The organism is Pseudomonas sp. QLc11A, from assembly GCF_052112305.1.
Classification (GTDB): domain Bacteria; phylum Pseudomonadota; class Gammaproteobacteria; order Pseudomonadales; family Pseudomonadaceae; genus Aquipseudomonas; species Aquipseudomonas laurylsulfatiphila.
Window position 1 is genome coordinate 460,570 of the sequence record NZ_JAVAJJ010000002.1, and the last position, 106,935, is coordinate 567,504.

Consider the following 106,935-nt stretch of genomic DNA (forward strand, 5'->3'; position numbering starts at 1 on the left):
CAGGGCAAGGCCTGCTGACCACCAACAAGGATGGCACCTACACCCAGACGGCTGGCACCTCGCCTGCTGCCGCGCTGGTCAGCGGAGCATTGGCGGCACTGCAAAGTCGTTACCCCGAGCTCACTGCGCAGCAAGTGCGCGAGCATCTGCTGGCGACGGCGAACCAGACTGGCCTCTATGCCAACAGTGAAGCGTACGGTAGAGGCTTGATGGATCTGGAAGCAGCCTCGCGCCAAGCGCCAAAGGTCATGACCGAGTAAGTCTGTATGGGTCGTTCGGCAGCGTCGAGACAACCTCACCAGTCTGAACCACCCACACGACTCAGGCCCCTTGTGTGCAGGCTTGCTTGGGAAGAGCCCAGCACAGCCACTGTAAAACTCGAAACACCCGACATTGTCCGAGGCACCCTCTACCGAGAGGTAATGCGAAGCGACTGAGAACGCTGTAAGCATTTTTACCTCGCGCCATTTCACGTTGAAAACCCAGCAACAACCTGTAGTCCCCTTCCTCCAAATATGACAAAACCCTTACAAAGCCTGTCGACCTCAGCCGTCTTGTCCCCCAACGCCATACCCTCCTATAGTTTCCTGCGCGGCTGAAAACAGTGTCTCGGCCTGCCGGGAACACTTGCCGATTTCGCAAAGGACGCACTCAATGAAAAACCGCGACTCACTGACAGCCCGCTACCACCCGCTAAAGACCCGCTACAGCGAAACCCCGGTGCTGGTCATCGATACCGAGGCCGATCCCTACGAGATCCTCGACGCCGCCCGACAACGCATCCGCGCCGCCAGCGACCTGCTCGAAACCCTTTATTGCACCTGTTTCAAACAGGCCGAAGCGAGCGACATCCCCAATATCGTCAGCGCCTTGTACCTGCTGACCCAGGACGGCAACGACCTGCTCGACATCGCCCGGCAGCGCTTGCCGAAACACGTTGCTTGTCCCACCACAACTCCCTGTGGGAGCGGGCTTGCTCGCGAAAAACGATAACGCGGTCCACTGTGGATAACGCCGTCAGCAACGACCTATGAAAGCTTCGGCAAGGTCCTACAAAACAAGACACCTTGTCGGCTATCGATGACCAGTCACTCAATCCTATAGTCCGGGCTGTCGCTGCCAAATCAGCGATTCGGGCTTGGTCACCCGAATTAGATCTACGTACTCACCCGTTGTATGCTGCCGACGCTTTTTTGTGTCTGCACGCTATATGGTGGCTGTGTTTGGGATGCCTTCGGGCATGCCGGTTCTGTGCGTAGATCTCACCGGTTGACCAACCCGAACACAGTCGCCTCCCATCGTTTGGTCACGATGATGGCGGTCCTTTCTGGCACATCTGAGATTGCACATCATGAATAAATGGAATCCGTTCACCAACGAACGCTATCTACCGCTCCACACCAACCTCACCGATTCCCCGCCCCTGATCATCGACACAGAGGCCAACCCCCAAGACATCCTCGAAGCTGCCCTCCAGCGCATCCGGGCCTCCAGCGAGCTGCTCCGAACCCTGCACTGCCAAAGCTTCGACCAAGGCGACCTCGAAGACATCCCGCACATCACCCATGCGCTCTACCTGCTGACCCAGGACGGCTGCGACCTGCTCAAAGTCGCCCAGCAACGGATGATGGGCTGGAAAGCGCCAGTCTGAGATCAACACTCAAGTACATTGAGGGCAGTGTACTAACTGGCATTATTCTGGCTGTTTATCGCCATTTCAGCTGGAATAATGGCAGTGTGAATATCTATCCACAAAACGTTTGATGCGGCCGGGACGCTCTCAAGGCAAAGCGATGCTCTTCCATCCAAGTGCTATTATTCTGGTAGTTAAGGCTAAAAAATGAAGGAATATTGGCATATGGCCAAGAAAACCGCGCCACTCCTGCCTGCCGCATCCAGACTGCTTGCCGAATTCGGGGAGCGATTGAAGTTGGCCCGACTGCGCCGCAAGCTCACAGCCAAGCAAGTCGCCGAGAGGTCAGGCATGTCGCTGACAACCTTGCGCTCTCTGGAGTCTGGAGGTTCAGGCGTGACCATCGGCGCCTACCTGTCTGTCATGCAAGTTCTGGGGCTGGAAAAAGACTTGAACAAACTCGCGGCAACCGATGAGGTGGGCCGGCAACTGCAAGACGCACAACTGAAACCCAAGGCAGCCTCAGCGAAAGACTCGAACCGACGAGTACACAGAATAAGCGCAGTAAAAAAAGCCTCTCCAATACCTGAAAAAGACACGGGAGTGATTGAAAGTGCCAGCCATGCTGAGGATCTATCCGCTGATTACCCCTTCAACACCCACTCACTTTCCAATCTGTTGACCAAGAAAAAAACCAAACCCGCGACAGGTGAAAAATGACGCAGATTGCGGTGTATGCCGATTGGGAGTCCTTGAATGGGCCCAGACGCCTCGGTTTCCTGCATGCCCGAAGGACCCGCTCCACGGACGTCTTCGAGTTTGAATACGACACTGCTGCGCTTGCAGATCCCGAGTTGAACTTCACACCGCTGGACCCTCGAATCGGGCTCTATGAAGGCCGTCAGTTCCCGGGTCAACATCAAAGCCGATTTGGCGTGTTCGCAGATTCAAGCCCGGATCGGTGGGGTCAATTGTTGATGAAGCGGCGGATGGAACGAGATGTTCGCGACGGTTTGGCGGCCAAAGGCAGCAAGCTCAGCGAGTCGGATTTCCTGTTAGGCGTGCATGACCTCTATCGGGTCGGCGCGATCCGCTACAAGCTCAATGACGAAGGTAACTTTCTCGATGATCGCGATGGCGTGGCCGCCCCACCTTTCGTTGAATTGCGCGCATTGGAGCAGGCAAGCCGTGCCCTGGAAAACGATCCGGACAACACCTCACTCGACGGCCGCGAATGGCTGAGAATGCTGATCGCGCCGGGGGGCTCTCTCGGTGGTGCCCGCCCCAAGGCCAGCGTTGCAGACGAGCAAGGGCACTTGTGGATTGCCAAGTTCCCCAGCACCCGCGATGACTATGACATGGGCGCCTGGGAACTGGTGGTGAATGCCCTGGCCAATCACTGCGGCCTGCGCGTCGCAACCGGTATCGCCCGGCGCTATGCCAGTGATTATCACTGCTTCATGGTCAAGCGATTCGACCGCACCGATCGGGGTGGCCGATTGCACTTTGCCTCAGCCATGACCATGACTGATCGAGTTGACGGTGACGATGCTTCCGTCGGCGCGAGCTACCTTGAGTTGGCCGAAGTGCTGATGGAACACGGCTCGGAAACCAAAGCAGACCTACGGGAGTTGTGGTCTCGAATTGTGTTCAACATCCTGGTCTCCAACACCGACGATCACCTGCGCAACCATGGTTTTATCCTTGATCCGGGTCGGGGATGGCGATTGTCTGCCGCTTATGACATGAACCCGGTGGCCCACGCCGATGGCTTGAAACTCAACATCACCGATACCGACAATGCGCTCGATTTGGAGCTGGCCCGGGAAGTGGCGGAGTATTTTCGGCTCAGTCGCGCGGATGCAGAAAACATCATCGACAGCTTCAAACAAGTTGTCAGCCAATGGCCAACGCTAGCGCGGGCATTGGCACTGTCAAAACGTGAACAGGACAATATGGCGCCTGCATTTCGATTGGCGGAACCTACACAATGAACCTCGCCCCCAACTTCCCCGACGACCACCCAATGCAGCAACTCATGCAGCTATTGCACGAAGAACTCGGCCTACCCGAACGCAAAACCATCAGCCTCAGCACCTCGATCAACTTCGACCTGGGCTGCAACGGTGCCGATGCACAGCATTTGATCGAAACCCTGGAAAACCACTTCGCCATCGACTTCGTGGATTTCGACAGCTATCGCTATTTCCAGCCCGACGGCTACGATGTATTTCTCAAGCGCAAAGCCAAGGGTCGCGGCGACAAGGTGCCATTGACCCTCGGCATGCTCTACCGGGCCATCAAGGCCCAACGCTGGGACACGCAGGCGCTGGAAGGCTTGTAGCGTGCACAAAAAAGCCGCCCCGAAGGGCGGCTTTTTCGTTAGCTCAATCCAGCACTTACAACTTTGGACCCGCAGCCTTGATCGCGTCGCTCACTTCGAACTTCTTGAAGTTCTCGATGAACAGGCCGGCCAGTGCTTTGGCGGCTTCGTCGTAGGCTGCTTTGTCGGCCCAGGTGTTGCGTGGGTTCAGCAGGCCAGTCTCAACGCCCGGTACGGCCACTGGCACGTCGAGGTTGATGGTGTCCAGGTGCTCGGTCTCGGTACCGATCAGCGCGCCGCTCTGGATCGCTGCGATCACGGCACGGGTGGTCGGGATGTTGAAGCGCTTGCCGACGCCGTAGCCACCGCCGGTCCAGCCGGTGTTGACCAGGTAGACCTTGGAGCCGAAGCCGCGGATGCGCTTGATCAGCAGCTCCGCGTATTCGCCGGCCGGACGCGGGAAGAACGGTGCGCCGAAGCAGGTGGAGAAGGTCGACTTGATGCCGCTGCCCGAACCCATTTCAGTCGAGCCCACCAGTGCGGTGTAGCCGGACAGGAAGTGGTAGGCCGCTTGTTCTTCGTTGAGGATCGACACTGGCGGCAGCACGCCGGTCAGGTCGCAGGTCAGGAAGATCACAGCGTTCGGCTCGCCACCGAGGTTCTTCTCGGAGCGCTTGGCAACGTGCTCCAGCGGGTAGGCGGCGCGGCTGTTCTGGGTCAGGCTGACATCGGCGTAGTCGGCGTGCTTGGCATCGTCGATAACGACGTTTTCCAATACCGCGCCGTGCTTGATGGCTTTCCAGATAACCGGCTCGTTCTTCTCGGACAGGTCGATGCACTTGGCATAGCAACCGCCTTCGATGTTGAACACTACGCCTTCGCCCCAGCCGTGCTCGTCGTCACCGATCAGGTAACGGCTTTCGTCGGCGGACAGGGTGGTCTTGCCGGTACCGGACAGACCGAAGAACAGGGTCACGTCGCCTTCTTCGCCGATGTTGGCGGCGCAGTGCATTGGCAGTACGTCGGCAGCCGGCAGCAGGAAGTTCTGCACCGAGAACATGGCTTTCTTCATCTCACCGGCGTAACGCATGCCGGCGATCAGCACTTTTTTCTGTGCGAAGTTGATGATCACGCAGCCGTCGGAGTTGGTGCCGTCACGCTCTGGCACGCATTCGAAGTTGGCAACGTTGAGGACCTGCCACTCGTCACGACCCGCCGGGTTGTACTGAGCAGGGTTGATGAACAGGCAACGGCCGAACAGGTTCTGCCAGGCAGTCTGGGTGGTCATCTTCACGGCCAGGTAGTGCTCGGAAGCCGCACCTACATGCACGTGGGAAACAAAATGCTCTTGCGCGTTGTTGAAAGCTTCAACACGGTCCCACAGGGCGTCGAATTTGTCGGCCGGGAACTTGCGGTTGATCGGGCCCCAGGCGATGGCGCCCGTGGTGCTCGGCTCATCAACGATGAAACGATCGACTGGCGAACGGCCGGTACGGTGACCGGTACGAACAACCAGTGCGCCGGTATCGGCAAGCTCGCCTTCACCGCGATTGAGGGCTTCTTTAACCAGATCATCAACACTCAGATCGGTGTACACGGCATTGTTGGCTTGCGTCATGAGGTTCCCCGTCGGCCAGTGGCCGAGTGCTCCAAACGTTTTTGTAGTAGAAAGTCGTGCACTACTACCGCGAAAAAAGTGGGCCGGATTATGCCAGAAAAGCCCAAAAAAAGTAGGCCCCTCCTGTCGTAACGGCGTTAATCCGGCGGTAGCCAGTGAATTTACCTGCGCTGAACCGTTTTAGTGACGGGTATCTGACGGCGTCTCGATACCCGCGCCGGCGAACAATTGGGTGACATCGGCGGCATCGAACAGGTAGCGCTGGTTACAGAACTGGCAATCGATTTCGATGTTGCCACCGTGTTCGACCACCAATTGCTGCGCATCTTCCACACCCAGACTGACCAGCGCATTGGCCGAACGTTCGCGCGAGCAGCTGCAACGGAAGCGCAACTTCTGTACATCGAACAGGCGCACCTGCTCGTCGTGGTACAGGCGATGCAACACGGTTTCGTTGTCCAGGCCCAGCAGTTCATCGGCGGTCAGCGTGCCGCCCAGGGTGGTGAGATGCTGCCAGCTGGCGGCGCGTTCGTCTTCGTCCTTCAAACGGTCGGCAGGCAGCTGTTGCAGCAACAGGCCACGGGCGCGACGGCCGTCGGCGTACAGCCAGAAACGCGTGCCGACTTGCTGGGACATGACGAAATAGTTGGTGAAGCATTCAGACAAGGTGGCACCGTCGAGGTCGACGATGCCCTGGTAACGCTGGCCCTGAGTCGGGTCGATGGTCAATGCCAGCACGCCATCCGGCATCAGGTCGGCCAGGGTCGCGTCAGGTGCGATTTGGTCCGCTTCGTAACGGGCCAGGCCACGGATGTCGCGCTCGCTCGAGCACTCGATCATCAGCAGCGGGATCGGGCCTTCTGAGCGGGCTTGCAGAATCAGCAAGCCATCGAACTTCATCGCGCCGACCAGCAACGATGCGGCCGCCATCAGCTCGCCGAGCAGTTGCGCAACCGGTTGCGGGTAGGCGTGTTTGGCCAGGACTTCGGCGTAGCTGAGCTCCAGCGAGACCAGCTCGCCACGGGTGTCGCTGTCATCGAAGATGAAGCGTTGGGTGAAGTCGTTATCCGGTAGGTCAGTCATTAGTCTGGGTATCTGAAGTGGTGACAAAAGTGATTACAGAATTCGAGGTCGCGCCTTGGCCATAGCGTCTTGCTGTCTGGTTATGGCTTACAGGCGGGCGATTGTGTGCGCTTTACGACGAATGGCACTGCCAATGGCTCGTTTAGGGTAGGCGAATTACCCCATATGGCTACGCGCAAGCACAATTACAAGTCGTTGCCTGTTTGAGTGATCGACGGACCCGGTCAATCATTCGTTGCTACTGCCACGAAACTTGAACAGATCCCGTCGCTGTTTCTTGCTCGGTTTGCCATCGGTGCTCACGCCCAGGGCGCCTGCCTTGCGCTCGGCGGCGGCGTTTTCGCGCTTGGCGATGCTGGCTTCCGTTTCGGCGTACAGCATCTGTGCCTCCGGTGCGCCACGGCGAACGATCGACAACGCCTGGACCACCACCGTGCGCTCCTCGAAGCCGGTACGGATCACAAACTCGTCACCGACCCGTGGCTCTTTACCCGGCTTGCAGCGTTCGCCCCGGCAGTGCACCTTGCCGCTTTCAATCGCCGCCTTGGCCAGCGCGCGGGTCTTGTAGAATCGTGCAGCCCATAACCATTTATCGAGGCGGACTTTGTCGTCCTCTTCACTTTTTTGTGCCATGGAATTTCCTCATTCTGAAATATTGGTGAACTGTACTACCGTTTCTGACGTACCAAGAATTTCACCGACCCGGATTACAATACCGACATTCCATAACCTCCTTGCGAGGCTGGAAATCCGGGCTGTAGATATCTGTCGCCTTTTAATCATTATTCTGCGTGAATACCGCGAATCCGGCCGCGTGCGGCCCGAGCGGTTTCTACCGGTTGAGCACTTTTGAAGACATTTGACCATTTGACCGTTGTCGGTCTGCGCGAGTGGGTGGCGCTCCCGGATTTGGGAGTCGCCGGTCTTCGGGCAAAAATCGACACCGGTGCCAGCACCTCAAGCCTCCACGCCACCGACATCGAGTTGTTCGAGCGCGATGGTGAGCAGTGGGTGCGTTTTACCGCCCACCTGGGCTCCGTCGTACAACTGCGCCACCGACGCTGCGAAGCACCGCTGGTGACGATGAAAACCATTAAAAGCTCAAACGGTCACGCGCAGGTGCGATACGTGATCAGCACCACCCTGGCCCTCGGTGACCGGGTCTGGCGGGTCGAGTTCACGCTCGCCTGCCGCAAGTCCATGCGTTATCGCCTGCTGCTCGGCTCCAAAGCCCTGATCCATGGCCAGTTGGTGGTCAATCCGGGCATCAAGTATGTACAAGACAAGCCGGTGTTCCCGGTATCTACCTCCTCCACAGGTGTTGCATGAAGATCGCTGTGCTGTCGCGGAACCCGCGTCTGTATTCCACCCGCCGCCTGGTTGAAGCCGGTACTGAACGCGGCCATGAAATGGTGGTGGTCGACACCCTGCGCGCCTACATGAACATCGCCAGCCACAAGCCGCAGATCCACTACCGCGGCAAGCCGCTGGAAGGTTTCGATGCAGTGATTCCACGGATCGGTGCGTCCGTGACTTTTTATGGCTGCGCCGTGCTGCGCCAGTTCGAAATGATGGGGGTGTTCCCGCTCAACGAATCGGTGGCCATTGCCCGCTCACGGGACAAGCTGCGTTCGCTGCAATTGCTGTCCCGTCGCGGGATCGGCTTGCCGGTGACCGGGTTTGCCCACTCCCCCGATGACATTCCCGATCTGATCGAAATGGTCAACGGCGCGCCGCTGGTGATCAAGGTGCTGGAAGGCACCCAAGGCATCGGCGTGGTGCTGTGCGAAACCGCGACCGCCGCAGAATCGGTGATCGAGGCATTCATGGGCCTCAAGCAGAACATCATGGTCCAGGAGTACATCAAGGAAGCCGGTGGTGCAGACATTCGCTGCTTCGTCGTCGGGGACAAGGTGATTGCGGCAATGAAGCGCCAGGCCAAACCCGGCGAGTTTCGCTCCAACCTGCATCGCGGCGGCAGCGCGAGCCTGATCAAGATCACGCCGGAAGAGCGCATGACGGCGTTGCGTGCAGCCAAGGTCATGGGGCTGGCGGTGGCGGGTGTGGACATCCTGCGCTCCAATCACGGGCCGCTGGTGATGGAAGTGAACTCGTCGCCGGGACTGGAAGGGATCGAGACCACCACTGGCAAGAATGTGGCGGGGATCATCATTGAGCATCTGGAGAAGAATGGCGGGCCGAATATGACCCGGACCAAGGGTAAGGGTTAACCCTGGTTTTTGTGGCGGCTGGGAGGCCGCCTTCGCGGGCAAGCCCGCTCCCACAGGGTTTTGGGTTGATAGCGATATTTCGGCTAGCCAAAATCACTGTGGGAGCGGCGGTGCGGCGATCCGACTTGCCCGCGAAGGGGCCATCAGCCCCACTGAAAAAATCAGGTTTTAAACCGCATCCCTCGGCAACATCAACCCCAACGGCAAGCGCACCCGCGCTTCCAGTCCACCGCCCGAACGGTTACGCAGTTCAACATTCCCACCATGCATCGAAGCAATCCGCTTCACGATCGCCAGCCCCAACCCGGTGCCCTTCCCGCCCCTGGCACGGTCACCGCGAGTGAACGGGTTGAAGATCGCTTCCAGCTCCGACGGATCAATACCGGCACCGCGGTCCATGACGCTCAGCACCACGTACGGTGCGCTCACATCCCCAGACACGTACGCCGCCACCTCCACGCCGCTGCCGGCATGATGCAACGCATTGCCGATCAGGTTGTTCAACAGTCGCTTCATCGACACACGACGCAACGGAAACGGCTGAATCGGCTCCAGGCGCAGCCGCACTTTCTCTTCATTCTGGTTGTAGGGCGCCGCGACTTCGCGGACCAGGTCGCTCAGGTCAACTTCTTCCACCGACTCGTCGCGCCCGTCACGAATGAACGCCAGGAACTGATCGAGAATCGCGTCCATGTCTTCGATATCGCGCACCATGTCGTCGGTCAGGTCGGTGCGATCGCCCATCAACTCCAGGGACAGACGCAAGCGGGTCAACGGCGTGCGCAAATCATGGGAAACCCCGGCCAGCATCAGCTCACGCTCGCGACCGGCCTGTTCGACGTCCTCGGCCATCTGGTTGAAGGCGCGGTAAACCTCAGTCATCTCGCTCGGCGTATCGCTGATTGGCAGGCGCACGCTGCGACCCTGGCCGAGTTGCCGCGCGGCATACACCAGACGTTTCAAAGGCTGATTGAGTTGGCTGACGAAGATCCACGCAGACGCCGTGGACAGCAGACCGATAGCAAGGAACCAGCCGAGGACATTCCAGATTTTCTGGCCACGCAACGGGTGCGGATACAACGGCACTTTCAGCCAACCTTCACCCAGGCTCGGCGCACGAACCCACAGTGCCGGGGGAGAATGCATGCGTAGTCGCACTTCGGTGTCCGGCCCCAACTCGGTCTGCATCTGTCGCTGGTAAATCTCACTGTATGGCCAATGTTGCTCGCCTTCCGGGACACCGGCGCCCACTACCCGAATCAGGGGTGCACTTTCGGCAATCTTTGCGCGGCTTTCTTCGTCAGCCGCCCAGTAGGCGCGCAGCACCAGGGCGACACCGTGGCTGTACTGGCGGTCCACCAGCACATCTTCGTTCATCAGCAGATAAACCAGGGTCAGCGCCTTGGAGAAGAGAACGACGATGAGCACCAGCCAAAGGGTGCGGGAGAAGAAGCTCTGGGGGAACCAAACGGGGGTTTTCATGGATAACCGTTAAACACTTGCAGGAGAGAGCGATGCTCGCATATTGCGGTTTGCGAGTCTGCGGGCAGGATCGATTGATCCGATGCCCGCATGACCCGCTCCTACACATCGCCAATCACTTGGTGGCGGTACCATCCGGAACAAACACATAACCCACGCCCCAGACAGTCTGGATATAACGCGGTTTGGACGGATCGGGCTCGATCATCCGGCGCAGGCGGGAGATCTGCACGTCGATGGAGCGCTCCAGGGCATCCCACTCGCGGCCGCGGGCCAGGTTCATCAGTTTGTCGCGGGTCAGCGGCTGACGCGCGTTCATCACCAGTGCCTTGAGTACCGCGAACTCACCGGTGGTGAGCATATGCACTTCTTCGCCGCGCTTGAGCTCGCGGGTGGCCAAGGACAGCTCATAGTCACCGAAGGTCACGCTTTCGTCTTCGCTGCCTGGGGCGCCTGGCACCGGCGCCGACTGGCGACGCAGTACCGCCTTGACGCGAGCCATCAGCTCATCCGGGTTGAACGGCTTGGCCAGGTAATCGTCGGCGCCCAGTTCCAGGCCCTTGATGCGGCTCAGCTCGTCGCCCTTGGCAGTGAGCATGATGATTGGAATCTGGTTGTTCGCGTTGCGCAGGCGGCGGCAGGCGGTCAGACCGTCTTCGCCGGGCAACATCAGGTCGAGGACGACCAGGTTGAACACTTCGCGCGCCAGCAGGCGATCCATTTGCTCGGTGTTCGGTACGGCGCGGGCGCGGTAGCCCTTGCTGACGAAAAAACGTTCCAGCAGGCTGCTCAGCCCCGGATCGTCGTCAACGATAAGAATTTTCTCGCCTTCAGCAGTTTGTGCAGTGCTGCTCATTGGATGCTCCTTTGATCTCGGCGCGCATTATGGCGTAGCTGCCGTTATACGCACCGTGTGCATTGTTAGCAGATTTTTCCTTTAGTGCCAGAAAACCGGCCATTGCACCGGCAACCCGTGATGCCCCCGAATGACAGAACGCTGGTTATAATGCGCGGCCTTTTGTGTCAGGCAACATCAGACAGGTACTACAGACAGACGCCATTTATTTTCATGGCGTCGGCAGTAATTGTTCGATTTCACGGGTCAACGGGATACCTTTTGATCCAGGTAGCGGCGCAGGCCAGGCCGCTCAACCAGACTCGCCGAGCCCTTATCCTTGAGCCTGCGAGCCTGCTTTCACAATTTGTCAGGTGGTTTTATGGACAGCATCAACAGCCGCATCGCCGAGGAACTCGGTGTACGCCCACAACAGGTCGAAGCGGCCGTCGCGCTACTCGATGAAGGCTCTACCGTTCCCTTCATCGCCCGTTACCGGAAAGAAGTGACCGGCAGCCTCGACGATACGCAATTGCGTCATCTGGAAGAGCGCCTGCGCTACCTGCGAGAACTCGACGAACGGCGCATCAGCATCCTTGCCAGCATCGAAGAGCAAGGCAAGCTGACCCCGCAACTTGAACGCGACATCAAGCTTGCCGACACCAAGACCCGTCTCGAAGACTTGTACCTGCCGTACAAGCAGAAGCGCCGCACCAAGGGCCAGATCGCCCTGGAAGCCGGCCTCGGCGAACTGGCCGACGGTTTGTTCAACGACCCGTCCCTGAGCCCGGAAACCGAAGCCGCACGTTTCATCGACGCCGAAAAAGGCGTGGCCGACGTGAAGGCAGCCCTCGAAGGCGCCAAGTACATCCTCATGGAGCGCTTCGCCGAAGACGCCGGCCTGCTGGACAAGCTGCGCAACTACCTCAAGCAGGAAGCCACCCTCAGTGCCCGCGTGATTGCCGGCAAGGAGGAGGAAGGCGCCAAGTTCCGCGACTACTTCGAACACGACGAACCACTGAAAAGCATGCCGTCGCACCGCGCGCTGGCGATTTTCCGTGGCCGCAACGAAGGCATCCTCAGCTCCGCGCTGAAAGTCGGCGACGAACTGCCGGGCACCATGCACCCGTGCGAAGGCATGATCGGCCAGCAATTCGGTATCCAGAACCAGAACCGCGCCGCCGACAAATGGCTGGGCGAAGTGGTGCGCTGGACCTGGAAGGTCAAGCTCTACACCCATCTGGAAACCGACCTGCTGGGCGAACTGCGCGATGGCGCGGAAACCGAAGCGATCAACGTGTTCGCCCACAACCTGCACGACCTGCTGCTGTCGGCCCCGGCCGGCCCGCGCGCCACGCTGGGTCTCGACCCTGGCCTGCGCACCGGCTGCAAGGTGGCGGTGGTTGATTCCACCGGCAAGCTGCTGGATCACGCCACGGTTTACCCGCACGTGCCGCACAACAAGTGGGACCAGACCATCGCCGTACTCGCCGCCCTGTGCGCCAAGCACTCGGTGGACCTGATCGCCATCGGCAACGGCACCGCCAGCCGTGAAACCGACAAGCTCGCCGCCGAGCTGATCAAAAAATATCCAGCGATGAAGATGACCAAGGTCATGGTCTCCGAGGCCGGTGCATCGGTTTACTCGGCATCGGAACTGGCTTCCAAGGAATTCCCGGACCTCGACGTGTCGATCCGTGGCGCCGTGTCGATTGCCCGTCGCCTGCAAGACCCGTTGGCCGAGCTGGTGAAGATCGATCCGAAATCCATCGGTGTCGGCCAGTACCAGCACGACGTGTCGCAGCTGAAACTGGCCCGTGGTCTGGATGCAGTGGTCGAAGACTGCGTGAACGCCGTCGGCGTCGACGTCAACACCGCGTCCGTGGCGCTGCTGGCGCGCATCTCCGGTCTCAACGCGACCCTGGCGCAGAACATCGTCAGCCACCGCGACGAGCACGGTGCGTTCAGGACCCGCGCTGCGCTGAAGAAAGTCGCGCGCCTGGGTGAAAAAACCTTCGAACAGGCGGCCGGATTCCTGCGCGTGATGAACGGAGACAATCCCCTGGACGCCTCCGCGGTGCACCCGGAAGCCTACCCACTCGTGCAGCGTATCGCCGCCGAGACTGATCGCGATATTCGTTCGTTGATTGGCGACAGTGGTTTCCTCAAGCGCCTGGACCCGAAAAAATTCACCGACGAAACCTTCGGTCTGCCAACGGTCACCGACATCCTTCAGGAACTGGACAAGCCCGGCCGCGACCCGCGCCCCGAGTTCAAGACCGCCGAGTTCCAGGAAGGCGTCGAAGACCTCAAGGACCTGCAACTGGGCATGATCCTCGAAGGCGTGGTGACCAACGTGACCAACTTCGGTGCCTTCGTCGATATCGGCGTGCATCAGGACGGTTTGGTGCACATCTCCGCGCTTTCGGAGAAGTTCATCAAGGATCCGCGCGAAGCGGTGAAGGCCGGTGACGTGGTGAAAGTGAAGGTCATGGAAGTCGACATCCCGCGCAAACGCGTTGGCCTGTCGATGCGCATGAGCGATACCCCGGGCGAGAAAATCGACGGCGCTCGCGGTGCGCGTCCGGGGTCGGCGCCACGCCAATCCCAGAACACTGCACCGCGCAAGGAAACCACGGCAGCAGCACCGAGCAACAACGCCATGGCGTCGCTGTTCGCCAATGCCAAGCAGTTGAAGAAACGCTGATGGACATTCCCGCCGGGCTGACCGAAAGCGCGTTTTTCAAGCTGTTGGGCTGCCGCTTGCACAGTCTGGAAACCGGGGTGGCGCAAGTCGCCCTGGCACTGGAGCCCGAACTGCGCAATCGCGGCGGCAAGCTCCACGGCGGGGCCTTGTTCAGCCTGGTGGACATTGCCATGGGGCTGGCCTGCTCCAGCACCCACGGCTTTGACCAGCAGAGCGCGACCATCGAGTGCAAGATCAACTACATCCGCGCCGTATCCGAAGGCGAGGTGATGTGCACGGCGCGGGTGATCCACCCGGGTCGCCGCACATTGGTGGTCGAAGCCGATGTGATGCAGGGCGACAAACTGGTCGCAAAAGCACAAGGCACGTTCGCTGTCCTGTAGCTAGTCGTCATCAATTTGAGTTAATTTCAGCGCAAAGCAACCTGTGGGAGCGGGCTTGCCCGCGATGGCGGTGTGTCAGACCACATAAATGGTGACTGACACTCCCTCATCGCGGGCAAGCCCGCTCCCACAGGGAACGTGCAATTCTTGAAAATCGGCATATGGCCTGTCAGGCTCAAAAACGAGGCGAAAACGCCAGTTTTAACTTCACCCTTGTAGACCGTCTTGCCCACCCCCATATTGGGGCGACTGACGCGTGAAGGAATCCAACTTGAGCGAACTTCTCAACCGCCGCCTGGCCCTGCTCGGCGAGCGCGCTAACCTCTCTCTGCTCGAACAGTGCCTTCACGGCATCGAACGTGAATGCCTGCGCGTGACCAGCGAAGGTCGCCTGGCGCAAACGCCGCACCCGGAAGAATTGGGTTCCGCGCTGACCAACGAACAGATCACCACCGACTACTCCGAGTCGCTGCTGGAGTTCATCACTCCGGCCCTGCCCGACCCGGCGGACACCTTGGCGAGCCTGGACAGCATTCACCGTTTTGCCTACAGCAAGCTCGGCAACGAGTATCTGTGGAGTCCATCGATGCCGTGCCCCTTGCCGGCCGAGGAAGACATCCCGATCGCCTATTACGGCACGTCCAACATCGGGCAGCTCAAGTACGTGTATCGCAAGGGCCTGGCCCTGCGTTACGGCAAGACCATGCAATGCATTGCCGGCATCCACTACAACTTTTCCCTGCCGGAAAAACTCTGGCCGCTGCTCAGGCAGGCCGAAGGCTTTGTCGGCAGCGACCGCGATTTCCAGTCGTCGTCCTACATCGCGCTGATCCGCAACTTCCGCCGCTACAGCTGGTTGCTGATGTACCTGTTCGGTGCGTCGCCAGCGCTGGATGCCGGCTTCCTGCGCGGCCGTTCGCACCAGTTGGAACAACTGGACCCGCACACCCTGTACCTGCCGTATGCCACCAGCCTGCGCATGAGCGACCTGGGTTACCAGAGCAACGCTCAGGCCGGCCTGACGCCGTGCTACAACGATCTGGCCAGCTACACCGACAGCCTGCGCAAAGCGGTGGCCACGCCGTACGCACCCTATGTCGAAGTCGGCACCCATCAGGATGGCGAGTGGGTACAGCTCAACACCAACATCCTGCAGATCGAAAACGAGTACTACTCCAACATCCGTCCGAAACGCGTGACCTATACCGGCGAGCGGCCGATCCAGGCGCTGATGGCCCGGGGCATCCAGTACGTCGAAGTGCGCTGCCTGGATATCAACCCCTTCCTGCCGATGGGCATCGACCTTACCGAGTCGCGCTTCCTCGATGCGTTCCTGCTGTACTGCGCGCTCAACGACAGCCCGCTGCTGACCAACACCAGCTGCGGCAACGCGACCTCGAACTTCCTCAGCGTGGTCAAGGAAGGTCGTCGTCCAGGCCTGCAACTGCAACGCGACGGCCAGCCGGTTGATCTGAAGGAGTGGGCCGGTGAGCTGCTGGAAAAAATCGCTCCGCTGGCGGCGATGCTCGACCAGAGCCATGGCGGCGATGCTCACAGCAAGGCGCTGGACGCCCAGATGGCCAAGGTCCGGGACCCATCCCTGACACCGTCGGCCCAGGTGTTGGCGGCCATGGCCGAGCACAAGGAAAGCTTCGCCCAGTTCTCGCTGCGCCAAAGCCAGGCGCATGCCGAGTTCTTCCGCAGCGAGCCGTTGCCGGCTGAGGAACAAGCGCAGTTTGAAGAGCGGGCGCGTTCATCGCTGGCTCAACAGGCTGAGCTGGAGCAGAACGAAGTCGGTGATTTCGATGTGTTTGTCGGGGCGTACCAGGCGAGCATTCTGGCTATCAGCAACTGATGGTCCTTCGGACCTTATCGTCGGAACGCCGCCCGGAGCGAGCTTGCTCGCGATGACCGCGTAGCGGTCGTTCCTCAAGTTTTCCTCTCATAAGCTCATTCTAAAAAGTTATTTATTTTCGAATTCTTAGATCATTTAGTCTCTTTCTCACGCCGACATCCGGTCGCCTGACAAGGAGCTTTCTGATGAAACTGACTTTCCCTCTACGCTTGCTGGCGGCCGCAACGCTGGCTACCGCGACTTTCTTTGCCCAGGCGGCCGACGTCACCGTTGCCTACCAGACCACCGTTGACCCGGCGAAAGTCGCCCAGGCCGACGGCGCTTACGAAAAAGCCACCAAGGCCGATATCAGCTGGCGCAAATTCGACAACGGTGCCGATATCATCGCCGCCATCGCCTCCGGCGACGTGCAGATCGGCTACCTCGGTTCCAGCCCCCTGACCGCTGCCATCACTCGCAAAGTCCCGGTGGAAACTTTCCTCATCGCCACCCAGATCGGTGCCGCCGAAGCCTTGGTCGCCCGCGACGGCTCCGGGATCAAGACTCCGCAAGACCTGATCGGCAAGAAAATCGCTGTGCCGTTTGTATCCACCGGCCACTACAGCCTGCTCGCGGCACTGAAGCACTGGAACATCGATCCCTCGAAAGTCACCGTTCTCAACCTGGCGCCACCGGCGATCATCGCCGCCTGGAAACGCGGTGACATCGACGCCACCTACGTGTGGGATCCAGCCCTGGGCGTGGCCAAGGAAAACGGCAAGGTCCTGATCACTTCCGGTGAACTGGCCAGGTTCGGCGCCCCGACCTTCGATGCCTGGATCGTGCGCAAGGATTTCGCCGAGAAGCACCCGGAGATCGTCACCGCGTTCGCCAAAGTGACCCTCGACGCCTACGCCGACTACCGCAAAGACCCACAAGCCTGGCTCGCCAACCAGGGCAACGTCGACAAGCTGGTAAAACTGTCCGGCGCCAAGGTCAGCGACATTCCGCTGCTGCTGCAAGGCAACGTCTACCCGCTGGCGGCTGACCAGGTGCTCACCCTCGGCGCGCCGACCACCAAAGCCATCACCGACACCGCCGCGTTCCTAAAGGAGCAAGGCAAGGTCGAGGCGGTGCTGCCGGACTACGCGCCGTACGTCAGCGCCAAGTTCATCACCAATTGATCGGGAGTTGACTGCGATGGCTTTGCTACAGCTGGAGCGTATCAGCGCACAGTACCCCGGCAACCCGGAACCGGTGTTGGCGGATATCTCCCTGAGCCTGGGCCCCCGGCAATTGCTGGTCGCCCTCGGCCCGTCCGGCAGTGGCAAGACTTCGCTGTTGAACCTGATTGCCGGTTTCGTCGAACCCAGCGCCGGACGCATCACCCTCGACGGCGTGCCGGTCAAAGGCCCGAGCGCCGAGCGCGGCGTGGTGTTCCAGGACGACGCGCTGCTGCCCTGGCAAGACGTGCTGGCCAACGTCGGCTTCGGCCTGGAGCTGGCCGGTATTGCCCGGGACAAACGCGAAGCGCGTGCCCGGGAAATGCTCGCCCTGGTCGATCTTTGCGGTTTTGAACAGCGCCGCATCTGGCAGCTCTCGGGCGGCCAGAAGCAGCGTGTCGGCCTGGCCCGCGCGCTCGCTGCCGACCCGCGCGTGTTGCTGATGGACGAACCTTTCGGCGCCCTGGATGCCTTCACCCGCGAGCAGATGCAGGAGCTGTTGCTGCAAGTCTGGCAACGCACCGCCAAACCGGTGTTCCTGATTACCCACGACATCGAAGAAGCCGTGTTCCTCGCCACCGACCTGATTCTGTTGGCGCCGAACCCCGGGCAAATCGTCGAGCGCCTGAGCCTCGACTTCGGTCAGCGTTATGCCGCCGGCGAGTCGGCCCGCTCAATCAAATCCGACCCGCGTTTTATCGAAACCCGAGAACACGTGCTCGCCAAAGTGTTCTCCCAACGCAGCACCGCCCAGCGGCAGGAGCGCGCATGAGCAGTTACGAAATTCCCGTCGCCGCGATAAAGCCAGGTACTCCTGTGCCTGCGGCACAACGCCGCTTGAGCACTCGCTGGATCAGCGTGCTGACACTGGCCGCGCTCATTGTCATTTGGTGGGCCGTGACGGCGACCGGTTTGATCGAGCCGCTGTTCCTGCCGCCACCTTCCGCCGTGCTGCAAAAAGGCTGGCTGCTGGCGACCTCGGGTTACATGGACTCAACCCTGTGGCAGCACCTCGGGGCGAGTCTGAGCCGCATCGGCCTGGGCCTCGGCTTTGCGATTCTCACCGCCGTGCCGGTGGGCATCGCCATCGGCGCCAACCGTATCGCCCGTGGCGTGCTGGACCCGCTGATCGAGTTCTACCGGCCCATCCCACCGCTGGCCTACCTGCCGCTGATCGTGATCTGGTGCGGCATCGGCGAACTGTCGAAAGTGCTGCTGATTTACCTGGCGATTTTCGCCCCCATTGCCATCGCCACCGCCACCGGCGTGCGCACGGTCGACCCGGCCAAATTGCGTGCCGCGCAGTCGTTGGGGGCCACTCGCGCGCAGTTGATCCGCCACGTGATTTTGCCGAGTGCCTTGCCGGACATTCTGACCGGGGTACGCATTGGCCTTGGTGTCGGTTGGTCGACCCTGGTCGCCGCCGAATTGATCGCCGCCACCAGCGGTCTTGGCTTTATGGTGCAGTCCGCCGCGCAGTTCCTGGTCACCGATGTGGTGGTCCTGGGGATCTTGGTGATTGCACTGATCGCCTTCGCGATGGAGCTGGGCCTGCGCGCCCTGCAACGCAAACTGGTGCCGTGGCACGGCCAGGCCCACTGAATAATTGCCCTGTGAGTACCCTGTGGGAGCGAGCTTGCTCGCGATGGCGGTTGCACGTTCAACACTTGTGTCGCCTGACAGTCCGCTATCGCGAGCAAGCTCGCTCCCACAAAAGCTCGACACCCCGGATCAATGAGAACCACCATGAGCCACCCAACCATTGTCCCCTTAAGCTCGGCCCTCGGTGCACAAATCAGCGGCGTCGACATCAGCCAGCCGCTGAGCGCGGAACATCGCGACGCCATCGAACAGGCGCTGCTCAAGCATCAGGTCCTGTTCTTTCGCGACCAGCCGACCACCCCACAGCAACAGGCACGATTCGCGGCGAATTTCGGCGACCTGCACATTCACCCGATCTACCCCAATGTGCCGGAACAACCGGAAGTGCTGGTCCTCGACACCGCCGTCACCGACGTGCGCGATAACGCGATCTGGCACACCGACGTGACCTTCCTGCCGACCCCGGCCATGGGCGCGGTGCTCAGCGCCAAGCTGTTGCCGGAGTTTGGCGGCGACACTTTGTGGGCCAGCGGAATTGCCGCGTATGAAGCCCTGTCGGCACCGATGAAAACCTTGCTCGAAGGCCTGAACGCCACCCACGATTTCACTCGTTCGTTCCCGCTGGAGCGCTATGGCAACACGCCCGAGGCGCTGGCCCAGTGGGAGGAAGCACGGCGCAAGAATCCGCCGCTGTCACACCCGGTGATCCGCACGCACCCGGTGAGCGGGCGGCGTTCGCTGTTCGTCAACGAAGGCTTCACCTCGAAGATCAACGAATTGTCGGAAACCGAAAGCGAGGCGATTCTGAAGTTTCTGTTTGCCCACGCGACGCGGCCTGAATTCACCATTCGCTGGCGCTGGCAGCAGGACGACATTGCGTTCTGGGACAACCGCGTGACCCAGCATTACGCCGTGGATGATTACCGGCCGGCGCGGCGGGTGATGCAGCGGGCGACGGTGTTGGGGGATGTACCGTTTTTTCGCTGATCAGCCAGTTTCTGTATTGATTGAAATGGCCCCTTCGCGGGCAAGCCCGCTCCCACAGTGCCCGTGTCGTACACAAATCCTGTGAATACCGCTGAACCTGTGGGAGCGGGCTTGCCCGCGAAGAGGCCGACAGACTTGCGTGATCCGGGCCGACAGGAACACAGTCGCCAAAGCAACGAAGAAGCGATAACGATCGCAAGGATGGAAGAAGCCATGCACACCACCATCATCATCACCTTCGGCCTGGCCCTGCTCGCGATGATGCTGTTCATCGGCGAGAAACTCGGCTTCAGCCGCCAGACACTCACCTACAGTTTCGTGATCCTGTGGCTGGCGCTGACGGTGATCAACGGCGCCATCGGTGTGGTGACCGCCGGCCAGTCGTTGAGTACGGAACTGGGGATCGGCACGATGGTGTTCAGCATCCCCGTGGCGGCGCTGGTGTTGTTCATGGTGCTGAGCGCCGAGAGCTAAAAGCCCCGGCGCCCTGCCCGTGATCAACGCACCAGATGCAGGAACTGCATGTGCCGTTCGTACTGGTCGAGGATGTCGTTGATGATCTGCTCCTTGGTGTAACCCACCAGGTCGTAGTCCTGGCTGCCCTCGCTCAAATGCACTTCGGCCCGGTAGTAACGGCGATTGTTGAGTTGCTTGGAGCCCATGCCGCCACGGGCAAACGAAGGCGTGAAATAGCCGCGCATCTGCACCTGATAAACGAACGGATGCTGATCGCCGTGGCCGATTTCCAGGCTGACGCTGTCATGGGCCGGGTCCGGGTGCATGACCACGTGCAGCCCCTTTTCGCGAAACACCGCCGACACTTCCTCAATGGCCGGTCGCACCGTCGTATCGAGGAAGCGATAAACCTCGTCGCGCGACGGGAAATGCACAGCCTGACTCAGGCGTTGCCGCCAGCCGCCCTTGCCACGTCGAGAACCCGAGACCGGTGCCAGTGAATGCATCTGCGCAATCTGCTTCTGCGACTCCAGATAAAACGCCTTGTGCAGCCCCCACATCATCAACAGCAAGATCAGCGAGAACGGCAACGAAGTCAGGACCACCGCCGACTTCAATGCATCGATGCTGCCGGAAAACAGCAGCGCGCTGGTCACCAGTGCGGTCATTGCGCCCCAGAACACCCGCAGCCATTTCGGCCCGTCTTCATCGGGATTGCCGCCCTTGGCGGACAGCGTCGACAGCACCACGGTGCCGGAGTCGGCGGAGGTGACGAAGAACACAAAGCTGATGAACACCGTCACCGCGATGACGGTTTTGCTCCACGGGTAGGTTTCCAGCAGCAGATAGAGCGTCATCGACGGATTGTCGATAGCCGACATGCCGAGCGCGCTCATGCCGTGGTTGAGCACTTGATCGATGGCGCTGTTGCCGAAGATCGACATCCACGCCAGGGTGAAGCCGAGCGGAATCAGGAGCACGCCGAAGACGAATTCGCGGATGGTGCGGCCACGGGAAATCCGCGCGATGAACAAGCCCACGAACGGCGACCATGCGATCCACCAGGCCCAATAGAACACCGTCCAGCCGCCCAGCCAGTCGCTGGGTTTGTCGTAGGCGTAGAGGTCGAAGCTCTTCATCGGCAAGGCGCCGAGGTAATCGCCGAGGTTCTGGATCAGGGTGTTGAGCAAGTGCTGCGTGGGGCCGGCGAACAACACGAACAGCAACAGCGCACAGGCCAGCAGCATGTTGATGTCGGACATGACCCGCACGCCCTTGTCGACGCCCGACACCGCAACGATGATCGCCGCGCCCATCATCAGGGTGATCAGGCCGACCTGAACCCACTGGGTGTGGGCGATGCCGAACAGGTAGTCCAGGCCCGAATTGAGGTGCAACACACCAAAGCCCATGTCGGCGCCAAGGCCAAACACCGTGGCGATGATGCCGAAGCCATCCACCGCGTAGCCGATGGGGCCATTGATGCGCTTGCCGATCAGCGGATACAGCGCCGAGCGCAGGGCCAGCGGCAGGTTGTGGCGATAGGCGAAATAGGCCAGCGCCATACCGACAAAGGCGAACACACCCCAGCCATGCAGGCCCCAGTGCAAAAACAGAATCTGCATCGCCTGACGCGCCGCGTCCGCCGTGCCGGCCTCGCCTTGCGGCGGCTGCAGCATGTGGGTCAACGGTTCGGACACACAGAAGAAAAACAGGGTGATGCTGATCCCCGCGGCGAACAGCATGCCGGCCCATGACAAATAGCTGAATTCGGGCTCGTCGTGGTCGGCACCGAGCTTGATCTTGCCGTAGCCAGACAAGGCGGTGACCACCACGAAGACCAGATACAGGGTCATCGCCAGCAGGTAATACCAGCCGACCGTGTTGGCCGCCCAGTTTTGCGCCGCCAGCAACCAGGCACCGGCCTGTTCGGGCATGGCGATGACAACGACACCAAACAACAGAATGAAACTCGCCGAGAACCAGAACACCGGCGGATTCATGCGGACCAGGCCGCTTGGAGGGATGGACGATGCACTCATGTACGGTGCACCTCGAAGGGGTAAAACGTGGCTGTAGAAATCGGACTCAGCAAAGGCAAGCCTCCTGTTGTGAGCGGGCAGCGAACCACCGGTTTAACTTGAATGAACGTTCAAGTTAAACATGGATAGGGGGCTAAGGACTAATCGCAGGGCTCGGCGGTAGTGTTAATACGCTAGCTCAAGGGAGGATCTGGTGCGGGATTGGCGACTCGATTCGACTTGAAATCCAATCGCGGGCAAGCCCGCTCCCACAGTGGATCCTGGTTGAACACAAAAGCTGTGAACGACAGAAAACCTTGTGGGAGCGGGCTTGCCCGCGATGAGGCCAGACCAGTCAAAGGAGATTCAAAGACCTACTTCTGCGCCCCATCTTCATGCTGCAGATTCGCCTGGGTCAGGTTGCTGCCCGCCGGCACGCTGCGGGTCAGCCAGACGTTGCCGCCAATGGTCGAACCCTGGCCGATGGTGATCCGCCCCAGAATCGTCGCCCCGGCATAAATCACCACGTCATCTTCGACAATCGGATGCCGAGGCTGGCCTTTCTGCAACTGACCGTCTTCGTCCGCCGGGAAGCGCTTGGCGCCCAGGGTCACGGCCTGATAAATCCGCACGCGCTCGCCGATGATCGCGGTTTCGCCGATCACCACGCCAGTACCATGGTCGATGAAGAAACTGCGGCCGATCTGCGCGCCGGGGTGAATGTCGATACCCGTGGCCGAGTGGGCGATTTCCGCGCTGATACGCGCCAGCAACGGCAGCCCGGCACGGTACAAATGGTGGGCCAGCCGATGGTGAATCACCGCCAGGATCCCCGGATAGCACAACAGCACTTCATCGACACTGCGCGCCGCCGGGTCGCCGTGATAGGCCGCCAGTACGTCGGTGTCCAACAGGCTGCGCAAGCCCGGCAGGGCGAGGGCGAAGTCCTGGATGATCTGGATGGTCTTGGCTTCGACTTCGGTATCGGCCTGGGCACTGTGGCGCGCGGCATAGCGCAATTCGAGTCGCGCCTGGGCCAACAGCGCATTCAACGCCACATCCAGCGTGTGGCCGACGTAGAAGTCTTCACTCTCTTCGCGCAGGTCTACCGGCCCCAGGCGCATCGGGAACAGCGCACCGCACAAGGCTTCGAGAATCTCTGCCATGGCCGCCCGGGAGGGCAGCTCGCGACCGCCCTGCTCGGTACTGGCCCGGCCATTTTGCGCTCGCCATTGCTCACGCGCGGTGCGAAGCTGGCTGACGATGGTCTGCAATTGCCAATGGCTGGAACGCTCACTCACGGTAAAAACTCCTCACGGGCGACCGGACTGTCTGGCCGCACTGACGGCGATTACTTTACGGCAAGGGCAGCGGGGCAAATTAAGAACCAATAATGCTGTGCTCATTACGATTAGCTATAAGCAATTGACGGTTGCCCAGCCTTTTTCGCGTGCCTATAGTCCTGAGATCTTCCACGGCCAGTACGGACCCATGATCAAACAACAGCTTGCCCGCTTTAACCGCCTCGACCTGCTCGGTCAACCCACCGCCCTGGAAAAACTCGAACGCCTGTCGACCTGGCTGGGTCGCGACCTGTACGTCAAACGCGATGACCTGACGCCGCTGGCAATGGGCGGCAACAAGCTGCGCAAACTCGAATACCTGGCCGCCGATGCGCTGACCCAGGGTGCCGACACCTTGATCACCGCCGGCGCGCTGCAATCGAACCACGTGCGCCAGACGGCTGCCATTGCGGCGAAACTGGGTCTGGGCTGCGTAGCCCTTCTGGAAAACCCCCTCGGCACCGATGACAACAATTACACCGGCAACGGCAACCGCCTGCTGCTCGACCTGTTCGATGCCAAGGTCGAACTGGTGGAAAACCTCGATAACGCCGACGAACAACTGCAGGCACTGGCCGACAGACTGCGCAGCAACGGCAAGAAGCCGTACCTGGTGCCGATCGGAGGCTCCAACGCGCTGGGCGCACTCGGCTACGTACGTGCCGGGCTGGAACTGGCCGAACAGATCAAGGACACCGGCCTGACGTTCGCCGCCGTGGTCCTGGCCTCGGGCAGTGCCGGTACCCACAGCGGTCTGGCACTGGCCTTGAGTGAAGCACTGCCGGAGCTGCCAGTGATCGGCGTGACGGTCTCGCGCAGCGATGAAGACCAGCGGCCAAAGGTTCAAGGTTTGGCTGAACGCACTGCCGAACTGCTGGGCATGGACCTACCAGACGCTTTCAATGTCGAGTTGTGGGACGAATACTTCGCCCCGCGTTATGGCGAGCCGAATGCCGGAACACTGGCGGCGGTGAAGCTGCTGGCGAGTCAGGAAGGCTTGCTGCTGGACCCGGTCTACACTGGCAAGGCCATGGCGGGCCTGCTGGACGGGATCGGGCGTCAGCGCTTCGACGAAGGTCCGATCATCTTCCTGCACACAGGTGGGGCGCCGGCGTTGTTTGCTTATAAGAATTTTCTGTAGGAGCGAGCTTGCTCGCGATGGACGACAGGGCGCCGCGGGGTGTCAGGTTGCCCGCGTTATCGTTGACGACCATCACGTGCAAGCTCGCTCCTACAGTAAAAACGCAGGTTATTCAAAAATGGAATAACCAGAAGAATAATTAATATTTTCCATTCTAAAAACGCCATCATATAGTCATGCTACAGGTGAATTTGCAGCGAGACGCATAAGCTGCATTAGGGCAGGATATCGCAGTCGTCCGAATCCCGAATTTGCCAACTTTCCTAAAGCGTCTTCCATAAGAAAACACAGGGGCTTGTCATGAATTTTTCCGCACTACGTCGCAATCTGCTGGTGGGCTCGCTGGGCCTGGCACTGAGCGCTGGCCTGATTGGCCAAGCCGTTGCCGGTGAGCAACTGCAAAAAATCAAGGACGCCGGCGTGATCAACGTTGGCCTGGAAGGCACTTACCCACCGTTCAGTTTCGTCGATGCCGACGGCAAACTGACCGGCTTCGAAGTCGAGTTCTCCGAAGCCCTGGCCAAAGAGCTGGGCGTCAAGGTCAAACTGCAACCGACCAAATGGGACGGCATCCTCGCGGCCCTGGAATCCAAGCGCCTGGACGCAGTGATCAACCAGGTGACCATCTCTGAAGAGCGCAAGAAGAAGTACGACTTCTCCGAGCCTTACACCGTTTCCGGTATCCAGGCGCTGGTGCTGACCAAGAAGGCCGCCGAGCTGAACATCAAGACCGCTGCCGACCTGGGTGGCAAGAAAGTCGGTGTAGGCCTGGGCACCAACTACGAAGAGTGGGTGAAAACCAATGTGCCGACCGCCGATGTCCGCACCTATGAAGATGATCCGACCAAGTTCCAGGACCTGCGTGTCGGCCGTATCGACGCCATTCTGATCGACCGCCTGGCCGCGCTGGAATACGCCAAGAAAGCCAAGGACACCACCGCCGCCGGTGACGCGTTCTCCCGTCAGGAAGCCGGCATTGCCCTGCGCAAAGGCGAGCCTGAACTGCTGGCCGCGGTGAACAAGGCAATCGACAAGCTGCGCGCCGATGGCACCCTGAAAAAGCTCTCGGAAAAATACTTCAACGCTGACGTCACTCAATAATGGAAGAAGCTTTCCAACTCGCACTGGACTCCGTGCCCTTTCTGCTCAAGGGCGCGTACTACACGGTCATCCTCAGCCTGGGCGGGATGTTCTTCGGCCTGGTGATGGGGTTCGGCCTGGCGCTGATGCGCCTGTCGCGCTTCAAGCTGGTGAGCTGGATCGCCCGCATCTACGTGTCGTTCTTTCGCGGCACGCCGTTGCTGGTGCAACTGTTCGTGATCTATTACGGCTTGCCGCAATTGGGTCTGGAACTTGATCCGCTGCCAGCGGCCCTGATCGGCTTCTCGCTGAACATGGCCGCCTACGCCTGCGAAATCCTGCGTGCCGCGATCAGCTCCATCGAGCGCGGCCAGTGGGAAGCCGCTGCCAGTATCGGCATGACCCGCGCGCAAACCCTGCGTCGGGCCATCCTGCCGCAGGCCATGCGCACCGCATTGCCGCCGCTGGGCAATAGCTTCATCTCGCTGGTCAAGGACACGGCGCTGGCCGCTACCATCCAGGTGCCGGAGCTGTTCCGTCAGGCGCAACTGATCACCGCCCGCACCTTCGAAATCTTCACCATGTATCTTGCCGCCGCACTGATCTACTGGGTCCTGGCCACGGTGCTGTCGCACCTGCAGAACCAGTTGGAAGCGCGGGTCAATCGGCACGACCAGGAGTCCTGACCCAATGATTGTCGTGGAAAAACTGACAAAGCAGTTCAAGGGTCAAGTCGTGCTCAATGGCATCGATCTTGAGGTCAAGGAAGGCGAGGTGGTCGCGATCATCGGCCCTAGCGGTTCGGGCAAGACCACCTTTCTGCGCTGCCTGAATTTTCTGGAAGAACCCACCAGCGGCCGGATCAAGGTCGGCGATATCGAGATCGATACCAGCCGTCCCCTGAACCAGCAGCAGAGCCTGGTGCGACGTTTGCGCCAGCACGTGGGCTTCGTGTTCCAGAACTTCAATCTGTTCCCCCATCGCACCGCCCTGGAAAACGTCATCGAAGGCCCAATCGTGGTCAAGAAGACCCCGCACGCCGATGCTGTAGCCCTGGGTAAAAAACTCTTGGCCAAGGTCGGTCTGGCGGGCAAGGAGGACGCTTACCCGCGTCGCCTCTCCGGTGGCCAGCAACAGCGCGTGGCGATTGCCCGGGCGCTGGCAATGGAGCCCGAAGTGATCCTGTTCGATGAGCCGACCTCGGCCCTCGACCCGGAACTGGTGGGCGAGGTATTGGCGACCATCCGTGGCTTGGCCGAAGAGAAACGCACCATGGTGATCGTCACCCACGAAATGGGTTTTGCCCGGGACGTGGCCAACCGTGTGGTGTTTTTCGACAAGGGCGTGATCGTCGAACAAGGCGAAGCGAAGGCGTTGTTTGCCAACCCGAAAGAAGAGCGAACCCGACAGTTCCTGAGCAAGTTCCTGAATAACGCACACAACTAAAAACCCTGCGTAACAACGGTAAACTTCCATGGACGGAAGTGATACCCCTCGAAATACGCTTCATTAATACAAAATCAAACCCATCTATTTAACATGCATATCCTGTACGCGTGCGCGGTACAAATATATGCGTCACGATAATTAAGCAATGCCAACTCAACCAGATCCTCCGTCGTAAGACGGCACCCAAGACTTGCACAAGTCTGCCCGTATTCACTCGCTTTCAGCAGAAAACTTCGACGCACAGGCACGGTTTAATTACTTGGAACCGTAGGAACTTTCTGAATAGCGCCACACAACCACCATAACTAACAAATCTTATTGACAGCGGATCTCCCTGACTTTTATCTAGTCTTCAGCCAGCGACACTCATCACATTCAACTCATTGTTCCCGCTCTAAGTAATGAATGGTTTTTTGTTCGATTATTGGTTTTTGATATTCCAGAAACGGACTTCGTTGCAAGACTTCAAGGAGACTTCATGAATAGCACCTCGAACAAATCCGGGCTTGCAGCCCCGACCCTGGCGCAATCGAACAAGGCCGGCATCAACGTCACCTGCGCGGCGCACCTGCTGATCGATGTGGCGCCCTACCCCGCCATGGACGCAGGAGACCTGGTCGAACTGTTCTGGGACAACTGCTACGTGGCCTCCCGCGTGCTGACGGCCAGCGATGTCGGCCGACCGGTGCAGTTGCGGGTGCCTGAGAGTTTTGTCGCCAACGGTACCTCGCGCATTCACTACCGGGTCATGCAGATTGGCCGGGGTCCGGCGGTATCGGCCAGTCAAAACGTGCAGATCAAACTCGACTGTCCAGGCGGTCAACCTTCGGCGCTGTGCGGCGATGAAAACCAGTGCCTGGCACCGGTGAGCATTCCCGAGGCGATTCGCCGTCAGGGGGTCAATCCGAGCCAGGTCAAACGCGGTGTTCCCTTGACCATCGAGCCGTACCTGAACATGGCTGTCGACGACGAGATCACCCTGCGCTGGGGCGATGTGCGCATGGATCTGCCACCGCTCAAGTCCGCCGATGTAGGCCAGCCGATCCACGTCTGGATACCGCCGGCCATCATCCTCGAAGCAGGCGAAGATCTGCACCTGGAAGTGACGTACTGCATTCTCGACAGGGTAGGCAACAACTCCCGCTGGGCACCGGCCCGCACGCTGAAGATCGGTTGCGCCAATCCTTATGTGAAAGTCCCGAAGAAACAGCATCTCAAGGCTGCTGAACCCTGCAGACAGCGGCGGCAGTGACTGTGCCCACCGTGTTTTTGTGGCAAGGGGGCTTGCCCCCGTTGGACGCGAAGCGCCCCAAAATATGCAACTTCGGTCCATCAGGACATCGCGGTAGCAGGTTTTGCGGCCGCTGCGCGGCCGAACGGGGGCAAGCCCCCTCGCCACAGAGATTGCCCCCCCAGAACACCTTCTATTAATATTCCTAAAAGTTAGTTCATAAAATATTTATACACGTTTAGGGTATATACACCGGACCACCGGACATTCTTGTTTTCATGCGCGGCCACAAGCGGCGCTTCCATAAGATGTGAGGTAGGTATGGTCCGGAACACAATCACCCCAGTGCAGATCGCCAGGGCATTGCGAGCAGCCAAGGAGTGGCACTGATGTCCAGTCTGGCAGATGCAATCGTCCAGAGTGACCTGGACATCGCCCCGTTGTTGTTGCCCGCACAAATCTTGCGCAACGACGCCCAAGCCATCAAGGCGGCCCAGGAACTGGCGCACGTTGCGCGCCTGCAAGCGGCCAAGCGTGACCAGTTGCGCAAGCTCCCATGGTCTGAAATCGAACTGTTCACCCGCAGCGGCCTGGGCAGCATTTCCATCCCCCGCGAATACGGTGGCCCGCAGGTTTCGTTCGTCACCCTGGCCGAGGTCTTCGCGATCATTTCCGCCGCCGACCCGGCGCTTGGGCAGATTCCGCAAAACCAGTTCGGCATTCTTAACCTGATCCTCGGCAGCGCCACCGAAGCGCAGAAAAGGCAACTGTTCAAAAGCGTCCTCGATGGCTGGCGCATCGGCAATGCCGGGCCGGAACGCGGCACCAAAAACACTCTGGAACTGAAGGCACGCCTCACCGCCGACGGCGTCCTCAATGGCCAGAAGTTCTATTCCACCGGTGCGCTGTTCGCCCATTGGGTTGCGGTCAAGGCATTGAATGACGACGGCAAACAAGTGCTGGCGTTCATCCGTCGCGGCACGCCGGGATTGCGCATCGTCGATGACTGGTCCGGCTTTGGTCAGCGCACCACCGCCAGCGGCACGATTTTGCTCAACAACGTGCAGGTCGATCCAGAACTGGTGGTGGATAACTGGCGGATCAACGACACGCCGAACATCCAGGGCGCCGTCTCCCAACTGATTCAGGCGGCCATCGACGCCGGTATCGCCCGGGGTGCCATTGACGACGCCATCGACTTCGTGAAAACCCGCGCACGGCCGTGGATCGACGCCAAGGTCGAGCGGGCCAGCGATGACCTGTATGTGATCGCCGATATCGGCAAGCTGAAAATCGAACTGCACGCCGCCGAAGCGCTACTGCGCAAAGCCGGGCAGGTGCTCGATGAAGTCAGCGCCGCACCGCTCACCGCCGAGTCCGCCGCCCGCGCCTCGATTGCCGTGGCCGAAGCCAAAGTGCTGACCACCGAGATTTCGTTGCAGGCCAGCGAAAAGCTGTTCGAACTGGCCGGCAGCCGCGCCACCCTCGCCGAGTTCAACCTCGACCGCCACTGGCGCAATGCCCGGGTGCACACGCTGCACGATCCGGTGCGCTGGAAATACCACGCCATCGGCGCCTATCGCCTCAACGGCACGCTGCCTAATCGTCATTCCTGGATTTAACGACCAGACATCTGGAGAAGCACATGAGCATTTCTCAACACGTCGCGGTCATCACCAGCGATGAGCAAGCCCTGATTGTCGCCAGCGATCTGGCCGAAGATTTCAAACGCGACAGCGCCCTGCGCGACCGCGAGCGCCGCTTGCCACACCCGGAATTGGAAGTGTTTTCCCGCTCGGGCCTGTGGGGCATCAGCGTGCCCAAGGAATATGGCGGCGCCGGTGTTTCCAACGTCACCCTGGCCAAGGTCATCGCCCTGATCGCCCAGGCCGACGGCTCGCTGGGACAAATCCCGCAGAACCATTTTTATGCCCTCGAAGTGCTGCGCGTGAACGGCAGCCATGAGCAGAAAAAACGACTTTATGCCGAAGTGCTGGCCGGCCAGCGCTTCGGCAATGCCCTCGCCGAACTTGGCACCAAAACCGCCCACGATCGCATCACCAGCCTGACCCGCGATGGCAGCGGCTATCGCATCAATGGTCGCAAGTTCTACGCCACGGGTGCGATTTACGCCCAGCGCATTCCCACCTCGGTGGTGGATGAAAACGGCGTGCAGCAACTGGCGTTCGTCCCGCGCAACAGCAAGGGCCTCACCGTAATTGACGACTGGAGCGGCTTCGGCCAGCGCACCACCGGCAGCGGTTCGGTGGTGTTCGAAGATGTCTACGTCGCGGCCGAAGATGTCATCCCCTTTCAAAGCGCCTTCGAGCGCCCGACGCCGGTCGGCCCGCTGGCGCAGATTCTCCATGCCGCCATCGACACCGGTATCGCCCGCGCCGCATATGAGGACGCGCTGCACTTCGTGCGCAGCAAAACCCGGCCATGGATCGACGCCACCCACGAAAAAGCCACGGACGATCCGCTGACCCTCAAGAGCTTCGGCCACCTGAGCATCCGCCTGCACGCCGCCGAGGCACTGCTGGAGCGTGCCGGCGAATACCTCGACAACGCCCAGGCCGACACAAATGCAGAGACCGTCGCAGCCGCGTCGATTGCCGTCGCCGAAGCCCGCGCCCTGAGCACCGAAATATCCCTGGCCGCCGGCAGCACGCTGTTCGAACTGGCCGGCAGTCAGGCGACCTTGATCGAACACGGTCTCGACCGCCACTGGCGCAACGCCCGGGTGCACACCCTGCACGACCCGGTGCGCTGGAAGTACCACGCCGTGGGCAACTACTACCTCAACGATGAAAACCCGCCACTACGGGGGACCATCTGAATGGCTAAAAAGAAGATCCTGCTCAATGCCTTCAACATGAACTGCATCGGGCACATCAACCACGGTTTGTGGACGCACCCGCGCGACACGTCCACCCGCTACAACACGATCGAATACTGGACCGAACTGGCGCAATTGCTCGAGCGCGGGCTGTTCGACGGCCTGTTCATCGCCGACATCGTCGGGGTCTACGACGTTTACCAGAACTCGGTGGACGTGCCGTTGAAAGAGTCGATCCAGCTGCCGGTCAACGATCCGCTGTTGCTGGTGTCGGCCATGGCCGCGGTGACGAAAAACCTCGGTTTCGGCCTGACCGCCAACCTCACCTACGAAGCGCCGTACCTGTTCGCCCGACGCCTGTCGACCCTGGATCACCTGAGCCGTGGCCGGGTCGGCTGGAACATCGTCACCGGCTACCTGGACAGTGCAGCCAAAGCCATGGGCCTGAGCGAACAGGTCGAGCATGACCGCCGCTACGACCAGGCCGACGAGTACCTGGAGGTGCTCTACAAACTCCTGGAAGGCAGCTGGGAAAACGACGCGGTGCTGAACGATCCGCAGCAGCGGATCTATGCGCAGCCCGAGAAAGTGCACAAGGTCGAGCACAAGGGCGAGTTCTATCAGGTCGAGGGCTATCACCTCTGCGAACCCTCGCCGCAGCGCACACCGGTGCTGTTCCAGGCCGGCAGTTCGGATCGCGGCTTGCTGTTCGCCGGGCAACATGCCGAGTGCGTGTTCATCAGTGGCCAGACCAAGGCATCGACCAAGGCGCAAGTGGACAAGGTGCGCGCCAGCGTCGTCGAAGCCGGGCGCAATCCCGAGGACATCAAGGTGTTCATGGGCCTGAATGTGATCGTCGGCGCCACCGAAGAGCTGGCCTGGGCCAAGCACGCCGAGTACCTGGGCTACGCCAGTGCCGAGGCCGGCGTGGCGCACTTTTCGGCGTCCACCGGGATCGATTTTTCCCAATATGAAATCGACGAGCCGATCCAGTACGTAAAGAGCAACGCGATCCAGTCCGCCACCAAACACCTGCAAAACAACGACTGGACCCGGCGTAAATTGCTGGAGCAACACGCCCTGGGTGGCCGCTACATCACCGTGGTCGGCTCACCGCAGCAAGTGGCGGATGAGCTGGAATCCTGGATCGCCGAAACCGGGCTGGATGGCTTCAACCTGACCCGCATCGTCACCCCGGAAAGCTATGAGGATTTCATCGAGCTGGTGATTCCCGAGTTGCAACGGCGGGGGTCGTACAAGACCGCTTATGACGATGGGACCTTGCGCGAAAAGCTGTTTCGCGGAGGGGCGTTTTTGCCTGAGCAACACATCGGTTCGACTTTCCGACGCTAAAAGCATCGCGAGCAAGCTCGCTCCCACATTTGGAATGCATTCCCCTGTGGGAGCGAGCTTGCTCGCGATGAGGCCCGAACAGACACCACAAACTTAATGTACTGACTGGATAACTCATCATGAAAAAGCACTACCTCTCTCACCCAGTCAAAGCACTGGCCCTGGCCCTCGGCCTGTTCAGCTCTGCGGTTTTCGCCGCCGACGCGCCGCTGAAAATCGGCACCACCGCCGCTTTCGCCATTCCCCTTGAAGCAGCCGTCGAAGAGGCCTCCAAACAAGGCCTGAAAGTCGAGCTGGTGGAGTTCACAGACTGGATCGCGCCGAACGTCAGCCTCGCCGCCGGCGATATCGACGTGAACTATTTCCAGCACATCCCGTTCCTGGAAAACGCCAAGGCCGCCTCGGGTTTCGACCTGGTGCCGTTCGCGCCGGGGATCATCAACAACGTCGGCCTCTACTCGAAAAAATACAAAAGCTTCGACGAACTGCCGCAAGGCGCCAGCGTGGCCATCGCCAACGACCCGATCAACAGCGGTCGAGGCTTGCAACTGCTGGCCAAGGCCGGCCTGATCACCCTCAAGCCCGGTGTCGGCTACAAAGCCACCGAAGAAGACATCATCGCCAACCCGAAGAACATCAAGATTCTGCAAGTCGAAGCGGTGCAACTGGTACGCGCCTATGACGATGCCGATCTGGTGCAGGGCTACCCGGCCTACATTCGCTTGTCGAAAACCTTCGATGCGGGCTCCGCGCTGCTGTTCGACGGCCTCGATCACAAGGAATACGTGATTCAGTTCGTGATCCAGCCGAAGAGCAAAACCGACCCGCGCCTGATCAAGTTCGTCGACATCTACCAGCACTCACCCGCGGTGCGCGCCGCACTGGATAAAGCTCACGGCAAACTCTATCAAGCCGGTTGGGAAAGCTGAGCATGACCGCCGCCATCCAACGGCGACTGGAGACTCCAGAGCCGCAAAGCGCCGAGCGCACCGAGCTGCATCCCGAACTCAACCACGCCCACGTGCGCTTCATCGGCCTGGGCAAAACCTACAACGGCCAACAAGGCCCGGTGGCCGCGTTGCACGGCATCGACCTGGCGATCCAGCGCGGCGAAGTGTTCGGCATCATCGGCCGCAGCGGCGCCGGCAAGTCGTCGCTGATTCGCACCATCAATCGCCTGGAGCAACCGAGTAGCGGTCGGGTGCTGATCGATCAGGTCGACATCGGCGAATTCGACGAAGACCGCCTGGTGGCACTGCGTCGGCGCATCGGCATGATCTTCCAGCACTTCAATCTGATGTCGGCCAAGACCGTTTGGCAGAACGTCGAGTTGCCGCTGAAAGTCGCCGGCGTGCCCAAGGAGCAACGCGAGCAGAAAGTCCGTGAGCTGCTGGAACTGGTCGGTTTGCAGACCAAACACAAGGCTTACCCGGCGCAGCTATCCGGCGGGCAGAAACAGCGCGTTGGCATCGCCCGGGCGCTGGTGCATGACCCGCAAATCCTGCTGTGCGACGAAGCCACCTCGGCACTGGACCCGGAAACCACGCAATCGATCCTCGGCCTGTTGCGCGAGATCAATCAACGCCTGGGCCTGACCATTGTGCTGATCACCCACGAGATGGCGGTGATCCGCGAGATCTGTGATCGCGTAGTCGTCCTCGAACACGGGCGCATCGTCGAGCAGGGGCCGGTGTGGGAAGTCTTCGGCAATCCACAACATGAGGTCAGCAAGACGTTGCTGGCGCCGTTGCAACACTCATTGCCGCAAGAGCTGCAGAGCCGTTTGCAGCCGCAATCGAACGCACCGGATGCCGCCGTGTTCCTGCGCTTGCAGTTCACCGGCAACCAACGCAACGAGCCTGACCTGGCGGCACTGTTCAGCGCCCTGGGTGGCCGCGTGCGATTGCTGCAAGGCGGCGTGGAACGGATTCAGGGCCATGCCCTCGGGCAACTGCTGTTGGCGGTGACGGGCTCCCCCCTCGGTGCCGAAGAATTGCGTCAACGCGCCAGCCAATGGGCGCAACAGGTGGAGGTGCTGGGTTATGTGGTTTGATCGCTTGCTGCAGGGTTTTATTGACACGTTCCTGATGGTCGGCGTGTCGTCGCTGATCGCGCTGTTGGCGGGCATTCCGCTGGCGGTGATCCTGGTCACCAGCTCCAAGGGTGGCATCTACGAAGCACCGGCGCTGAACCGCGTTTTGGGTGCGTTCGTGAACCTGTTTCGCTCGGTTCCTTTCCTGATTTTGATGGTGGCCTTGATTCCGTTCACCCGGCTCATCGTCGGCACCACTTACGGCGTATGGGCGGCTGTGGTGCCGTTAACCATCGCGGCCACGCCGTTCTTTGCGCGCATTGCCGAGGTCAGTTTGCGCGAGGTCGATCATGGGTTGATCGAAGCGGCGCAAGCCATGGGCTGCCGGCGCGGGCACATCGTCTGGCATGTGTTGTTGCCGGAAGCACTGCCTGGGATTGTTGGCGGGTTCACGATTACCTTGGTGACGATGATCAACTCTTCCGCCATGGCCGGGGCGATTGGTGCGGGCGGGTTGGGGGATATTGCCTATCGGTATGGGTATCAGCGGTTTGATAGCCAGATCATGTTGACGGTGATTGTGTTGTTGGTGGCGTTGGTGGCGGTGATTCAGTTGGGCGGGGATCGGTTGGCTCGGGGCCTCAACAAACGCTAAGAATGTTACGAACACTCTTTGTGGCGAGGGGGCTTGCCCCCGTTGGGGCGCGAAGCGGCCCTAAAACCATTCCATAAGGTGTGTCAGAAAAAACGAGGCCGCTGGTTTTACGACTGCTGCGCAGCCCAACGGGGGCAAGCCCCCTCGCCACAAAAGCGCCCTTGCCACAGGTCATCATTGGCCTTCGGAGGGAAGTTTTCGTACAGGGAAATCAGCGGTTTTGCAGGCTCGATCCCTTTCTTTTGCAGGACGTTTCCTAGATCATTTCGCTCGCTTGCGCCTGACAATTTCCGTGGCTAGTCTCGGTCCGTCACTGCTCATCAGTGATCGGGTTTAGTCGCCCGGATCTTTCCAGGCGCACAGCGCCACCTCACTCCAGGTGTTTTCATTGCCTGAACGTTATGGTGGCTGTGCGCAGGGCACCCTCGGGTGCGCCGGTATTGCCTGGAGACCGGTCGACTAACCTGCGTGCAGCTGCCACCCCCTGCTCGTTTAGTCGCGACATCGGTTGGCTCCAATTAAATCCAGGAGTTTTACCAATGAAAAAATCCGTTCCCGATCCGCCCCCCGAAACCTCCACCGAAGACCCGCTCAGGGATCGCTCAGCGCTCTACCGCGCCATCGATTTCCACCTCACCGGCAAGCAACCCGCAGCACCCGATGAAATGCGCTTCTACAACGTCAGCAAGGACGTGAGCTTCGAAGACACCCAGCTCTATGTCGCCGACCTGCTGCGCTGTGCTTCGGTCTCGGCGTATCAGTGTGGCGACCAGCTCAAGGGTGCCGACCGGGCGATGGTGTACTCGATCTGGCATTTGCTGGAGATTGCCAAGGCGATGGTGGATCACTCCATTGAGTGTTTGGGGATGAAAAAAAGCTGAACCAGGCTTTAGTAATCCGTTGTCAGTGCCACCGCCATCGCGAGCAAGCTCGCTCCCACAGTTGACCGTGGAAATCTGTGGGAGCGAGCTTGCTCGCGATGGGCTGCGCAGCAGCCCCCGACGCCATGGCGTATATTCGGTGAATCCAAATTGCCTGCGCAGCCGACCATGAAACAAACACCCATCGACCTCGAACAGATCACCACCACGACCCTCGGCCACTACAACGCGGTGGCCGAAAGTTTCCGTGAAGGCACGCGAGATCACGACGTCAGCCAGAACATCGATGCCCTGTTGCGGTACATCCAGGGTGAGGCGCCCTTCGACATTCTCGATTTTGGCTGCGGACCGGGTCGTGATTTGCAGACGTTCACCCGCATGGGCCACACAGCCGTCGGCCTCGACGGTTCGGAAAAATTCGCGCAGATGGCCCGCGAGGACAGCGGGTGCGAGGTATGGCAGCAGGACTTCCTGAAGCTTGATTTGCCGGCCGAGCGTTTCGACGGGATCTTTGCCAATGCGGTGCTGTTTCATGTTCCGCGCCAGGAACTACCACGGGTGCTGAAGCAGTTGTGGGGAACGCTGAAACCGGGTGGGGTGTTGTTCAGTTCCAATCCCCGTGGCGAGAATCAGGAAGGCTGGAACGGGCCGCGTTATGGGTCGTATCACGACCTGGCGGCCTGGCAGCAGTTGCTGATCAAGGCGGGTTTTTTGGAGTTGGAGCATTACTACCGGCCGGCCGGGCTGCCGCGGGAGCAGCAGCCCTGGTTGGCGAGTGTGTGGCGTAAAGCTGTGTAGTCAGTCCCGACGCCATCGCGAGCAAGCTCGCTCCCACAGTTGACCGCGTACACCTGTGGGAGCGAGCTTGCTCGCGATGAGCGCGAAGCGCTCGCTTTTTAAACAGCCTCTTTCTTCGGCTCGCGAATCTTGTACCAGGCCACATACAGCGCCGGCAAAAACAGCAGCGTCAGCAAGGTGGCGATGACGATCCCGCCGATCATCGCGTAGGCCATCGGCCCCCAGAACACTTCCCGGGCAATCGGGATCATCCCCATGCTCGCCGCCGCCGCGGTCAGCAGTATCGGCCGGCGCCGATGCTCGGTGGCCTGCACCACCGCATCCCACGGCGCATAACCCTTCTGCTCGTACTCCTCGATCTGGGTCACCAGGATCACCGAGTTACGGATGATGATACCGATCAACGCGAGGATCCCGAGGATCGCCACAAAGCCCATGGGCGTCCCCGTCGGCACCAGCGCGATCACCACGCCGATCAGCCCCAGCGGCGCGACGCTGGCCACCAGGAACAGCTTCTGCACGCTGTGCAGCTGGATCATCAGGAAGGTCGCCATCAGGAACAGCATCAGCGGCACAACCTTGGCAATCGGGCCCTGGGCCTTGCCGCTTTCCTCCACCGTACCACCGGTGGCGACCTTGTAGCCCGCCGGCAGTTTGGCTGCGAACGCGTCGATGGACGGCTTGAGGATTTTCACCAGGTCCGTCGGCTGGATCTCGTCGCGTATCGCCGCCTTGATGGTAATGGTCGGCAGGCGATCCCTGCGCCATACCAACGGCTGCTCCAGTTCGTAGCGCACCGTGGCGAACGCCAGCAGCGGAATCGACGTGCCGTTCGGCGTGACGATTTGCAGGTTCTGCAGGGTTTCCGGCGTTCCGCGCTCGGAATCCACCGCACGACCGACCACGTTGATCAGGTAAATGTCGTCATCGACCTGGGTCACCGACTGGCCGCTGACGATGCCGTTCATCAGGTTGGCCACATCCTCGGAAGACAGCCCCAACTGCCGCGCCTTGTCCTGGGCGATGTCGATGCGCAGCACTTTGCCCGGTTCGTTCCAGTCGTAGATGATCTCGCCCACATGCGGGTTCTTGTCCAGCTCCGTGGCCAGGTCGATGGCATGTCGGCGCACCTGATCGATGTCCTTGCCGCTGATCCGGTACTGGATCGGACGCCCTACCGGCGGGCCCATTTCCAGTGCCTGGACATAACTGCCGATGCCGACGAAGTCGTTGCGCAAGCGCTCGCGAAGCTTGTGCATCATGGCCTCACGCGTGTGGCCTTTGCTGACGATCACCAACTGCGCGTAGAAGGGGTTCTGCAGTTGCTGGTCCAGTGGCAGATAGAAGCGGATGGCGCCCTGCCCGATGTAGGTGCTCCAGCGCTCGATGTCCGGGTCGTCCTTGAGCGTGGCTTCGAGGCGATCGACGGCCCGGCGGGTTTCATCGATCGAGGCGTTTTGCGGCAGGTTCAGGTCCACCAGGATTTCCGGGCGGTCCGAAGACGGGAAGAACTGGTTCTGCACGAAGCGCATGCAAAACAGCGCCAGCACAAAACACAGCACCGTAATGCCGATAGCCCACCAGCGATTGCGCATGCACCACAGCAGCCCGCCGTTGAACGCCTTGCCGATGCGCCCGGGTTCGCCTTCATGGGGTTTCACCTTGGTGCTGAGAATGTGCACGCCGATCACCGGCGCAAACAGTACCGCCACCACCCACGACACCAGCATCGCACAGGCAATCACCGCAAACAGGGTGTAGGTGTATTCACCGGCCGAGCTGGCGTTCAAGCCGATCGGCACGAAGCCCGCCACCGTCACCAGCGTACCGGTGAGCATCGGGAACGCCGTGGAGGTGTAGGCGAAGGTTGCCGCCTGCTCCTTGGTCTCGCCCAATTCCAGGCGCGTGACCATCATCTCCACGGTGATCATCGCATCGTCCACCAGCAGGCCGAGGGCGATGATCAGTGCACCGAGGGAAATCCGCTGCATGGTGATGCCGCTGTACTCCATGAACACGAACACCATCGCCAGCACCAGCGGGATCGAACAGGCCACCACCAGCCCGGCGCGCACGCCAAGGCTGACGAAGCTGACCAGCAGCACGATCACCACCGCCTCGAACAGCGCGCTGGTAAAGCCGCCGACGGCCTCCTCGACCACCACGGCCTGGTCGGACACGTTGTAAATGCCGACGCCCACCGGCAGGTCGGCGGTCAACTCGTCAATACGGGCGTGCAAGGCCTTGCCGAACGCCTGGACGTTGCCACCCTTCTGCATGGCAATCGCCAGGCCGATGGCCGGTTTGCCGTTGAAGCGGAATTCCGGCGAGGCCGGATCGACGTAGCCGCGGCGGATTTCGGCAATATCGGCCAGGCGATAGTAGCGGTCGTTGAGCTTGAGGTTGACCTCGGCCAGGTCTTTCTCCGAAGCGAACTTCCCTGACGTGCGCACCGAAATCCGCTCCGGCCCGGCCTCGATGACACCCGCCGGGGTCACCGCGTTCTGGGATTGCAGGCTCTGCACCACCTGACGCTCATCGATGCCCAGCGCGGCGAGTTTGCGCGTGGAGAAGTTCAGGTACAGCACTTCGTCCTGCTGGCCGACCATTTCGATCTTGCCCAGGCCCGGCACACCGCGAATCTCCATGCGCGCCTGTTCCACGTAGTCGCGCAACTGACGCAGGGTCAGGCCGTCGGCGGTGAAAGCGTAGATCGACCCGAAGACGTCACCGAACTCGTCGTTGAACGACGGCCCCTGTATGCCTTGCGGGAACTGGTATCTGATGTCGTTGATCTTCTTGCGCACCTGGTACCAGATTTCCGGGATGTCCTTGGCACTGGTGGTGTCGCGCAGGTACACGTACACCGTCGATTCGCCCGGGCGCGTGTAGCTTTTCACGTAGTCGAGGGAGTCGAGCTCTTCGAGCTTTTTCTCGATCCTGTCGGTGATCTGCTTGAGGGTTTCCTCCTGGGTCGCCCCCGGCCATTTGCTCTGGATCACCATGGTTTTGATGGTGAACGACGGGTCTTCTTCGCGCCCCAGGTTGAAATACGAGAACACACCCATCAGCAACGCGACGAACATCAGATACCAGATGAACGACTGATGCTTGAGGGCCCATTCCGAGAGGTTGAAAGGCCCTTTCATTGACTGTCCTCGTCGATTTTCACTTGCTGCCCCGGTTTGAGGCTGTTGACACCGGCACTGACCACCCGCTCGCCGTTCTTCACGCCGCCGGCCAGCACCACGGTGCTGTCGGTGCGGCTGATCACGGTGATGTCACGGGGGGAGACGGTTTTACTCTGCGCATCGATCACCCAGATGCGCGGCTTGCCATCGACCTCCTGCAGCGCGGTGACCGGCAACTCGATGCGCGGCTTGACCGCCGAGCTCAGGGTGACGCTGATGGCCGTGCCCAAGCGCAAGCCCTGTGGCGTTTCGGCCAGGGTCAGGCGGGCGCGACGGGTGCGTGTCGCGCTTTGAGCCTGGGGTTCGATTTCACGGATGATGGCGGTGGTGTTGATGCTCGGATCCAGTTGTGCTGCGACCTGAAACACCACATCGCTGGGCAACTGGTCAACGAGGGTATCGGGCAGGTCGATCACCGCTTCCTTGATGTCCGGTTGCGCCAGGGTCACCACTTGCTGACCCGCCGTCACCACTTGCCCGGCCTCGGCGCTCCACGCGGTGACCACGGCTTTATGGTCGGCACGCAGTTCGGTGTAGCCCAATTGGTCTTTGCTCTGGCTGACGGCCGCCCGGGCCTGATCGAGGGAGGCCTGGGTGGTTTTCAGGTCCGTGTTGGCCGCGTCGAGTTGCGCTTGCGCGCCGACCCCGCGATCGAACAGGGCTTGTTGACGCTGGGCACTGGCCTTGGCATTGATCAGTTGCGCCTGGATTTTCGCCAGGTCGCCCTGGGCCGAACGCAATTGGTTCTGCTGATCGGAAGGATCGAGGGTGGCGAGCAGCGTCCCCTTTTCCACTTCGGTGCCGACATCGACGTTACGGCTGGCGATCCGCCCGCCCACGCGGAAGCCGGTATTGCTTTCATAACGCGCCTGGATGCTGCCGGCGAAGCGGCCCAGGTCTTCTTCGTTCAAGGTCTGGACCTTGATCGACAACACCGGTCGTACCGGTGCCGGCGGTGGTTCGCTTTCGGAACAGGCGCTCAGCACCAGCCCGATGGACAACGCCCATAAAGGCTTCATGGCTTGGCTCCCCACGTCAGATCCTTGTAAGTGTCTTCGGCAATCTCGACGTCCATGTCAGGGTGCAAGAGTTGGCCGCCCGCGATGATGACTTTGTCGCCGTCTTTCAACCCGCCGCTGATGATGACCTTGCCGGTCAGGTAGCGGCCGACTGTGACCGAATGCAATTGGGCCTTGCCCTTGTCGTCGACAATCCACACAGCGGGTTCACTGATGTTTTTGGTCAGCGCCGACCACGGCAACTCGATGACCGACTTGCCCGATCCCTTGGCCGTGGCACTCACCACCGAACCCAATTGCATGCCGTCGGGCAGACTGTTGAGGCCGACCTTGACCTGCACGGTACCGGATTGCGCCGACACCGCCGGGGTGATTTCGCGCACGGTGCCGGTGGTTTTGATCGCCGGGTTGTCGAGCAGGCTCAGGACAATGGTGTCATCGCTGGGTTTCTCGGCGAGCAGGGATTCATAAACGTTGAACACCGCATCGCGGTCGCCGTCACGGGCCAGGCTGAAGATCGGCATCGTCGCCTGAACCACCTGGCCGACCTCCGCCTGGCGCTCGGTAATGATCCCCGGCGCATCGGCGATCAGCGCCGTATAGCTCAACTGATCCCTGGCATTGGCCAACTGCGCCTGGGCAGCGCTCAGGGCGCTCTGGCTGCTGTTCAAAGCGGCCTGGGCCGAGTCATATTCACTCTGGCTGGTATAACCCTTGGGCAAGAGTTTTTGCTGGCGTACGAATGCCGCCGCGTTCTGCTTCACCCGCGCCTGTTCGGCGGCCACTTGTGCCTGGGCCGAGTCGACGTTGCTCTGCAAGTCCTTGGGGTCGAGTCGGGCCAGCACTTGCTTGGCGGTCACTCGATCGCCGACGTCAACCGAACGCTGGATGATCTTGCCACCCACACGGAAAGACAGCTCCGTCTGTATCCGCGCCTGAATATCACCGGTGAGGGTAACCGGGGCCGCGTAGTCCGTCGGCTTGACGACTTGCACGAACACCCGTGGCAGGTATTCCTGTACGGGTTTTTTCTGGTCGCAGGCCGTCAGCAGGGTGACGACGCTCAAGGCCATGACTACTTTGAATCCGGGAACCACCATGCAAACTCCTTGGCCTTTTTCATGTCCAGCACGACAGAGAGCTTAGAACAGGACAGCAACCTTGCACGAGCGTCTTATGAAGAAAAAATCCACCCTGCCTTACGTCCAAAACACTTGCCCCAGGCACCTGCCCGTAGCGGACAATGGGCGTCGCTCGACCCCGCCACAGGACCCCACATGCTCAACACGCTCGCGGTAGCCAACTACCGCTCGATCAACAAACTGGTGATCCCGCTGGGCCGACTGAATCTGATCACCGGCCCCAACGGCAGCGGCAAATCCAACCTGTACCGTGCGCTGCGCCTGCTGGCGGAAACCGCCCACGGCGGCGTGGTCAATGCCCTGGCCCGTGAAGGCGGGCTGGATTCGACCTTCTGGGCCGGCCCGGAAACCCTCTCCCGGCGCATGCGCACTGGCGAAGTCGCCATCGAGCCCACCGTGCGCCAAGGCGTCAAACGCCTGCGCCTGGGGTTTGCGGGAGAGGATTTCGGCTACTCGATCAGCCTCGGCCTTCCCGATTCCAATGGTCACTTCATGCTGCCAGGGCACAGCTCACCGATCCCGTCCTATTTCAGCCTCGACCCGCAGATCAAGCGCGAATGCCTGTGGGCAGGCGCGTTCTACCGCCCGGCCAGTCTGCTGGTCGATCGTGACGGCCCGATGATCCGCGCCCGCACCGAGCGCAAGTGGGATGTGCTGGCGCAGTACACGCCGACGTTCGACAGCCTGTTCGATCAGGTCGGCAGCCTGCGCGGTTCACCGGAAGTGCTGGAGATGCGCGAGTTCATCCGCCGCTGGCGCTTTTACGATCATTTTCGCAGCGATGCCGACGCCCCGGCGCGTCAGCCGCAACTGGGCACTCGCACACCGGTGCTGCATCACGACGGGCGCGACCTGGCGGCGGCCTTGCAGACGATCATCGAAATCGGCGATCCCGACGCCTTGCGGGCGGCGATCAGCGACGCCTTCCCCGGCGCTCGGTTGAATATCGACCCTCTGCCCGGTGGTCGCTTCGCCATCGAGTTCTTTCAGGAAGGTTTATTGCGGCCGCTGTCAGCTGCCGAGCTGTCGGACGGAACCTTGCGTTACTTGCTGCTGGTCGCCGCGCTGCTGACGCCACGGCCACCGACACTGATGGTGCTGAACGAGCCGGAAACCAGCCTGCATCCGGACCTGCTGCCGGCGCTGGCACGCTTGATCATCCGTGCCTCGGCGCAGTGCCAGGTGTGGGTGGTGTCCCATGCCCGGCGCTTGATTTCGGCGTTGCAGGAGGACCCGGACTGCAGCTGTATCGTGCTGGAGAAAAATCTTGGCCAGACCGGGATCGTGGGCCAGCGCATGCTGGATGAGCCGGCATGGTATTGGCCGGATTGAACGGCGTGTGATTTGCCGGGATGAGGGAAGACGTCTATTTTCCCTTGCGTCGTAGGAAGGATCTTTTTTTCGAAACACAACTCCAAGGACGAACCACTTTTGGCCAGACTCCCGGCCAACATCTCACAAGGACGAGAACATGGCAGACGTAAAAACGCCGCAACGGCTGGATCCGCAGGACATTCTGAAATTATTGATGGCGTTGCGCAGGGCGTTGAAGGCCGGGCCGGCCTGATCAACTCCATGGTCAACAGGCTGTTTGTGGCGAGGGGGCTTGCCCCCGTTGGGCTGCGAAGCGGCCCCTGGTAACCAATGACGCACCTTGGGACGAATGCTGCGCATTCGAACGGGGGGCAAGCCCCCTCGCCACAAAGGCTCCCGCGCCACAGGCAAATCGAACGCTCAAAAAAAACGCCGACGCTAAATCAGCCGTCGGCGTTTGAAACCTTGAAGGGGTTTGCTTCGCGAATCAGAACGCTGGCAATACCGCGCCGCTGTACTTCTTCTCGATGAAGGCTTTCACTTCCGGGCTGGTCAGGGCCTTGGCCAGTTTCTGGATGGCAACGCTGTCCTTGTTGTCCGGACGGGCCACCAGGAAGTTCACGTAAGGCGAGTCGGCACCTTCGATCACCAGCGCGTCTTTAGCCGGGTTCAGGCCCGCTTCCAGCGCGTAGTTGGTGTTGATCATGTCCAGGTCGACCTGATCCAGCACACGCGGCAGCATGGCCGACTCAAGCTCCTTGAACTTGAAGTTGTGCGGGTTCTTGGCGATGTCTTTCGGGGTGGCCAGGGCGTTTTTCGGGTCTTTCAACTCGATCAGGCCAGCCTTCTGCAGCAGGATCAGGGCACGGCCGCTGTTGCTGCCTTCGTTCGGAATGGCAATGGTCGCGCCGTCTTTGAGCTCAGCCAGGGTTTTGACTTTCTTCGAGTAGCCGCCGAAAGGTTCGACGTGCACACCGATCACGGTTTCCAGGTGAGTGCCTTTGCCTTCGTTGAAGCTCTTGAGGTACGGCAGGGTCTGGAAGTAGTTGGCGTCCAGACGCTTCTGGTCGACCTGCACGTTCGGCTGAACGTAGTCGGTGAAGACTTTGATTTCCAGGTCCACGCCTTCTTTGGCGAGGGTTGGCTTGATCAGCTCAAGAATCTCGGCGTGTGGAACCGGGGTCGCGGCAACCACCAGTTTTTCGCCAGCCTGGGCCAGGCCCGCGGTCAGGGCAGCCGCCAGTGCGGTGAACAACAGAACCTTTTTCATGCAGTGTCCTTATCGAAAATCACAGTCGCTTGTGGCGACGGCTTGAAGATGAGAGTGCCAGTGAAGTGCTATCGCTGGCGTGAAGCGGACAATACCGGGATTTTTTATTCCCGAACAATAACGTTTATTCAGCTTCATATTCCATTTTGTTCATACAACTGTAGGAGCGAGCCTGCTCGCGATGGTCGTGAACGAAAACGCGCCAAACCTGAGACCCAACGGCGTCTGTGGGTTTCTCGCGAGCAAGCTCGCTCCTACAGAAATCCGGCGTTTGCGAGCAGTTGTTTCAAGGCGTCTTTTTCGGCATCGGAACCGTTGCAAAAAATCTGCTTGAGCTGCTGTTCGATCTTTCCCAGACCTTCATCAGGCAAATTCAAATGCTCCGGCAGAATCTCGTCGCCCGTACTCACCAGCAGCGCAAAGTGAATGACGTTTTCCAGCTCCCGGGTATTGCCCGGCCAGCTGTGGCGCTCAAGCACAAGCTGCGCCGCTACACTGATCAGCGGCACCGGCAGGTCGAGGCGCTGGCTGTAGATGCCGAGGAAGTATTCGGCCAGCGGCAGAATGTCCCCCGTACGCTCGCGCAGCGCCGGCAGTTCTAGCGGGCCTTCGCTGAGGTAGTGATAGAGCCGTTCATGGAATTTTCCGGCGGCCACCGCCTGGGCCAGATCGATGCTGGTGGCCGCCACCAGCCGCACATCCACCGGGCTCGGCTGCTGAGCGCCGACGCGGGTGACTTCGTGGTTCTCCAGGGCGGCGAGCAGCTTGATCTGGATCGGCAGCGGCAGGTCACCGATTTCGTCCAGGTACAGCGTGCCGCCGTTGGCCGAACCGAACCAGCCGGCACGACTGCTCGCCGAACCGCTGTAGCTGCCCGCCGCATAGCCGAACAGCTCGGCGTCGGCGTAGGTCGGGCTGATGGCGCCGCAGTTGACCGACACGAACAACCCGCCGCGATCACTGGCGCGGTGGATCTGACGGGCCAGCAACTCCTTGCCGGTGCCGGTTTCGCCCCGGATCAGCACCGAGACTGAACGCGTGGCCAGTTGCTCAAGGTCTTCACGTAATTGCCGCGAGCGCGGATCGACAAATACCAGCGCCTTGGCGCGGATGCTCAGGGGACTTTTTTCGGCGTCGGGAAAGGTCAGCAGCGGCTGACCGAAGGTTTCAAAGCTCATGGCAGACTCCCGCCCAGAACCGCCGGGAGACGGGGGCGTTAAATAAAGAAAGTGTTCAAGCGCGGCGCAGGGCGTGGAGTTCCATGCGGTTTTGCAGGCGATAGAGATAGGCAAAACCCTGCTCCCAACGCTGATGACCGGACTTCACGTTGATATGCCCCGCCCCCGCCAGAATCCCCGCCTCGGCACCCCAGTTGCGCGCCAGCTCCAGGGCTCGCGGTGCACTGACGGCGCTGTCGTTGTCGGAGCTGACAACCTGGCTGGGGAACGGCAGCAGATCCGTCGGGATCGGCGCGAAGTTGCGCAAGGCCGGTGCACAGGCCGGGCGCTCGACATCCGCCGGTGCGACCAGCAGGGCACCGCGCACCTTACGCAGGAACTGCACAGGCGCGGTGGCCGCCCAATGGGCGACGGTGATGCAACCCAGGCTGTGGGCGATCAGGATGACCGGCGTGCTGTCGGCGGCAATCGCCTCGGCCAGCGCCGCGACCCAGTCTTCACGGCGCGGCGTCAGCCAGTCGGCCTGCTCCACCCGCGCACTGTTCGGCAGGCTGTTCTGCCAGTGGCTTTGCCAATGATCTTCTGGCGATCCTTGCCAGCCCGGCACAATCAGGTAGCGAATTGATTCGTTGCGCATGGGGGAGCTCTCCTGCTGCGTGTCTGTTCCCGGTCGAGTATAGGGAGGCGAGATATATTCGTTAAGGAATAAGAAGCTATTTATTAAGATCAATATCGAATATAAAACACATGACCTGTGGGAGCGAGCTTGCTCGCGATAGGGCCCGGACATTCAACATCGATGTCGATTGATCCACCGCCATCGCGAGCAAGCTCGCTCCCACAGGGAACAGTGTGTTCGCGAAAGTTGAAGCAAAAAAAAGGGCCGCACCCTGCCAAGGAGACGGCCCCGGAAAACGAAAACCTGTTAACGCGCAGTGATCACCGACAACTTGGTAATCCCTGCCCGTTCAATCGATGCCATGGCCCGCGCCACCTCGCCGTAATTCACACCATCGTCCGCCTGCAACTGCACGCGCACCTCCGGATCCTTGGCCTTCGCCGACTTGAGACTGAACTCCAGCAAGTCCGGCTGTATCTCGTCCTTGTTGATGAACAGTTTGCCGGCACCGTCGATGCTCACCACCAACGGGTCCTTCTGCTCCACCGGCGCCACCGCTTCGGTCTTGGGCAGGTTGATCGGAATGGCGTTGGTCAGCAGCGGTGCGGTGACGATGAACACCACCAGCAACACCAGCATCACATCAACCAGCGGCGTCACGTTGATCTCGCTGAGCACCTCGTCAGTGTCTTGCGTGGAGAAGGCCATATCAGGACGCCTCCTTCACTTTCTGCGCGTTGCCCTGGGCTGCCACCTTGTGCGCTGTCGGGTGGATCAGCACGCGGAACGAACTCTTCTGCGCCAGGCTGTAGAAGTCGTGGGCGAAGTCGTCCAGATCCGCCGCCGTCAGTTTCAAGCGCCGCAAAAAGTAGTTGTATACCAGCACCGCCGGCACCGCGACGGCGATCCCCACACCCGTGGCGACCAGTGCCGCGCCAATCGGCCCGGCGACTGTTTCAAGGCTTGCCGAGCCCGCCGCGCTGATGCCTTTCAACGCCTCCATGATTCCCCACACCGTGCCGAACAAGCCAATGAACGGCGAGGTGCTGCCAATACTTGCGAGCACTGCCAACCCGGTTTCCAGTGACCGGCGCTCGCGCACAATCTGCTGGCGCAAGGCTCGCTCCAGACGATCCTGATGGTTGATCGCCTGGCTCAAGTCAGCCGCCTGTGGCGTCTCGCCCACCTGGATGGCCGCATAACCGGCCTGCGCCACCCGGGCGGCCGCGCCGGGCCGGGTTTCGCTCAGTTCGGCCGCCGAGTCGAGACTCGAAGCGGCCCAGAACTGCTGATGAAACTTTCGATCCTGTGCCTTCAGGCGACCGAACTGCACGCCCTTGAGCAATGCCAGGCCCCAGGTCGCGACGGAAAAAACCACCAGCAGCCAGATCACCGCGCTTTCGATGGATTCAAGTGGAGAGGCCAGTAACGTCATGATGTATTCCTCGTGTAAACGTTTCGCGCGAAATTGGTTTCTGTTTAATGAATCTTGAAATCGATGGGCACGCTGACCCAGCCGTCCCGGGCGACATCACCTTGCTTGGCCGGCACAAAACTCCAGCGTTTCACCGCGTTCAGCGCGGCGTCGTCCAGTGCATCGCGACCGCTGCTTTTCTGGATCTGAATCTCGCCGGGCTTGCCGCTGGCCAACACATGCACGCGCAACAACACAGTGCCTTCCCAGCCGCGACGCTGGGCCAGCGACGGGTATTCCGGCGCCGGGTTTTTCAAATAGCCGGCGGTGGCGGAGGCCGGTGTCACAGGCGCTGGGGCCGGTGGTGCAGGTGGCGCCGGGGCCGCGACAGGTGCTGCCGGCTTCGCTGGCGCGGGTGGCTGCTCAACGGCTTTTGGCGCCGGTTTCGGTAGCGGTTTGGCGACCGGTTTGGGCTTGGGAACCGGCTTTGGTGGAGGCGGCTTCACCGCCAGCTCATCCTCCACAGGCGGTGGCGGCTCAATCACGGGTTGCACAGGTTGTGGAGGCGGCGGCTCGACCACTGGTGGCGCCGGTCGCGAGAATTCGATGGTCATGGGCGGGACTTCTGGCGGCACGATCGGCAGTACCGGTGTCGGTTGCTGATTGACCCAATAGATCACCGCGCCATGCACCAGCAACGCCAGCACGCCCAGCACGATTGCTTCACGCCGGCGAAGGGCGCCTTTGGGGGTTCGCTGCAAACGCAACTGCCCCAAGGGCACCCGGTGCGGTCGGCCGAGGTCGACCAATTCGCCACCGGGTGCCTGGCGCCAAAGCACCTCATGTGCACCGGCGGCGATCTGGACATTGCCCATTGTTTTACTCCCTGCGGTCTCTTTGCGGATAACCGGAACGTCGTGCTGAACATCCCCCGACGACGCCCCGGTAGAGCAATCATTGGCTTGAACGCTTAGCTCTTAAAGTAATGTTTAAACTTAAATTTAGAACCAATACGAATAAACAAAACCCTCAACCCACCGCCAGAGCCCGCCGTTCAAGGGCTCCGGCACAGTGGAAAAAATCCGATGCTTTTCGGGCATTGAAAGTATTCATTCGAAGCATGCTTTTTCGCCGTCAGAAGTCGTATCGGCCGGTCACACCGAGCGTGCGTGGCGTACCGGGCAGGCCTTCATAACCACCGTTGGCAGCCGTCCACAGCGTCGTGTAGTAGGTTTTGTCGAAGGCGTTTTTCAGCCACAACGAAACGTCCCACTGCCCCTGGTTGAAGTCGCCGCGCAGACCGGTGGACAGGTTGACCACCGCATAACTCGGGATCTGCCCGAAGTCGGAGTCTTCCACCGTGCCCACCGCTTTGGAGCGGAACGCATAACTGGCGGTGACGTACTCCTCGAAGCCGTTACTCAGATTCCACTTGTATTCGCCGTTGGCGTTGCCGATCCATTTCGAGGCGCCGACCACTTGATGCCCGGTCAGGTCGCAGGAGGCTGGAGCACCCGGCCTCAGGCTGACTTCCGGCGGGCACGGTGCATCCTTGTAGGAGAGATAGCTGACGTCGTTGTACGAACCGTTGATGTTCAGCGTCAGGCCGCGCAGTGGGATCAGGGTGCTTTCGAACTCCACGCCACGGGAGCGCACGGAACCGGCGTTGGTCAGGTATTGCACACGATTGACGTCGTCATAGGCGTTGGTCTGATAGCCGTTGACCTGGGTCCAGAACAGGTTGGCGTTGAGTTGCAGGCGACGGTCCCACAGGGTGCTCTTGAAGCCGAGCTCGGCGTTGTTGGCGCGCTCGGTGCCGATCAGCAACGAGTCGGCACCGGCCACCGGCGCCATACCGACGGCCAGGTTTACCCCACCGGATTTTTCGCCGTGGGACAACGTGGCGTAGGTGAGCAGGTCATCGGTGAGGTGGTAGCTGAGGTTCAACAGGCCCGAAGGACTGGAGCTGTACTGGTTCAGATCGCCGGAATCGTAGGCCCCCGCACGAGCGCGTCGTGACGCGGCGGCCGCGCCGGTGACTGCAGCACCACCGGCGGGTGCATTGCGGGTCACCCAGGCGTTTTTCTCTTCATAGGTGCCGCGCAGGCCGGCAGTGAAATCCAGGCGTTCGGTCAGGTGCCAGGTGCCCTGTGCGAACAGCGCGAAACTGTTGGTTTCGATATGACCGTTGCCGACACTGTCGATGTTGTTCAGCGCACCGGTGGGCGTGCCACTCCAGATATCGGCTTGCGGTCCGTAAAAGGTGAAGGATTTGTTGTCCAGGTCGGAGCCGAAATAATAGGCGCCGAGCACGTAATCGAAGAACCCGCCGGTAGGCGACGCCAGGCGAAACTCCTGGGAGTACTGCTTGTCCTCCACCGAGACCCCGGCGTTGTAGAAGACGGTGGCGTTCAGGCCGTCATCATTGCGCGGGGTGAAATTCCACCAGCGGTAAGCGCTGATGGACGTCAGGGTGAAGTCGCTCGGCAGCGTCCAGTTGGCCTCCACCGATGTGCCGCCCTGATGCACGGTGACATGCTGGTCGTTGTTCAGGTTGACCTTGCGGTGCGTGCCGTCGACCAGTGTCGCGCCCGCTGCATTGGCCCGGGTCTGGTAAAGGTTGGTGCCATTGATGGTCGGCCCGATGCTGAACAACACGCGGGTGCCGGCGCTGGAATCTTCTTCGTTGTAGTCGCCGATCCAGCGCAGGTTGAACGATTCGTTCGGCTTGAACAGCAACTGGCCACGGAAGCCATCGCGCGAGCCGCCGTTCAAATCGTGGCCGTCGAATTCGTTCTTGATATCGCCGTCGCTGCGGGTGCGATACGCAGAAAAGCGCCCGGCGAGCTGGTCATTCAGCGGGCCGGAAATCGTGCCCTTGGTCTGGAAGTAGCCATCCTCGCCCACCGAAGATTCGATGCTGCGTTCCGGGGTGAAGGTCGGCGCGCGGGTGCTGATGTTGATCACGCCGGCGGTGGTGTTCTTGCCGAACAAGGTGCCTTGCGGACCGCGCAGCACTTCGAGCTGCTCGATGTCCATCAGGTCGAATACAGCCATGCCCGGCCGGCCGAGGTAAACGTTATCGAGGTACAGACCGACACTGCCTTCCAGGCCATCGCTGGCCGGGTTGTTGCCCAAGCCACGAATCGACACGCTGGACTGGCGCGCATGCATGTAGGCGACGTTGACGCTGGGCACCAGTTGCTGCAAATCCTGGATGCGATAGACCCGCTGGGCTTCCAGGGTCTGGCCGCTGACCACGCTCATCGGGGTTGGTACGTCCTGCGAGCTTTCTTCGCGGCGGCGGGTTGTAACCGTCACGGTTGCCAGTTGGGTATTGTCGGCCGTGGCGGTTTTTGCCGGGGTGGTTTCAGGGGTGGCGCTTTCGGCCGCATAGCCTTGGGTCCAGCTGGCACTGCCTGCCAGTAGCAGAGCCAGGGGCAGGCGTTTGAGCCGTTGGGGTGAGGAGGTTTGAGCAAAGTGCAACGGACTCATAAGGCGGGGTTCCCGATCAGAAGAAATGCTTTATTGCTTGCCAGGCCGCCATCGCGAGCAAGCTCGCTCCCACACTGATCCTGTGAACACCGAAGACCCCCTGTGGGAGCGAGCTTGCTCGCGATAGCGTCGGCTCAGACGCCGCCGATATCCGGCCCTTTCACGGTCTGGCTGACCTGCCCGTTCACACCCACCGGCACTTCACCCTTGAGCGTCACACGGCGCACGATCCGGTCCTGGGTCCCGTAGTCATCCACCGCATAATGCTGGGTGGAGCGGTTGTCCCAGATCGCCACGTCACCGGCCTTCCAGCGCCAGCGCACGATGTTTTCCTGGCGGATCACATGGCTTTGCAGCAACCCGAACAGGTGCGCCGAATCGGCCTGGGAATAGCCCTTGATGCGTTTGACGAAATGCCCCAGTAACAGGCTCTTCTCGCCGCTGATCGGGTGCACGCGCACCACCGGGTGTTCGGTTTCGTAGACAGTCGAGGTGAAGACCTTGCGATAACGCTCCAGCTTCTCCGCCGAGACGTCTGGCCGGGTGCCGGCGTAGTCGTATTCGTTGCTGTGCACGGCGACCAGTTTGTCGGCCAGTTCACGCAGCTCCTGCGACAACCCGTTGTAGGCGGTGGCGGTGTTGGCCCACAGGGTGTCGCCACCGAAAGCCGGGGCCACCACCGAGCGCAGGATCGAGGCTTTGGGGTAGGCCTCGACGAAGGTCACGTCGGTGTGCCAGGAACTCGCACGCTGGCCCTCGGCACCATCCAGTTCCAGCAGAAAACGCGTGCCTTCACGCACCGGCACGGTCGGGTGCGCCACCGGTTCGCCGAGCAGGTGGGCGAACGCCTCCTGGCGCTGATCGTCGAGTTGGGTCTGCTCGCGGAAGAAGATCACTTTGTATTGCAGCAGCGCCTGTTGAATGGCTTCAACGGTGGCGGCATCCAGCTCGCCGGAAAGCTGTACGCCACGGATTTCGGCACCGATGCGACCGGCCACCGGGTGGATTTCAAGCGCGTGAACAGCGGGTTGTACTGCGAAAGCGGCATTGCTCATGGGTAGACCCTCATCAGACTGCTTGCGGTTGAACCGGCCGCGAAACACTGCTCTATCTATATTCTATTTAGATCTAATAGATATCAACATGCTTCGTTGACGGAATAAGAGGTTGCATTTAAAACCTCAGTCAACCCTCGTCGCAAATGCCTTCGAGCTATTTTTAGGATGCCGGAAAAGCATATGGATCTTCGCCAGTTGCGTTACTTCATCGCCCTCGACGAACACCGCAGTTTCGTGCGCGCGGCCGAGGCCATGGGCATTACCCAACCGGCCTTCAGCCGCAGCATCCAGGGGCTGGAGCAAGAGTTCGGCTGCGTGTTGGTGGACCGTGGCAACAAGGATTTGCGCCCGACCCCAGAGGGCCTGGTGGTGCTGCAACATGCCCGCAGCCTGGTGCAGGGTGCGGCGCTGCTCAGCGCCGAAGTGACACAGATGACCAAGCTCGATGCCGGGGAACTGCGCTTCGGTTGCGGCCCGGCGCCGGCGGTAAAACTGGTGCCGGATGCGGTGGCGCAATTCATCAATGCACACCCGAAAGTGCGCACCTGTTTCGAGGTGGATAACTGGGAAAAACTCAGCCGCGCCCTGAGCCGTGAGGAGATCGAATTCTTCATCGCCGACATCCGCCACTTCGAGTCCGACCCGAACTTCCAGACCCAGGCGCTGACGCCCAAACGCGGTGTGTTTTTCTGCCGTCCGGGGCATCCGCTGCTGGCCAAGGAGAGCCTGTCGACCAACGACATGTTCGATTACCCGCTGGCGACCACAAAGATCCCCCCAGGCATTCGCAAACTGCTGGCGAACCTCAGTGGACGGGTGGATTTTTCGCCGACCCTCGAGACCGAACATTTTCCGGCGCTGGTGAAGGTGGTGTTGCAATCCAACGCCATCGGCGTCGGTACGCAAGAGGCGTTCATCGAAGACATTGCCCAGGGTGCGCTGGTACTGCTGCACTGGCGCAATTTGCCGCAGAACATCGAGAGCATGAATGCGCGGTGCGGGATTGTCAGCCGCACCGGGTTCCGGTTGTCGCCGGCGGCGCGGGCGATGATCGAGACGCTGGTGGCGGTGGACAGACAGCAAGTCAGCGTCGCGGTTTAGGGCCTCTTCGCGAGCAAGCTCGCTCCCACAGGGGATCGTTGTCGGACACAAGTTTGTGTACGACTCAAATCTAATGTGGGAGCGAGCTTGCTCGCGATGAGGCCAGTGAACTCACTGAAGATTCAGAGCTTGGCCGCAGCCAACTCCGGCGCCACCCAATCGCTTACCTTGAACGACTTGCGAATCAGCTTCTGCTGCGAAGCCAGGTCCACCGCATCCTGCAATTTGCCAAGGAACACCGGATCGAGCGTCGACGGGAAAACCTCGCTCAGGTTCTGATCCTGCAGGTCCTGCGTGAGGATCACCGCCGGATAATTCGCCAGCTCTGAAACCAGCTGAATGTAGGCGTCCTTATTGCTGTCCTGGGTCAACCACGCCACCGCTTGCTGTTGAGCCTTGAGCAACGTGGCGACCGCCTCGGGGTGCTCGTCGACGAACTTTCCGGTTCCCACCAACACGGCCTGCACACTGCCGGCGCCGCCCAGGTCCTTGGTGGTCAGAGGCAACTCGGCCAGTCCTTTGGCCTGTAATGCGGTAAGCCCGGAACCACCCCACGAGGCATCGATCTGTTTCGCCGCCAGCGCCGCCACCGCCGCGTTGAAGTCCAGGTTGATGACTTTCACATCCTTCTCGCCCAACCCCTGACTGGCCAGCGCCGCATCGAAGGACAACTGGCTGGCCGTGCCACGGAAGATCGCCACGCGTTTGCCCTTGAGGTCTTGCAGGGTCTTGATCCCCGAACCCGGTACCACGCCGAGGTAGTGCTTGACCCCGCGCGCCGAGGCGCTGAGCAATCGCGTATCCAGACCATTGGACTTGCCGATGATGGCTGCCAGGTCACCAAGGTAGGCCAGGTCCACCTGACCGTTGGCGAACGCCTCGTTGATCACCGGGCCTGCGCCCTTGAAGAAGCTCCACTGAATCTTGATGCCTTGATCGGCAAAGGCATTTTCGAAGATCTGTTGATCGCGCAACACATCCACTACACCGCCACCGCTGTGCTGCGTACCGGCACTCAGGTCCGGCACGGCGATGCGGATTTCCTTGAGTTCACCGGCGTTGGCCGTGAAGGCCAGCAGACCCGCCAGGGCCGGTGCGGCGAACAGGCTGATGACACGTTTGAAGGGAAGGTTCATGGGTACGGCTCCTTGGGGCAACGGGCGTTGATGAGCCGAAAGTAGGACGAATCAGAACCAACACTTAAATACTATAAATTCACATTTTTATAGCTTTTTGATCTATATCAACTCCTACGGGCCTTCCGATCGCGTATGCAAAAACAGCATCAAAAATATTCTTCGAAGGCATTGGATGTGCGCGCGCTCCCAAGCCTTAAATGGCCTTGCTTATCCCTAAATAGAATTGATTTTTATTTTTATAGATCAATTTTGCATACACATTAAACCCTGTGGGAGCGAGCTTTGCTCGCGATAGCGGTGTGTCATCCAGCACATAAGTCGCCTGACACACCCTCATCGCGAGCAAGCTCGCTCCCACAAAAAACAGGCTTGCATTGCAACCCGACAACGGAGGTCACCCATGGCCCGTGTTTCCCTTCTGAGCCTGCCGCTGGCCGCACCTCGGCTTGATGGTCGACGACATTGGCCGACCCTGAGCCAGCGGCTCTTGCCCTGGCTATTACCCCTCAGCCTGTTTGCGCTGTGGTGGCTCGCCAGCCGCAATCACTGGATGAGCGAGCAGATCCTGCCGGCGCCGACCCTGGTCTGGAGCAGCGCCGTTGAATTGTCCCAAGGCGAGTTGTGGAGCCATTTGTGGATCAGCCTGCAACGTTTGTCCTGGGGCCTGCTCGCGGGGATCAGTGTCGGTGCGGTATTGGGCGCGGCGCTGGGTTTCAGTCGTACGCTCGAACGCCTGGTGTTTCCCACCTTCGCCGGGTTGGCGCAAGTCCCGACCCTGGCCTGGATTCCCTTGTTCATGGTGTTTTTCGGCATCGGTGAAGTGCTGAAACTGGTGGTGCTGATCAAGGCGATCGTGGTACCGGTGACCCTGCACACACTGGTCGGCGTGCGCGACGCGCAACCCAGGCTGCGCGAAGCCGCCGCCGTGTTGCGCCTGCCCAGGCACCTGTTGATCCGCCGCCTGGTGCTGCCTGCCGCACTGCCGGCCTTCATGGCCGGTGTGCGCCTTGCGCTGGCCGCCGGATGGACCTCGCTGCTCGCTGTCGAACTGCTCGCGTCCAGCGAAGGCATCGGCTACCTGATGGTCTGGGCACGCCAGTTGTTCATGCTCGACATCGTCTTTGTCTGCATTGTGGTGATCGGCTTGATCGGCGTGGCGATGGATCGTGGCATCGGTCTGTTGGACAGGACGCTGGTGCACTGGCCGCACCCGGCCACCGCCGAAATCCGTCGTGGCCCGCGTTATCAAGGCTGGCAACGTCTGCAACCGTGGCTGCTGCCACTGGCGCTGCTGGCGTTGTGGCAATTGAGCTCGGATCAGCAGTGGGTTGACCCGAACATTCTGGTCAGCCCGCTGGCCGTCCTGCACACCACCTGGCATGGCCTGCTCGACGGCACGTTGATTGGAGGCATGGCCCTTAGTCTGGGTCGAACCCTTGGCGGGTTACTGCTCGGTGGCGGGCTCGGCTTTGCTCTGGGCCTGCTGCTGGGACTGTCGCGCACCAGTGAACGCGTGCTCGGCCCGACCCTCGCCGCCCTCCGCCAGATCGCCATTTTCGCCTGGGTGCCGCTGCTCACCGCGTGGTTCGGCCTGGGGGAATTGGCCAAGTGGGTGTTCGTCGCCCTCGCCGCGTTTTTCCCGCTGTTCATCGCCACCCAACGCAGCGTCGCCAATCTCTCGCCACAACTCAACGAGGCGGCCCAAGTGCTGCGCCTGAACCTGCCCCAACGCCTGCGTCGGTTGGTGTTGCCGGGTGCGGCACCGGGAATTTTCGCAGGGCTTCGCCTGAGCCTGATCTACGCCTGGCTCGGCACCATCGGCGCCGAATACTTCATGCCGTCAAACGGCGGCATCGGCAGCCAGATGATCGGCGCCCAGCAACTGCTGCGCATGGACCTGATCATGGCCGGCATGCTGCTGGTGGGCCTGACCGGCGCCCTGCTCAACCTCATTGGCCAACGCCTGGAAATCCGCGCCACTCGCTGGAGACACGCATGAACGCACCGATTGTCAGCTTCAATCACGTGGGCAAGACCTTCGACGTCGACGGCTTCGAACTGGAGGCCATTCGCGAATTCAACCTGGACATCGCCGAGGGTGAGTTCGTCGCCATCGTCGGCTCCAGCGGTTGCGGCAAATCTACTTTGCTGCGGCTGCTGGTGGGCCTCGACAGGCAATTTCGCGGGCAGATAAGCGTCGATGGCAAAGCCGTCACCGGCATCGGTGGCGAGCGCGGCATCGTCTTTCAGGAACACCGTTTATTCCCGTGGCTGAGCGTGGCCGACAACATCGGCCTGGGCCTGGTCAACGAGCCATTGAGCGCCGCGCAAAAGCACAAGCGTATCCATGACTTCATCGAACTGGTGGGCCTGGGCGACTTCGCTCGCGCCTATCCGCACCAGCTCTCCGGCGGCATGGCGCAGCGCGTGGCCATCGCCCGTGGCCTGGTGGCCAGCCCGCGGATTCTGCTGCTGGACGAGCCCTTCGGCGCCCTCGATGCGCTGACTCGCCAGCAGATGCAGGACGAACTGCTGGCGATCCGCGCGCGAGCAAAAATCACCACGGTGCTGGTCACCCACGATGTCGAGGAAGCGATCTTCCTCGCCGACCGCGTGGTGGTGATGGAGCCGCGTCCGGGGCGGATCAAGCAAGTGGTCGACATTGCCCTGCCCCATCCGCGCCATCGCAGCAGTTTCGACTTCCACCAATTGCGCGAAGAACTGCTTCACGAACTCACCAGCGACGGTCACTACCAGCCTCCCGTGCCGGTGCAGGTCCGCGATCTGCCGCTGTCCTTCATTGCCTACTGAAAAAGGAAATTTTTGATGCCGCAACGTCCCAATTTTTTAGTGATCCTGGCCGATGACCTGGGCTTTTCCGACCTCGGCGCCTTCGGCGGCGAAATCAACACGCCGAACCTCGATGCCCTGGCCAACAATGGCCTGCGCCTGACCGATTTCCACACCGCACCGACCTGCTCGCCGACCCGTTCGATGCTGCTCACCGGCACCGATCACCACATCGCCGGCATCGGCACCATGGCCGAAGCCCTGACCCCGGACCTGATCGGTAAGCCAGGCTACGAAGGGCACTTGAACGACCGCGTGGTCGCCCTGCCCGAGCTGCTGCGCGAGGCGGGTTACCAGACGTTGATGAGCGGCAAATGGCACCTGGGCCTGACCGCCGAATTGGCGCCCCATGCCCGGGGCTTCGAGCGTTCGTTTTCGCTGTTGCCCGGTGCGGCCAACCATTACGGCTTCGAGCCGACCTACGATGAAACGACGCCACGGCTGCTGAAATCCACGCCGGCGCTGTATATCGAAGACGACCGGTTCATCGACGAACTGCCGAAGGATTTTTATTCCTCCGACGCCTTCGGCGACAAGCTGCTGCAATACCTCAAGGAACGCGACCAGACCCGGCCGTTCTTCGCCTACCTGCCGTTTTCCGCACCGCACTGGCCGCTGCAGGCTCCGGCCGAGGTGGTGGAAAAATACCGCGGGCGCTATGACGCCGGCCCTGAAGTGCTGCGGCTGGAGCGTCTGGAAAAAATCAAGAAGCTGGGATTGATCGAGGCCGATGTCGAGCCGCATCCCCTGATCCAGCTGAGCGCACAGTGGGATGCGTTGAGTGATGAACAGCGGCAGATTTCTGCGCGAGCCATGGAAGTTTATGCGGCAATGGTCGAACGCATGGACTGGAACATCGGGCGTGTCGTCGATTACTTGCGCCAGCAGGGACAACTGGACAATACCTTCATCCTGTTCATGTCCGATAACGGCGCCGAAGGGGCATTGCTGGAGGCTTTCCCGAAATTCGGGCCGCAGCTGCTGACCTACCTCAACCAGCACTACGACAACAGCCTGGACAACATCGGCCGGGCCAACTCCTACGTCTGGTACGGGCCGAACTGGGCGCAAGTGGCGACCGCACCGTCGCGACTGTTCAAGGCCTTCACCACCGAAGGCGGGATTCGCGTGCCGGCGCTGGTGCATTACCCGCAGCTGCCGCTCAAGGGCCAGATCAGCCATGGGTTTGGCACAGTGATGGACATCACGCCGACCATTCTGGACCTGGCCGGTGTGCGCCATCCGGGCAAGCAATGGCACGGCAAACCCGTGGCGGACGTTCGCGGGAAGTCGTGGCTGGGGTTTCTGTCGGGCGAGACGGCGCACGTGCATGACGAGCACACCGTGACCGGGTGGGAATTGTTCGGTCGGCGGGCGATCCGCCAGGGGCAATGGAAGGCGGTGTACATCCCGGGACCGGTGGGGCCGGCGACCTGGCAGCTGTATGACCTGGGCAGTGATCCGGGAGAGATTCATGACCTGGCGTCGAGCCAGCCGCAGCGGCTCAGTGCCTTGATCGAGCATTGGCAGCGGTATGTGGATGAGACTGGGGTGATCTTGAGTGAGTCGCCGTTTCAGCCGGATTGATGCTGCCTGAACCGGCCCCTTCGCGGGCAAGCCCGCTCCCACAGGTTTCTGCGGTGAATGCAAAATTTGCGTTCAGCACAAATCACTGTGGGAGCGGGCTTGCCCGCGAAGGGGCCCTTTCAAACGACGACTAGACTTGAGCCGTACGCACCTTTTCCACAGCCACTTCTTCCCTGCGCTCAAACCGGTTAGCCCGCGCAAACGTACCGAAGTCATTGAACCGCACACCCATCTCGCGCATCACCTTGTGCCCCACCGGCACGGTCAACTGGCGGATGTAGAACGGTTCCTTCACCACAAAGTGATGGATCCCGTGGCTGCTGCCGAAGTTGAAGCAGAACGCCTGCAGCGGCCACAGCCAAGGGGCATTGAGTACCTGGCATTGCTGCATCACGTTGCCCGGCTCCACGTCACCGTAGTAATGCATGTTCGAGCTGATGAAGTGCAGGCAGAAGGTGCGCAACACGTTCGGGCCGATGATCACGACGGCCGCGATGTCGATCACCTGCATCACCGACAACGTCGTCGCCGACCACTCGATCGGTGCGCCCATCAGGTACGCAACGCCGTTCGCTGCGTGGAAGCCGAGAAAGACGTACCACGCGCCCCAATGCATCAGCGCCAGCGGTGCATAGACCTTCAGCGTGCGCTTAATGATGCTGAACTTCATTGCCCAGGTCTTGGCCCGCAACATGCGGATGACCGAGGACATGATGTTGTCGCCGATCATCAACAGCCGCGCAAAACCCCAGGGTTCGCCATTGGTGATGGCGCGCTCTTCCGTGTCGGTCTCAGAGCCCGACACCTTGTGGTGATTGAGGTGCAGATGGCGGCGAATCCAGGGATTGATGGTGCTCGGCCGCGCCAGCCACACCAATCCCATCATCAGGTTGTGCGGCACTTTTTGCTTGCGGAAGTACATGCTGTGGATCAGGTCGTGTTCCAGCTCATGGGTCAGCGAGGCGAAAAAAGCATTGAGCAACAGGCACGCCCACCAGGCCATGTGCCCGCTCATGTAGAGCGCCGCCGAACCGACCATACCGGCGATGGCGAAGGTCAGAATGCCTGCGCCGAGGGCGTCCTGGTGCTTGAGAACCGGGTATTTCTCACGCAATTCGACACCTCTGGCCAGCACCACTTCACGGATATGGGCTGAACGTTGGGCTGCATTCAGTCGTTGGGGGCTTGCAGAAGTACGGTCCATGCTTCCATCCTCTGGTTATTGATGGTTGCATCCTGCCTTGCGGAACCTCGCAATGCGGTAGCCGTGAACGCCAACCTGTTGACTGGAAGCGCCAATCAGCATGACTGAACCGACCTCCCTCGCCAGCTGGACCCGCGCCCTGCGCAAGCAGCTCGATGCCTTGGGCATTGACAGCACCGCCCTGTGCCAGCAATCGGGGCTCGACCCGCAACTGATGGACGACCCGAACGCGCGCTACCCGCTGTCGGGCACCACGCAGCTGTGGAATCTGGCGGTGCAGGCCAGCGGCGACCCGGCGATCGGTTTGCGGGTTTCGCGTTTCGTCAGCCCGACCACCTTCCATGCGCTGGGTTATGCACTGGTCGCCAGCGGCAGCCTGCGGGAAGTGTTCGAGCGCATCGTGCGCTATCACCAGGTGGTCAGCGATGCCCTCGAACTGGAACTGACCCGCGCCGAGGATCGCTACCGTTTCCGTCTGAAAATCCCCGCTGGCAATCCCGCCCCGGCCTTCGAAGCCATCGATGCGTTCATGGCGATTTACGTGCGCACCTGCCGCAATCGACTGGGCCGTGAATACGCACCGCTGGAGACTTACCTGCGCCGGCCGGAGCCGGCAGACGCGCACCAATGGCATAAAGTCTTTCGCTCGCCGGTGCACTTCGGTGCCGACGAGGATCGGCTTGAGTTCGCCCTCATCGACTTCGACAGCCACCTGGACGACGCCAACCCGGAACTGGCCGAACACAACGAAACCGTGCTCAAGCGCACCCTGGCGCAACTCAAGCCGCTGACGTGGGAGCGCAAGGTCCGCGACGCCATTGAAGAGCAACTGCCCGAAGGCGAACCCAGCGCCGAGCACATCGCCAAGGCCCTGCACCTGAGCCTGCGCAGCCTGCAGCGGCACCTGGCGGATGAGGGCTGCCGGTTCGATACGCTGCTCAACGAAAGCCGCGAAAACCTCGCGCTGCTGCACCTGCGGGACCCGCAGGTGTCGCTGAGCGAAATCAGCTATCTGCTCGGGTTTGCCGATACCAGCAGCTTCAGTCGCGCATTCAAGCGTTGGACAGGGATGACGCCGGGGCAGTTTCGGGATGGGTTGCGCTGATTGATTCGGAAGGTGAATTGGCTGGTCTGGCCCCATCGCGGGCAAGCCCGCTCCCACAGGTTTTTTATCGGTGACCACAAATCTCTGATTCACCCGGCCCCCCTGTGGGAGCGAGCTTGCTCGCGATAGCGGACTTTCAGTCGACATACCTGGAGACTGACACACCGTCATCGCGAGCAAGCTCGCTCCCACAAGGGATATGCGTCGAGTTTCAGATCGTGGCCAGTTCCCGCAAACGAGCAGCATCGAGGATTTCGATTTCGCCGTAACTCAGCCCGATAACCCCCTGCCCCTGCAACTCCTTGAGAATCTGGTTGGTGGTCTGGCGCGACAGCGACAACATGGCGGCAAGCTGTTCCTGGGGCAGTTGCAGGACGCGCCGCGGCGGGGTGGTCTCGCCATAGCCTTCGGCGATCATCAGCAAGCGGTGTGCCAGCCGTGCCGGGGCCGGCAACAGGCTCAATTGTTCGAGGTTGATGAAGGTCATGCGCAGCTTCTGGCTCATCAACAACGCCAGTTGCCGCCAGTGCTGCGGATGCTCGTCGAGCAACGCCAGCAAGGTGTTCTGGGGAATGTGCAGCAGTGTGCACTGGCCCACGCCGTAGGCATCGTGGGTGCGTGGCTGGCCATCGAACAGGCAGATCTCGCCGAACCAGTGTGGCGGTTCCACCAGGCTCAGCAAGGCTTCCTTGCCCTGCTCGCTCACAGCACCGACGCGTACCGCGCCTTCAAGCACCGCGTACAGGCCGCAGGGCGGATCGCCGCGCTTGAACAACCGCTGGCCCGGCGACAGGCGCCGCAGCCTGCCCACCGACAGCAGGCTATCCTGTAGGGAAACAGGCAAATGGCTGAACCACTGACCGCTCATCAGGCGTGGGCGCCAGACCTGCATATCCATGAAAACTCCTAGAGATTGTCGCCTGGCTGACAGAGCGGGAAGTGGCCCCGGGGCATGATCAATCACCCCCACAGGAGAACAACAATGAAAAGCCTCGTCGACCACCTCAGTCAATACGCCGCCTACCACCGTGATCCGCGCAATATTGCATCGCACTTTATCGGTATTCCGCTGATCGTGGTCGCCGTCGCGGTGTTGCTGTCCCGGCCGCAGTGGTCGCTGGGTGGCGTGTGGCTGTCACCGGCGGTGCTCGTTTCGCTGGCATCGGCGTGGTTTTACCTGCGCCTGGAATTGCGCCTGGGCGTGTTGATGACCGTGTTGCTCGGGCTGTGCGTGTGGGCTGGTCATGCGCTGGCACAGCAAAGCACGCTGGTCTGGCTGGGCAGCGGCGTGGCGATGTTCGTGATCGGTTGGGCGATCCAGTTTGTCGGCCATCACTACGAAGGGCGCAAACCGGCTTTTGTCGATGACGTGACCGGGTTGATTGTCGGGCCGTTGTTCGTGGTGGCGGAGCTGGCGTTCATGCTGGGGATGCGGCATGAGCTCAAAGAGCAGATCGAGGCGCGGGCGGGTGGGGTGCGCCTCAATCCGAAGCGTGCAGCTGTCTAGATCGCATTCGCGGGCAAGCCCGCTCCCACACTGGATTTGTGAACGACGCAAATCAGTGTGGGAGCGGGCTTGCTCGCGAAGCTTTTGCCTTAGATGTTGGCGACTTTCTGCCAGACCTTCGGCTTGAAGAACAGCGTCTCACCCTTCGCCAACCCGATCAGGCTGTCGTGATCCTTGACCACTTCCGCCTCGATCAGATCGCTCTGCCCTTCAACCTTCAGCGTCACCCGTGTCGTTGCGCCCAATGGACGAATATCGCGCACTTCAGCCGCGTGGTGATCTTCCAGTTCATGGCGCGACAGCGACACTTCGTGCGGGCGGAACAGCACGTGGTTGTCTTCACCCAGGTGCAGGCGGTTCGAATCACCAAGGAAGTGATAGACGAAATCGCTGGCCGGGTTTTCGTAGACATCACCCGGTGAACCGATCTGCTCGATCACACCCTTGTTCATCACCACGATACGGTCGGCGACTTCCATCGCTTCTTCCTGGTCGTGGGTCACGAACACCGAGGTCAGGTTGATGTCTTCGTGCAGACGCGCCAGCCAGCGGCGCAGTTCCTTGCGAACCTTGGCGTCGAGAGCGCCGAAAGGTTCGTCGAGCAGCAGCACTTTCGGCTCCACCGCCAGCGCCCGGGCCAAGGCAATGCGCTGACGCTGGCCGCCGGAGAGTTGCTCCGGGTAGCGATCCGACAACCAGTCCAGTTGCACCATGTTCAGCAGCTCGTGAACCTTGGTTGCGATCTGGCTTTCGCTCGGGCGCTGGTTTTTCGGCTTCATGCGCAGGCCGAACGCGACGTTGTCGAACACCGTCATGTGGCGGAACAGGGCGTAGTGCTGGAACACGAAACCGACGTTGCGATCACGCACGTCGTGGCCGGAAACGTCTTCACCGTGGAACACGATGTTGCCCTTGTCCGGGGTTTCCAGGCCGGCAATGATCCGCAGCAGCGTGGTCTTGCCGCAGCCCGACGGGCCGAGCAACGCGACGAGTTCGCCGCTCTGGATGTCCAGGCTGATGTTGTCCAGCGCCTTGAACGCGTTGAAATTCTTGCTGACGTTACGCACTTCGATCGACATGAATTATTCCTCCGCGGCGCTGGCGCGCAGGCGGTTAATACGGTTTTCGCTCCACTGCTTGAGCAGCAGGATGAAGAGCGCCAGGATCAGCAACAGGCTCGCCACGGCGAACGCGGCCACGTGGTTGTATTCGTTGTAGAGGATCTCGACGTGCAACGGCAGGGTGTTGGTCACCCCGCGAATGTGCCCGGAAACCACCGACACTGCACCGAACTCACCCATGGCCCGGGCGGTGCACAACACCACGCCATAAATCAGGCCCCATTTGATGTTGGGTACGGTGACGTGCCAGAACATCTGCCAGCCGTTGGCGCCGAGCAGACGTGCGGCCTCCTCTTCCTGAGTGCCTTGTTCCTGCATCAGCGGGATCAGTTCTCGGGCCACGAACGGCACGGTGACGAAAATCGTCGCCAACACGATGCCCGGCAGGGCGAAGACGATCTGGATGTCGTGGTCCTGCAGCCATGGGCCAAACAGACCCTGGGCGCCGAACATCAGCACATAGACCAGACCGGCGATCACCGGCGACACCGAAAACGGCAGGTCGATCAGCGTTACCAGCATGCTCTTGCCACGGAACGAGTACTTGCTCACGCACCAGGCGGCGCTGACGCCGAACACCAGGTTCAGCGGCACCGAAATCAGTACGGCGATGACCGTGAGTTTCAGTGCCGACAACGCGTCCGGCTCAAAGATCGCGGTGAAGAACGCACCGAGGCCGAGCTTCAGGCCCTGGGACACCACGATGAACAGCGGCAGCAACAGGAACAGCGCAAAAATCAGCCAGCCAAGGCCGATCAGGATTCGCCGCGAAGTCGCGCTGCCACGGCGGGCAGCGTTCGAGGAAGCGGCAGCAATAGACGATTGGGACATGGGTGCGCCTCCTTATGGGGTTTCGATGCGTCGCTGCAACAAGTTGATCAGCAGCAACAGGACGAAGGAAACCACCAGCATCAGTACACCAATGGAGGTAGCGCCGGTGTAATCGTATTGGTCGAGTTTGACCATGATCAGCAGCGGCAGAATCTCGGTCTTCATCGGCATGTTACCGGCGATGAAAATCACCGAACCGTACTCGCCGACCCCGCGGGCAAAGGCCAGCGCGAAACCGGTCAGCCATGCCGGAAGCAGTGCCGGCAGCAGGATATGGCGGAAAACCTGCAATGGTTTCGCACCCAGGCACGCCGCCGCTTCTTCGACTTCACGAGGTATGTCTGCCAATACTGGCTGTACGGTACGTACTACGAATGGAAGTGTCACAAAAGTGAGGGCAAGGGTGATGCCCAGGGGGGTGTAGGCGATCTTGAAACCCAGATCCGCTGCAAACTGACCGACCAGACCGGTAGGGGTGTACAACGCCGTCAGCGCAATACCGGCCACTGCCGTGGGCAATGCGAACGGCAGGTCGATCATTGCATCGATCACTTTTCGTCCAGGGAAGGTATAGCGCACTAATACCCAGGCCAGCAGCGTGCCGATGATGCCGTTGATGATTGCGGCACACAGGGCGGTGCCGAAGCTGAGCTTCAGCGCCGCCAGCACCCGTGGCGCCGAGATGATTGCCCAGAACTGATCCCAGGTGAGTTGAGCGGCATGCACGAACATCGCCGCCAGTGGTATGAGCACAATCAGGCTGAGGTACACCAAGGTGTAGCCCAGCGTCAGCCCGAAGCCGGGTATGACGGGGGAGATACGACGCGACATAAAAGTCCTTGGTTAAAAAGCGTTCCGCTAAAACCATCCCTGTGGGAGCGAGCCTGCTCGCGAAGGGGGAGTACCCGTCAACATCCCTGTCGACTGAAACACCGCCTTCGCGAGCAGGCTCGCTCCCACAAGTTAAGCACCCAGGCTGACTGCATGGGTGCTCATTGATGGCCATTTAAGATTATTGCGCCTGGTAGATCTGGTCGAACACCCCGCCGTCATTGAAGAATTTCGGTTGTGCGGTTTTCCAACCGCCGAAGTCCTTATCGATGCTCACCAGCTCCAGTTTCGGGAACTGCTGGGCGTACTTGGCGGCCACATCCTTATCACGGGGGCGATAGAAATTCTTCGCCGCGATTTCCTGGCCGGCCGGGCTGTACAGGTGCTTGAGGTAGGCTTCGGCGATCTGCTCGTTGCCCTTTTTCTCGGCATTCTTGTCGACCACCGCCACCGGTGGCTCGGCGAGAATCGACAGCGAAGGCACGACGATGTCGAACTTGTCGGCGCCGCCCTCTTCTTTCAGGGCCAGGAAGGCTTCGTTTTCCCAGGCCAGCAACACGTCACCCTGGCCGTTGTTGACGAAGGTAATGGTCGAGCCGCGGGCGCCGGTGTCCAGCACTGGCACGTGCTTGAACAGGGTTTGCACGTATTCCTTGGCCTTGGCTTCGTCGCCGCCATTGGCTTTGAGGCCATAGGCCCAGGCCGCGAGGAAGTTCCAGCGCGCACCGCCGGAGGTTTTCGGGTTCGGCGTGATCACCGAAACGTCATTCTTGATCAGGTCACCCCAGTCCTTGATGCCTTTAGGGTTGCCCTTGCGCACCAGGAACACGATGGTCGAGGTATAAGGCGTGCTTGCGTCCGGCAGGCGCTTTTGCCAGTCAGCCGGCAGGGACTTGCCGAGCTTGGCGATTTCGTCGATGTCACCGGCCAGGGCCAGGGTCACGACGTCGGCACGCAGGCCATCGATTACCGCTCGGCCTTGCTTGCCCGAGCCACCATGGGATTGCTGGATTTTCACGGTGTCGCCGGCATGTTCCTTTTGCCAGAACTTCACGAATTCGGCGTTGTAGTCCTGATACAGCTCGCGGGTCGGGTCGTACGACACGTTGAGCAGTTCGTAGTCCTTGGCAACTGCAGAACCGGCGAAAAGGGCGCTGGCCAGGGCGGCCAAAGCGAAATGACGAATCGACGACATGGTGAAAGCTCCTGGAATTCTTGGTTTGTTGGCTTTTTCTTATGGGATATCGGAAATCGCGGTGCCTGATTCGCCTCAGCCCGGCTTGTTGCCCGGCTGCTGCAAGCGGAATTTTTCTTTGCGTTCGATCTGCACCACCTGCGCGTTGTGCACAGTGATTTCCACGGCCCCAAAACGCAGGTCGCGCAGGGCGCTCTGGATTTCACGCAGGATGGTGGCTTCGTCTTGACCGTCGACACTACGCAGGGATGCGCTCATATTGCTGCTCCTTCAACTGAGAGTTTGCCTCGCAGTGTCGGCACTGCTTGCGGCTTGGGAGCAATACTAGTGAGGTCTTGATATTCTTAAAAAGACTATTTAAGAATGTTTATATAACCAAAAAACATTATCTGACAAGACAAGGCTTTGCGAGGGATTGCACCTTTCAAACGTACGCAAACCCCCTGTAGGAGCGAGCTTGCTCGCGATGGTGGCAGGAGGCACCGCGTTCATTCAGGCAGCCCTTGTCATCGTTGAAGTTCTTCGCGAGCAAGCTCGCTCCTACGCGATCACCGGCGCATGAGCCCAGTTCAACTGCCCTGCCGGCACCGGTCGCCCGAACCAGTAGCCCTGCCCCAGATCACAGCCCTGCTCAAGGAGGAACGCCGCCTGTTCGACCTGCTCGATCCCCTCGGCATGAACCTGCATGCCCATGCTTTGGGCCAGGGCGATGATCACCCGCGAGATCGCCGCATCATCCTCGTCCCACGGCAATCCGGCGACGAAGCCCTGGTCGATTTTCAGTTTTTGCACCGGCAGGCGCTTGAGCCGCAACAGCGATGAGTAACCCGTGCCGAAGTCGTCGATGGCCAGGCGCACCCCCAACTCGCGCAGGCGATGCATCTGCTCCAGCGCGACTTCCGGATCATCCATCACCGCGCTTTCGGTCACTTCCAGTTCCAGACAGGCCGGTTCCAGCCCGGTTTCGTGCAGCACCTGCGCCACCTGCTGATACAACTCGCGACGAGCAAACAGGCGCGAAGAAATGTTGACCGCCACAAACGACAGCACCACCCCGTCCTGCTGCCACTGACACATCTGCCGGCACGCCTGCGCCATGACCCATGCATCGATTTCGGCGATCAGACCGGTTCGCTCGGCGACTGGAATGAATTCCGCCGGTGACACCAGCCCCCGCTGCGGGTGCTGCCAACGCACCAGCGCCTCGACACCCATCAGGCGGCTGGTCTTCAGGTCGTGAACCGGCTGGTAATAAACCTGTAGTTCCTGCTGGTCCAGGGCGCGGCGCAATTCGAAGGCGATCTCGACGCGTTGTTGGGCATGGGCGGTCAATTCTTCGGTGTAGAGCGCGTAGTCATTGCGACCGGTGCTTTTGGCCTTGAACAGTGCCGAATCGGCGTTGCGCAACAATTGTTCAACGCTCAAGGCATCGCTGGGGAACAGGCTGATGCCAATGCTGGTGTTGATGAACAGCTGATGTCCATCGATAGCAAACGGCTCTTTCAGTCCGTTGATGATCCGTTGTGCCAGCGCAGCCGCCTGGACCAACTGCGGACAGCATTCGGCCAGCACGGCAAACTCGTCGCCACCCAGCCGAGCCAGGGTAATGCCGGGATCGAACATACCTTTCAGGCGCCCGGCTACAGCCTTGAGCAACTGATCGCCGATGGTATGCCCGAGGCTATCGTTGATCATCTTGAAGTGATCGAGATCGATCATCAGCAGCGCGCAACCACGCTTGTGCACCTGTGCCGAAGCCAGGGCCTGTTCGGCGCGGTCGCTGAACAGCAGACGGTTCGGCAGGTCGGTCAGCGGGTCGTGGTGAGCCAGGTGCATCAACTCGTGTTCGGAGTTCTTGATTGCACTGATATCGGAAAACACCGCCACATACTGGCTCGGCTGGCCGTCGTCGTCATGAATCAGGCGGATTGTCTGCCATTGCGGATAAATTTCGCCGCTTTTGCGCCGGTTCCAGATTTCCCCGCTCCACTCCCCGGCGCTTGCAAGCGTGGCGAACATCGCTTGATAGAATTGCGCTGGATGGCGCCCCGACTTGAACATATTGGGCCGCTCCCCCAGCACCTCCTCACCGTCATAACCGGTGATCTCCATAAAGGCCCGGTTCACATGGACGATTGCGCCTTCCCGATTGGTGACCAGCACCCCTTCGCGGGTGCAGTCGAACACTGCCGTCGCCTGTCGCAAGCGCATGCGGTCGGCATCGCGCTCACGCAGTTTGGCGCCGATACCCAGACACCGCAGCAGCCGCGCCCGGGCAATGAAGATCAATCCGGCGCTGAACAGCACCCAAACGTAACCGTTGATCAGTTGCCATCGCAGTCGCTCGGCGGAGCTATCGAAGAAACTGTTTAATAAATAGCCACTGATCTGCAGCCAAACCACAGAAAGCAACAGATAGAGCAGCGCTGCACGCAAGGCATCACGATAGGTGGCAGGCATCCGGCAATCCATGTCCATACGAAAAGGTTGGAATTATAGTTTAAAGACACATCCAGCCACTCTTATCTGAAAGGGCGACTGGTTTTCTGTGTGGGCTTAGTGATAATGCAACGGCTGTTTTTTCTTTATCGAGGGCCCTACAGCCTATGTGGTACGAAGGTTTACTTGGCTTGTCAGCCTGGTCACTGGTAGCAGTCACCCTGCTGATGACCCACGTCACGATCATCGCCGTCACGGTCTATCTGCATCGTTACTCAGCCCACCGCTCCCTGGAGCTGAATGGGGGCCTCAAGCATTTCTTCCGTTTCTGGCTGTGGCTGACCACGGCGCAGAACACCCGCGAGTGGACGGCCATCCACCGCAAGCATCACGCCAAATGCGAAACCGTCGATGATCCGCACAGCCCGGTCATCAAGGGGCTGTCCACGGTGCTGCGCAAAGGCGCCGAGCTGTACCGCGCCGAAGCGGAAAACCCCGAGACGCTGCGCATCTACGGCAAGAACTGCCCCGAAGACTGGATCGAGCGCAACCTCTACAGCCGCTTCCCGCTGCTGGGTGTGGCGATCATGGCCGTTATTGACCTGCTGCTGTTCGGCACCATCGGCATCACCATCTGGGCCATCCAGATGATGTGGATCCCGGTATGGGCCGCCGGCGTGGTCAATGGCCTGGGCCATGCCATCGGCTACCGCAACTTCGAATGTCGCGATGCGGCGACCAACCTGGTGCCGTGGGGCATCCTGATTGGCGGCGAAGAACTGCATAACAACCATCACACCTACCCTAATTCGGCAAAACTGTCGGTGAAGAAGTGGGAATTCGATCTGGGCTGGGCGTGGATCAAAGTCTTCAGCTTCCTGCGCCTGGCCAAGGTTCAGCGGGTTGCGCCGATTGCCCATCGCGTCGAAGGCAAGGGCAACCTGGACATGGACACCGCCATGGCGATCCTCAACAACCGCTTCCAGATCATGGCCCAGTACCGCAAATTGGTGATCGGCCCGCTGGTCAAGCAAGAGCTGGAAAAGGTCGATCACTCGGTACGTCACCAGTTCCACCGGGCCAAACGCCTGCTTTCGCGCGAGACCAGCCTGCTGGATGACAAACACCATGTACGCATCCAGACCATGCTCGAGCACAGTCAGGCGCTGAAGGTAATCTACGAGAAACGCCTGGCCCTGCAGCAGATCTGGGTCAAGACCAGCTCAAATGGCCACGACATGCTGGCGGCCATCAAGGACTGGGTACACGAAGCCGAAGCCAGCGGGATTCAATCCCTGCGCGACTTCGCCGATCAGTTGAAAACCTACTCCCTGCGCCCTGCCGCCGTCTGACCGCAGCGCGCAGCCGCAATACCTGTGGGAGCGAGCCTGCTCCCACATTGATTTGTGGCCGCAAAAAAACATCGCCAGTACCGCCCGGCGGGAGCAACCTCCCTCGCCACAAAAGGCGGGAACTTCATCTTGAAACCCTTATCTCAAAGACACTTCGCCATCCCCGGCGGGCTTGGTGTTGGCCGCATGCCCTTTGAGATTTGTTTCGATGGCCCAAAAGAACCTGCAAGACTCATCTCCGTCACATTGGCCCGAGGCCGCGCAGACCCTGATGGCGTTGATGCACGCCCAAGGCGAAGTCACACGCCTGACCGAACGGGAACAACTGCTCAACACATTGCTGGCAAGCGTCAACGCGGTGCTGTGGGCATTCGATTGGGAATCCCGCCGGGTGCTTTACGTCAGCCCTGCCTATGAACGGATCTTTGGCCGGTCAGCCGATCAGTTGCTGGCCGACTGCAATCAATGGCGCGACAGCATTCACCCTGACGACCTCGACTACGCCGAACGAAGCCTGGCCGAAGTGCTGGACAAGGGCGCCGTCGAAGATCGTGAGTATCGAATCATTACCGCCGACGGCCAGGTGCGCTGGCTAAGCGACAAATGCTTCATCAATCGCCAGGCCGAGCCGGGGCAACCGGTGATCATCGTCGGCATTGCCGAAGACATCACCAACAAAAAACAGATGGAAACCGAACTGCAGCGCCTGGCCACCATCGACGCCCTGACCCAGAGCAGCAATCGCCATCATTTCTTCGAATGCGCTCACCGCGAGTTCGCACACGCCCGGCAACAGGGCGAGCCGCTGTCGTTTCTGATGCTGGATATTGATGACTTCAAAACGATCAACGACACCTACGGTCACCAGGAAGGCGACAACGTGCTGCAACGCATTGCCGAAAGCGGACGCGCAGCGTTGCGCCGTCGCGACCTGTTCGGGCGCATTGGCGGTGAGGAATTTGCTGCGGTGTTTCCCGGGTGCACGCCGCAAATGGCCCTGCAAGTGGCTGAACGCCTGCAACGGCAGATTCAGCAGTTGAGTTTCAACCATGAAGGCCGGACGTTCGGCATCACTGTCAGCCAGGGCCTGACCAGCCTGAGCGCCTCGGACGAAAACGTGGAGGACCTGTTTTCCCGGGCGGATGCCGCGATGTATCAGGCCAAACGCGAGGGCAAGAACAGGATTGTCACGGCCTGACAGGCACCACAGACCCCATGTGGGAGCGGGCTTGCTCGCGAAGGGGCCGCATCAGTCACCTTTTATGTCGACTGACACTCCGCTTTCGCGGGCAAGCCCGCTCCCACAGGGGTAAGTGGAGAGCTTACTTTTTGCGCAACCGCATCAATTCCGGCAAACCGATCTTGAGCAACCGCGCCGTCCGGCTCTTGGCCAACTCCTCGATGCCCTCATGCTCGGTCAGGCGCGCCATCTGCGCCGCCATGTTCATCACCAGCGCTTCGCGGGAGTAAACCCCGCCACCGAGCTGGTAGGCCGCTGCAATCAGCTCCCGCAACTCCAGCGGCAGACGCCAGCGCGTACGCAGGGCCGAGCCATAGGCCGCGCCATATTCAACCAGCGCCTCTCCCACTTCTTCCAGCTCGTCCAGTTCGCCGCCAGCCTGTTTCCATTCCTGCAGGCAGCGCAGCAACGCCAGATCACCGAGGCGATGCAACATGCCGGCGCAATAGCAGCGCTCCTGATCCAGATCGAGCAAGCGCGCCAGGGTGCGCGCATACTCGGCAGTGTGCAGCGACAGATCCCAGTAACGCTCGGCATAGTCGGCCAATTGCGGATCGCTGAGCCGGGCACTGCGCTTGAGCGTCAATCCGAGAATCAGGTTCATGCTCTGCCCGGTACCCAGGCGATGCAGCGCCTGGGACAGGGTTTGCACACCCGCGCCGCGGTGCTGGGCCGCGCTGTTGGCGGCGGCAATCAGCACAGCCGTGACCTGCGGATCGGTGCGGATTTCGTCCTCCAGCACCGTCAGGTCGAGGCCATTGGGATTGAGGCTGCGTTTGACCGCCACTTGCACGTCGGTCATCAGCGGCGCACCGTCGGCCAATTCCCGTCGACGCTCCAGAAACACCGACAACGTCATGCCCGGCGCCAGCGCCGGCACTTCGCACGAGACTTCTTCCCCCGCGTGCAGCAGCAACCCCTGCAACCGATGGGTCAGGCTTTCCATGTTCAGGGGCTTGGTCAGGTACGCGGCCGGCGCCAGCGGCAAGGCCTCGCGCACGCTGGCACTGTCGTTGCGACTGCTCATGAGGATGAAGGGCAGCGGCGGGTTGCGTTTGCGCTGGCGGATGTTACGCAGGACATTCAGGCCATCGACACCCGGCAACTCCCAATCGGCGATGACCAGGTCATAGGAATTGGCAGCCAATAGCTCCAGCGCTTGCTGGCCATCGGCGCACAAATCCAGCCGTGCATCGCAGCGTACGTTCAACAACACTTCCTTGAGCAGATCCCGGGACCAGGGGTCGGCCTCGGCAATCAGTACTCTCGGAACCGCGGGTAAAATGACAGTTGTCATACAGCTCTCCCTGGCAATGCAGGAACCTTAGCCAATGCTGGCCATTCGATACAGCGTTAATGCGCGGGATGTGTTTTCAGGGGCATGAAAAAACCCGCCGAAGCGGGTTTTTTGTGGATCAGGTCACACTGGGTGATCAGAGCTCGGCGAAGCACTCTTCGATGATCGCCAGGCCTTTGTCCAGTTGCTCGTCCGGCGAGGTCAGCGGTACCAGGACGCGCAGAACGTTGCCGTAGGTGCCGCAGGACAGCAGGATCAGGCCCTTGTCGCGAGCCTTGGCCACAACCGATGCCACAGCGGCGGCGTTTGGCTTGTGGCTGTCGCCGTTTTCGAACAGCTCGACAGCGATCATCGCACCCAGGGCACGAACTTCGCCGATCACCGGGTACTTGGCCTGGATGGCCTTCAGGCCAGTTACCAGACGCTCGCCAACGGCCTTGCAACGATCCAGCAGGTGCTCTTCTTCGAACACTTCCATCACGGCCAGGGCCGCGGCGCAAGCAATCGGGCTACCGGCGTAGGTGCCGCCCAGGCCGCCTGGAGCGATGGCGTCCATGTATTCGGCCTTGCCGCACACACCGGCCAGCGGGAAGCCGCCAGCGATGGATTTGGCGAAGGTGGTCAGGTCGGCAGCAACGCCCATCTGTTCCATGGCGAAGAAAGTACCGGTACGGCCAGCGCCAGTCTGTACTTCGTCAGCGATCAGCAGGATGCCGTGCTGGTCGCACAGGGCACGCAGACGCTTCATGAATTCTTTCGGAGCGACGTAGAAACCACCTTCGCCCTGAACCGGCTCGATGATGATCGCAGCGATGTCTTTCGGCTCGGCGTCGTTCTTGAAGATGCGTTCGATGGAAGCGATCGAGTCGTCGATGCTCACACCGTGCAGTTCGTTCGGGTACAGCGCGCGGAAGATGCCGCCTGGCATCAGGCCCATGCCGGCCGAGTAAGGCACGACTTTACCGGTCAGGCCCAGGGTCATCATGGTGCGACCGTGGTAAGCGCCGGTGAACGCGATCACGCCGGCACGGCCAGTGGCGGCACGGGCGATCTTGATCGAGTTTTCCACGGCTTCGGAACCGGTGGTCACCAGCAGGGTTTTCTTGGCGAAATCGCCTGGCACCTTGGCGTTGATTTTTTCGCACACTTCTACGTACGGCTCGTAGGCCAGCACCTGGAAGCAAGTGTGGGTCAGCTTGTTCAGCTGCTCGGTCACGGCCGCGATGATTTTCGGGTGCACGTGGCCGGTGTTCAGCACGGCGATACCGCCGGCGAAGTCGATGAACTCACGACCTTCAACGTCGGTCACGGTCGCGTTCTTCGCGGACTCGGCGAAGATCGGGTGAATCTGGCCAACACCACGTGGAACTGCATTGGTACGGCGGGCCATCAAAGAAGCGTTAGTCTTGCTCATTACATTCCTCATTCGCCGCTCATCGGTCGGCGTGGTTCAAGGATTAAGCAGCGGGGAACAGCGGCGGCAGCATGCGATGATCGACTGCCACGGCGTTCCCGGCCACCGAGAATATTCCGGTTTGAAGCGGCGCAAAGGGACAGCGCTCTCGTGCCCTTTGCGCTTGAAGCAATGCTCTTCCGGGTTAGATGCCCAGGCAGAGGTATTTGATTTCCAGGTAATCTTCGATGCCGTACTTGGAGCCTTCACGGCCCAGGCCCGAGGCCTTGATGCCACCGAACGGCGCGACTTCGTTGGAGATCAACCCGGTGTTGACGCCGACCATGCCGTATTCCAGGGCTTCAGCCACACGGAACACGCGACCCAGGTCGCGAGCATAGAAGTACGAGGCCAGACCGAATTCGGTGTCGTTGGACATCGCGATCACCTCGGCTTCGTCTTTGAAGCGGAACAGTGGGGCCAATGGACCGAAGGTTTCTTCCTTGGCCACGGCAGCGTTGTTCGGCACGTTGGTCAGGATGGTCGGCTCGAAGAAGTTACCTTCCATCGACTTGCCGCCGGACAGCACGGTAGCGCCTTTGGAAACGGCGTCAGCAATGTGCTCTTGCACCTTGGCCACGGCTTTTTCGTCGATCAGCGGGCCAGTGGTAGTGCCTGCTTCCAGACCGTTACCGATCTTGAGCTTGGCCACAGCGGCTTTCAGCTTCTCGGCGAATGCGTCGTAGACCGAATCCTGAATGTACAGGCGGTTGGCGCAGACGCAGGTCTGACCGTTGTTGCGGTACTTGGAGATGATCGCGCCTTCGACGGCCTTATCCAGGTCCGCGTCGTCGAACACGATGAACGGCGCGTTGCCGCCCAGTTCCAGGGACACTTTCTTGATGTCCTTGGCGCATTCCGACATCAGTTGACGACCGATTTCGGTCGAACCGGTGAAGGACAGCTTGCGCACGATCGGGTTGCTGGTCAGTTCGCTGCCGATGTCGCCGGCGCTGCCGGAAACCACGCTGAACACGCCTGCAGGGATACCGGCACGCTGGGCCAGTTCGGCCAAGGCGAATGCAGAGAACGGAGTTTGCGAAGCAGGCTTGAGCACCATGGTGCAACCGGCGGCCAGGGCCGGGCCGGCTTTACGGGTGATCATCGCGGCCGGGAAGTTCCACGGGGTGATTGCAGCGGTCACGCCGATTGGCTGCTTGATCACGATCAGGCGCTTGTCTGGCTGGTGGCCCGGAATCACGTCACCGTAGATGCGCTTGGCTTCTTCGGCGAACCATTCGATGAAGGACGCGGCGTAAACGATTTCGCCCTTGGCTTCGGCCAATGGCTTGCCCTGTTCCAGGGTCATCAGGCGAGCCAGGTCGTCCTGGTTCTCGATGATCAGTTCATACCAGCGACGCAGTTTGCCTGCACGCTCTTTGGCGGTCAGGGCACGCCAGGCCGGCAGCGCTTTGTCAGCAGCTTCGATCGCACGGCGGGTTTCGGCAGCGCCCATTTTCGGCACAGTGCCCAGAATTTCGCCCGTTGCCGGGTTGTTGACCTTGATCGTCTGACCATTGTCCGCATCAACCCACGCGCCATCGATGAAGGCTTGCTGGCGGAACAACTGGGTGTCTTTAAGCTGCATGTCGGCTTTCCTTAACAGCACCGCGCACGCGCGGAGCAAATTATGATTGTAGAAAGGCGCCTCGATAGGCTGCCGTCAGGGAAATCATTCACCGGGCTGAAGCACATAAATAGCGCACTGATTGAACTCGTGCGGTTCAGCACCCAGACAAGAGCGTTTGAAATCTCAAACGAATCCTAGGATCAAAGGGGGTAAAGGACAATAGGCTGTTCGAAAAAAAGAACGAAAACGACGCTTTTGCCCGTATTTTCTGATCAACGTAGCAAACGCCCGTTACAGCTTTAAAAAAACGCAGGCGATTCAGCAGCATGGACGCCCGCAGTGCATATGAGTATCATGGCGCCCGCTGCACCAGTAGCTCAGCTGGATAGAGTACTGCCCTCCGAAGGCAGGGGTCGTGGGTTCGAATCCCGCCTGGTGCACCATACGTTGTAACGAGAAAGCCTCAGGCCTTATGGGTCTGGGGCTTTTTTTTGGGTGTTGTTTTTATGAAATCAAACTGACTCCATTGGAGTCGGGTGAGAGGTAGCAGGCCATTAGCAAAACATCGGCGCGAGCTCCATGGCGGAGCCGACGGCACGCGGGCTGAAGGTTCAGTTGTCAACTTAAAGTTGACTACTCCAGCACTCGGCGAGTGATTGGGGGGAAACCCAGACAATCCCCCCAGAGTTCTACTAGCACCCCTGGTTATCTACCGAACGGAGCCTGTTGCTGGTGATCGCATGGGGTGAGGGTACGAAGCAACCGTCAAGGACAACTTGACAGTTCGATTTGATTACATGCGCCAGCGTCAGCGTCAGTCGCGTGCAGCGTTTCGTAGTTTTTTGGGTAGTCAGGGGACGGCTCCAAAGATACGAAAAAAAAGTACCTTATAGTGTTCCATTCTCTGCATTAGGGTACAAAAAACCGCCGAAGCGGTTTTTTTTATTCTGTGGTCCAGTCGAACTCGTCGTACTCCTCATCGTCCTCGTCGTCCTCGAAGAACTCCTCTTCAAGGTCGTCGCCTTCAACAACATCCTCTTCCGGCTGGTTCAGCAGAAAATCCTTGCGACTCTCGGTAATCGCTCGCCGTAGTTCTTCACCCTTTTGCGGGCAGTTGAGCATTTGGGCGATGCGGTCGATTTTTTTTGCCACGGCATCCTCCAACGCATCGGCTATAGCCTGATAGTGCGCGCTTTCGGGGGTGGATGCCAAATCCCAGCCATGCTGCGCACTTCAGTTTGCTGCAAATCAGCCTTTAGCGGTGATAGCGCCGTACCACGCTGCTGTTTCTCAGGACGTGGCCTTTGATTTTTTCCAGCAGCTGCGCACGGGTCAGGCCGGCGGGCAAAGCGTCCGGGGCCAGGTCCAGGGCGTAGATCTGGATGATGTAGTGGTGCGCGCTGTCGCCAACGGGTGGGCAAGGGCCGATGTAGCCGGTGGTGTTCTGGCTGTTGATACCGCCAACGCCCTCGAGGCCGGGTTTGCTCCCGGCACCGGCCGGGATCTGGTGGGTGCCGGCCTTGATGCCGTAATGCACCCACTGATCGATGCCCTGGCCTTTCTGGCCGTCCGGGTCGTGCATGACGATGGCGTAGCTTTGGGTGGCGGCCGGGCCGGTGTTCCAGTTCAATGCCGGGGAAATGTTGTGTCCGCCACAACCCGCGGAATCGCTCGCAGCGGCCGAGGTGAACAGACGGTCATCGGAAACTCCGGGAATGTTCAGGGTGAAGCGTTCCTGGGCCTGCGCCGGGAACTGCACGCAAAGGGCGACAGCGGCGGCTGCGAGCCAAGCGTTGATTGAGGTCAATCGGGTCATACCGGAGCACCTTGTGCGTATTGGGCCGTCGTCGGCGTGCAAACTATAGCCGGACCGTTCACGCCGTGGCAGCGGGCAATTGGCTGAACCTCTCGATAAGCGCCAGACTCATAAGTAAACGTCTGTCTGGAGAGCAATCATGACTCTGCATCGCGTTGCGCGTGTCACCAATGTGCCCGAAGACCGGGGTCTGGAAGTGCAAGTCCAGGGCAGCAAGATTCTACTGTTGCGGGCCGGTGAGCAACTTCGCGCTTATCAGGCAGAATGCCCCCATGCCGGCGCCCCGCTGGCTGACGGTGCGGTATGCAACGGTCGTCTGACCTGTCCGTGGCACAAGGCGCAGTTTCGGATCGAGGATGGCGGGCTGTGTGAACCGCCAGCCCTGGACAGTCTCAAGCGCTATCCCCTCGAAGTTCGTGACGGCGACATCTGGGTCGGCGACCAGCCGTTATCGGACGCCCACACGCCACCGGCCGACGATCCACGAACCTTCATTATTATCGGCGCTGGCGCGGCAGGCACGGCGGCAGCAGCGGCGTTGCGCGAGAAAGGCTTCGGTGGCCGGGTGCTGTTGATCGACCGCGAAGCCGATGCCGGATACGACCGCACTGCGCTGAGCAAATACGTGATCGCCGGGGAAATGCCGCCGCAGGAAGTCCCGCCGCTGCGCGACGAGGCGTTTTACCGTGAGCAGCGGATCGAGCGCCTGCAGGGCGAAGTGGCCAGCCTGGACGCATCAAACCGCACACTGCGGCTGACTGACGGCCAATCACTGACCTACGACGCCGCGCTGCTGGCCACCGGCGGCGAACCCAAACTGTTGACGCTGCCCGGCGCCGACTTGCCGCAGGTGTTCGTTTTACGCTCCAGAGTCCATGCACAGCAGATTCTGCACAGCGCCAGCGCCGGCCAACGGGTGGTGATCATCGGCGACAGTTTCATTGCCATGGAGTCCGCCTCGTCCCTGCGCCAGCTTGGCCTGGACGTGACTGTGCTGGCCCGCCACGCAGTGCCATTTGCCAAACAGTTCGGCGAAACAGTCGGCAAGGCCATTCGCGCGCGGCATGAAGCCCATGGCGTGATGTTTCATACCCAGGGCAATGCGGCGCAGATCGAAGGAACGGACAAGGTCGAAGCCGTACGCCTGGACAACGGCCAACGCCTGGCGGCCGATCTGGTGCTGGTCGGCATTGGCGTCACGCCGGCCACCGCCGCCTTCACCGGGCTGGCGAAAGAACAGGATCAGTCGCTGCGTGTCGACGGCGCAATGCGCGTGGCCGACGGCCTCTGGGCGGCTGGCGATATCGCCACCTTCCCGCTGAACAACCAATACGTGCGCATCGAACACTGGCGACTGGCCCAACAGCAAGCGCGGATCGCAGCGGCCAATATGCTGGGCGGGGACGAGCATTACCTCGACGTGCCGTTTTTCTGGACCTGGCATTTCGGCAAGACCTACGACTACCTCGGGCATGCCGAGGCCTGGGACGAAGTCGAGTTCAAGGGCGACCCTTACGATCCACCCTTCATAGGCCTGTTCGGAAAAAATGGCGTGGTGTCCGCGGCGCTAGCCTGCGAGATGGACCGGGCCATGGCAATGCTTGCCGAGCGGATGAAACAACCGTTGCCCTGGGAAGAGGCATGGCGCCTGATCCGTGACGTTCCCTAGGGGGGGGGGCGGACAGCAAAACGCCCGGCACCTGCGCGATGCAGAGGCCGGGCGTTACCGGGTAAGCGGCCGCCGTTATTCGGTAGCGCCGGTTTCCGCAAACTTGCTCATGACAAAACCGGCAAACTCTTCGATGGTCATTTTCTGGCCGTTGAAATCCACCTGATTGTTGGCGTAATGCAAGTTGGTGACGATATTGTTGCCGTCCAGTTTTGCCAGTTGGCTGCCGACCGCCATGCTGCCGAACATGTCTGCGGTGGCGGTGGCCTGATCGGCAATCAGCTTGGCGTCGGTCTGACCGTCGATTTGCGACTGCACGGTGAGTACATCGACCAGCATGGGTTTGGACACTCTCAGTTTGAAGTCCAGCAACGCGATCAACTGCCTGACCAGCTGATCGGTCGGCAGGTCGATGGTTTGTGGCTTGGTCAGGTTGAGCACCATGTTGGCGCGACTCTCACCGTTGGCTGTGTTGAACGACAGGTTTTCCAGGGCCACCTGCGGACCGGCCGCCAGCAGTTTTTCCAGGCTGGATTTGAGCAATGCCTCTTCGGCTTCGGTCAGTTTCAGCTCCGGTGCCGGCAGGCCCGCTTCCACCGCTTCGGCCGCCGCACGCTCATACGGCTGCAGCTTGCTCTGGTAGACCTGCATCAACGACATCGTGGCCGGAATGTCGAGGTTCTTCACGCTCATGGTCAGCGCACCGGAACCGATGGGCTTGCCATTCAGGGACACTTCGCCAACTTTGTAATCGGCACGCCCGGAAGCGTTGCTGCCCTTTTCTTCCGTCAGGTTTTTCATCTCGAATTTCTTGAAGTCCAGCACCGACTGCTTGACGCCAAAAGTCGATTTGCCGCTGGCCAGTTCAAGGACGTTCTCGCCGACATAGAAGCCGTAGGTACTTTTGGTCAGGTTGCTGGCCAGGGTCAGGCCGTTCAACTCAACCTGCACCGGTGCCTGGTCTTCAGAAACGGTGGTCACTTTCAGGCTGTCCATGTAGCCGGTGGCCTTGACCTTCTGCGCCTTGGCGCTCGCGTCGACGTCCATGCTCAGGCCGGAGAATTTCATGCTCGACTGGTCATCCAGCGCCATTTCCAGCGGCTGCAACTCGAAGGTGCCATTGGTAGCGTTGTCATAGCCGATGTTGACCACGCCGGTCAGTGGGGATTTGTCCTTGGCGGCGGCAAACCACTTCTCGGTGAGCGGGGTCTTTTCCAGTTCGTAGTGACTGGTCGCCAGGACCGGCAGCCACTTCAGCGACATCAGCCGCGAGAACGGCAACGGGCCGTGTTCGATGTGATCGACAAACAGCAGCTCGACCGGTGCTTCGCCGAACATTTCACCTTCGCCCTTGAGACGATAGTGCGCAGTACTGCTGAATACATGACGCTCCAGCGACACCAGTTCCAGCGAAGCGGTGCCGTTGGAACCGACCATGGCCGCTTGCAGCTCCTTGTTGGCATCGGCAATCGAGGAGTTCAACACACCTTCTAGCCTGGTGCCGGTGAACCATGCTCCGCCTGCGCTGATGGCACCGATTGCGACAACAATTCCCAGTAGCACGCCTGCTGATTTGTTCATGTATGACCCGTTCAATATCCGTTGTTGAAAGTGTGGTCGTCTTCCCTGAACCCATGACGGGTTGCGGCTCGACTGTGCTGAAAGTGGAATGCAGATTAGCATCAGGCGCGACGAACGGCCCAATGATTAAAGGTGAAGGAGTGTCTTGGGGGATCTCAGGGTTCGAATTTTTCGCTGTGCATTCAATCGCCTTCGCGAGCAAGCCCGCTCCCACATTGGAATGCGTACTCCTGTGGGAGCGGGCTTGCCCGCGAAGGCGTCAGAACAGCCAACACAAAATCAGGAGTATTGGACTTCGATCTCATCGAGTTGATGATCAAAGCTTTTAAGCCGCGCCGTCCAGGTGTACACCAGCACTTCGAAGTCGCGGTTGATCACCGCCCCGCCCGTCACTTCCGCGCGTGGGTCGCAGACGTCCAGTTGATAACGTTCACGGGCCATGGCCGTGGCGACATCGGCCAGCTCCCGGGCATTGCTGAGCCAGTGCCGATCGTCGTCAGCCACTTGCCGGTCCAGCGCCAGGCATTGTTTTTTCAGGGTTTCGAGGCTTTTTTCCAGCGGCGTGCCGGTCAATTCGCCCATGACCTCCTGAAACGTGCGCCCCGGTTGCCAATAACTGCCCCAGAAATAGCGGTCGAACACTGTTTCGACACGACGCAACGCCACCTTGGTATCCCAAATAAGGACCAGGGTCTTGCCTTGTTCGAGTTGTCTTTTTTTGATGCGCTGATTCTGGACCGACGCCCAGGCCACCACCGCAACGGACATCACGGCTATCAATGCGACTGCACTGTCGAGGAACACCAGAGCCTGGTCGATCTGGTGGGCCAGCATGACGCCGTAGAAATAGGTGGCCGACAGCAGCACCAACGCCACGATGGCGCACCAGAAGCCGAGAGCATAAGGGTTTTTCATTGTTGGTTTCCCCCTGACCTGCGCGAGCCTTGTGCGAAGAAAGGGCGCTTTGCACAAGGCGCCTTTCCAACACTTCAAAGCATAGCAACGGCCTCAGGGTTTGCCGGGGTTCGACGCTTGCGTTCGTCCGCTTTCCCAGCCGCCGCCCAACGCCAGGAACAAATCGATCTGGCTGGCGGCTACCTGGGTGTTGGCAGCGGCCAATTGCGCCGTGACATCCGTGTAGGTGCGGGTCGCTTGCAAGTCAGCCAGGAACGATTCGCGGCCGGCCTGGAAGAAGCGATGGGTCTGTTCGGCCGCCAGTTTTGCCGATTGCTCGGCATCGGCCAGGGCGTCGCGGCGTTGCAGCAGGGCCGTGTATTGGGCAAGGCTGGTCTGGGTTTCACGAATCGCGTTGAGCACCACCCCATCGAAATGCGCCAGCGTCGCCTGGGTCACCGCTTCGGCTTCGCGGATGCGCGCCCGGGCGCCGTTGGTCGGCACCTTCCAGGTCAGCGACGGGCCGAAGCCCCAGCGGTTGGTCGACGGGTCGCCGAGATCGTCGAGGATACCGACGGTACCGATGGTCGCGCCGATGCTGATATTCGGGTACAGCTCACCCGTGGCGACACCGATGCCGGCCGTCGCGGCCGCCAGCCGCCGCTCGGCCTGCCGCACATCCGGGCGACGCTTGAGCAACGCGGCGCCATCGCCCACCGGGACCAATTGTGCGATTTTCGGCAGTTCGTCGCAGGTAGCGGTGCCCGTCGGTAGCTGGTCCACCGGCTTGGCCAGCAACATCGACAGGCGATACAGCCCGGCCTGACGTGAGGCCTCATAGCGCGGCATGTCGGCGCGCAGGGATTTGAATTGGGTTTGCGAGCGGGTGACCTGGGTTTCATCGCCACGCCCGGCATCGCGCAGGCGCTGGATCAGTGTGGTGCTTTGCGCTTGCAGGTCGAGGGAGTGCTGGGCGATTTCCCGCTCTTCGTTGGCCGCGCAAACCTGAGTGTAGGCCCGCACCACGTCGGCCACCACAGTGATGCGTGCCGTATCGGCGGCGGCCTGCGTCGCATCGGCATTGGCCTTGGCCGCCTCGATACCGCGTTGCAAGGTCCCGAACAGGTCGAACTGGTAGGACGCGCTGATGCCGATGTCGCCAATGTTGGCCACCGGCACTTTTTCCGGTAGCAGGAACGCCTGGCCGGACTCCTGCAAGCGCTGGGCGCCCATCTGCACGCCGCCGCTCCAGCCGCCCGCCGCTTCGGCCTCATCCACCTGAGCGCGAGACCGCGACAGGCTGGCTGCCGCCACGCGCAAATCGGTGTTGGAGGCCATGGCCTGCTGTACCAGCTGGTCGAGTCGCGGGTCCTTGTACAGGCGCCACCAATCGGCTGGCACCGGTGCGGACACCACCGTTTCGCCATCGACCGCCAGATCGCCCTGGATATCTGGACGATGGACAGCCGCCTCTTCGGGCAAATGATAATCCGGCCCGACCATCTGGCACGCCGACAGCAGCAAACCCAAACCGGCGACCGCCAAACCCGAGGCCTTGCTCATTGCGCCGGCTCCCGTTGCTGATCGTCGATGATCGATACCGTGGCGGTACGCCCGGCGATCATGCGGAAATCTTCCGGCACGTCATCGAAAGCGATGCGCACCGGAATCCGTTGGGCCAGGCGCACCCAGCTGAAGGCCGGGTTGACGTTGGGCAGCAGGTTGTTGCCGCTGGTGCGGTCGCGGTCTTCGATACCGGCGACGATGCTTTCTACGTGCCCGCGCAAGCGCGCATTGTCGCCGATCACCCGGATGTCGACGCTCTGGCCGATATGGATGCCGTTCAGTTTGGTTTCTTCGAAATAGCCGTCGATGTGGAACGAATTGCTGTCGACCACTGACAACACCGGACGCCCGGCGCTGACGAACTCCTGGGTCCGTGGCGCACGGTCGTTGACGTAGCCGTCCACCGGGCTGCGGATCACCGAGCGGTCGAGGTTGAGTTGCGCGCTGTCCACCGCCACCTGGGCTTCCGTCAAGGCCACCTGGGCGCGGGCCACTTTCGACTGGCTTTCTTCCAGTTGCTCAGCCGGCACCAGATTACCGAGACCTTTGTTTCGCTTGGCCTCGCGTTGGGCCTGAGCCAGGGTTTCTTCGCGGTCGGCGACAGCCGCTTTCGCTTGGCGCAGTGCCAGCTTGAAGCGGTCCGGATCGATGCTGAACAGCACCTGGCCGCGCTTGACCAACTGGTTGTCGCGCACCTCCACTTGCTGGATCAACCCGGAAACATCCGGCGCGATTTGCACGATGTCGGCACGGATGTGCCCATCGCGGGTCCAGGGCGCGAACATGTAATACATCACCATGCGCCAGACCACGACCACCGCGAAGCTCACGATCAGCAGGGTCAACACCACGCGACCAAGGGTTAGAAAGGGTTTTTTCATGTCATCAGGTATCGACTGAGTGAGTCCACGGCGCCAAGCAGCAGGGCGTAGAGGGCCACGTTGAACAATGCCCGGTGCCAGACCAGACGGTAAAAGTGCAGGCGCGTCAGCAGCCCGTGCACCAACAGGTACAACACATAGGTAATGCCCATCAGCACCAGCAGCGTGGGCAGAAACACCCCGCTGACATCCAGGTCACCGATCATAAAGGCGCTCCATCAATGCCATGGGGAAGCGGTTCTTCGGGCTCGGCGGCGCCGACGAATTCGACGCCGGGCAACAATGCCAGGCGCAGGCCGCTGAGGGCGTGCAGCAGATGCCGACGGGTTTCGTCATCGCCGGCACCACTGAGGGCGCGACGTGTGCGGTCGAGGGTCATCAGCAGCGGGCTCGGTGCCGGCAAGCGCTCACCGGCCTTGAGACAGGCCTTGAAGTACTCGCCAACCTCGGCCACCACCTGGCGCAGCAGCACCTGCGGCACACCGAGGACCCGCGGCGTGTGGGCCAGCAGGTCCAGCAGATTCAGCGCCACCCGCACTTCCCGCAGCGCCACGCCGGAGTCCTGGCCGGTCATGGCCAGGCGCGGCAGGTGCTGCATCAGCCGATCGAGCATCTTTATGCCCAGCAGCCGATGTTCGGACAATGTGGCCGGCTCGGAGAGGCCGACAATGTCACGCCAGCTGAAACGGGTCAGGCGCTTGGCTGCCAGCTCGGCCCCGAACGGCCGGGCGATCAGGGTCCAGATGAACGCGAACAGCAGCCCCATGGGACCGGCCAGGTTGGAGTTGGCGAAACTGAGGAAGTCGGCGTCGTAGGCCCCCTGAATACTGATGAAGGACGAGGTGTTGACCAGGGTCAGCAGCATGCCCAGGTAAAACTGCGGCTTGACCGTCAGGGTGCCGACACAAATGAACGGCACGGCAAACGCCAGCACCAGCATCGGAAAGTCATGCAGGTTGGGCAGCACGAGAAACAGATAAAGGCTGGCGAACACCACCGACATCGCCGTCCAGAAAAAGAACCGGTAAATCTGCGGCGCCGGGTCGTCCATCGAAGCGAAGAAGCTGCACGCCACCGCCGCCAGGATCACGGCGCTGCCGCCATCGGTCCAGCCGAGCAGAATCCACAACACCGAGGCCACGATAATCGCGGTGACGGTGGAAGCCGCGGAATACAACATCAGGCCGCGATCCAGAAACGGGGACAGCCGCCCCAGCCGCCAGTGCCGATACACCGCGCGCCAGCTGTCCTGGCTTTCGCACTGGATGGCGTATTGCAGGCTGCGGCAGTCCTGCCACAAATCGATCCACTCGCCGAGACGGTAGATGGCATTGGAGAACAGCAGCTGCTTGCGGTCATCCAGCGCTTCGGAGGTGGGTTGCAGGGCTTCCAGTTGATCCTTCAGTGCTTGCCAGCGGTCGAGGTCGGCATCCTTGTGCCCGAGCCATTCAGTGGTGGCCGTGCGCAACGGCGCGAACTTGTCCACAAGTTCGGGCGTACGCCGTTCCAGGGCATAAAGCGCGTCGTCGAGGGCGTCGACTACCGGCAGCAGGTGAATCATCCGCCCACGCAACTCCTTGGTATTGCGCACCGTCTGCGGACGCGAACCTTCGTGGGGCAACTGACCGATCATCAACTCCAGGGAATTGAACGTGGCGACCATCGATGCACGCAACGCGCTGACTTCTTCAGGCTGCACGTTACGACTGAGGAAGCGCAGGCTGTAGGTCGATGCATCGGTAAACCATTTGCTCACCGAATCATTGAACACCGGCGCCAGGCGCCGCGGCCAGAACATGGCACCGACCACCGCCGCTACGACGATGCCCAGAAAGATTTCTTCAGTCCGCGCTTCGGCCACGTCCCACACCCCCAGCGGATTGTTCACCACCGGCAGGGCGATCAACGGCAAGGTGTAGCCGGCGAGCATCAAGGCGTAGTTGTTCGCGGTGCGCAAATGCAGGGACAGAAACAGCAGCGTGCCGGTCCACAGTGCAATCACCACCACCAGCACGTAGGGGCTCTGCACGAACATCGGCACGAACAGAACCGCCGCCGCCGCGCCGATAAAGGTGCCGACTGCCCGGTACAACGCTTTGGAACTGGTAGGTCCGAGAAACGGGCTGGAAACGATGTACACCGTGGCCATCGCCCAGTACGGACGCGGCATTTGCATGAGCAGGGCGATGTACAGCGCGATCATCGATGCGGCGAAGGTGCGGACCCCGTAGAACCAGTCTCGCGCCGGGGGCATGCCTGCAAAAAATCCGTTCAAGAGTTGGCCACCGATGGCGGCGTGGCCATTTCAAAAGCTCTCAGTACCCGCAGCGTAGCTTCCAGATCACTCGGGGCAATACCTTCCAGGACTTCCTGGCGCAAGCGCACCAACTCCACTTCGACCGCCTGCACCAGCTCCCGGCCGGCGTCGGTCAGGCTCAGGCATTTGGCGCGGCGGTCCTGCGCGTCTTCGGTCCGGCAGACGTAACCGGAATGGCACAGTTGATCAAGCAGGCGCACCAGCGATGGACTCTCCATCCCGGCGGCTTGCGCCACCGTCACCTGGCGCACGCCCTCACCCAGGCGCCCGATCATCAACAGCGGAACGGCGCAGGCTTCGGAGATTCCATAGTTGACCAGCGTGGTCTGGCAGATTTTGCGCCAATGCCTGGCGGCCACCACCATGGCACTGCTGATGTTCATCTGGAGAACGTCGAGGTTGTTAGGCACGAGGGAAAATACACACTGTTAGTTTGCTAACTATCAATATTGCATTGGAGAGGATTTTCCGTCAAGTTTTGAAACAATTACGTAACAGCGACCTGCCGAGAGCCCTCAACGTTTCCTGGCGCGCTCATACACCTCACTGCGTTCGCGCTTTCCTACTGCAACGACAGAAACAACAATGCGCTCATCTATCACCTCGTAGACGAGTCGATATCCCGATGACCTCAGCTTGATCTTGTAGCAGTCAGGCATGCCATGCAGCGCGTCAGACTGGATTCGAGGCACCTCAAGCCGCTCTGACAGCTTCTTTTTGAATTGCTCACGTACTGTGTGCCCCAGCTTGTCCCATTCTTTGCGTGCAGACGGGAGAAATTCGAGCTTATAAGTCATCCAGCGTTACCGGGATCGGCGTTTCATGACGACGAGAACGCACGAGTTCCGCCAACTCCAAATCATCAAGGCGCTCCATCATGGCTTCGAACACATCGGCAGGAACCATGTAGCCCATGACGCGATTGTGATTGAGCACCGCGACAGGCCCTCCATGGGCGCCATTCAAAACGGCAGAGGGGTTTTTCTTTAGTTCAGACACGCTGACAGCCATATCGGCCAAAACATTCTGCATAATTAAGACCTCAAATAAGGTCTTAATTTTGGTCAAAAAATTCGATCAGAGCAACCTCCGTGGACCGCCGCCTATCCGTTATTTACACCCCCCGCCCCTTCCTCAACATCACATCCAGCTGATCCACCACCTCGGCCCAATCCGCGTCATCGAGAATCTCGTCTCGCAGAAGCTCCGCCTGACTCGGGCTCCAGAAAAATGCATCCGCAAGGTGCAGTTCCGGTTTGAGCGGTGAATGGGTGGCGATGAATTTATCGATGCTTTCGGCGTCGTCCGGCAGGCCGAGTTGTTTGAACAGGGATGGCAGGTTGTGGGTCGGGCTTTCCATGTTGAACTCCGGTGAGTTTATAAGGGGACCGCTGCGCGGTCATCGCGAGCAGGCTCGCTCCCACAAGTATCTGTGTCGATCACAAAACCTGTGGGCGCGAGCCTGCTCGCGAAGACGTCAGCATTGACGAAACAAAACTCAATGACTCAACTCCCGCACCTCCGCATGCGGCACCATTTTCAGGAACTCGGGCATGTCCATGCGCACCAGGTTGACGTGGTTGCCGGCCTCCAGATAGATGTCTTTCTGCCGGGTCAGCAGCGGGTCGATGACCACCTCCAACCCATAGGACTCACCCAGCGCCGGTACGGCACCGCGTTCGCAATCGTCGAACAGGTGCGCCAGGTTGCTTTCCCGGGAAACCTGCCACTCACCGCTGCTGCGGACCTTGCTCAGGTCAAGGTGACGGCTGGCGGGCAGCACGGCCATCAGGTAGTGCCCATGGTGATCGTCGAGGATCACCGATTTGGCCACCCGTTCGGCAGGAATACCGGCGACCCGCGCCGTTTCGAGGCTGCTGGCCGAATGGGGGTGGCTGACGATGTCATATTCGCATTGAGCCTTTTCCAGGCTTCGCTGCACGGTTCTTGCCATACGCATGATGCACCTCGGTGTCCGCCGTGATCGCTGGCAGACGATGGTTAAAGCGTTGCTTGCGTAGTAAAAGTCTAGGCCCGCCGGCGTGATCCGGTGGGAAATCCGCCCATCGGCCGACGACGACAATTGAGCAAAATTCATACAGGGCGAGGGTCAACTAAACTGTACTCAGAGCCACTCCACGACTCTCCCGGAGGGTCAAGTGAACACGCGTTGTTGTGCAGTTGCGTTGCTGTTGGCGTTGAGCGGATCGGCCTTCGCTGCCGACACGGTTGTGTTGCTGGTGCCCAATCCCGTGGGAATCTGGCTGATCACCTTCGGCATCGCATTCCTGATCGCCGAAGCGGCCCTGCCCAATTACGGCGTGATCGGCCTGGGCGGCATCGTGATGTTCGTGATCGGCGCGGTCATCCTGTCCAACACCGAAGTGCCCGTGCCGTTGATGATCGGCCTGGCAGTGGTCAGCGCGCTGCTACTGATCTACCTGGTGATTCACGCCCTGAAGACCCGACCGCGCCACATCGTCAGTGGTGATGCCGGGCTGCTCGGTAGCGTGACGGCAGTGACGTCATTGCAGGCCGGCAACGCCTATGGCGGCTGGATTCATTTGCAAGGAGAACAATGGCAAGTGCTCAGCGCGACGCCGCTGCAACCCGGACAACAGGTGCGGGTGGTGGGGCGCAAGGGCTTGCTGCTGCAAGTGGCCGCGGCTGACGCGGCGCCGGGCGGAGAATAGTCATGGGTTTGCAATTGGGTCTTGTCGCGCTGCTGCTGTTGCTCATCGCACTGGCGGGGTCGACGTTCCGCATCCTGCGCGAGTACGAGCGCGGGGTGGTGTTCCAGCTCGGGCGCTTCTGGCAGGTCAAGGGCCCCGGCCTGATCCTGCTGATTCCGGTGGTCCAGCAAATGGTTCGGGTCGACTTGCGCACCGTGGTGCTGGACGTGCCGCCGCAAGACGTGATCACCCGCGACAACGTGTCGGTCAAGGTCAACGCGGTGCTGTATTTCCGCGTGCTCGATCCGCAGAAGGCCATCATCCAGGTCGAGGATTTCCTGGCCGCCACCAGCCAATTGGCGCAAACCACGTTGCGGGCAGTGCTGGGTAAACACGAACTGGACGAACTGCTGGCCGAACGCGAACGGTTGAACCTGGACATCCAGCAAGTGCTCGACGCCCAGACCGACGCCTGGGGCATCAAGGTCGCCAACGTCGAGATCAAGCACGTGGACCTCAACGAATCGATGGTCCGTGCCATTGCCAGGCAGGCCGAAGCCGAGCGGGAACGGCGCGCCAAGGTGATCCACGCCGAAGGCGAATTGCAGGCCTCGGAAAAACTCATGCAGGCCGCCGAAATGCTGGGCCGCCAACCGGGGGCCATGCAACTGCGCTACATGCAGACCCTGAGTTCGATTGCCGGCGACAAGAGCTCGACCATCGTCTTTCCGTTGCCGATCGAGTTGCTCAAGGGCATGGCTGACTTGTCGTCGAAACCCTGAAGGCTGCAACCCTCTCTTTCATTGCCCGGTGTTGCCGCCCAGGTACAACCTGGCGGCAACACCGGCAACGGTGCAAACTCGTCCGGCACGTCGGCGGTGCCGATCAGCCAGATTCGACCCGAGTCCATGGACCGTCAGCGCTGCGCCGTCTCGGCGAACGGATACACCGACTCCCAACCCCCACCCAACGCCTTGTACAACCCGACGGCCGCCAGCGACACGCCGGTCGAACTCTCGACCCACTGCTCCTGCGTGGCCAGCAGCGCCCCTTGAACAGTGAGTACGGTAACGAAATCCACCACGCCCTCAACGTACTGCTGTTGCGCGGCGTCCAGCGCAATGCGGTTCTGACGCACGGCTTCGGCCAGGCTGTCGCGGCGTAATTGGCTGGCGTTGTAGGCGGTCAGTTGGTCATCGATTTCATGCCAGGCGCGCAACACGGTTTGCTGATAGGCAATGGCCGCTTCCTGTTGTTGTGCTTCGCGCAATTGGAGCACGCCCCGCAAACGGCCACCGTCGAACAACGGCAAGCTCAATTGCGGGCCGATCCCGAACGAACGCGAACCCCAGGAGCCAAAATCGCTCAGTTGCATGGCCTGGGAGCCGATGTTCCCCGACAGGGTGATTCGCGGATAGAAATCCCCCTTGGCCACGCCAATGCTGGCCGTGGCGGCATGCAGTCGCGCTTGGGCCTGGCGAATGTCCGGTCGACGTTCAGCCAGTTGCGAGGGCAAGCCAATGGCGACCTGGCGCGGCGTTTGTGGCACTGGCGCGTCTGTGGATAACTGCGCCGCCAATGCCTGGGGCGCTTCGCCCATCAACAGGCTCAAGGCATTGATCAGTTGCCACTGGCGCTGCTCCAGCGCGGGCAGACGCGATTCGATGGCAGCCACCTGTGCGGCGGCTTCGGCGACATCCAGATCCGTCGCGACGCCGTCGGCCAGGCGCAGTTGCGAAAGCTGCAGGCTATGGCGGGCGACGTCGAGGTTCTGTTCGGTGACGAGCCGGGTGTTCTGCACACCGCGCAGTTGAATGTAGTCCTGGACGGTTTCGGCCAGCACCGACAACAGCACACCGCGCCGGTCGTTCTCGGCGACCTCAAAAGTGGCGTCGGCCGCTTCGGTTTCCCGACGCACGCGGCCCCAGAAGTCCAGCTCCCAGGAAGCGGAAAATCCGGCATTCCACAGGTTGAAAGCCGATTGGCCGTTGTGACCCGACGGATCGCTCAGACCTTCACCACTGTTGTGATTGCGCCCGTAACTGCCACTGGCGGCCGTGTTGGGGTAGCGGTTGGCAGTGATGACCTGGCGCACCGCACGACTTTGCTGCAAACGGCTGCCGGCCAGCTTCAGGTCGAGGTTGTCGGTCAGGGCGCGCTGGCTCAAGGCCGAGAGTTGCGGGTCGTGAAACACTTCCCACCAGCGCTCGGCCATTGTTTCGGCGATGGCCTGGCTGGTGGCTGCCTTTGATGGTTTTGCCCATTCGGTGATTTGTGGGGTTTCGGGCTTTTGGAAATCGGGGCCGACGGTGCAGGCGCTGAGGCTCATGACGAGCAAGGCACTGAAGGTGAGCGGCTGCCACAGGCCTCTTCGCGAGCAGGCTTGCTCCCACAGGGGAATGCGGTCAATTGTGGGAGCGAGCCTGCTCGCGAAGGCGTCAGCGCAATCAACGAAAATCTTCATCGCTGAACAACCTCTTCCGCCTTGGCGGTGGCCGTATCAATACTCGCCTCCACCGACATCCCCACCCGCAAGCGCTCGGCCAGCGACTGCCCCGGCTCCAACACGATCTTCACCGGTATCCGTTGCACCACCTTGGTGAAGTTGCCAGTGGCATTGTCCGGTTTGATCGCGGCGAACGTCACCCCGGTGGCCGGTGCGATGCTGTCGACACGACCGTTGAGTGCCGCACCGCCCAGGCTGTCGACGCGCACCTGCACCGCCTGCCCCGGCTGCACATCCGTCAGTTGCGTTTCCTGGAAATTGGCCATCACATAAGCCTGCGCCAGCGGCACCACGGCGAGAATCTTGCTGCCCGGCGTCACGTAGGCACCGACCCGTACCGCGCGTTCTCCGACCATGCCGTCCTGTGGCGCCACGATCCTCGTATAGGATAACTCGTAGCTGGCCATTTCCAGCTTCGCTTGCGCCCGCTTCAGACCGCCTTCCGCCGCATCGCGCTGGGCCGTCAGGATCTCCACCTGCTTGCGCTCCGCCGCCAGCACTGCCGTGGCGTTAGCCAGACGTGCGCCAGCCTGGTCGATGCGCGTTTGCGCCTGTTGCGCATTTTGCACCGTGCCGGCGCCCACCCCGGCGAGGTGCTTGTAGCGGTTCAATTCATGCTCGGCAAAGGCCATTTCCGCCTTGGCCGAAACCACCGAAGATTGCGCCTGGGTAATCACCGATGCCTGGCGCTCCAGAGTCGCCCGGGCGTTTTGCAGTTGCGCCCTGGCCACCAGCGTTTCGGCGTCGGCAGCCTGGGCGGCGGCGCGCAAATCCCGGTCATCGATCAGCGCCAGCAATTGCCCCGCCTTGACCTGCTGGTTGTCCTCGACCAGCACTTCCTTGATAAACCCGGCGACCCGCGGCACGACCAGGGTGAAATCCGCCGAGACGTAAGCATCGTTGGTGTTCTGCTGGGTACGCTTGCCGAACAGGCCGGGCATTGCCAGGTACAGCGCCCCACCGACGGCCAATGCGACGGCCACGGCCACCGCGACTTTCTGCTTTGCTTGGGTGTTCATAAAAACCTTCTGTTTCAGTGGAGCATTCAGGTCGGTGTGCGCGGCGGATAGATCCGCGTCGGCAGCCAGAAAATCAGCAGGATCAAGGTCATGGCGATACCGGCCATGCACAGGTAAAGATCAGAGGACGTGAGCACCAGCGCTTGTTCATGCAGACGATGAGCGAGACTTGCGCTGTCGCGTTCGGCCAGCGGCGAGTTGCCGAGGCGATCGACCAGCATGGTCGAGTGAAAATGCAGACGGGCCGTGGTCAGCGCTTCGATCACCCCGGTGGCGATGACCGCCGACAGGCCTTTGACGGTGTTGAACCAGGCCGATGCGAACGGCCCCTGCATCGGGTTGATGCTGCCGGTGGACAACATCAGCAGTGGCAATACCGCCATGGGCTGACCGAAAATCTGCAGCCATTGCAGCACATAGAAATCGTCGCGAATCCACGCGGACGTCAGTTGCGAGCCGCCGACGCACGACAACGCCAGCATGCCCAGGCCGATGCCCAATACCCAGCGGCAATCGACCCAGCGAAAGTTGCACAGCGCCGCCACCAACGGCAGCGCGATCAATTGCGGCAGCGCCGCCAGCAGCATGATCGGTGCGGTCTGCACCGGGCGATAACCCTGGACCTGCGCCAGGTAGCTGGACGGAATGATGATCACTGCCTGCAACACCACCAGCACGCCCGCCAGGGTCAGCAAGGCAAAGGACAGGTTACGGATGCCGAGCATCTGCATCTTGAAAAACGGTATCGGCTGCGACCACTCGCTGGCCAAAAACAGCACCAGCAGCAACAGCCCGCCACCGAGCAATCCGCAGATCAGGTTCGACTCGAACCAGTCCAGACGGTTGCCCTGCAAGATGCCGATCACCAGCATGCAGATGGCAGGAAAGCCCAACAGCAATCCGCGCCAGTTGAAGGATTTGAAGCGCTCCAGGCGCAGCGGGTCCTGGGGCAGGCCATACGCTACCGCGGCCATGGCAATCAGGCACGGCGCGATGATTTGCCAGAAAGTCCATTGCCAACCGACGTATTCGGTCCACAGCCCGGCCAATGGCGTACCCAGGCCCGGGCCGAACGTCGCCGTCAGGGCATAACCGGCCAAGCCATACAACTTCACGTTGGCGGGCAGAAACCGCAGGGCCACGGTCATCAACATGGGGGGCAGTGCGCCGCCCGCCAGGCCTTGCAAGGTGCGCAGCAACAGCAGGCTTTCGTAGTTAGGGGCGAAGGGGCACAACACACCCAACAGGGTGAACAGGCTGATGGCGCACAGAGTGAAACGCCGCAACGAGAACGTCACCGCACACCACGGCGCAAACGCCATGGCCGCCACCGACGTCGCGGTGTAACAGGCGACCAGCCAGGTGCCTTCGTCGTAGCCGATGGCCAATGCGCCGCGGATGTCGGCGAGCGCGACCTTGGTCACCATCTCGTTCAGGCCCGACACCAGCACCGCCAGCAGCACGCCCACCAGGCCGATGATGATCCGCGGGCCGAAGACCGGCGGTGCGGCCGCCGTGCTGGCCGCAGCGACAGGTGCCGTGACCGTAAGGGAAGTCATGTACTGCGAACTCCGGCGTGGAAAGACCGAAGCATTCTAAAAAGCGTGATGCCTGACGAAAATCAACTTATCGGCAGGTTATAAGTGCGCCAGACGCAACAATACCCCCCTGTAGGAGCGAGCTTGCTCGCGATAGCGGCAGGTCAGCCAATAGGGATGTCGAGGCTGCCGGCCTCATCGCGAGCAAGCTCGCTCCCACAGAGGAACTGATCAGCTCATGGTTGAGCAGCCAGCCACGTTTCATCGCAGCAGGTTTTCAGGGTTTCACGCAGCCAGCGGTGCGCCGGGTCCTTGTCGAAGCGCGGGTGCCAGGCCTGGGTCAGCATCAGGGTCGGCAACGGAACCGGCAGGTTGAACGAGCGCAGTTTCAACCCCAGCCGCCGCACACTCAGCAAGGCTTCCTTGGGCACCGGCAGGATCAGGTCGGAATCGGGCAAGGCAAACATCGCCGCATGAAAGCTTGGCGCGATCACCGCCACCCGCCGCTCCAGGCCCAGGGCATTGAGCGCGGTATCGATCGGCCCCCGGGCAATGCCGCGCCGGGACATGCTGATATGGGAATAACCGGCATAGCGCTCAGCCGTGATCTCTTCGTCCAGTAGCGGATGATCCTCGCGCACCAGGCCGACGAAGTGGGTGGAAAACAGGTTCTGAACCTTCACTTCCGGGGTCAACGGCCGTGTGTTGCTGACGCTCAGATCGATCCGCCCTTCGCGCAAGGCCTCATCATCGCCATCGCCTTCCGGGACGAAACGCAATTCGCAGTGCGGCGCCTGCCGGTCGAGGGTGTCGAACAACCTGCCGCCGTAAACTCCGACAAAGAAGTCGTTGGCCCGAATACTGAACCGCCGCCGCAGCGAACTCAGCTCCACCGCATCGGCCGACCGAAACAGCAACCCGGCCTGCTCCACCACGCTGCGCACTTGCTCGCGCAATTCCAGCGCCTTGGGTGTCGGCACCAGGCCACGGCCGGCACGCACCAGAATCGGGTCGCCAATGGCTTCGCGGATGCGCGTCAACGTCCGGCTCATGGCCGCGGGGCTCAGGTTCATCCGCCGCGCCGCCCCCACCACACTGCCCTCGTCGAGCAAGGCGTCGAGGGCGACCAACAGGTTCATATCCGGGAGTTGCATGCAGGGCACTCATGACCGATCAGGATTGATCCTGGTGCAATGCTAGCAGATCAAAAGATCGCAGCCTTCGGCAGCGCCTACAGAGGAATGCGAGCTCTGGATTTCCAATCAGCGCTGCATGCCCCAGCGCTTGACCGTCACCCGCTCCAACGAATCAAACACCAGGTTCTCCACCAGCAACCCAATCAGAATCACCACCGCCAGGCCGGCAAACACCTTGTCGGTATACAGCTCATTGCGATTCTGAAAGATGTACCACCCCAACCCACCCTTGCCGCTGGTCGCACCAAACACCAACTCGGCAGCAATCAATGTCCGCCAGGCAAAAGCCCAGCCGATTTTCAACCCGGCGAGGATCGACGGCAGCGCTGCCGGGATCAGGATGAACAGCACAAAACGCATGCCCTTGAGGCCATAGTTGCGCCCGGCCATGCGCAGTGTTTCCGAGACGCCGAGAAACCCGGCGTAGGTGTTCAGCGCCAAGGCCCAAAGCACCGAGTGCACCAGCACGAAAATCAGGCTGTTCTGCCCCAGGCCGAACCACAACAGTGCCAGCGGCAATAGCGCGATAGCGGGCAACGGGTTGAACATCGACGTCAGGGTACTGAGCAAGTCGCGACCGAATTGCGTCGACACCGCCAGCGTCGTCAGGCCAAACGCCAGGACGATGCCGATCAGGTAACCCTTGAGCAACACCACCAAAGAGATCCACACTTTGCCCAGCAACTCGCCACTGAGCAGGCCGTCGTACAGCGCGTGAGCGGTCTGCAAGAAACCCGGCAGCAGCAGGTCGTTGTTCTGATAGCGCGCAACGGCTTCCCAGAGCACGGCGAGCAACACCAGGATCAGGCTTTTACGCAACCAGCCCTGTTGCCACAGGCGTTGTCCAAGGGGTAGTTCACGCTCCAGCGGCACGCTGGTCAGTGGCTGCAAAACCGTTTCGAACGCTTCACGCGGGGATGATAAATGGCTCATCGGGCCCTCCTCTCAACTGGCTCAATAAGCGATGCGGATGTCAGCGAAATCCAGCTCGTGCTCGGCTTGCGGTGATTGACCTTCGTCGAACAACAGTCGGTGAATGCGCCGCGCCGATTCCTGAAATGCCACACCGCCCAGGCTGTGCAAATCGTATTGGTGGCTGTGCACTTCCGCCCGCACCCGCCCCGGATGCGGTGACAGCAACAGAATGCGGTTACCCACCACCAGCGCCTCTTCGATGGAGTGCGTGACGAACAGCAGCGTGAAGCGCACCTCTTCCCAGAGCAGCAACAATTCTTCCTGCATCTTGCGTCGGGTCAGCGCATCGAGGGCGGCGAAGGGTTCGTCCATCAGGAGGATTTTCGGCTGCATCGCCAGCGCCCGAGCGATGGCAACCCGAGCCTTCATGCCACCGGACAAGGTGTGCGGATAGGCATCGGCAAACGCCGCCAGACCAACCTTCTCCAGGTAGTGCAACGCCCGCTCTTCAGCCTCTTTGCGCTTGAGGGTTTTCGAGGCCAGCAGCGGAAACATCACGTTCTGTTTGACGGTTTTCCACGGTGGCAGTTGATCGAACTCCTGGAACACCACGATCCGGTCCGGCCCCGGCGCATCGACGCGCTGGCCTTGCAGACGGATCTCGCCCTCCACGGGCTGGATGAAGCCGGCAGCGGCCTTGAGCAAGGTCGACTTGCCGCAACCGGACGGCCCGAGCAGGACAAATCGGTCCGCCGGATCGATCTCGAAGCTAACTTGATGGGTCGCCCGCACCACCCGCTGCGGCGTACGGTATTCAAGGCTGACGTTATCGACCGACAGCAGCGCCTGGGCTGCCGCGATCGGTTTGCTGACCGTGTGGTCTTGCAAAGGGGCGTTCATTTCGGTCAGCTCCCTTGCAGTGGCTTGGCGTCCTGGAAGAAATAATCCTTCCACGAGTCCGGTTTGTTTTTGATTGCGCCGACACGGTAGAGGAACTCGGCCAACGGGTAAGTGTTTTTCGGCGTGACGCTGAACTCGAACTGCGGGTTATCGATGATTTTCAGCAACGCGGCACGGTCGATTTTGGCCTTGGTCACGCGGATGTAGGTGTCCGCCGCTGCACCTTTATCGTTCTGCGCAAACTGTGCGGCTTCGGTCAGCGCTTCGATGAAGGCTTTGTAGGTTTTCGGGTTCTCGTTGCGGAATTTCTCGGTGGCGAACAGAACAGTCGGCGAATTCGGGCCGAGCAGGTCATAGGTGTTCAGCACCACGTGTACATTGGGATTTTCCAGCGCCTGATCCTGGAAAGGCGGGTTGGAGAAATGCCCGGTCAACTCAGTGCCACCGGCTACCAGCGCTGCTGTAGCGTCGGGGTGCGGAACAGCGATGGTGTACTTGTCGAGGCGGTTGAATTCCTTGTCGCCCCACTGCCTGGCGGCCGCGTATTGCAGGAAGCGTGACTGTACCGACACGCCCACTGCGGGCACCGCGATGCGGTCCTTCTCGGTGAAATCGGCAATGGTTTTGACCTTCGGATTATTGCTCACCAGGTAGTACGGGAAGTTGCCGAGGGAAGCCACGGCCTTGACGTTCTGCTTGCCGTGGGTGCGGTCCCAGATGGTCAACAGCGGGCCGACACCGGCACCGGCAATGTCGATCGAGCCGGACAGCAGCGCATCGTTGACCGCCGCGCCGCCGGAGAGCTGGGTCCAGTCGACTTTGATGTCGATACCTTCCTGCTTGCCGTACTTCTCGATGAGGTTCTGATCGCGCACCACGTTGAGCAGCAGGTAGACGATGCCGAACTGTTCGGCGATGCGGATTTCACCTTCGGCATGGGCCACGGTCGGCGCGACCAGGCTGCCGGCGATCAGACTGAAACCCAGGCCGATGGCGGCGGCCAGGGGTGCAAAGGGCAGACGTTTGAACATGATCAATTCTCCGGCAATTCAGAAAGGCGCGTCGCCCTGGATGGTGGTGCGATACAGCTTGCGGCGCAGATGGCTGGGGCATCCGGCAGCAAGGTGGATCAGCGAACGGTTGTCCCAGAACACCAGGTCATGGGGCTGCCATTGATGGCGGTAGATGTTTTGCGGCAACACGCTGTGGGCGTAGAGCTCGGCCAGCAGTTGTTGGCTCTCGTCCTCCGGCAGGCCAACGATGCGGGTCGTGAACCCCTCGCTGACGAACAAGGCCTTGCGGCCGTTTTCCGGGTGTGTCCGCACGACCGGGTGTACCACTTCCGCGACCTGGGCCAGTTGCTCCGGGGTCAGGGTCGGGCGCCAGTTGCCTTCGAATTTGGTTTCGCTGTAACGCGCCGTGTAGGAGTGCGCGGCCGAGCGGCCTTCCACCGCTTTGCGCAGCGCCTCGGGCAGGTTGTCCCAGGCCTTGTGCATGTCGGCGAACAAGGTGTCGCCGCCCTCCGAGGGCAGCTCTTGGGCATGCAGCATCGAACCCAGGCTCGGCAGTTGTTTGTAGGAGAGATCGGAATGCCAGAACTTGCCGGCGTCGCCCAGGCCGATGTTCTGGCCGTTTTCGACGATGTTGGAAACGATGAGGATTTCCGGATGCCCTGCCAGCAGGAACTGTTTGAGCACGTGGATCTGCAATACGCCAAAACGGCGGCTGAAGTCGATGTGCTGTTCGGGGGTGATGCGTTGGTCGCGGAACACCACCACATGATGGTCCAGGTGCGCGCGGTGAATGCGTGCGAAGTCCTGATCATTGATCGGGCGGGACAAATCGAGGCCGAGGATTTCGGCGCCCACCGCTCCGCTGAACGGGCGGATATCAAAGAATTGTGGCGCGATGCTTGGCGAAGCTGAAGCTGCAGACATAAATCACTCCCACGCACGGCACGCTCAAAGGCGCGCGCGTCGATCAGAAACTCACGGAGGTCCCGTGTTGGTTCGTGTCGTGCGGCGCGCCGATTGGTCGGCAGGTACGCAGGAGATTGACTTTATAGGTATAAGAATTGAAATTTAAATACCGTTAATGAATAACGATATGGCGATTGAAAAGGAACTGCGTGGATTGTGGAGTGACGTTTTTTGTCACTTACTGACAGGATTGTGGTGCTATGACTGACGCCATCGCGGGCAAGCCCGGCTCCCACAGGTTTTTGTGTCAAACACATGATCGTGTTTCAACAAAGAACCTTGTGGGAGCCGGGCTTGCCCGCGATGGGGCCAGTGAATCCACTAAAGATCTAGCGCTCGTGCAGCGCCTCGGCCCGCGCGCGGATGATCGGCTTGAGCAGGTAGCTGAGGACAGTCTTCTTGCCGGTGATGATGTCCACGGAAGCGACCATCCCCGGAATGATCAACAAGGGTTTTTCGTCGGTGCCCAAGTGGCTGCGGTCGGTGCGCAGCTTGATGATGTAGTAGGTGGTTTTCTTGTCTTCGTCGGTAATGGTGTCGGCACCGATCTGTTCCAGCTTGGCCTTCATCCCACCGTAGATGGTGTAGTCATAGGCGGTAAATTTCACCGTCGCTTCCTGCCCCGGATGCAGGAACGCAATGTCCTGCGGGCGGATCTTCGCCTCGACCAGCAAGGTGTCGTCCAGCGGTACGATTTCCACCAGGTCGCTGCCTGGCTGGATAACCCCGCCAATGGTATTGACCAGCAGCTTGTTGACGATACCCCGCACCGGCGAGGTGACCAGCGTCCGGCTGACCCGGTCTTCCAGGGCCTTGCCGGTGGCTTGGGCCTTGTTCAGATCGGTGCGTGCTTCATTGAGTTGGGTCAGGGCATCACTACGGAACTTGCCGCGGGTTTCGTCAATTTTGCGCTGCACTTCCTTGATCGCCGACTCGGCTCGCGGAATTGCCAGGGTGGTGGCGTCGAGCTGGCCACGGGTCTCCGCTTCGGCACGCCTGAGGCGCAGGACTTCCACCGGCGATACCGCGCCCTGGGCCACCAATGGCTCGGACATGCTGATTTCCTGACGCTGGAAGCCCAATTGCTGGCGGTACTGCGCCTGCTTGGAGGTGAACTCGCGCAGCTCCTGCTGACGTTGGATCAACTGCTCCTGCAAACCGCCAATCTCGTCATGCAACTGCTGGCGGCGGCTGATATAGAGCGACTCTTCGCTCTTGGCCTGGCCCGGCACGGCCTTGAGTACATCCTCGGGGAAGTTCAACGGACGATCGTCGACCTCGGCACTCAGGCGCTCGACCCGCAGCACCATCGACAACCGATCGGCCTCGGTTTCTCCGACGTTCGAGGCAAATCGCGTGTCGTCCAGGCGAAGCAGCGGCGCACCGGCGTCGACGATCTGGCCTTCCTTGACGAACAGCTCGGAAACGATACCGCCCTCAAGGTTCTGGATTTTCTGGATCTTCGACGATGGAATCGCCTTGCCATCGCCCTTGGTCACTTCGTCGATGACCGCGAAGTTGGCCCAGAACATCAGGAAGACGAAGAACGCGATGATCGCCCAGATCGTCAGCCGCACCACACGCGGCGCATCTTCGATCAACGCCTTGTTGACCTCCGGCAGCGGCTGGCCCTGGAGCGAAGAAGAGCCCTTGAAGTAGCGAAGGATCGAACCCTTACCCGACTTAAGCAACACTGATCTGCCCCTTCTTCAACGCTTCCATCACCGCAGCTTTCGGGCCGTCGGCGAGTATCTGCCCGCGGTCGATCACGATCAGCCGATCCACCAGCGACAACAGCGATGCCCGGTGCGTCACCAGCACCACGGTCTTGTTTTCGATCACGGCTGCCAGGCGCTGCTTGAGGCGCTCTTCACCGGTGTTATCCATGGCACTGGTCGGTTCATCGAGCAGCAGGATCGGCGGATTGAGCAGTAACGCACGGGCCAGGGCAACGTTTTGCCGTTGGCCGCCGGAGAGGTTCTGCCCGCGCTCGCCCACTTGCAGCTCATAACCCTGCGGATGCAGGCGCGCATATTCGTGGACACCGGCCAGTTCTGCCGCTTGCAGCACCAGTTCATCCTCGACATACCGCGCACCGGAGACCAGGTTGTCGCGCAAGGTGCCGGCGAGCAACTGAATGTCCTGGGGCACGTAGCCGATGTTGTAGCGCAGCTCACTGACGTCGATCTGGCGGATATCCACACCATCGACCAACAGCGAGCCATCATCCGGCTGATAGAGCCCTACCAGCAGTTTGGCCAGCGAGCTCTTGCCCGAGCCGCTTCGGCCAATGATGCCGATTTTCTCACCGGGCTGAATCGACAGATTGATGTTCTTCAGCGCCAGGTTCTGCTGTTGGGGGTACGTGAAATTGAGCTGGCGGCACTCAATGGCGCCCTGCAATATCTTGCGGCTGAGCGGGCGCTCTTCGAAATTGCGCTCCTGGGGCAGTTCCATCATTTGATCGACGGACGTCATGGTCACCCGCGCCTGCTGATAGCGCGTCAGCAACCCGGAGAGCGACGCCAGCGGGCTGAGCGCACGACCACTGAGCATGTAGCAGGCAATCAGGCCGCCCATGCTCAGGTGACCGTCGATGATCTGGTACACACCGAAGACAATCATGATCACCCCGGCCAGTTGCTGGATCAGCAAGGTGATGTTCATCGCCAGGCCGGACAGCATCTTCACCCGCAATTCAAGGCGACTGAGGGTGCCGATGGTCTGTTCCCACTGATACTGGCGTTCGCTTTCGGCGTTGTTGACCTTTACCGCATCCAGCCCGGCCAGGGTTTCGATCAGGCTCGACTGACGCTCGGCCCCCAGCGCCATGGTCCGCTCCATGGTCGCTACCAGGGGTTTCTGCAACGCATAGCCGATGGCCAGGGCGATCGGGAATGCCAGCACCGGTATCCACACCAGATGGCCGCCGAGGATCGCGATAACCATGAAAATCAAAAGGGTGAACGGCAGGTCGATCAGGCTGGTGAGGGTCAGCGAGGCGAGGAAATCGCGCAGACTCTGAAACTCATGGATGTTCTGGGCAAAACTGCCGACCCGTGCCGGCCGGTATTTCATGGTCATGCCGACGATGCGCTCGAACAGCGTGGCCGAGATGATCAGGTCGGTTTTCTTGCCGGCCAGATCCAGGCACAAGCTGCGCAGGCTTTTGAGGATCAGGTCGAAGAGGTAGGCGCCAGAGATGCCGACGGCCAGCACCCATAGCGTCGCTTCGGCCTGGTTCGGCACGACACGGTCGTAGACGTTCATCACGAACAACGGCGCGGCCATGGCAATGATGTTGATCAGGAAACTGGCGGCAATGGCGTCGGCGTACAACCAGCGCGAACGCTTGAGAGTGTCGCGGAACCACGAGCGCGCACGCGGAATCAGCGTGCCGTGATTGACGTCGAATTTGTGCTGTGGCTGGGCAAAAAAGACTTTGCCAGTGTAATCGTCGGCCAGCAGCTCGCGGCTGACCAGGGACTCACCGCCATCGCTTTCGCTGAGCAGCACCCGCGCCTGATCTTCGCCTTGCCAGCCAAGCAGGACGGCACTGCGACCGTCCTTGAGCAGCAACAATGCTGGCATGGCAATCGCCGGAATGTCCTCCAGCTTGCGCTGCAGCACCCGGCCTTGCAGCCCCGCGCGAGCCGCCGCGCGTGGCAGCAGCTCGACACTCAAACGCTGCTCGGGCAGTGGCAGGCCGGTGGTGAGCATGGCCGCGCTGGCCGGCTTTTGGTGCAGCATGCAAAGAGCGAGCAGACCATCCAGCAACGGATCGTCATGCAACGCGCGCGGATCATGAATGAGTTGAACCCGACTGACTTCTGATTCCACGCTCGGCACTCTTGGCTAACAATTGAACAATGAAGGTCCTGCTCAATTCATACCGGGCAATTGGACCTTGGGCTTCACGTCGTTCTGCACAACGGATGCCAATGGTGCGACCACTCCCTGGCTCTTGAGCAACTCGCCCATGGTCGCCTTGATTCGGTACTGAGTAAATAACTGAATGTTCTTGATCTCCACCAGACGGTGAGAAGAGGTGAACAACTCGTTCTCGCTGTCGAGCAAATCGAGCAGAGTGCGCTCGCCGAGGCTGAACTGACGCTGGTAAGCGGTACGCACGGCGGTGCTGTGATCAACGTACTGCTGGGCGATCGGCACCTGGGCATTGGCGTTGTTCAGGGCGTTCCAGGCCAGGCCTAGCTCTTCATTCAATTGGCGCAGGGCGTTGTTGCGGATGTCCAACGCCTGGTTCGACAGGTAGGACTTTGATTCCAGGTCGGCCTTGTTGCTGCCGCCGGCATACAGGTTGAAGCGCATGCGCAGCATGGCCTGCCATTCGTTGTTGTGGCCATTCTGACCATCGATATCGTTGTCTGCGGTGCGGCCCAACTCAGCATCGAAGCGTGGGTAGAAGGTCGACTTGGCCGTGTCGTACTGCTTTTCGGCAGCGGCGATGTCGGATTCGGCCGAGCGCAGGATCGGGCTGTTTTCCAGCATCTGCGCGCGGGCTTCATTCAGGTTGGCCGGCATCAGCGCCAGGAAACTCGCCGGGCGCTCCAGTTGATCGGGCATCTGGCCGACAGCGGAGAGGTAGTTGGTCTCGGCATCAGCCAGGTTAGTCTGTTCGGTGATCAGGTTGTTGCGCGCCTGGGCCATCCGCGCCTCGGCCTGATCGAGGTCGGCGCCGCTACCGACGCCACGCTGGGTGCGCAGCTGGATCTGGTCGTAAATGCGTTGGTGGCTCTTGAGGTTGTCCTCGGCCAGGCGCACGAATTCGCGCCGGGTCAGCACGTCGAGATAAACCTGGGCCACGGTCAGCCCGGTACGCTCGGAAGTACTCAGCAGCGAATAGGCACGGGAGTTGACGGTGGCTTGTTGACGCCCTACTTCGCTGGTCGTCGCAAAACCGTCAAAAACCATTTGGGTCAGTCGCAAGCTCGATTCACTGCGGTTCAGGGTTTCCCAGTGATTGTTGCTGCCGTCTCGCGTCGTCACACTATCGGTGCCTTCACGACCATAGCCGCCCAGCAGGTCGACCCGTGGCAAGTACCCGCCTTTCGCAGCCTTCAGCTGATAATCAGCCGCCAACCGGCTGTTGACACCTGCCTGGACCTCCGGATGGACATCCAGCGCTTGTTGCATGGCTTCTGGTAAGGATTGCGCCTGGACGAAAGACGCGGCGATAGCGAAAGGTAGAGCCATGAACAAAGGCGAACGCATTGTAGGAATTTCCCAGGACTTCTTGTCTTGAATCACGACTGAAAAACGCGCCGTGTCGGAAGATGGCGAGCGGAATGACCGTATGTCGGAAAGCTCAAAAGCGGAACTGGATCACATACCGAGGACAGGGTCACAGCTCAAATATCAATGTGACATTACTGGGACGATTGTTTAGGATGGATCCAAGAAGGTCAATAGTTTGGCATAAGGTTAATAACGAAAAATTATAGCCAAAATATTGACGAATTAGCGCGTCAAATTTGTGCATCTATTTTGCAAAGAACGTCCAGACTGGTCGGCGCAGACGCCATCAGGTCTATGGAAGTCAACTGAACGTGACACCCCGGAGAGTCTTCAATGAGCAGTGTTGTTGCCATCGTCAAAAGCATTGTCGGTCAGGTTTTCGTGGTGTCCCCGGAGGGCATCCGCCGAGTTCTCGTTGAAGGCGACAAACTGTTTGCCGGCGACCAGGTCGATACTGGCCTTTCTGGTGCCGTGTCTCTGGAACTGGCCGATGGCCGTACGCTCGATCTGGGCCGTGACACCCAATGGAGCGCTGACGCGCCGGACTCCAGTGCTGACCTGGCAGCCGCCACTGCGCAAGCCGCGCCTTCGGTAGAAGAGCTGCAACAAGCCATTGCCGCCGGTGCCGACCCGACCAAAGACCTTGAAGCCACCGCTGCCGGCCCGACTGCAGCAGGTTCTGGCGGTGCCGCCGGGGGCGGTCACAGCGTCGTGATGCTCGACGCCACGGCTGGCCGTGTCGACCCGACCATCGGTTTCCCAACCGCGGGTATCAACCCTGCCGGGCAAACGACCCTGGAAATCCCGGGTAGCCAGTCCACCAGCGCCAACGTTAATGCCAACGCCAACGCCAATTCCCCGAGTGAATCAGTCCTCAGCCTCAGTGCCACGCCGACCATCACCGAGGCTGGTGGCGTGCTGGTGTACACCGCGACCCTGACCCAGGCACCACTGACCGACCTGATTGTCACGTTATCCAACGGCGCCGTGATCGTGATTCCCGCAGGCGCGACCACCGGCACAGTCAACGTGCCATTGGCTGCGAACGACACTGTCTATAACGACGCGACCCAAATCGATGTAACTGTCACCGGCACCAGCGGCGGCAGCGGCATTACTGTGACGCCGCCGACTACCCCGGCCGCGACCCAGGTCACCGATACCCTCGACACCACCACGGTCACCCTGACGGCCGGCAACACCGTCACCGAAGGCGGCCAGATCACCTACACCGCGACCCTGAGCAATCCGGCACAGACGCCAGTAACCGTCACTCTGTCCAACGGTTCGACCATCACTATCGCCGCCGGCCAGACCAGCGGCACCGTGAACGTGCCGACCTCGGCCAATGACGTCTATAACAACGGCAGCACCGTCAGCACTACCATCACCGGTACCACAGGCGGCAATTTCGAGAACCTGGTGCCGAACACCGCGCCAGCCGTGACCACCATCACCGATTCCGTGGACAACACCGGGCTGACCCTG

Annotated in this window: 96 protein-coding genes and 1 tRNA gene (1 of these 97 only partly in view); 43 read left to right on the top strand and 54 right to left on the bottom strand. The window is 60.6% G+C overall.

Annotation, left to right across the window (positions count from 1 at the left end):
* The 6 genes from Q8X48_RS04945 to Q8X48_RS04970 form a co-directional block, all read left to right on the top strand.
* Window positions 1–260, top strand: partial view of a S8 family peptidase gene (locus tag Q8X48_RS04945; protein ID WP_407799844.1) — the 3' portion only. The gene continues 805 nt to the left of window position 1, outside the view; only the last 260 of its 1,065 coding nucleotides appear in the window; its start codon lies beyond the left edge, outside the window; its stop codon occupies window positions 258–260.
* Window positions 261–654: 394 nt separating this feature from the next.
* Window positions 655–993, top strand: coding sequence for a hypothetical protein (locus tag Q8X48_RS04950; protein WP_126048631.1), 339 nt, complete (start codon window positions 655–657; stop codon window positions 991–993).
* Between the two features lie 358 nt (window positions 994–1,351).
* On the top strand, window positions 1,352–1,651 hold the full coding sequence (locus Q8X48_RS04955) for a hypothetical protein (protein ID WP_407799845.1): 300 nt from the start codon (window positions 1,352–1,354) through the stop codon (window positions 1,649–1,651).
* Window positions 1,652–1,858: 207 nt separating this feature from the next.
* On the top strand, window positions 1,859–2,353 hold the full coding sequence (locus tag Q8X48_RS04960) for a helix-turn-helix domain-containing protein (protein ID WP_015093026.1): 495 nt from the start codon (window positions 1,859–1,861) through the stop codon (window positions 2,351–2,353).
* Window positions 2,350–3,627, top strand: coding sequence for a type II toxin-antitoxin system HipA family toxin (locus Q8X48_RS04965; RefSeq protein ID WP_407799846.1), 1,278 nt, complete (start codon window positions 2,350–2,352; stop codon window positions 3,625–3,627). The genes Q8X48_RS04960 and Q8X48_RS04965 overlap by 4 nt, the downstream gene beginning before the upstream one ends.
* Entirely contained in the window at window positions 3,624–3,977 is a 354-nt protein-coding gene (locus Q8X48_RS04970; RefSeq protein WP_407799847.1) for a DUF1493 family protein, read from the top strand. The genes Q8X48_RS04965 and Q8X48_RS04970 overlap by 4 nt, the downstream gene beginning before the upstream one ends.
* A gap of 55 nt (window positions 3,978–4,032) precedes the next feature.
* Here Q8X48_RS04970 and Q8X48_RS04975 read toward each other — a convergent pair whose 3' ends face one another.
* From Q8X48_RS04975 to Q8X48_RS04985, 3 genes are all read right to left on the bottom strand, one after another.
* Window positions 4,033–5,574: a phosphoenolpyruvate carboxykinase gene (locus tag Q8X48_RS04975; RefSeq protein ID WP_407799848.1), complete on the bottom strand. Its 1,542-nt coding sequence runs from the start codon at window positions 5,572–5,574 to the stop codon at window positions 4,033–4,035.
* Between the two features lie 180 nt (window positions 5,575–5,754).
* Entirely contained in the window at window positions 5,755–6,657 is a 903-nt protein-coding gene (hslO, locus tag Q8X48_RS04980) for an Hsp33 family molecular chaperone HslO (protein ID WP_407799849.1), read from the bottom strand.
* 228 nt (window positions 6,658–6,885) lie between these two features.
* Window positions 6,886–7,290 carry an RNA-binding S4 domain-containing protein gene (locus Q8X48_RS04985; RefSeq protein WP_015093021.1) on the bottom strand — a complete coding sequence of 135 codons (405 nt, stop codon included), beginning with the start codon at window positions 7,288–7,290 and terminating at the stop codon, window positions 6,886–6,888.
* Window positions 7,291–7,506: 216 nt separating this feature from the next.
* Here Q8X48_RS04985 and rimB point away from each other — a divergent pair, with 216 nt between their 5' ends.
* Window positions 7,507–7,986: a retropepsin-like aspartic endopeptidase RimB gene (gene rimB / locus Q8X48_RS04990; RefSeq protein WP_007972870.1), complete on the top strand. Its 480-nt coding sequence runs from the start codon at window positions 7,507–7,509 to the stop codon at window positions 7,984–7,986.
* A complete protein-coding gene (rimK, locus tag Q8X48_RS04995) occupies window positions 7,983–8,888 on the top strand; it encodes a 30S ribosomal protein S6--L-glutamate ligase (RefSeq protein WP_007972871.1) in 906 nt (301 codons plus the stop codon). Before rimB ends, rimK begins: the two co-directional genes overlap by 4 nt.
* 168 nt (window positions 8,889–9,056) lie before the next feature.
* Here the strand turns inward: rimK and Q8X48_RS05000 are convergent, their stop codons facing one another.
* Window positions 9,057–10,370, bottom strand: a complete 1,314-nt coding sequence (locus Q8X48_RS05000; RefSeq protein ID WP_407799850.1) for an ATP-binding protein — start codon at window positions 10,368–10,370, stop codon at window positions 9,057–9,059.
* 115 nt (window positions 10,371–10,485) lie between these two features.
* On the bottom strand, window positions 10,486–11,226 hold the full coding sequence (ompR, locus tag Q8X48_RS05005) for an osmolarity response regulator transcription factor OmpR (protein ID WP_007972873.1): 741 nt from the start codon (window positions 11,224–11,226) through the stop codon (window positions 10,486–10,488).
* Between the two features lie 361 nt (window positions 11,227–11,587).
* Between ompR and Q8X48_RS05010 the strand changes: the two genes are divergently transcribed.
* From Q8X48_RS05010 to Q8X48_RS05045, 8 genes are all read left to right on the top strand, one after another.
* Window positions 11,588–13,912 carry a Tex family protein gene (locus Q8X48_RS05010; RefSeq protein ID WP_126048618.1) on the top strand — a complete coding sequence of 775 codons (2,325 nt, stop codon included), beginning with the start codon at window positions 11,588–11,590 and terminating at the stop codon, window positions 13,910–13,912.
* Window positions 13,912–14,295, top strand: coding sequence for a PaaI family thioesterase (locus Q8X48_RS05015; protein WP_008003235.1), 384 nt, complete (start codon window positions 13,912–13,914; stop codon window positions 14,293–14,295). Before Q8X48_RS05010 ends, Q8X48_RS05015 begins: the two co-directional genes overlap by 1 nt.
* A gap of 271 nt (window positions 14,296–14,566) precedes the next feature.
* The gene (gene gshA, locus Q8X48_RS05020; RefSeq protein WP_407799851.1) at window positions 14,567–16,150 is read left to right on the top strand and encodes a glutamate--cysteine ligase; all 1,584 of its coding nucleotides are present in this window, start codon (window positions 14,567–14,569) and stop codon (window positions 16,148–16,150) included.
* 185 nt (window positions 16,151–16,335) lie between these two features.
* Window positions 16,336–17,313, top strand: coding sequence for a taurine ABC transporter substrate-binding protein (gene tauA, locus Q8X48_RS05025; protein WP_407799852.1), 978 nt, complete (start codon window positions 16,336–16,338; stop codon window positions 17,311–17,313).
* 16 nt (window positions 17,314–17,329) lie between these two features.
* Window positions 17,330–18,124: a taurine ABC transporter ATP-binding subunit gene (gene tauB / locus Q8X48_RS05030; RefSeq protein WP_407799853.1), complete on the top strand. Its 795-nt coding sequence runs from the start codon at window positions 17,330–17,332 to the stop codon at window positions 18,122–18,124.
* Window positions 18,121–18,954 carry a taurine ABC transporter permease TauC gene (tauC, locus tag Q8X48_RS05035; RefSeq protein WP_407799854.1) on the top strand — a complete coding sequence of 278 codons (834 nt, stop codon included), beginning with the start codon at window positions 18,121–18,123 and terminating at the stop codon, window positions 18,952–18,954. Before tauB ends, tauC begins: the two co-directional genes overlap by 4 nt.
* A gap of 144 nt (window positions 18,955–19,098) precedes the next feature.
* The gene (gene tauD / locus Q8X48_RS05040; RefSeq protein ID WP_407799855.1) at window positions 19,099–19,941 is read left to right on the top strand and encodes a taurine dioxygenase; all 843 of its coding nucleotides are present in this window, start codon (window positions 19,099–19,101) and stop codon (window positions 19,939–19,941) included.
* Between the two features lie 213 nt (window positions 19,942–20,154).
* Window positions 20,155–20,415, top strand: a complete 261-nt coding sequence (locus tag Q8X48_RS05045; RefSeq protein WP_041474972.1) for a hypothetical protein — start codon at window positions 20,155–20,157, stop codon at window positions 20,413–20,415.
* Window positions 20,416–20,438: 23 nt separating this feature from the next.
* On the opposite strand, the gene betT is transcribed toward Q8X48_RS05045, so the two are convergent.
* Together betT and epsC are read right to left on the bottom strand one after the other, a co-directional pair.
* Window positions 20,439–22,400, bottom strand: a complete 1,962-nt coding sequence (gene betT, locus Q8X48_RS05050; protein ID WP_407799905.1) for a choline transporter BetT — start codon at window positions 22,398–22,400, stop codon at window positions 20,439–20,441.
* Window positions 22,401–22,792: 392 nt separating this feature from the next.
* A complete protein-coding gene (gene epsC, locus Q8X48_RS05055) occupies window positions 22,793–23,719 on the bottom strand; it encodes a serine O-acetyltransferase EpsC (RefSeq protein ID WP_007972891.1) in 927 nt (308 codons plus the stop codon).
* Between the two features lie 190 nt (window positions 23,720–23,909).
* Here epsC and Q8X48_RS05060 point away from each other — a divergent pair, with 190 nt between their 5' ends.
* The 13 genes from Q8X48_RS05060 to Q8X48_RS05120 all read left to right on the top strand — a co-directional run bounded on the left by Q8X48_RS05060 (window position 23,910) and on the right by Q8X48_RS05120 (window position 37,220).
* On the top strand, window positions 23,910–24,902 hold the full coding sequence (locus Q8X48_RS05060; RefSeq protein WP_407799856.1) for a D-cysteine desulfhydrase: 993 nt from the start codon (window positions 23,910–23,912) through the stop codon (window positions 24,900–24,902).
* A gap of 300 nt (window positions 24,903–25,202) precedes the next feature.
* Window positions 25,203–26,003, top strand: a complete 801-nt coding sequence (gene tcyJ, locus Q8X48_RS05065; protein WP_015093009.1) for a cystine ABC transporter substrate-binding protein — start codon at window positions 25,203–25,205, stop codon at window positions 26,001–26,003.
* Window positions 26,003–26,668 (top strand): cystine ABC transporter permease, encoded by a 666-nt coding sequence (gene tcyL, locus Q8X48_RS05070; protein ID WP_007972897.1) that lies wholly within the window; start codon window positions 26,003–26,005, stop codon window positions 26,666–26,668. The genes tcyJ and tcyL overlap by 1 nt, the downstream gene beginning before the upstream one ends.
* A gap of 4 nt (window positions 26,669–26,672) precedes the next feature.
* Window positions 26,673–27,428 carry an L-cystine ABC transporter ATP-binding protein TcyN gene (tcyN, locus tag Q8X48_RS05075; RefSeq protein ID WP_007972898.1) on the top strand — a complete coding sequence of 252 codons (756 nt, stop codon included), beginning with the start codon at window positions 26,673–26,675 and terminating at the stop codon, window positions 27,426–27,428.
* A 481-nt stretch (window positions 27,429–27,909) separates the two neighbouring features.
* Window positions 27,910–28,683, top strand: a complete 774-nt coding sequence (locus tag Q8X48_RS05080) for a hypothetical protein (RefSeq protein WP_407799857.1) — start codon at window positions 27,910–27,912, stop codon at window positions 28,681–28,683.
* A gap of 368 nt (window positions 28,684–29,051) precedes the next feature.
* Window positions 29,052–30,284 (top strand): SfnB family sulfur acquisition oxidoreductase, encoded by a 1,233-nt coding sequence (locus Q8X48_RS05085; protein WP_407799858.1) that lies wholly within the window; start codon window positions 29,052–29,054, stop codon window positions 30,282–30,284.
* Window positions 30,285–30,307: 23 nt separating this feature from the next.
* Window positions 30,308–31,501 (top strand): SfnB family sulfur acquisition oxidoreductase, encoded by a 1,194-nt coding sequence (locus Q8X48_RS05090; protein WP_407799859.1) that lies wholly within the window; start codon window positions 30,308–30,310, stop codon window positions 31,499–31,501.
* On the top strand, window positions 31,502–32,854 hold the full coding sequence (locus tag Q8X48_RS05095) for an LLM class flavin-dependent oxidoreductase (RefSeq protein WP_407799860.1): 1,353 nt from the start codon (window positions 31,502–31,504) through the stop codon (window positions 32,852–32,854).
* Window positions 32,855–32,973: 119 nt separating this feature from the next.
* Window positions 32,974–33,783, top strand: coding sequence for a MetQ/NlpA family ABC transporter substrate-binding protein (locus tag Q8X48_RS05100; protein WP_218475641.1), 810 nt, complete (start codon window positions 32,974–32,976; stop codon window positions 33,781–33,783).
* 2 nt (window positions 33,784–33,785) lie between these two features.
* Entirely contained in the window at window positions 33,786–34,907 is a 1,122-nt protein-coding gene (locus tag Q8X48_RS05105; protein WP_407799861.1) for a methionine ABC transporter ATP-binding protein, read from the top strand.
* Window positions 34,897–35,541 (top strand): methionine ABC transporter permease, encoded by a 645-nt coding sequence (locus Q8X48_RS05110; RefSeq protein WP_407799862.1) that lies wholly within the window; start codon window positions 34,897–34,899, stop codon window positions 35,539–35,541. The genes Q8X48_RS05105 and Q8X48_RS05110 overlap by 11 nt, the downstream gene beginning before the upstream one ends.
* 539 nt (window positions 35,542–36,080) lie before the next feature.
* On the top strand, window positions 36,081–36,422 hold the full coding sequence (locus Q8X48_RS05115) for a DUF6124 family protein (RefSeq protein ID WP_407799863.1): 342 nt from the start codon (window positions 36,081–36,083) through the stop codon (window positions 36,420–36,422).
* Between the two features lie 168 nt (window positions 36,423–36,590).
* Window positions 36,591–37,220, top strand: coding sequence for a class I SAM-dependent methyltransferase (locus Q8X48_RS05120; protein ID WP_407799864.1), 630 nt, complete (start codon window positions 36,591–36,593; stop codon window positions 37,218–37,220).
* 98 nt (window positions 37,221–37,318) lie between these two features.
* On the opposite strand, the gene Q8X48_RS05125 is transcribed toward Q8X48_RS05120, so the two are convergent.
* Genes Q8X48_RS05125 through Q8X48_RS05135 form a run of 3 tightly spaced genes read right to left on the bottom strand, consistent with a single transcriptional unit; the run spans window position 37,319 to window position 42,530 of the window.
* Entirely contained in the window at window positions 37,319–40,369 is a 3,051-nt protein-coding gene (locus Q8X48_RS05125; protein ID WP_407799865.1) for an efflux RND transporter permease subunit, read from the bottom strand.
* Window positions 40,366–41,430 (bottom strand): efflux RND transporter periplasmic adaptor subunit, encoded by a 1,065-nt coding sequence (locus Q8X48_RS05130; protein WP_407799866.1) that lies wholly within the window; start codon window positions 41,428–41,430, stop codon window positions 40,366–40,368. Before Q8X48_RS05130 ends, Q8X48_RS05125 begins: the two co-directional genes overlap by 4 nt.
* Complete coding sequence (locus tag Q8X48_RS05135) at window positions 41,427–42,530, bottom strand: efflux RND transporter periplasmic adaptor subunit (RefSeq protein WP_407799867.1); 1,104 nt, start codon at window positions 42,528–42,530, stop codon at window positions 41,427–41,429. Before Q8X48_RS05135 ends, Q8X48_RS05130 begins: the two co-directional genes overlap by 4 nt.
* Window positions 42,531–42,707: 177 nt before the next feature.
* Between Q8X48_RS05135 and Q8X48_RS05140 the strand changes: the two genes are divergently transcribed.
* Complete coding sequence (locus tag Q8X48_RS05140) at window positions 42,708–43,904, top strand: AAA family ATPase (protein WP_407799868.1); 1,197 nt, start codon at window positions 42,708–42,710, stop codon at window positions 43,902–43,904.
* A 469-nt stretch (window positions 43,905–44,373) separates the two neighbouring features.
* Here the strand turns inward: Q8X48_RS05140 and Q8X48_RS05145 are convergent, their stop codons facing one another.
* The 8 genes from Q8X48_RS05145 to Q8X48_RS05180 all read right to left on the bottom strand — a co-directional run bounded on the left by Q8X48_RS05145 (window position 44,374) and on the right by Q8X48_RS05180 (window position 52,917).
* On the bottom strand, window positions 44,374–45,156 hold the full coding sequence (locus tag Q8X48_RS05145; RefSeq protein WP_007972924.1) for a MetQ/NlpA family ABC transporter substrate-binding protein: 783 nt from the start codon (window positions 45,154–45,156) through the stop codon (window positions 44,374–44,376).
* A 254-nt stretch (window positions 45,157–45,410) separates the two neighbouring features.
* The gene (locus tag Q8X48_RS05150) at window positions 45,411–46,334 is read right to left on the bottom strand and encodes a sigma 54-interacting transcriptional regulator (RefSeq protein WP_407799869.1); all 924 of its coding nucleotides are present in this window, start codon (window positions 46,332–46,334) and stop codon (window positions 45,411–45,413) included.
* Window positions 46,335–46,389: 55 nt separating this feature from the next.
* Complete coding sequence (locus tag Q8X48_RS05155; protein WP_407799870.1) at window positions 46,390–46,971, bottom strand: alpha/beta hydrolase; 582 nt, start codon at window positions 46,969–46,971, stop codon at window positions 46,390–46,392.
* A 288-nt stretch (window positions 46,972–47,259) separates the two neighbouring features.
* Complete coding sequence (locus tag Q8X48_RS05160; RefSeq protein ID WP_102701888.1) at window positions 47,260–47,661, bottom strand: ExbD/TolR family protein; 402 nt, start codon at window positions 47,659–47,661, stop codon at window positions 47,260–47,262.
* A gap of 1 nt (window position 47,662) precedes the next feature.
* On the bottom strand, window positions 47,663–48,388 hold the full coding sequence (locus Q8X48_RS05165) for a MotA/TolQ/ExbB proton channel family protein (RefSeq protein WP_007972931.1): 726 nt from the start codon (window positions 48,386–48,388) through the stop codon (window positions 47,663–47,665).
* A 44-nt stretch (window positions 48,389–48,432) separates the two neighbouring features.
* Complete coding sequence (locus tag Q8X48_RS05170) at window positions 48,433–49,242, bottom strand: energy transducer TonB (protein ID WP_126048571.1); 810 nt, start codon at window positions 49,240–49,242, stop codon at window positions 48,433–48,435.
* A gap of 259 nt (window positions 49,243–49,501) precedes the next feature.
* A complete protein-coding gene (locus Q8X48_RS05175; RefSeq protein WP_407799871.1) occupies window positions 49,502–51,862 on the bottom strand; it encodes a TonB-dependent receptor in 2,361 nt (786 codons plus the stop codon).
* Between the two features lie 134 nt (window positions 51,863–51,996).
* The gene (locus Q8X48_RS05180) at window positions 51,997–52,917 is read right to left on the bottom strand and encodes a TauD/TfdA dioxygenase family protein (RefSeq protein ID WP_407799872.1); all 921 of its coding nucleotides are present in this window, start codon (window positions 52,915–52,917) and stop codon (window positions 51,997–51,999) included.
* A 183-nt stretch (window positions 52,918–53,100) separates the two neighbouring features.
* Between Q8X48_RS05180 and Q8X48_RS05185 the strand changes: the two genes are divergently transcribed.
* Window positions 53,101–54,021, top strand: coding sequence for a LysR family transcriptional regulator (locus Q8X48_RS05185; protein WP_407799873.1), 921 nt, complete (start codon window positions 53,101–53,103; stop codon window positions 54,019–54,021).
* A gap of 122 nt (window positions 54,022–54,143) precedes the next feature.
* Here the strand turns inward: Q8X48_RS05185 and Q8X48_RS05190 are convergent, their stop codons facing one another.
* Window positions 54,144–55,157 (bottom strand): ABC transporter substrate-binding protein, encoded by a 1,014-nt coding sequence (locus tag Q8X48_RS05190; RefSeq protein WP_407799874.1) that lies wholly within the window; start codon window positions 55,155–55,157, stop codon window positions 54,144–54,146.
* 403 nt (window positions 55,158–55,560) lie between these two features.
* Here Q8X48_RS05190 and Q8X48_RS05195 point away from each other — a divergent pair, with 403 nt between their 5' ends.
* From Q8X48_RS05195 to Q8X48_RS05205, 3 genes are read left to right on the top strand one after another with little or no spacing between them, the layout of a single operon-like run.
* Window positions 55,561–57,159 (top strand): ABC transporter permease, encoded by a 1,599-nt coding sequence (locus Q8X48_RS05195; RefSeq protein ID WP_407799875.1) that lies wholly within the window; start codon window positions 55,561–55,563, stop codon window positions 57,157–57,159.
* Window positions 57,156–57,971: an ABC transporter ATP-binding protein gene (locus tag Q8X48_RS05200; protein ID WP_407799876.1), complete on the top strand. Its 816-nt coding sequence runs from the start codon at window positions 57,156–57,158 to the stop codon at window positions 57,969–57,971. The genes Q8X48_RS05195 and Q8X48_RS05200 overlap by 4 nt, the downstream gene beginning before the upstream one ends.
* 15 nt (window positions 57,972–57,986) lie before the next feature.
* A complete protein-coding gene (locus Q8X48_RS05205; RefSeq protein WP_407799877.1) occupies window positions 57,987–59,597 on the top strand; it encodes an arylsulfatase in 1,611 nt (536 codons plus the stop codon).
* 130 nt (window positions 59,598–59,727) lie between these two features.
* On the opposite strand, the gene Q8X48_RS05210 is transcribed toward Q8X48_RS05205, so the two are convergent.
* A complete protein-coding gene (locus Q8X48_RS05210) occupies window positions 59,728–60,801 on the bottom strand; it encodes a fatty acid desaturase (RefSeq protein WP_407799878.1) in 1,074 nt (357 codons plus the stop codon).
* Window positions 60,802–60,901: 100 nt separating this feature from the next.
* On the opposite strand from Q8X48_RS05210, the gene Q8X48_RS05215 reads away from it, so the two are divergent.
* Entirely contained in the window at window positions 60,902–61,906 is a 1,005-nt protein-coding gene (locus tag Q8X48_RS05215) for an AraC family transcriptional regulator (protein ID WP_407799879.1), read from the top strand.
* 211 nt (window positions 61,907–62,117) lie between these two features.
* Here the strand turns inward: Q8X48_RS05215 and Q8X48_RS05220 are convergent, their stop codons facing one another.
* Window positions 62,118–62,804 (bottom strand): Crp/Fnr family transcriptional regulator, encoded by a 687-nt coding sequence (locus Q8X48_RS05220; RefSeq protein ID WP_407799880.1) that lies wholly within the window; start codon window positions 62,802–62,804, stop codon window positions 62,118–62,120.
* Between the two features lie 84 nt (window positions 62,805–62,888).
* Between Q8X48_RS05220 and Q8X48_RS05225 the strand changes: the two genes are divergently transcribed.
* Entirely contained in the window at window positions 62,889–63,413 is a 525-nt protein-coding gene (locus Q8X48_RS05225) for an Mpo1 family 2-hydroxy fatty acid dioxygenase (RefSeq protein WP_407799881.1), read from the top strand.
* A gap of 89 nt (window positions 63,414–63,502) precedes the next feature.
* Here Q8X48_RS05225 and Q8X48_RS05230 read toward each other — a convergent pair whose 3' ends face one another.
* From Q8X48_RS05230 to dibA, 6 genes are all read right to left on the bottom strand, one after another.
* Window positions 63,503–64,492, bottom strand: coding sequence for a sulfate/molybdate ABC transporter ATP-binding protein (locus Q8X48_RS05230; RefSeq protein WP_015092978.1), 990 nt, complete (start codon window positions 64,490–64,492; stop codon window positions 63,503–63,505).
* A gap of 3 nt (window positions 64,493–64,495) precedes the next feature.
* A complete protein-coding gene (gene cysW / locus Q8X48_RS05235) occupies window positions 64,496–65,365 on the bottom strand; it encodes a sulfate ABC transporter permease subunit CysW (protein ID WP_007972954.1) in 870 nt (289 codons plus the stop codon).
* Between the two features lie 12 nt (window positions 65,366–65,377).
* The gene (gene cysT / locus Q8X48_RS05240) at window positions 65,378–66,196 is read right to left on the bottom strand and encodes a sulfate ABC transporter permease subunit CysT (protein ID WP_007972956.1); all 819 of its coding nucleotides are present in this window, start codon (window positions 66,194–66,196) and stop codon (window positions 65,378–65,380) included.
* Window positions 66,197–66,377: 181 nt separating this feature from the next.
* Window positions 66,378–67,391 carry a sulfate ABC transporter substrate-binding protein gene (locus tag Q8X48_RS05245; protein WP_126048556.1) on the bottom strand — a complete coding sequence of 338 codons (1,014 nt, stop codon included), beginning with the start codon at window positions 67,389–67,391 and terminating at the stop codon, window positions 66,378–66,380.
* Between the two features lie 75 nt (window positions 67,392–67,466).
* A complete protein-coding gene (gene oscA / locus Q8X48_RS05250) occupies window positions 67,467–67,649 on the bottom strand; it encodes a sulfur starvation response protein OscA (RefSeq protein WP_007975618.1) in 183 nt (60 codons plus the stop codon).
* A gap of 282 nt (window positions 67,650–67,931) precedes the next feature.
* The gene (gene dibA / locus Q8X48_RS05255) at window positions 67,932–69,851 is read right to left on the bottom strand and encodes a phosphodiesterase DibA (RefSeq protein WP_407799882.1); all 1,920 of its coding nucleotides are present in this window, start codon (window positions 69,849–69,851) and stop codon (window positions 67,932–67,934) included.
* A gap of 146 nt (window positions 69,852–69,997) precedes the next feature.
* Here dibA and desA point away from each other — a divergent pair, with 146 nt between their 5' ends.
* Together desA and Q8X48_RS05265 are read left to right on the top strand one after the other, a co-directional pair.
* Entirely contained in the window at window positions 69,998–71,182 is a 1,185-nt protein-coding gene (desA, locus tag Q8X48_RS05260; protein ID WP_407799883.1) for a delta-9 fatty acid desaturase DesA, read from the top strand.
* 208 nt (window positions 71,183–71,390) lie between these two features.
* Window positions 71,391–72,380: a GGDEF domain-containing protein gene (locus Q8X48_RS05265; protein ID WP_407799884.1), complete on the top strand. Its 990-nt coding sequence runs from the start codon at window positions 71,391–71,393 to the stop codon at window positions 72,378–72,380.
* A gap of 124 nt (window positions 72,381–72,504) precedes the next feature.
* On the opposite strand, the gene Q8X48_RS05270 is transcribed toward Q8X48_RS05265, so the two are convergent.
* From Q8X48_RS05270 to gabD, 3 genes are all read right to left on the bottom strand, one after another.
* On the bottom strand, window positions 72,505–73,719 hold the full coding sequence (locus Q8X48_RS05270; protein ID WP_407799885.1) for an HDOD domain-containing protein: 1,215 nt from the start codon (window positions 73,717–73,719) through the stop codon (window positions 72,505–72,507).
* Window positions 73,720–73,855: 136 nt separating this feature from the next.
* Window positions 73,856–75,133, bottom strand: a complete 1,278-nt coding sequence (gabT, locus tag Q8X48_RS05275; RefSeq protein ID WP_007975624.1) for a 4-aminobutyrate--2-oxoglutarate transaminase — start codon at window positions 75,131–75,133, stop codon at window positions 73,856–73,858.
* 184 nt (window positions 75,134–75,317) lie between these two features.
* Window positions 75,318–76,760, bottom strand: a complete 1,443-nt coding sequence (gene gabD / locus Q8X48_RS05280) for an NADP-dependent succinate-semialdehyde dehydrogenase (protein WP_407799886.1) — start codon at window positions 76,758–76,760, stop codon at window positions 75,318–75,320.
* 348 nt (window positions 76,761–77,108) lie between these two features.
* On the opposite strand from gabD, the gene Q8X48_RS05285 reads away from it, so the two are divergent.
* A tRNA-Arg gene (locus Q8X48_RS05285) sits at window positions 77,109–77,185 on the top strand.
* 499 nt (window positions 77,186–77,684) lie between these two features.
* On the opposite strand, the gene Q8X48_RS05290 is transcribed toward Q8X48_RS05285, so the two are convergent.
* Both Q8X48_RS05290 and Q8X48_RS05295 read right to left on the bottom strand, forming a co-directional pair.
* The gene (locus Q8X48_RS05290) at window positions 77,685–77,954 is read right to left on the bottom strand and encodes a hypothetical protein (protein ID WP_015092967.1); all 270 of its coding nucleotides are present in this window, start codon (window positions 77,952–77,954) and stop codon (window positions 77,685–77,687) included.
* A gap of 43 nt (window positions 77,955–77,997) precedes the next feature.
* The gene (locus tag Q8X48_RS05295; protein ID WP_407799887.1) at window positions 77,998–78,558 is read right to left on the bottom strand and encodes a YbhB/YbcL family Raf kinase inhibitor-like protein; all 561 of its coding nucleotides are present in this window, start codon (window positions 78,556–78,558) and stop codon (window positions 77,998–78,000) included.
* 139 nt (window positions 78,559–78,697) lie between these two features.
* On the opposite strand from Q8X48_RS05295, the gene Q8X48_RS05300 reads away from it, so the two are divergent.
* Window positions 78,698–80,227 (top strand): FAD-dependent oxidoreductase, encoded by a 1,530-nt coding sequence (locus Q8X48_RS05300; RefSeq protein WP_407799888.1) that lies wholly within the window; start codon window positions 78,698–78,700, stop codon window positions 80,225–80,227.
* Window positions 80,228–80,302: 75 nt separating this feature from the next.
* Here Q8X48_RS05300 and Q8X48_RS05305 read toward each other — a convergent pair whose 3' ends face one another.
* From Q8X48_RS05305 to Q8X48_RS05355, 11 genes are all read right to left on the bottom strand, one after another.
* A complete protein-coding gene (locus Q8X48_RS05305) occupies window positions 80,303–81,808 on the bottom strand; it encodes a YdgA family protein (RefSeq protein WP_407799889.1) in 1,506 nt (501 codons plus the stop codon).
* 279 nt (window positions 81,809–82,087) lie between these two features.
* Window positions 82,088–82,723: an NADH:ubiquinone oxidoreductase subunit N gene (locus tag Q8X48_RS05310; protein ID WP_126048542.1), complete on the bottom strand. Its 636-nt coding sequence runs from the start codon at window positions 82,721–82,723 to the stop codon at window positions 82,088–82,090.
* 93 nt (window positions 82,724–82,816) lie between these two features.
* A complete protein-coding gene (locus tag Q8X48_RS05315; RefSeq protein WP_407799890.1) occupies window positions 82,817–84,265 on the bottom strand; it encodes an efflux transporter outer membrane subunit in 1,449 nt (482 codons plus the stop codon).
* Complete coding sequence (locus Q8X48_RS05320) at window positions 84,262–85,149, bottom strand: efflux RND transporter periplasmic adaptor subunit (protein WP_407799891.1); 888 nt, start codon at window positions 85,147–85,149, stop codon at window positions 84,262–84,264. The genes Q8X48_RS05315 and Q8X48_RS05320 overlap by 4 nt, the downstream gene beginning before the upstream one ends.
* Window positions 85,146–85,355 (bottom strand): DUF1656 domain-containing protein, encoded by a 210-nt coding sequence (locus Q8X48_RS05325; RefSeq protein ID WP_407799892.1) that lies wholly within the window; start codon window positions 85,353–85,355, stop codon window positions 85,146–85,148. Before Q8X48_RS05325 ends, Q8X48_RS05320 begins: the two co-directional genes overlap by 4 nt.
* The gene (locus tag Q8X48_RS05330; protein WP_407799893.1) at window positions 85,352–87,424 is read right to left on the bottom strand and encodes an FUSC family protein; all 2,073 of its coding nucleotides are present in this window, start codon (window positions 87,422–87,424) and stop codon (window positions 85,352–85,354) included. Before Q8X48_RS05330 ends, Q8X48_RS05325 begins: the two co-directional genes overlap by 4 nt.
* Window positions 87,421–87,849 carry a MarR family winged helix-turn-helix transcriptional regulator gene (locus tag Q8X48_RS05335; RefSeq protein ID WP_407799894.1) on the bottom strand — a complete coding sequence of 143 codons (429 nt, stop codon included), beginning with the start codon at window positions 87,847–87,849 and terminating at the stop codon, window positions 87,421–87,423. The genes Q8X48_RS05330 and Q8X48_RS05335 overlap by 4 nt, the downstream gene beginning before the upstream one ends.
* 132 nt (window positions 87,850–87,981) lie before the next feature.
* Window positions 87,982–88,263, bottom strand: a complete 282-nt coding sequence (locus tag Q8X48_RS05340) for a type II toxin-antitoxin system RelE family toxin (RefSeq protein WP_007975642.1) — start codon at window positions 88,261–88,263, stop codon at window positions 87,982–87,984.
* Window positions 88,253–88,498, bottom strand: coding sequence for a type II toxin-antitoxin system prevent-host-death family antitoxin (locus Q8X48_RS05345; RefSeq protein ID WP_007975643.1), 246 nt, complete (start codon window positions 88,496–88,498; stop codon window positions 88,253–88,255). The genes Q8X48_RS05340 and Q8X48_RS05345 overlap by 11 nt, the downstream gene beginning before the upstream one ends.
* 82 nt (window positions 88,499–88,580) lie before the next feature.
* Window positions 88,581–88,826, bottom strand: a complete 246-nt coding sequence (locus Q8X48_RS05350; protein WP_007975644.1) for a DUF2789 domain-containing protein — start codon at window positions 88,824–88,826, stop codon at window positions 88,581–88,583.
* Between the two features lie 138 nt (window positions 88,827–88,964).
* A complete protein-coding gene (locus Q8X48_RS05355) occupies window positions 88,965–89,426 on the bottom strand; it encodes an aminoacyl-tRNA deacylase (RefSeq protein WP_007975646.1) in 462 nt (153 codons plus the stop codon).
* Window positions 89,427–89,625: 199 nt separating this feature from the next.
* Here Q8X48_RS05355 and Q8X48_RS05360 point away from each other — a divergent pair, with 199 nt between their 5' ends.
* Entirely contained in the window at window positions 89,626–90,159 is a 534-nt protein-coding gene (locus tag Q8X48_RS05360) for an NfeD family protein (RefSeq protein WP_095964456.1), read from the top strand.
* A 2-nt stretch (window positions 90,160–90,161) separates the two neighbouring features.
* Complete coding sequence (locus tag Q8X48_RS05365; RefSeq protein ID WP_095964455.1) at window positions 90,162–90,920, top strand: slipin family protein; 759 nt, start codon at window positions 90,162–90,164, stop codon at window positions 90,918–90,920.
* A 134-nt stretch (window positions 90,921–91,054) separates the two neighbouring features.
* On the opposite strand, the gene Q8X48_RS05370 is transcribed toward Q8X48_RS05365, so the two are convergent.
* The 11 genes from Q8X48_RS05370 to Q8X48_RS05420 all read right to left on the bottom strand — a co-directional run bounded on the left by Q8X48_RS05370 (window position 91,055) and on the right by Q8X48_RS05420 (window position 105,423).
* Entirely contained in the window at window positions 91,055–92,602 is a 1,548-nt protein-coding gene (locus Q8X48_RS05370) for an efflux transporter outer membrane subunit (protein WP_407799895.1), read from the bottom strand.
* Complete coding sequence (locus Q8X48_RS05375; RefSeq protein WP_407799896.1) at window positions 92,599–93,663, bottom strand: HlyD family secretion protein; 1,065 nt, start codon at window positions 93,661–93,663, stop codon at window positions 92,599–92,601. The genes Q8X48_RS05370 and Q8X48_RS05375 overlap by 4 nt, the downstream gene beginning before the upstream one ends.
* A 26-nt stretch (window positions 93,664–93,689) precedes the next feature.
* Complete coding sequence (locus Q8X48_RS05380) at window positions 93,690–95,222, bottom strand: MFS transporter (protein ID WP_407799897.1); 1,533 nt, start codon at window positions 95,220–95,222, stop codon at window positions 93,690–93,692.
* Window positions 95,223–95,437: 215 nt separating this feature from the next.
* The gene (locus Q8X48_RS05385; protein WP_407799898.1) at window positions 95,438–96,355 is read right to left on the bottom strand and encodes a LysR family transcriptional regulator; all 918 of its coding nucleotides are present in this window, start codon (window positions 96,353–96,355) and stop codon (window positions 95,438–95,440) included.
* Between the two features lie 108 nt (window positions 96,356–96,463).
* On the bottom strand, window positions 96,464–97,330 hold the full coding sequence (locus tag Q8X48_RS05390) for an ABC transporter permease (RefSeq protein WP_015092951.1): 867 nt from the start codon (window positions 97,328–97,330) through the stop codon (window positions 96,464–96,466).
* A 21-nt stretch (window positions 97,331–97,351) separates the two neighbouring features.
* Entirely contained in the window at window positions 97,352–98,212 is an 861-nt protein-coding gene (locus tag Q8X48_RS05395; protein WP_126048522.1) for an ABC transporter ATP-binding protein, read from the bottom strand.
* A gap of 5 nt (window positions 98,213–98,217) precedes the next feature.
* Window positions 98,218–99,243 carry an ABC transporter substrate-binding protein gene (locus tag Q8X48_RS05400; RefSeq protein WP_407799899.1) on the bottom strand — a complete coding sequence of 342 codons (1,026 nt, stop codon included), beginning with the start codon at window positions 99,241–99,243 and terminating at the stop codon, window positions 98,218–98,220.
* 18 nt (window positions 99,244–99,261) lie between these two features.
* On the bottom strand, window positions 99,262–100,149 hold the full coding sequence (locus Q8X48_RS05405; protein WP_407799900.1) for a TauD/TfdA dioxygenase family protein: 888 nt from the start codon (window positions 100,147–100,149) through the stop codon (window positions 99,262–99,264).
* 371 nt (window positions 100,150–100,520) lie between these two features.
* Window positions 100,521–101,885 (bottom strand): HlyD family type I secretion periplasmic adaptor subunit, encoded by a 1,365-nt coding sequence (locus Q8X48_RS05410; RefSeq protein WP_126048519.1) that lies wholly within the window; start codon window positions 101,883–101,885, stop codon window positions 100,521–100,523.
* On the bottom strand, window positions 101,875–104,031 hold the full coding sequence (locus tag Q8X48_RS05415) for a type I secretion system permease/ATPase (protein WP_126048517.1): 2,157 nt from the start codon (window positions 104,029–104,031) through the stop codon (window positions 101,875–101,877). The genes Q8X48_RS05410 and Q8X48_RS05415 overlap by 11 nt, the downstream gene beginning before the upstream one ends.
* A 42-nt stretch (window positions 104,032–104,073) precedes the next feature.
* The gene (locus tag Q8X48_RS05420; protein ID WP_126048515.1) at window positions 104,074–105,423 is read right to left on the bottom strand and encodes a TolC family outer membrane protein; all 1,350 of its coding nucleotides are present in this window, start codon (window positions 105,421–105,423) and stop codon (window positions 104,074–104,076) included.
* A 357-nt stretch (window positions 105,424–105,780) separates the two neighbouring features.
* On the opposite strand from Q8X48_RS05420, the gene Q8X48_RS05425 reads away from it, so the two are divergent.
* Window positions 105,781–106,935: retention module-containing protein (locus tag Q8X48_RS05425; RefSeq protein WP_407799901.1), on the top strand; the 1,155-nt coding region annotated here is incomplete at its 3' end.

Bases quoted from the DNA above. Each gene is read 5' to 3' on its own strand.
- Q8X48_RS05110 (WP_407799862.1), top strand. From the start codon at position 34,897: ATGTGGTTTGATCGCTTGCTGCAGGGTTTTATTGACACGTTCCTGATG.
- Q8X48_RS05305 (WP_407799889.1), bottom strand. From the start codon at position 81,808: ATGAACAAATCAGCAGGCGTGCTACTGGGAATTGTTGTCGCAATCGGT.
- Q8X48_RS05180 (WP_407799872.1), bottom strand. From the start codon at position 52,917: ATGAGCAATGCCGCTTTCGCAGTACAACCCGCTGTTCACGCGCTTGAA.
- gabD (WP_407799886.1), bottom strand. From the start codon at position 76,760: ATGCAGCTTAAAGACACCCAGTTGTTCCGCCAGCAAGCCTTCATCGAT.
- Q8X48_RS05390 (WP_015092951.1), bottom strand. From the start codon at position 97,330: ATGAGCCATTTATCATCCCCGCGTGAAGCGTTCGAAACGGTTTTGCAG.
- Q8X48_RS05165 (WP_007972931.1), bottom strand. From the start codon at position 48,388: ATGACGTTACTGGCCTCTCCACTTGAATCCATCGAAAGCGCGGTGATC.
- Q8X48_RS05205 (WP_407799877.1), top strand. From the start codon at position 57,987: ATGCCGCAACGTCCCAATTTTTTAGTGATCCTGGCCGATGACCTGGGC.
- Q8X48_RS05100 (WP_218475641.1), top strand. From the start codon at position 32,974: ATGAAAAAGCACTACCTCTCTCACCCAGTCAAAGCACTGGCCCTGGCC.
- Q8X48_RS05400 (WP_407799899.1), bottom strand. From the start codon at position 99,243: ATGTTCAAACGTCTGCCCTTTGCACCCCTGGCCGCCGCCATCGGCCTG.
- Q8X48_RS05385 (WP_407799898.1), bottom strand. From the start codon at position 96,355: ATGCAACTCCCGGATATGAACCTGTTGGTCGCCCTCGACGCCTTGCTC.
- tcyJ (WP_015093009.1), top strand. From the start codon at position 25,203: ATGAATTTTTCCGCACTACGTCGCAATCTGCTGGTGGGCTCGCTGGGC.
- cysW (WP_007972954.1), bottom strand. From the start codon at position 65,365: ATGTCCCAATCGTCTATTGCTGCCGCTTCCTCGAACGCTGCCCGCCGT.
- Q8X48_RS05125 (WP_407799865.1), bottom strand. From the start codon at position 40,369: ATGAAAGGGCCTTTCAACCTCTCGGAATGGGCCCTCAAGCATCAGTCG.
- Q8X48_RS05270 (WP_407799885.1), bottom strand. From the start codon at position 73,719: ATGACAACTGTCATTTTACCCGCGGTTCCGAGAGTACTGATTGCCGAG.
- Q8X48_RS05365 (WP_095964455.1), top strand. From the start codon at position 90,162: ATGGGTTTGCAATTGGGTCTTGTCGCGCTGCTGCTGTTGCTCATCGCA.
- Q8X48_RS05355 (WP_007975646.1), bottom strand. From the start codon at position 89,426: ATGCGTATGGCAAGAACCGTGCAGCGAAGCCTGGAAAAGGCTCAATGC.
- Q8X48_RS05010 (WP_126048618.1), top strand. From the start codon at position 11,588: ATGGACAGCATCAACAGCCGCATCGCCGAGGAACTCGGTGTACGCCCA.
- Q8X48_RS05140 (WP_407799868.1), top strand. From the start codon at position 42,708: ATGCTCAACACGCTCGCGGTAGCCAACTACCGCTCGATCAACAAACTG.
- Q8X48_RS05060 (WP_407799856.1), top strand. From the start codon at position 23,910: ATGATCAAACAACAGCTTGCCCGCTTTAACCGCCTCGACCTGCTCGGT.
- tauC (WP_407799854.1), top strand. From the start codon at position 18,121: ATGAGCAGTTACGAAATTCCCGTCGCCGCGATAAAGCCAGGTACTCCT.
- Q8X48_RS05120 (WP_407799864.1), top strand. From the start codon at position 36,591: ATGAAACAAACACCCATCGACCTCGAACAGATCACCACCACGACCCTC.
- Q8X48_RS05105 (WP_407799861.1), top strand. From the start codon at position 33,786: ATGACCGCCGCCATCCAACGGCGACTGGAGACTCCAGAGCCGCAAAGC.
- tauB (WP_407799853.1), top strand. From the start codon at position 17,330: ATGGCTTTGCTACAGCTGGAGCGTATCAGCGCACAGTACCCCGGCAAC.
- Q8X48_RS05095 (WP_407799860.1), top strand. From the start codon at position 31,502: ATGGCTAAAAAGAAGATCCTGCTCAATGCCTTCAACATGAACTGCATC.
- betT (WP_407799905.1), bottom strand. From the start codon at position 22,400: ATGAATCCGCCGGTGTTCTGGTTCTCGGCGAGTTTCATTCTGTTGTTT.
- hslO (WP_407799849.1), bottom strand. From the start codon at position 6,657: ATGACTGACCTACCGGATAACGACTTCACCCAACGCTTCATCTTCGAT.
- Q8X48_RS05080 (WP_407799857.1), top strand. From the start codon at position 27,910: ATGAATAGCACCTCGAACAAATCCGGGCTTGCAGCCCCGACCCTGGCG.
- Q8X48_RS05265 (WP_407799884.1), top strand. From the start codon at position 71,391: ATGGCCCAAAAGAACCTGCAAGACTCATCTCCGTCACATTGGCCCGAG.
- rimK (WP_007972871.1), top strand. From the start codon at position 7,983: ATGAAGATCGCTGTGCTGTCGCGGAACCCGCGTCTGTATTCCACCCGC.
- oscA (WP_007975618.1), bottom strand. From the start codon at position 67,649: ATGAGCGCATCCCTGCGTAGTGTCGACGGTCAAGACGAAGCCACCATC.
- Q8X48_RS05350 (WP_007975644.1), bottom strand. From the start codon at position 88,826: ATGGAAAGCCCGACCCACAACCTGCCATCCCTGTTCAAACAACTCGGC.
- Q8X48_RS04965 (WP_407799846.1), top strand. From the start codon at position 2,350: ATGACGCAGATTGCGGTGTATGCCGATTGGGAGTCCTTGAATGGGCCC.
- Q8X48_RS05155 (WP_407799870.1), bottom strand. From the start codon at position 46,971: ATGCGCAACGAATCAATTCGCTACCTGATTGTGCCGGGCTGGCAAGGA.
- Q8X48_RS04960 (WP_015093026.1), top strand. From the start codon at position 1,859: ATGGCCAAGAAAACCGCGCCACTCCTGCCTGCCGCATCCAGACTGCTT.
- ompR (WP_007972873.1), bottom strand. From the start codon at position 11,226: ATGAGCAGCACTGCACAAACTGCTGAAGGCGAGAAAATTCTTATCGTT.
- Q8X48_RS04985 (WP_015093021.1), bottom strand. From the start codon at position 7,290: ATGGCACAAAAAAGTGAAGAGGACGACAAAGTCCGCCTCGATAAATGG.
- Q8X48_RS05000 (WP_407799850.1), bottom strand. From the start codon at position 10,370: ATGAAAACCCCCGTTTGGTTCCCCCAGAGCTTCTTCTCCCGCACCCTT.
- tcyN (WP_007972898.1), top strand. From the start codon at position 26,673: ATGATTGTCGTGGAAAAACTGACAAAGCAGTTCAAGGGTCAAGTCGTG.
- Q8X48_RS04950 (WP_126048631.1), top strand. From the start codon at position 655: ATGAAAAACCGCGACTCACTGACAGCCCGCTACCACCCGCTAAAGACC.
- Q8X48_RS05340 (WP_007975642.1), bottom strand. From the start codon at position 88,263: ATGACTTATAAGCTCGAATTTCTCCCGTCTGCACGCAAAGAATGGGAC.
- Q8X48_RS05150 (WP_407799869.1), bottom strand. From the start codon at position 46,334: ATGAGCTTTGAAACCTTCGGTCAGCCGCTGCTGACCTTTCCCGACGCC.
- Q8X48_RS05230 (WP_015092978.1), bottom strand. From the start codon at position 64,492: ATGTCGATCGAAGTGCGTAACGTCAGCAAGAATTTCAACGCGTTCAAG.
- Q8X48_RS05370 (WP_407799895.1), bottom strand. From the start codon at position 92,602: ATGAAGATTTTCGTTGATTGCGCTGACGCCTTCGCGAGCAGGCTCGCT.
- Q8X48_RS05405 (WP_407799900.1), bottom strand. From the start codon at position 100,149: ATGTCTGCAGCTTCAGCTTCGCCAAGCATCGCGCCACAATTCTTTGAT.
- tcyL (WP_007972897.1), top strand. From the start codon at position 26,003: ATGGAAGAAGCTTTCCAACTCGCACTGGACTCCGTGCCCTTTCTGCTC.
- Q8X48_RS04975 (WP_407799848.1), bottom strand. From the start codon at position 5,574: ATGACGCAAGCCAACAATGCCGTGTACACCGATCTGAGTGTTGATGAT.
- Q8X48_RS05325 (WP_407799892.1), bottom strand. From the start codon at position 85,355: ATGATCGGTGACCTGGATGTCAGCGGGGTGTTTCTGCCCACGCTGCTG.
- Q8X48_RS05045 (WP_041474972.1), top strand. From the start codon at position 20,155: ATGCACACCACCATCATCATCACCTTCGGCCTGGCCCTGCTCGCGATG.
- Q8X48_RS05085 (WP_407799858.1), top strand. From the start codon at position 29,052: ATGTCCAGTCTGGCAGATGCAATCGTCCAGAGTGACCTGGACATCGCC.
- Q8X48_RS05175 (WP_407799871.1), bottom strand. From the start codon at position 51,862: ATGAGTCCGTTGCACTTTGCTCAAACCTCCTCACCCCAACGGCTCAAA.
- Q8X48_RS05395 (WP_126048522.1), bottom strand. From the start codon at position 98,212: ATGAACGCCCCTTTGCAAGACCACACGGTCAGCAAACCGATCGCGGCA.
- Q8X48_RS05295 (WP_407799887.1), bottom strand. From the start codon at position 78,558: ATGACCCGATTGACCTCAATCAACGCTTGGCTCGCAGCCGCCGCTGTC.
- Q8X48_RS05135 (WP_407799867.1), bottom strand. From the start codon at position 42,530: ATGGTGGTTCCCGGATTCAAAGTAGTCATGGCCTTGAGCGTCGTCACC.
- cysT (WP_007972956.1), bottom strand. From the start codon at position 66,196: ATGTCGCGTCGTATCTCCCCCGTCATACCCGGCTTCGGGCTGACGCTG.
- Q8X48_RS05375 (WP_407799896.1), bottom strand. From the start codon at position 93,663: ATGAACACCCAAGCAAAGCAGAAAGTCGCGGTGGCCGTGGCCGTCGCA.
- Q8X48_RS05115 (WP_407799863.1), top strand. From the start codon at position 36,081: ATGAAAAAATCCGTTCCCGATCCGCCCCCCGAAACCTCCACCGAAGAC.
- Q8X48_RS05310 (WP_126048542.1), bottom strand. From the start codon at position 82,723: ATGAAAAACCCTTATGCTCTCGGCTTCTGGTGCGCCATCGTGGCGTTG.
- Q8X48_RS05195 (WP_407799875.1), top strand. From the start codon at position 55,561: ATGGCCCGTGTTTCCCTTCTGAGCCTGCCGCTGGCCGCACCTCGGCTT.
- Q8X48_RS05090 (WP_407799859.1), top strand. From the start codon at position 30,308: ATGAGCATTTCTCAACACGTCGCGGTCATCACCAGCGATGAGCAAGCC.
- dibA (WP_407799882.1), bottom strand. From the start codon at position 69,851: ATGCCTGCCACCTATCGTGATGCCTTGCGTGCAGCGCTGCTCTATCTG.
- Q8X48_RS05315 (WP_407799890.1), bottom strand. From the start codon at position 84,265: ATGAGCAAGGCCTCGGGTTTGGCGGTCGCCGGTTTGGGTTTGCTGCTG.
- Q8X48_RS04955 (WP_407799845.1), top strand. From the start codon at position 1,352: ATGAATAAATGGAATCCGTTCACCAACGAACGCTATCTACCGCTCCAC.
- Q8X48_RS05335 (WP_407799894.1), bottom strand. From the start codon at position 87,849: ATGAACATCAGCAGTGCCATGGTGGTGGCCGCCAGGCATTGGCGCAAA.
- Q8X48_RS05170 (WP_126048571.1), bottom strand. From the start codon at position 49,242: ATGGGCAATGTCCAGATCGCCGCCGGTGCACATGAGGTGCTTTGGCGC.
- Q8X48_RS05225 (WP_407799881.1), top strand. From the start codon at position 62,889: ATGAAAAGCCTCGTCGACCACCTCAGTCAATACGCCGCCTACCACCGT.
- Q8X48_RS05210 (WP_407799878.1), bottom strand. From the start codon at position 60,801: ATGGACCGTACTTCTGCAAGCCCCCAACGACTGAATGCAGCCCAACGT.
- Q8X48_RS05215 (WP_407799879.1), top strand. From the start codon at position 60,902: ATGACTGAACCGACCTCCCTCGCCAGCTGGACCCGCGCCCTGCGCAAG.
- Q8X48_RS04970 (WP_407799847.1), top strand. From the start codon at position 3,624: ATGAACCTCGCCCCCAACTTCCCCGACGACCACCCAATGCAGCAACTC.
- tauA (WP_407799852.1), top strand. From the start codon at position 16,336: ATGAAACTGACTTTCCCTCTACGCTTGCTGGCGGCCGCAACGCTGGCT.
- Q8X48_RS05190 (WP_407799874.1), bottom strand. From the start codon at position 55,157: ATGAACCTTCCCTTCAAACGTGTCATCAGCCTGTTCGCCGCACCGGCC.
- Q8X48_RS05200 (WP_407799876.1), top strand. From the start codon at position 57,156: ATGAACGCACCGATTGTCAGCTTCAATCACGTGGGCAAGACCTTCGAC.
- Q8X48_RS05345 (WP_007975643.1), bottom strand. From the start codon at position 88,498: ATGCAGAATGTTTTGGCCGATATGGCTGTCAGCGTGTCTGAACTAAAG.
- tauD (WP_407799855.1), top strand. From the start codon at position 19,099: ATGAGCCACCCAACCATTGTCCCCTTAAGCTCGGCCCTCGGTGCACAA.
- Q8X48_RS05145 (WP_007972924.1), bottom strand. From the start codon at position 45,156: ATGAAAAAGGTTCTGTTGTTCACCGCACTGGCGGCTGCCCTGACCGCG.
- gabT (WP_007975624.1), bottom strand. From the start codon at position 75,133: ATGAGCAAGACTAACGCTTCTTTGATGGCCCGCCGTACCAATGCAGTT.
- Q8X48_RS05300 (WP_407799888.1), top strand. From the start codon at position 78,698: ATGACTCTGCATCGCGTTGCGCGTGTCACCAATGTGCCCGAAGACCGG.
- Q8X48_RS05320 (WP_407799891.1), bottom strand. From the start codon at position 85,149: ATGAAAAAACCCTTTCTAACCCTTGGTCGCGTGGTGTTGACCCTGCTG.
- Q8X48_RS05245 (WP_126048556.1), bottom strand. From the start codon at position 67,391: ATGTCGTCGATTCGTCATTTCGCTTTGGCCGCCCTGGCCAGCGCCCTT.
- Q8X48_RS05420 (WP_126048515.1), bottom strand. From the start codon at position 105,423: ATGCGTTCGCCTTTGTTCATGGCTCTACCTTTCGCTATCGCCGCGTCT.
- Q8X48_RS05015 (WP_008003235.1), top strand. From the start codon at position 13,912: ATGGACATTCCCGCCGGGCTGACCGAAAGCGCGTTTTTCAAGCTGTTG.
- Q8X48_RS05185 (WP_407799873.1), top strand. From the start codon at position 53,101: ATGGATCTTCGCCAGTTGCGTTACTTCATCGCCCTCGACGAACACCGC.
- Q8X48_RS05220 (WP_407799880.1), bottom strand. From the start codon at position 62,804: ATGGATATGCAGGTCTGGCGCCCACGCCTGATGAGCGGTCAGTGGTTC.
- Q8X48_RS05160 (WP_102701888.1), bottom strand. From the start codon at position 47,661: ATGGCCTTCTCCACGCAAGACACTGACGAGGTGCTCAGCGAGATCAAC.
- desA (WP_407799883.1), top strand. From the start codon at position 69,998: ATGTGGTACGAAGGTTTACTTGGCTTGTCAGCCTGGTCACTGGTAGCA.
- Q8X48_RS05130 (WP_407799866.1), bottom strand. From the start codon at position 41,430: ATGAAGCCTTTATGGGCGTTGTCCATCGGGCTGGTGCTGAGCGCCTGT.
- Q8X48_RS05380 (WP_407799897.1), bottom strand. From the start codon at position 95,222: ATGACTTCCCTTACGGTCACGGCACCTGTCGCTGCGGCCAGCACGGCG.